General features: G+C 68.7%; 92 protein-coding genes and 3 pseudogenes. 61 read left to right on the top strand and 34 right to left on the bottom strand.

Annotated elements, in window-relative coordinates:
• Positions 1–840 precede the first annotated feature (840 nt).
• On the bottom strand, positions 841–1,275 hold the full coding sequence (locus AB0O15_RS32555) for a DUF6294 family protein (RefSeq protein WP_364326434.1): 435 nt from the start codon (positions 1,273–1,275) through the stop codon (positions 841–843).
• A gap of 76 nt (positions 1,276–1,351) precedes the next feature.
• Complete coding sequence (locus tag AB0O15_RS32550) at positions 1,352–1,837, bottom strand: hypothetical protein (protein ID WP_364326431.1); 486 nt, start codon at positions 1,835–1,837, stop codon at positions 1,352–1,354.
• A gap of 309 nt (positions 1,838–2,146) precedes the next feature.
• On the opposite strand from AB0O15_RS32550, the gene AB0O15_RS32545 reads away from it, so the two are divergent.
• Complete coding sequence (locus AB0O15_RS32545; RefSeq protein ID WP_364326428.1) at positions 2,147–4,768, top strand: tetratricopeptide repeat protein; 2,622 nt, start codon at positions 2,147–2,149, stop codon at positions 4,766–4,768.
• A 447-nt stretch (positions 4,769–5,215) separates the two neighbouring features.
• Here the strand turns inward: AB0O15_RS32545 and AB0O15_RS32540 are convergent, their stop codons facing one another.
• A complete protein-coding gene (locus AB0O15_RS32540) occupies positions 5,216–6,229 on the bottom strand; it encodes a diacylglycerol kinase family protein (protein ID WP_364326425.1) in 1,014 nt (337 codons plus the stop codon).
• A 95-nt stretch (positions 6,230–6,324) separates the two neighbouring features.
• Complete coding sequence (locus tag AB0O15_RS32535) at positions 6,325–6,627, bottom strand: hypothetical protein (RefSeq protein ID WP_364326422.1); 303 nt, start codon at positions 6,625–6,627, stop codon at positions 6,325–6,327.
• A gap of 390 nt (positions 6,628–7,017) precedes the next feature.
• Between AB0O15_RS32535 and AB0O15_RS32530 the strand changes: the two genes are divergently transcribed.
• A complete protein-coding gene (locus tag AB0O15_RS32530) occupies positions 7,018–8,049 on the top strand; it encodes an acyl-CoA desaturase (RefSeq protein ID WP_364326419.1) in 1,032 nt (343 codons plus the stop codon).
• Between the two features lie 89 nt (positions 8,050–8,138).
• Here the strand turns inward: AB0O15_RS32530 and AB0O15_RS32525 are convergent, their stop codons facing one another.
• The 7 genes from AB0O15_RS32525 to AB0O15_RS32495 all read right to left on the bottom strand — a co-directional run bounded on the left by AB0O15_RS32525 (position 8,139) and on the right by AB0O15_RS32495 (position 16,604).
• Positions 8,139–8,363: a hypothetical protein gene (locus tag AB0O15_RS32525; RefSeq protein WP_364326417.1), complete on the bottom strand. Its 225-nt coding sequence runs from the start codon at positions 8,361–8,363 to the stop codon at positions 8,139–8,141.
• 148 nt (positions 8,364–8,511) lie between these two features.
• On the bottom strand, positions 8,512–10,773 hold the full coding sequence (locus AB0O15_RS32520; protein ID WP_364326414.1) for an ATP-binding protein: 2,262 nt from the start codon (positions 10,771–10,773) through the stop codon (positions 8,512–8,514).
• Positions 10,770–12,443, bottom strand: coding sequence for a S8 family peptidase (locus tag AB0O15_RS32515; protein ID WP_364326411.1), 1,674 nt, complete (start codon positions 12,441–12,443; stop codon positions 10,770–10,772). The genes AB0O15_RS32520 and AB0O15_RS32515 overlap by 4 nt, the downstream gene beginning before the upstream one ends.
• A 161-nt stretch (positions 12,444–12,604) precedes the next feature.
• Entirely contained in the window at positions 12,605–12,988 is a 384-nt protein-coding gene (locus tag AB0O15_RS32510; protein WP_285685715.1) for a response regulator transcription factor, read from the bottom strand.
• Between the two features lie 42 nt (positions 12,989–13,030).
• Positions 13,031–14,224, bottom strand: coding sequence for a response regulator (locus AB0O15_RS32505; RefSeq protein WP_364326408.1), 1,194 nt, complete (start codon positions 14,222–14,224; stop codon positions 13,031–13,033).
• Complete coding sequence (locus AB0O15_RS32500) at positions 14,221–15,390, bottom strand: ATP-binding protein (RefSeq protein WP_364326405.1); 1,170 nt, start codon at positions 15,388–15,390, stop codon at positions 14,221–14,223. The genes AB0O15_RS32505 and AB0O15_RS32500 overlap by 4 nt, the downstream gene beginning before the upstream one ends.
• Positions 15,391–15,674: 284 nt before the next feature.
• Positions 15,675–16,604: an NAD-dependent epimerase/dehydratase family protein gene (locus AB0O15_RS32495; protein WP_364326402.1), complete on the bottom strand. Its 930-nt coding sequence runs from the start codon at positions 16,602–16,604 to the stop codon at positions 15,675–15,677.
• 135 nt (positions 16,605–16,739) lie between these two features.
• Here AB0O15_RS32495 and AB0O15_RS32490 point away from each other — a divergent pair, with 135 nt between their 5' ends.
• The 10 genes from AB0O15_RS32490 (at position 16,740) to AB0O15_RS32445 (ending at position 29,593) form a co-directional block, all read left to right on the top strand.
• Positions 16,740–17,660 (top strand): LysR family transcriptional regulator, encoded by a 921-nt coding sequence (locus AB0O15_RS32490; RefSeq protein WP_364326399.1) that lies wholly within the window; start codon positions 16,740–16,742, stop codon positions 17,658–17,660.
• 102 nt (positions 17,661–17,762) lie between these two features.
• A complete protein-coding gene (locus AB0O15_RS32485) occupies positions 17,763–18,962 on the top strand; it encodes an MFS transporter (protein WP_364326396.1) in 1,200 nt (399 codons plus the stop codon).
• 499 nt (positions 18,963–19,461) lie between these two features.
• A complete protein-coding gene (locus tag AB0O15_RS32480; RefSeq protein ID WP_364326393.1) occupies positions 19,462–19,986 on the top strand; it encodes a hypothetical protein in 525 nt (174 codons plus the stop codon).
• Between the two features lie 14 nt (positions 19,987–20,000).
• Positions 20,001–20,327 (top strand): hypothetical protein, encoded by a 327-nt coding sequence (locus tag AB0O15_RS32475; RefSeq protein ID WP_364326391.1) that lies wholly within the window; start codon positions 20,001–20,003, stop codon positions 20,325–20,327.
• 6 nt (positions 20,328–20,333) lie between these two features.
• Positions 20,334–21,128, top strand: a complete 795-nt coding sequence (locus AB0O15_RS32470) for a metallophosphoesterase (RefSeq protein ID WP_364326389.1) — start codon at positions 20,334–20,336, stop codon at positions 21,126–21,128.
• 33 nt (positions 21,129–21,161) lie between these two features.
• Positions 21,162–21,602, top strand: a complete 441-nt coding sequence (locus AB0O15_RS32465) for a YbaB/EbfC family nucleoid-associated protein (protein ID WP_364326386.1) — start codon at positions 21,162–21,164, stop codon at positions 21,600–21,602.
• A 1-nt stretch (position 21,603) separates the two neighbouring features.
• Complete coding sequence (locus AB0O15_RS32460) at positions 21,604–21,918, top strand: type VII secretion target (protein WP_364326383.1); 315 nt, start codon at positions 21,604–21,606, stop codon at positions 21,916–21,918.
• Between the two features lie 2 nt (positions 21,919–21,920).
• On the top strand, positions 21,921–22,625 hold the full coding sequence (locus AB0O15_RS32455; protein WP_364326380.1) for a hypothetical protein: 705 nt from the start codon (positions 21,921–21,923) through the stop codon (positions 22,623–22,625).
• A 544-nt stretch (positions 22,626–23,169) separates the two neighbouring features.
• Positions 23,170–24,828 carry a hypothetical protein gene (locus tag AB0O15_RS32450; RefSeq protein ID WP_364326377.1) on the top strand — a complete coding sequence of 553 codons (1,659 nt, stop codon included), beginning with the start codon at positions 23,170–23,172 and terminating at the stop codon, positions 24,826–24,828.
• A gap of 109 nt (positions 24,829–24,937) precedes the next feature.
• A complete protein-coding gene (locus AB0O15_RS32445; protein ID WP_364326375.1) occupies positions 24,938–29,593 on the top strand; it encodes a family 78 glycoside hydrolase catalytic domain in 4,656 nt (1,551 codons plus the stop codon).
• Positions 29,594–29,602: 9 nt separating this feature from the next.
• On the opposite strand, the gene AB0O15_RS32440 is transcribed toward AB0O15_RS32445, so the two are convergent.
• From AB0O15_RS32440 to AB0O15_RS32430, 3 genes are read right to left on the bottom strand one after another with little or no spacing between them, the layout of a single operon-like run.
• On the bottom strand, positions 29,603–29,809 hold the full coding sequence (locus AB0O15_RS32440; RefSeq protein ID WP_364326372.1) for a hypothetical protein: 207 nt from the start codon (positions 29,807–29,809) through the stop codon (positions 29,603–29,605).
• A 13-nt stretch (positions 29,810–29,822) separates the two neighbouring features.
• Entirely contained in the window at positions 29,823–33,776 is a 3,954-nt protein-coding gene (locus tag AB0O15_RS32435) for an AAA family ATPase (protein WP_364326369.1), read from the bottom strand.
• Positions 33,777–33,806: 30 nt separating this feature from the next.
• Complete coding sequence (locus AB0O15_RS32430) at positions 33,807–40,055, bottom strand: RHS repeat-associated core domain-containing protein (RefSeq protein ID WP_364326367.1); 6,249 nt, start codon at positions 40,053–40,055, stop codon at positions 33,807–33,809.
• Between the two features lie 655 nt (positions 40,056–40,710).
• On the opposite strand from AB0O15_RS32430, the gene urtA reads away from it, so the two are divergent.
• The 10 genes from urtA to AB0O15_RS32380 all read left to right on the top strand — a co-directional run bounded on the left by urtA (position 40,711) and on the right by AB0O15_RS32380 (position 49,902).
• Positions 40,711–42,009, top strand: a complete 1,299-nt coding sequence (urtA, locus tag AB0O15_RS32425; RefSeq protein ID WP_364326364.1) for an urea ABC transporter substrate-binding protein — start codon at positions 40,711–40,713, stop codon at positions 42,007–42,009.
• A 90-nt stretch (positions 42,010–42,099) separates the two neighbouring features.
• Positions 42,100–42,984: an urea ABC transporter permease subunit UrtB gene (gene urtB, locus AB0O15_RS32420; protein WP_364326362.1), complete on the top strand. Its 885-nt coding sequence runs from the start codon at positions 42,100–42,102 to the stop codon at positions 42,982–42,984.
• A complete protein-coding gene (gene urtC, locus AB0O15_RS32415; RefSeq protein ID WP_364326675.1) occupies positions 42,981–44,075 on the top strand; it encodes an urea ABC transporter permease subunit UrtC in 1,095 nt (364 codons plus the stop codon). Before urtB ends, urtC begins: the two co-directional genes overlap by 4 nt.
• Positions 44,072–44,875 (top strand): urea ABC transporter ATP-binding protein UrtD, encoded by an 804-nt coding sequence (gene urtD / locus AB0O15_RS32410; RefSeq protein ID WP_364326359.1) that lies wholly within the window; start codon positions 44,072–44,074, stop codon positions 44,873–44,875. The genes urtC and urtD overlap by 4 nt, the downstream gene beginning before the upstream one ends.
• A gap of 1 nt (position 44,876) precedes the next feature.
• A complete protein-coding gene (locus AB0O15_RS32405) occupies positions 44,877–45,560 on the top strand; it encodes an ATP-binding cassette domain-containing protein (RefSeq protein WP_364326356.1) in 684 nt (227 codons plus the stop codon).
• A 6-nt stretch (positions 45,561–45,566) separates the two neighbouring features.
• Complete coding sequence (locus AB0O15_RS32400) at positions 45,567–47,294, top strand: hypothetical protein (protein WP_364326353.1); 1,728 nt, start codon at positions 45,567–45,569, stop codon at positions 47,292–47,294.
• A gap of 23 nt (positions 47,295–47,317) precedes the next feature.
• A complete protein-coding gene (locus AB0O15_RS32395; RefSeq protein ID WP_364326350.1) occupies positions 47,318–47,887 on the top strand; it encodes a TetR/AcrR family transcriptional regulator in 570 nt (189 codons plus the stop codon).
• 8 nt (positions 47,888–47,895) lie between these two features.
• Positions 47,896–48,459, top strand: a complete 564-nt coding sequence (locus AB0O15_RS32390) for a TetR/AcrR family transcriptional regulator (protein WP_364326347.1) — start codon at positions 47,896–47,898, stop codon at positions 48,457–48,459.
• 44 nt (positions 48,460–48,503) lie between these two features.
• Positions 48,504–48,896 (top strand): HupE/UreJ family protein, encoded by a 393-nt coding sequence (locus tag AB0O15_RS32385; RefSeq protein ID WP_364326345.1) that lies wholly within the window; start codon positions 48,504–48,506, stop codon positions 48,894–48,896.
• A complete protein-coding gene (locus AB0O15_RS32380; RefSeq protein ID WP_364326342.1) occupies positions 48,883–49,902 on the top strand; it encodes a cation diffusion facilitator family transporter in 1,020 nt (339 codons plus the stop codon). Before AB0O15_RS32385 ends, AB0O15_RS32380 begins: the two co-directional genes overlap by 14 nt.
• Before the next feature lie 119 nt (positions 49,903–50,021).
• On the opposite strand, the gene AB0O15_RS32375 is transcribed toward AB0O15_RS32380, so the two are convergent.
• Together AB0O15_RS32375 and AB0O15_RS32370 are read right to left on the bottom strand one after the other, a co-directional pair.
• Positions 50,022–50,753, bottom strand: a complete 732-nt coding sequence (locus AB0O15_RS32375; RefSeq protein WP_364326339.1) for a hypothetical protein — start codon at positions 50,751–50,753, stop codon at positions 50,022–50,024.
• On the bottom strand, positions 50,750–51,454 hold the full coding sequence (locus tag AB0O15_RS32370) for an ATP-binding cassette domain-containing protein (RefSeq protein ID WP_364326336.1): 705 nt from the start codon (positions 51,452–51,454) through the stop codon (positions 50,750–50,752). Before AB0O15_RS32370 ends, AB0O15_RS32375 begins: the two co-directional genes overlap by 4 nt.
• Positions 51,455–51,567: 113 nt before the next feature.
• On the opposite strand from AB0O15_RS32370, the gene AB0O15_RS32365 reads away from it, so the two are divergent.
• From AB0O15_RS32365 to AB0O15_RS32355, 3 genes are all read left to right on the top strand, one after another.
• Positions 51,568–52,722, top strand: a complete 1,155-nt coding sequence (locus AB0O15_RS32365) for a histidine kinase (RefSeq protein ID WP_364326333.1) — start codon at positions 51,568–51,570, stop codon at positions 52,720–52,722.
• Complete coding sequence (locus AB0O15_RS32360) at positions 52,719–53,387, top strand: response regulator transcription factor (RefSeq protein WP_364326330.1); 669 nt, start codon at positions 52,719–52,721, stop codon at positions 53,385–53,387. Before AB0O15_RS32365 ends, AB0O15_RS32360 begins: the two co-directional genes overlap by 4 nt.
• Before the next feature lie 253 nt (positions 53,388–53,640).
• Positions 53,641–58,518: a diguanylate cyclase gene (locus tag AB0O15_RS32355; RefSeq protein ID WP_364326327.1), complete on the top strand. Its 4,878-nt coding sequence runs from the start codon at positions 53,641–53,643 to the stop codon at positions 58,516–58,518.
• A gap of 86 nt (positions 58,519–58,604) precedes the next feature.
• Here AB0O15_RS32355 and AB0O15_RS32350 read toward each other — a convergent pair whose 3' ends face one another.
• Both AB0O15_RS32350 and AB0O15_RS32345 read right to left on the bottom strand, forming a co-directional pair.
• Positions 58,605–59,000, bottom strand: coding sequence for a M23 family metallopeptidase (locus AB0O15_RS32350; protein ID WP_364326324.1), 396 nt, complete (start codon positions 58,998–59,000; stop codon positions 58,605–58,607).
• 212 nt (positions 59,001–59,212) lie between these two features.
• A complete protein-coding gene (locus AB0O15_RS32345) occupies positions 59,213–60,130 on the bottom strand; it encodes a VCBS repeat-containing protein (protein ID WP_364326321.1) in 918 nt (305 codons plus the stop codon).
• A 668-nt stretch (positions 60,131–60,798) separates the two neighbouring features.
• Here AB0O15_RS32345 and AB0O15_RS32340 point away from each other — a divergent pair.
• The 4 genes from AB0O15_RS32340 (at position 60,799) to AB0O15_RS32325 (ending at position 64,984) form a co-directional block, all read left to right on the top strand.
• A complete protein-coding gene (locus AB0O15_RS32340; RefSeq protein WP_364326318.1) occupies positions 60,799–61,158 on the top strand; it encodes a response regulator in 360 nt (119 codons plus the stop codon).
• Entirely contained in the window at positions 61,155–62,594 is a 1,440-nt protein-coding gene (locus AB0O15_RS32335; protein WP_364326315.1) for an ATPase domain-containing protein, read from the top strand. The genes AB0O15_RS32340 and AB0O15_RS32335 overlap by 4 nt, the downstream gene beginning before the upstream one ends.
• A 393-nt stretch (positions 62,595–62,987) precedes the next feature.
• A complete protein-coding gene (locus AB0O15_RS32330; RefSeq protein ID WP_364326312.1) occupies positions 62,988–64,019 on the top strand; it encodes an ATP-binding protein in 1,032 nt (343 codons plus the stop codon).
• Between the two features lie 545 nt (positions 64,020–64,564).
• The gene (locus tag AB0O15_RS32325; RefSeq protein ID WP_364326309.1) at positions 64,565–64,984 is read left to right on the top strand and encodes an STAS domain-containing protein; all 420 of its coding nucleotides are present in this window, start codon (positions 64,565–64,567) and stop codon (positions 64,982–64,984) included.
• Between the two features lie 840 nt (positions 64,985–65,824).
• On the opposite strand, the gene AB0O15_RS32320 is transcribed toward AB0O15_RS32325, so the two are convergent.
• Entirely contained in the window at positions 65,825–66,346 is a 522-nt protein-coding gene (locus AB0O15_RS32320) for a response regulator (RefSeq protein WP_364326306.1), read from the bottom strand.
• Positions 66,347–66,628: 282 nt separating this feature from the next.
• Here AB0O15_RS32320 and AB0O15_RS32315 point away from each other — a divergent pair, with 282 nt between their 5' ends.
• The 5 genes from AB0O15_RS32315 (at position 66,629) to AB0O15_RS32295 (ending at position 72,292) form a co-directional block, all read left to right on the top strand.
• The gene (locus tag AB0O15_RS32315) at positions 66,629–69,883 is read left to right on the top strand and encodes an alpha-L-rhamnosidase C-terminal domain-containing protein (protein ID WP_364326303.1); all 3,255 of its coding nucleotides are present in this window, start codon (positions 66,629–66,631) and stop codon (positions 69,881–69,883) included.
• 87 nt (positions 69,884–69,970) lie between these two features.
• Positions 69,971–70,306 (top strand): hypothetical protein, encoded by a 336-nt coding sequence (locus tag AB0O15_RS32310; RefSeq protein ID WP_364326301.1) that lies wholly within the window; start codon positions 69,971–69,973, stop codon positions 70,304–70,306.
• Positions 70,303–71,229 (top strand): oxygenase MpaB family protein, encoded by a 927-nt coding sequence (locus AB0O15_RS32305; protein ID WP_364326298.1) that lies wholly within the window; start codon positions 70,303–70,305, stop codon positions 71,227–71,229. Before AB0O15_RS32310 ends, AB0O15_RS32305 begins: the two co-directional genes overlap by 4 nt.
• Before the next feature lie 356 nt (positions 71,230–71,585).
• The gene (locus tag AB0O15_RS32300) at positions 71,586–71,987 is read left to right on the top strand and encodes an isopentenyl transferase family protein (protein ID WP_364326295.1); all 402 of its coding nucleotides are present in this window, start codon (positions 71,586–71,588) and stop codon (positions 71,985–71,987) included.
• A gap of 29 nt (positions 71,988–72,016) precedes the next feature.
• Positions 72,017–72,292, top strand: coding sequence for a cytochrome P450 (locus AB0O15_RS32295; RefSeq protein WP_364326672.1), 276 nt, complete (start codon positions 72,017–72,019; stop codon positions 72,290–72,292).
• A gap of 88 nt (positions 72,293–72,380) precedes the next feature.
• Here AB0O15_RS32295 and AB0O15_RS32290 read toward each other — a convergent pair whose 3' ends face one another.
• Positions 72,381–72,476 carry a multicopper oxidase domain-containing protein gene (locus AB0O15_RS32290; RefSeq protein WP_364326669.1) on the bottom strand — a complete coding sequence of 32 codons (96 nt, stop codon included), beginning with the start codon at positions 72,474–72,476 and terminating at the stop codon, positions 72,381–72,383.
• A 173-nt stretch (positions 72,477–72,649) separates the two neighbouring features.
• Positions 72,650–73,846 (bottom strand): histidine kinase, encoded by a 1,197-nt coding sequence (locus tag AB0O15_RS32285; protein WP_364326292.1) that lies wholly within the window; start codon positions 73,844–73,846, stop codon positions 72,650–72,652.
• 146 nt (positions 73,847–73,992) lie between these two features.
• Between AB0O15_RS32285 and AB0O15_RS32280 the strand changes: the two genes are divergently transcribed.
• The 13 genes and pseudogenes from AB0O15_RS32280 to AB0O15_RS32220 all read left to right on the top strand — a co-directional run bounded on the left by AB0O15_RS32280 (position 73,993) and on the right by AB0O15_RS32220 (position 86,108).
• On the top strand, positions 73,993–74,562 hold the full coding sequence (locus tag AB0O15_RS32280; protein WP_364326290.1) for a hypothetical protein: 570 nt from the start codon (positions 73,993–73,995) through the stop codon (positions 74,560–74,562).
• Between the two features lie 123 nt (positions 74,563–74,685).
• A pseudogene (locus AB0O15_RS32275) lies at positions 74,686–75,297 on the top strand (ATP-binding cassette domain-containing protein).
• 55 nt (positions 75,298–75,352) lie between these two features.
• A complete protein-coding gene (locus AB0O15_RS32270) occupies positions 75,353–75,781 on the top strand; it encodes a hypothetical protein (protein WP_364326287.1) in 429 nt (142 codons plus the stop codon).
• 142 nt (positions 75,782–75,923) lie between these two features.
• Entirely contained in the window at positions 75,924–76,448 is a 525-nt protein-coding gene (locus AB0O15_RS32265; protein ID WP_364326285.1) for a hypothetical protein, read from the top strand.
• A gap of 68 nt (positions 76,449–76,516) precedes the next feature.
• Positions 76,517–76,930 (top strand): DoxX family protein, encoded by a 414-nt coding sequence (locus tag AB0O15_RS32260; protein WP_364326282.1) that lies wholly within the window; start codon positions 76,517–76,519, stop codon positions 76,928–76,930.
• Between the two features lie 220 nt (positions 76,931–77,150).
• Complete coding sequence (locus AB0O15_RS32255; protein ID WP_364326666.1) at positions 77,151–77,582, top strand: GMC oxidoreductase; 432 nt, start codon at positions 77,151–77,153, stop codon at positions 77,580–77,582.
• A gap of 63 nt (positions 77,583–77,645) precedes the next feature.
• Entirely contained in the window at positions 77,646–78,125 is a 480-nt protein-coding gene (locus AB0O15_RS32250; RefSeq protein WP_364326279.1) for an HIT family protein, read from the top strand.
• A 651-nt stretch (positions 78,126–78,776) separates the two neighbouring features.
• Positions 78,777–80,963: an MMPL family transporter gene (locus AB0O15_RS32245; protein WP_364326276.1), complete on the top strand. Its 2,187-nt coding sequence runs from the start codon at positions 78,777–78,779 to the stop codon at positions 80,961–80,963.
• A gap of 59 nt (positions 80,964–81,022) precedes the next feature.
• Positions 81,023–81,517, top strand: coding sequence for a hypothetical protein (locus tag AB0O15_RS32240; RefSeq protein ID WP_364326273.1), 495 nt, complete (start codon positions 81,023–81,025; stop codon positions 81,515–81,517).
• Between the two features lie 56 nt (positions 81,518–81,573).
• Entirely contained in the window at positions 81,574–83,559 is a 1,986-nt protein-coding gene (locus AB0O15_RS32235; protein ID WP_364326271.1) for a methyl-accepting chemotaxis protein, read from the top strand.
• A 136-nt stretch (positions 83,560–83,695) separates the two neighbouring features.
• On the top strand, positions 83,696–83,908 hold the full coding sequence (locus tag AB0O15_RS32230; RefSeq protein WP_364326269.1) for a hypothetical protein: 213 nt from the start codon (positions 83,696–83,698) through the stop codon (positions 83,906–83,908).
• Positions 83,909–83,979: 71 nt separating this feature from the next.
• A complete protein-coding gene (locus AB0O15_RS32225) occupies positions 83,980–84,771 on the top strand; it encodes an HAD-IC family P-type ATPase (RefSeq protein WP_364326267.1) in 792 nt (263 codons plus the stop codon).
• A gap of 782 nt (positions 84,772–85,553) precedes the next feature.
• Positions 85,554–86,108: a PASTA domain-containing protein gene (locus AB0O15_RS32220; protein ID WP_364326265.1), complete on the top strand. Its 555-nt coding sequence runs from the start codon at positions 85,554–85,556 to the stop codon at positions 86,106–86,108.
• Between the two features lie 5 nt (positions 86,109–86,113).
• Here AB0O15_RS32220 and AB0O15_RS32215 read toward each other — a convergent pair whose 3' ends face one another.
• The 3 genes from AB0O15_RS32215 to AB0O15_RS32205 all read right to left on the bottom strand — a co-directional run bounded on the left by AB0O15_RS32215 (position 86,114) and on the right by AB0O15_RS32205 (position 89,151).
• The gene (locus tag AB0O15_RS32215; protein ID WP_364326263.1) at positions 86,114–87,094 is read right to left on the bottom strand and encodes a PH domain-containing protein; all 981 of its coding nucleotides are present in this window, start codon (positions 87,092–87,094) and stop codon (positions 86,114–86,116) included.
• Positions 87,084–88,499 (bottom strand): hypothetical protein, encoded by a 1,416-nt coding sequence (locus tag AB0O15_RS32210; protein WP_364326261.1) that lies wholly within the window; start codon positions 88,497–88,499, stop codon positions 87,084–87,086. The genes AB0O15_RS32215 and AB0O15_RS32210 overlap by 11 nt, the downstream gene beginning before the upstream one ends.
• Before the next feature lie 205 nt (positions 88,500–88,704).
• The gene (locus AB0O15_RS32205; protein WP_364326258.1) at positions 88,705–89,151 is read right to left on the bottom strand and encodes a DUF3592 domain-containing protein; all 447 of its coding nucleotides are present in this window, start codon (positions 89,149–89,151) and stop codon (positions 88,705–88,707) included.
• Positions 89,152–89,480: 329 nt separating this feature from the next.
• Between AB0O15_RS32205 and AB0O15_RS32200 the strand changes: the two genes are divergently transcribed.
• Positions 89,481–89,954: a DUF2231 domain-containing protein gene (locus AB0O15_RS32200; RefSeq protein WP_364326255.1), complete on the top strand. Its 474-nt coding sequence runs from the start codon at positions 89,481–89,483 to the stop codon at positions 89,952–89,954.
• Positions 89,955–90,241: 287 nt separating this feature from the next.
• Positions 90,242–90,847: a VTT domain-containing protein gene (locus AB0O15_RS32195; protein ID WP_364326252.1), complete on the top strand. Its 606-nt coding sequence runs from the start codon at positions 90,242–90,244 to the stop codon at positions 90,845–90,847.
• A gap of 347 nt (positions 90,848–91,194) precedes the next feature.
• On the opposite strand, the gene AB0O15_RS32190 is transcribed toward AB0O15_RS32195, so the two are convergent.
• Both AB0O15_RS32190 and AB0O15_RS32185 read right to left on the bottom strand, forming a co-directional pair.
• Positions 91,195–92,634, bottom strand: a complete 1,440-nt coding sequence (locus AB0O15_RS32190) for a serine hydrolase domain-containing protein (protein ID WP_364326249.1) — start codon at positions 92,632–92,634, stop codon at positions 91,195–91,197.
• 109 nt (positions 92,635–92,743) lie between these two features.
• Positions 92,744–93,973 (bottom strand): monooxygenase, encoded by a 1,230-nt coding sequence (locus AB0O15_RS32185; RefSeq protein WP_364326246.1) that lies wholly within the window; start codon positions 93,971–93,973, stop codon positions 92,744–92,746.
• A gap of 115 nt (positions 93,974–94,088) precedes the next feature.
• Here AB0O15_RS32185 and AB0O15_RS32180 point away from each other — a divergent pair.
• Positions 94,089–94,256: pseudogene (locus AB0O15_RS32180) on the top strand (IS5/IS1182 family transposase); the annotation flags it as partial.
• 169 nt (positions 94,257–94,425) lie between these two features.
• On the opposite strand, the gene AB0O15_RS32175 reads toward AB0O15_RS32180, so the two are convergent.
• On the bottom strand, positions 94,426–95,166 hold the full coding sequence (locus tag AB0O15_RS32175; RefSeq protein WP_364326243.1) for a MerR family transcriptional regulator: 741 nt from the start codon (positions 95,164–95,166) through the stop codon (positions 94,426–94,428).
• Between the two features lie 69 nt (positions 95,167–95,235).
• On the opposite strand from AB0O15_RS32175, the gene AB0O15_RS32170 reads away from it, so the two are divergent.
• The 3 genes from AB0O15_RS32170 to AB0O15_RS32160 are packed head-to-tail and all read left to right on the top strand — an operon-like array spanning position 95,236 to position 97,769.
• On the top strand, positions 95,236–96,216 hold the full coding sequence (locus AB0O15_RS32170; protein ID WP_364326240.1) for an ATP-binding cassette domain-containing protein: 981 nt from the start codon (positions 95,236–95,238) through the stop codon (positions 96,214–96,216).
• A complete protein-coding gene (locus AB0O15_RS32165) occupies positions 96,213–96,983 on the top strand; it encodes an ABC-2 family transporter protein (protein ID WP_364326237.1) in 771 nt (256 codons plus the stop codon). Before AB0O15_RS32170 ends, AB0O15_RS32165 begins: the two co-directional genes overlap by 4 nt.
• Positions 96,984–96,986: 3 nt before the next feature.
• On the top strand, positions 96,987–97,769 hold the full coding sequence (locus tag AB0O15_RS32160) for an ABC-2 family transporter protein (RefSeq protein WP_364326235.1): 783 nt from the start codon (positions 96,987–96,989) through the stop codon (positions 97,767–97,769).
• 8 nt (positions 97,770–97,777) lie between these two features.
• Here AB0O15_RS32160 and AB0O15_RS32155 read toward each other — a convergent pair whose 3' ends face one another.
• Both AB0O15_RS32155 and AB0O15_RS32150 read right to left on the bottom strand, forming a co-directional pair.
• Entirely contained in the window at positions 97,778–98,047 is a 270-nt protein-coding gene (locus AB0O15_RS32155; protein ID WP_364326232.1) for a hypothetical protein, read from the bottom strand.
• 223 nt (positions 98,048–98,270) lie between these two features.
• Positions 98,271–98,864: a TetR/AcrR family transcriptional regulator gene (locus tag AB0O15_RS32150; RefSeq protein WP_364326229.1), complete on the bottom strand. Its 594-nt coding sequence runs from the start codon at positions 98,862–98,864 to the stop codon at positions 98,271–98,273.
• A gap of 112 nt (positions 98,865–98,976) precedes the next feature.
• Between AB0O15_RS32150 and AB0O15_RS32145 the strand changes: the two genes are divergently transcribed.
• Positions 98,977–99,849, top strand: a complete 873-nt coding sequence (locus AB0O15_RS32145) for an SDR family oxidoreductase (RefSeq protein WP_364326226.1) — start codon at positions 98,977–98,979, stop codon at positions 99,847–99,849.
• Between the two features lie 82 nt (positions 99,850–99,931).
• Complete coding sequence (locus tag AB0O15_RS32140; RefSeq protein WP_364326223.1) at positions 99,932–101,431, top strand: aldehyde dehydrogenase family protein; 1,500 nt, start codon at positions 99,932–99,934, stop codon at positions 101,429–101,431.
• Positions 101,432–101,748: 317 nt separating this feature from the next.
• Here AB0O15_RS32140 and AB0O15_RS32135 read toward each other — a convergent pair whose 3' ends face one another.
• From AB0O15_RS32135 to AB0O15_RS32125, 3 genes are all read right to left on the bottom strand, one after another.
• Entirely contained in the window at positions 101,749–102,345 is a 597-nt protein-coding gene (locus AB0O15_RS32135) for a DJ-1/PfpI family protein (RefSeq protein WP_364326663.1), read from the bottom strand.
• Positions 102,346–102,471: 126 nt separating this feature from the next.
• Complete coding sequence (locus tag AB0O15_RS32130; RefSeq protein WP_364326221.1) at positions 102,472–102,837, bottom strand: response regulator transcription factor; 366 nt, start codon at positions 102,835–102,837, stop codon at positions 102,472–102,474.
• Positions 102,838–102,904: 67 nt separating this feature from the next.
• Positions 102,905–104,761: a hypothetical protein gene (locus AB0O15_RS32125; RefSeq protein WP_364326219.1), complete on the bottom strand. Its 1,857-nt coding sequence runs from the start codon at positions 104,759–104,761 to the stop codon at positions 102,905–102,907.
• A gap of 845 nt (positions 104,762–105,606) precedes the next feature.
• On the opposite strand from AB0O15_RS32125, the gene ltrA reads away from it, so the two are divergent.
• Positions 105,607–107,154, top strand: coding sequence for a group II intron reverse transcriptase/maturase (ltrA, locus tag AB0O15_RS32120; RefSeq protein ID WP_364326216.1), 1,548 nt, complete (start codon positions 105,607–105,609; stop codon positions 107,152–107,154).
• A 134-nt stretch (positions 107,155–107,288) separates the two neighbouring features.
• Here the strand turns inward: ltrA and AB0O15_RS32115 are convergent, their stop codons facing one another.
• Together AB0O15_RS32115 and AB0O15_RS32110 are read right to left on the bottom strand one after the other, a co-directional pair.
• On the bottom strand, positions 107,289–107,633 hold the full coding sequence (locus AB0O15_RS32115) for a transposase (RefSeq protein WP_364326213.1): 345 nt from the start codon (positions 107,631–107,633) through the stop codon (positions 107,289–107,291).
• A gap of 386 nt (positions 107,634–108,019) precedes the next feature.
• Entirely contained in the window at positions 108,020–108,808 is a 789-nt protein-coding gene (locus AB0O15_RS32110) for a hypothetical protein (protein ID WP_364326211.1), read from the bottom strand.
• A gap of 108 nt (positions 108,809–108,916) precedes the next feature.
• On the opposite strand from AB0O15_RS32110, the pseudogene AB0O15_RS32105 reads away from it, so the two are divergent.
• The 5 genes and pseudogenes from AB0O15_RS32105 to AB0O15_RS32085 form a co-directional block, all read left to right on the top strand.
• A pseudogene (locus AB0O15_RS32105) lies at positions 108,917–109,162 on the top strand (hypothetical protein); the annotation flags it as partial.
• An 80-nt stretch (positions 109,163–109,242) separates the two neighbouring features.
• Positions 109,243–110,934 carry an alpha-amylase family glycosyl hydrolase gene (locus tag AB0O15_RS32100; RefSeq protein WP_364326208.1) on the top strand — a complete coding sequence of 564 codons (1,692 nt, stop codon included), beginning with the start codon at positions 109,243–109,245 and terminating at the stop codon, positions 110,932–110,934.
• A 16-nt stretch (positions 110,935–110,950) separates the two neighbouring features.
• Positions 110,951–113,122 (top strand): AGE family epimerase/isomerase, encoded by a 2,172-nt coding sequence (locus AB0O15_RS32095; RefSeq protein WP_364326205.1) that lies wholly within the window; start codon positions 110,951–110,953, stop codon positions 113,120–113,122.
• Positions 113,119–114,618 (top strand): GMC family oxidoreductase N-terminal domain-containing protein, encoded by a 1,500-nt coding sequence (locus AB0O15_RS32090; RefSeq protein WP_364326202.1) that lies wholly within the window; start codon positions 113,119–113,121, stop codon positions 114,616–114,618. Before AB0O15_RS32095 ends, AB0O15_RS32090 begins: the two co-directional genes overlap by 4 nt.
• Positions 114,615–115,226 carry a DJ-1/PfpI family protein gene (locus tag AB0O15_RS32085; protein WP_364326199.1) on the top strand — a complete coding sequence of 204 codons (612 nt, stop codon included), beginning with the start codon at positions 114,615–114,617 and terminating at the stop codon, positions 115,224–115,226. The genes AB0O15_RS32090 and AB0O15_RS32085 overlap by 4 nt, the downstream gene beginning before the upstream one ends.
• Positions 115,227–115,343 lie beyond the last annotated feature (117 nt).

Raw genomic sequence — 115,343 nt, 5'->3', positions numbered from 1 at the left:
TGAGCAGTGCACATGACGTATCCCGACTCGCTCTTGCCGCAGGCGTAAGTGTGGTCCCAACACTCGACCGACTGGCGCAAGAGGGGATCCGTTGTGGTTTGGTCGCCGCCTGGCCCGACCTTGATCTCGAATTTGATCTCCGTCGGGACCGGCATACCGGCGTTGGCGCGACGCATCAGGAGATCGCGGCCAGCCGCTTGGAGAGCGGCGACATGCGAGGTCACGCTTTCGGCCAGATCGAATAGAACACGCCGAGTCTCGTCGGACGCCGTGCTTGAAAAGTGCACCTGACTCTCGGGCTGCATTTCTGGTACCTCCGGTTCGTTTTAGCCGGTGTCGTTGAAGTTCAGGCGTAATTTTTACGACCACAGCCTCCGAATCGGAGGCTCTCTGGAAACGTTGAGCATTCCGGGCACGGCTCGTCACATGCATCAGTGGTGGTGGATCAGGCGTCGTATGTGGTTTCTGGGGTGCCGTTGACTCGAACAAGTGAGTTCTTAACGCATGCCGTAGAGTCTCCGCGGAGTAGCTGATAGGTGCACGTTGCCGACGTCCAAAAAAACCCCGCTGTCCGGATCGCCTACGTGAACTCCGGGTTCTCTCTAACACGATGCGGCGACTTCGGGCCGGCCGGCATCCGCTGAACTACGCATCCATGCCGCTCCGAGTACGTATCCGCGCCGCTTCGGTACGTACTTTGAGTGACAAACCTCTATGCCAAGACCCCGCCGCCTTCGTCTCCACGACACGCTTGACAACCCAGCCCGAGCCCTTAACTACCCGGCATTTGGGCTAGCCGGCCGCTGTTGTTGCCGCCGGCTCGTCGCTGTTGCGAGACCCTCAACAGTGAAAAGACATCGATACCCGGGCGATGTGCGGGAAGATGTAGGCGCCGAAGAAGATCTGGTTGGCGCTGATCCATTCGATGGGGGTCGGGCTCAGGGTCGGTGACCAGATCCATCCGTGCTGCCACAGCGGAACGTCGTGGTTGTCGAGGAATAGGAACCTTGATCCCCAGGAGTCTTCTCCGACGTTCCTCGACATCACGGTCGCCTGCCATCGGGCGGTTCCGTCATCGAAAATGTCCAACCGGTTTCCGCCCAGCGTGCATCCCCCTGAGAACAGCCTCGGCCAGGAGAACGACAGCGTCGCAAGCGTCGCACTGGCCGGGATGTCTATCACGGTTTCGCTCAGCGCGACGCCGGATGCTGGCGCATGCGTGTGGGGGTGCTCATCATCGTTGATTGCGGCGGTGGCGTCTTTCGAGTCGGTCATGGCGTGGTCCTCCATACGTACCGCTTGGTGGTGGTGCGCCTCGGTCTCGAACGTGCTTGCTGCGGCGGTCGTCCGCTCATCCGATCTGTTCGTAGACCTTGACGGAGTAGAACAGCCAGTGATCGTTGTTGGCGTTGCGCAGGGCCCAGGGGTGCCAGCCTTGTTTGGTGATGGTTTCGGTGAATTCCAGGTCCGCGTCGCCGGCGGCGACCGTGACCGGCGTACGGTCGTTGAGCTTGTAGCGGGTGGTCGCGGTGACGTCGGTGGTCAGATGAAAGACCACCTTGTAGGTGTGTGGCCTGTCGTCCGGGACCGCGTACATGGGCACGGCGCTCTGATTGATGGACGGGTCCAACACCTTCGGGTTGAAGTTGACCAGGATCGGGGTGAACGCGTAGACGCCGTAGAGCGTCAATACGCTGTTGGGGGTCTGCACGTGAGCTGGGTCGAGTGTGGCGGCCAACGACCACGCGGCGTCCGGGGCGGATTCGATCTGCCTTTGCTGCGACGCGGTCCGGCCCTCAGTGGCGGCAGCGGCCGCGGGAAGCACTCCGAGAGTCATGGCGGCCGAGGTAAGCATGAGTGCCAGGCGGCGAAGGGCGGGCTGTCGGTGCCTGAGTTGATGGCGCACTGCGAGTCTCCTCGATCACGATGTCGTCGGCGGGAAGTCCCGGCCGGCTGGGGTTGGCTTACCGACGAGGTTTCCGTGGCGGCTTGCCGCGTGGGGAAATCCCAGACAAATCCAGCAGGGAACATCCACTTGTCCCGATCATGTCCGAGTGGCAGATCGTGGACACGAGCCCGACCTCACCTGCCGCGTCGATACGCTGAACGAGCGTTCTCGACGGTCACCTATGCCTAGGGATGATCTATGGATGCTGTGCGGCCGGATGATGCGTTCGCCGCGATTCCGGACCCGGGCCGGGCCCGCACTCTCGATGAGCTGATCGACGAACTGCGGTCGTTGAAGGTGTGGGCCGGGGACCCGTCCTACGAGTGGATCACCAGCGAGATCAACGACGCGTGGACCGCCGCCGGTCGCCCGGCCGGGGAGTCGGCCAAGAGGCCCACAGTCGGGGATTGTTTCAAACCCGGCCGGCGACGGCTGAACACCGACCTCGTCATCGCGATCGTGCAGGCCCTGCACCCTGACGTGGGATACGTGACCCAGTGGCGCCAAGCGCTACGAGTAATCGGTGGGGAGACCCGGGCAGCGGCGCAGGTGCGGACCCAGGACCGGCTGCCGCCGGACCTGGTCGGCTTCACCGGCCGCAGCACCGAACTCAACCAGCTCCGCCAGGCCCTGCACCACAGCCAGCAAAATGGTGGTGCGGTGGTGATCTCCGCGATCGCGGGGATGGCCGGAATCGGCAAGACCCAACTCGCCATCCACGCCGGGCACCTCCTCACCGGCGAGAGGCCGTTCGACCGGGTGCTGTTCGTCAACCTGCGCGGGTTCCACCCCGACCCGGCCCAGCCACCCGCCGATCCGGCCGCCGTCCTCGACGGCTTCCTGCGCCTGCTCGGCGTGCCCGGCCAGCAGATCCCGCACGACCTGGACGCCCGCACCACGGTCTATCGTGGCCAGCTTGCCGGCGTCCGTGCCTTGGTCGTCCTGGACAATGCCGCCGACGCCGATCAGGTCTGGCCGCTGCTACCGGAGACCCCGGGTTGCCTCACCCTGGTCACCAGTAGGCGAAGCCTCGCCGACCTGGACGCGGCGACACAGCTCACGGTGGACGTGTTCACGGCGGACGAGGCCCGGCAATTTCTGACCCGAGCCGCACCCCACGTTCCGATCGGTGACGATCCCGACGCGGCGGCCCGGATAGCCGCACGTTGCGGCTATCTACCGCTGGCGCTCGGGCTGGTTGCCGGGCACATGCGGGCCCAACCGGGCTGGACGCTGACCGATCACGCCGACCGGCTCGACGAACGCCACCAGCAGCGGCGCCTGGACACCGGCGTCGAACTCGCCCTCGACCTGTCCTACCAACACCTACCAGCCGACCGGCAACGACTACTGCGACTACTGGCGCTGCACCCGGGCCAGGACTTCGACGCCTACGCCGCCGCCGCGCTGGCCGACACCGGCCTTCACACCGCCCAGACCCGCCTGCACCACCTGTGCGGCGACCACCTACTGCAACAGAGCACCCCCGGCCGGTACACCTTCCACGACCTGGTCCGCGGCTACGCCAACACCCGCGCCCACGACGAAGACCGCCCGCCCGAGCGCCGCACCGCCCTGACCCGCCTGTTCGACTACTACCTGGCCACGGCCGCCGCCGCCATGAACACCCTGCACCCCGCCGAAGTCCACCACCGACCCCATACCCCTCCGCCCCGCATTCCCCGACCGGGCATGCCCGTGCCGGATCTGACCGACCGCGGCGCCGCCCTTGCCTGGCTGGATACCGAACGGCCCACTCTGGTCGCGGTTGCCGCACACACCAGTACGTACGGCTGGCCCACCCACACCGTCCGACTGTCCATGACCCTGTTCTGCTACCTCGGCGGTGGACACCTCGTCGACGCCGTGGCCGTGCACGGCCACGCCTACCAAGCCGCCTGCCACGGCCGCGACCCGATCGGACAAGCCCACGCCCTGACCAACTTCGGCGACACCCACCTGCGGCTTGGCCGGTTCGAGGCGGCTGTCGAGTGCCTCCAAAATGCCTTGAATCTGTTCGAGCAGGCCGCCTCCCCGGTTGGTCAGGCTCGCGCATTGCGTACCCTCGGCATCGCCGAGACGTACCTGGGCCACTACCGGCCAGCCGCCCGCCGAATCAAGAAAGCCCTGACGCTGTACCAGCAGGCCGGCGACCGACTCGGCGAAGCAAATACGCTGATCAACCTCGGCACCGTCGAGACGTACCTGGGCCATTACCGGCCAGCCGCCGACCACTACGAGCAGGGCCTCATCCTGTTCGGACCGGACGGTGAACGGGTCGCGCAAGCCTACGCGCTGAACGGCCTTAGCGAGCTTGAGATACGAATAGGTCGGCCGGGGCCGGCCGTCGACCATCTTCAGCAGGCCCTGCGTCTGTGCCGGCAGGCCGGCAATCGCATCGGCGAAGCCTGGACGCTCGACAGCCTTGGCAAGCTATACACCCGCCTCGGCCAGCCTGCCCAGGCCACCGAACACCTCCTGCAGGCCGCCGTCATCCACCGCGAGACCGGCAACCCGTACGGCGAAGCCTGCGCGCTCAACGGCCTCGGCGAAGCCGCACACACCGCCAGCCACCCCTCCGACGCCCTCACCCACCACACCGCCGCCCACACCATCGCCGCCGACACCGGCGACCGCCGCCAGCAGGCCCGCGCCCTCATCGGCCTCGGCCACGCCCACCACACCCTCAACCACCCCGGCCAAGCCAGCCAGCACTACCGGCACGCCCTGACCCTCTACATCGACCTCGGCGTGCCGGAGGTCGACCAGATCCACGCCTACCTCGCCGCCCTCGACGACAACGGCTCAGAACAGCGGTGATGGGAACACCCGCTGGTTGCCTTCAGGGAAGGTCCCGGCCCTGGTCACCTGACCGTGCTCGCGTCCGGCCGGAGTTGGATGCGCACGTCGTCGTCGTACGGAATGATCAGGGTCCTGCTCTGCTTGGTCCATTTTCCCCGGCACCACGACTGGCCAAGTCCGGAAGCCGCACCTCGTACGACGCCTGACGAATTCAGCGACCGCCGCCGGCCCACATTGATTCCGGGCCGGCGGCGATCGCTGTTTCTGTGGCGAAACGTTTGTCGACCTCAAGCGAGGGTGGCCACCGAGCGCTCCGCAAATATCGGTCCGAACGCCGCGACAGTGGAGGCGCTGCTCACCGCGGGTGCCGACCCGAACGGCGGCACCCCATCCGTGGTGGCCACGGCGAATTCTTCAAGCTCTCCGAGATGGCCTTGCTGCTGAGGGAGCAGCGGTCCCCACGCGTCAGCTCGCCGAAGCACTTGCGTCGACGGCTGCACGGATCTCGTCCGCCTGGCGGTCGGTCGCGGCGGCGTCGTGGGCGAGGTCGGGGTCGGTGGCGGGCTGGGGCACGCAGAGCAGAAGCGCTTTCGGCCGTACGGTGATCAGCAGTTGTTTGCCGGCCTCGATGAGGTCGCCGTCGAGCTGGCGTGGCTGGATCCGCTTGCTGTTGATCTCCACCCGGGTGGCTGTGAAGGTCTTCATGTTCGAGACCGTTTCCTTGCGTCGGATGACTCCCCAGCCCAGTGCCAGCCAGTGCCGCAGAGTACGCGGACTGAGGATGGCGACATCGAGCAGCCCGTCGTCGGGCCGGGCGTCGGCGAGCAGCCGCATTCCGCCGCTGAGCCGTCCGACGTTGCCGACGATCACAGTGCGGGGGCGGCAGGCGAACGACGGCCGGTCGTCGAGGGTGACGCGGACCCTCATGGGCCGGTCTCGCAGGTGCCGCGCTGCTCCGGCGGCGTAGGCGAGCCAGCCGATGTGCTTCTTCGCGGTGTCGTTGGTCGCGTCGAGCATGTGGGCGTCGAAGCCCATCCCGGCCATCACGGCGAAACTCTGCTCGCCGACGGCGCCGACGTCGATGCGCCGGCGTCCGCCCTGCAGAACGACCTCGAGCCCGGTAGCGAGGTCGCCGGTGAGTCCGAGGTTGGCGGCCAGCAGGTTGCCCGTGCCCGCGGGCAGCACGGCGAGAGCGACGTCGGTTCCGGCCAGGGCGGTCACACATGCCATGACGGTGCCGTCACCGCCGCAGGCGAAGACGAGTTCGGCGCCGTCACGCACCGCCTGAGAGGCCTGGCCGGATCCCGGGTCGTCGACTGTGGTCTCCAGCCACATGGGCTTCGGCCACCCAGCGGCGGTCAGAGTGGCCGTGATGGTGCGGCGGAGCTGGGGCAGGTCGGGCACCTTCACCGGATTGACGACGACGGCTGATCGCAGAGCGGCGGTCGGTGATGCGACGGGCTTGGTGGGAGCGTCCACGGGGAGTCCTCGAATTTTCTGGCGGCGAAGCAGCACATGAAACCGCCGCCACCCCGGACGTCGATGTCCCGGGCGGCGGCGGTCGTGGGAACTGATCAGACGTCGGAGTCGCGGCTGCCGGCCTTGGCCAGCCCTCGGCTGACCATGTAGCCGATGGTCAGCAGGGTGATGTAGAGCCAGGCCCGGTCGGCGCGGAAGTAGTCGCCAGCGGCGCCGTTGTCACCGTTGCCGTTGCCGTCGACCGCCACGGACGCGATCAGGATCCCCACGGTGATGACGACATACGCGATGAACTCCGTGGTCTTGAAGGCGGCCTTCGTCTCGGCCGAGCGGCTACGCGGAACCCGGTCGGTGGGAGTCACGTCGTGCCGAGAAGTTTCCAGGTTGGAGCGGGTCAAGAAATTCTCCAGGTGCGATCAATGCCCGGCCAGCATGTCGTGCCTCGCATTGCTGCGGCTGGTTAAAGGCGAATGAGCCGAAGAAGCGGCTTCCCGATGACAACTGTTTGTCACCGTCGATTCAGCGGATACCCGGGCCGTCCGGGCACAAACAGGAATGCTCCCGCAGGTTCGTCACCGGTCCCGCCGGCTCACGCGCAACCGATGAACGCCCATACCGCTTGCCTACCGTTTACGGCCTTGCCGAGCGGGTAGTCGTTGAGAACTGCAGTCGTCGCCCTGGGGCGGTGACGCGGCGGCCGCCCAGACTCCGCGGCCCTGTCATCAGCTCACGCCGGCCCGCCCGACAGAGACGTCGTGTCTGGCCGTCAGATTTCTAGGAGTCGCGCGATGAGCGCATCTGTTACGCAGCGGCCGCGGACGGCCGGCAGCGATTTCGCCGTGCTGAATCGTCAGATCGTCAACGCCGGACTGCTCGAACGACGTCCCGCCTACTACGCCGCGCGGTCGAGTGTCGTGGCCGCGATGCTCGCCGGCGGGTGGGTGGCTTTCTTCCTGATCGGCTCTTCCTGGTGGACCGTGGCCGTCGCGGTGTTCCTCGGGATCGCCTTCTCACAGGCGGCGCTATTGGCGCACGACGTGGCCCACCGACAGGTGTTCCGTACGAAGAGGCCCAGCGAGCTGGCCGGTCGGATCGCCGCGAACGTGGCGGTCGGGATGAGCTACGGCTGGTGGATGGACAAGCACACCCGCCACCACAACAACCCCAACCACGACGATCTCGATCCTGACGTACGACCTGAGGTGCTGATCTGGGCCACCGAGTCCGCGTGGGGCCGGCGTGGTTTGAAGGGCTTCATCACCCGTCATCAGGCCGGGTTGTTCTTCCCCCTGCTGACGCTGCTCAGCATCGATCTGCGTATCTCCAGCTTCAAGGCGCTGCGGCGGCCGGGCATGAAGCGCCGCGGCTTGGAAGCCGGCTTGATGGCGTTGCATCTGGTCGCCTATGTGACCGCGTTGCTCGTCGTGCTGTCCCCGCTGCAGGCGCTCGTGTTCTTCCTCGTGCACCACGCGGTGTTCGGCGTCTACCTGGGAATGACGTTCGCGCCGAACCACAAGGGCATGCCGCACCCGACCGGCGACGAGGACTACTTACGCAAGCAGGTGGTGACCTCACGCAACGTCGCCGGGGGCCGGCTGATCGACGCGGCCCTGGGCGGCCTGAACTACCAGATCGAACATCACCTGTTCCCGGCGATGCCCACCCCGAACCTGAAGAAGGCCCAGCCCCTCGTCGAGGCGTACTGCCTGCGTGCCGGTGTGCCCTACGTGGAGACGAGCCTGGTCGAGTCGTACCGGCAGGCGCTGCGTCACCTGCACGAGGTCGGTGCCCCGCTGCGTACGGCGCGATGGAACCGGTGACAGCGGCCAACTTTCTCGGTAGTCGGGTAGTCCTGCGGGCCGTCGTCGGAGGGATGCCGGCCCGCAGGACGCCTCCGTCAGTGTTCGCGTCAGCCTGTCGGCTCGGTCTTCAGCAGTGCCATCGTCAGTGAACCTTTTTCAACGTGGCCAGGGCCGTACGGAGCGGCGCCGGTCAACGGCGCTGAAGCCTCCGGCCGGTCGCCAGGTTGAAAAAGGTTCAGTGTCAGCGCCGCGGTCACGGTGGTGATCGGCGCTACCTGAGTAGGAAACGCCCGCCGCATCGTCGGGTGGAAGACCTCGAATCGATGTGACACCGATCTGATCCTGGCCGCGCTCGAGTACGGCATCTGGTCACGCGACGTCCGTGACGGCGACCTGATCCATCACAGCGACCGCGGGATTGATCTCCAGATCGATGTGACTGCAGGACCCCGCTACTGACGCTCAGAACCAGCCAGGCGATTACTCCAGTCGGTGTTCTCCGTACGTGAGGGACAGGGTAAACGTCGATCCGGTGTTCAGGGTCGAGGTGACGCTGATGTCTCCGTCCATCGCGCGGGCCAGCCTGCGGGCGATGAACAGTCCCAGGCCGGTGCCGCTGGTGCTCATCGTCATCGGATCTTCTACGCGGTGGAACTTCTCGAAGACCTTGTCGAGCTGGTCGGTCGGAATACCGTAGCCCTGGTCCCGGACGTCGACGTGCAGGCGGGTCTCGTCGAACCGCAGGCCGACCCGCACCTCGGTCTCCTCCGCGGAGTACTTGAGACCGTTGCCGATCAGGTTGGCGAGCACCTGCAACGTGCGCTCCGCATCGCAATGGGCAAAAACGGGTACCGACGGCAGGTCCACCCGGACGCGGGCCGAACCCAGATCCCGGGCGGCTTGAGTGACCAGCGCGCACAGGTCGTGAGTCGCTGAGGACACGCGCAGGGAGATGTCGTCCGGGTTGTCACCGATCCGCGAGGCGAGCAGGAGATCCTCCACCAGCCGGGAGAGATGTCCGGCGCGGTCCCCGATCAGGTTCAACGCATCCAGTCGCTTCTGGGGAGTCATCCGCTCCCCCCGTTTACGCAGCAGATCGACATAGCCGATGATCGGCGTCAGCGGCGTCCGCAGCTCGTGCGACACCATGGCGATGAAGTCGGATTTGAGCCGGTCGGTGCGGTATTCGCGGGTCAGGTCGCTGATCACCACCACGTCGCGGACGAGAGCGGTGAGGGTGAAGATCGCCGAATGGGCTAGACGCAGGCGGCGTTGCTCCCCGTCGGGGCGACGGACGGTGAGTTCGGAGACCGCCTTCGGTTGCGCCACCGACACCGGCATGAGCAGCATCTGTTCGTCCTCGACGGGCACGTCGAGGACATCTATGACCGGCCGGCCGGCGGCGTCGGCCGCGTCAATACCGGTGATCTCGGCCAGCGCCCGGCTCCACATCTGGACCAACCCGTCGCCGTCGATCACCATGATGCCTTCGGCGGACTGCTCGACGACGGCCTGCAGCTTGCTGGTCTCGTCCACGAGCCGGTCCAGGTGCTCGGCGCCGCGCATGGCCACGGCGAGAGCGCTGGCCAGTGAGGCCAGCAAGCTGATGTCACCGGTCGTCATCCATCCACGATCGCGGCGATGGACGGCGAACGCCGCCGTACCGAACCGGCGGCCGCCGCCCTGGATCGGGACGACCACCATCCGGCGCAGGCCTGCCGGCAGGTCCTCGGACAGATCCACCGGACCGTCGATCCGCCGCAGAGCAGCGAGGTGGCGCGGAATCGGGCCGTGCCGCAGCGAACCAGGTGCGGCACCCTCCACCGAAAGCGCCACGTCGTCGTTCTCCAGCATCACGACGGCCAGGTCGGCGCCGAAGGCCTCCCGAACCAGGACGACGAAGTGACGCACCACGTCCTCGCGCTCGGCGAGCGCGTGTGAAAGCTGAAGCAGGCAGCCGGACCGCGAACGCTCCTCGGCTTCCCGTGCCGCCGCCCGGTACGCGTAGGTGACCGCGAGCGCGGGCATCGCCATGAACGGCAGCAGCAACGGTGCATGCAGCGCGATTTCCGTGGTGGTCAGCCCGGTCGCGACCGTCCCGACGGCCATGTATCCGGACAGCCGGGCCTCCGAGCGGACGATCAGCCAGGGCGGCTGGGAGTTGATGACGCCCAGGACCTGAGCCAGGCAGCAGAGGTTCACCATCGTGAAGGCGATCGTTGCTAGCACCACGCCGGCGAGCACGTGCAGGGTCATCACGCCGGGCGTGCCGGCCACCAGATGCACGATGATGATCAGTACCGAGGTGGCGGCCGTGTAGGTGCCGACGTTGAAGAGCGCCTTCACGACGGGCCGCCGCTGCAATCCGCTGGCGAACACCAGCCCGCCGACGGTGGCGATCAGGGCGTCCCGGGGCGACAGGAGCAGGACGTCGATGATCAGGGCGACCTCGTAGAGGCTGAGCTCCTCGACGGCTTCCCCGTGCCGTAGTCGCACCACGGCTATCTCGGCGAGGCAGGTCAGCACCGTCAGGCCGGGCAGCAGCAACGCCGTCGGCACACCGATTCCGCGCAAGACGCTGCCGTGCCCCGGAAATCCCAGGATCACCACGGTGGCCAGCCCGGAGCCCAGCAGGACGACCGCCACCACCCGGCGCAGGATCGGATCGCCCAGCTGTGAACGCACGGCGCCGGCCGCCCGGGACAGACCCGGGCGGCCGGCGCGTGACGGAGCCGTGCTCACGACAGGGGCATCCAGGCCCAGGCGCGGGCGGCCCATCGGTCGGCCGCCCAGGCCCGTGCCGTCCAGTCGTCGGCGGCCCAGGCTCGGGCGGTCCAATCGGAGCCGGCCCAGGCGCGGGCCGCCCAGTCGTCCGACGCCCAGGCTCGAGCGGCCCACGCCCGGGCCGCCCAGGCCCGGGCCGCCCACTCACCGGCGGCGCCGGCCCAGGCCCGCGCTGCCCAGGCCCGTGCCGCCCAGGCGCGTGCGGCCGGGTCGAGTTGTGCCCAGGCCCGGGCAGCCCAGTCCCGCGACGCCGGGGTCAGCTTTGTCCACGCCCGTTCGGCAGCGTCCTGGTCGCCGTCCACGACGGCCTTCGAGAATGCCGCCCAGCGGCTCGCGTCGCGCCCGATCGTGGCGGTGTCGTCGTCGTACTGTTTCTGCGCCTTGCTGACGCGCCAGCCGGACGCGGACTTGAGCACCCGGGCCGCGTCCAGGCCGCCCGCGCCGCCGCCGGCCGCCCGGCTCAGTCCGGCACTGGCGTAGGTCGTGGTGGTGAGCAGGTTCTTCATCGCGTCCGGCCGCAGCCGGGGCTGCAGGGCGAGCGCGCCCGCGGCAACGCCGGAGGTCACCGCCGCGGCCATCGACGTCCCGGAACCGCGGAAGTAGCCGTTGCCGACCCGGGCCTGAGGGTTGCCCTTGTCGACCACGCTGCCCGGCGAGCGCAGGCTCACCACATGACCGCCGACGGCGACCAGGTCGGGCTTGGCGTCGCCCTGCCAGGTGGGGCCGCGCCCCGACCAGGTACCGACCACGTCGTCGCCATGGTCGGCCGTTCCCTCGGCATCGAGGCCGCCCGTGGTCAGCAGCAGCGGGTCGTTGCCAGGGGACGTCACCGAGCCGGTGCCCGGGCCGTCGTTCCCCGACGGCACGACCACCATGACGCCCTGGTGCCACAGCGATTCGAGCGCCTGCGTCAACGGGTCGATCTGGTACGGCAGTGGGCTGTTCGAGGACAGCGACAGGTTGACGACCTGCACGTCCTCGCGATGGTCGCTGACCCACTGCAGGCCGCGCAGCACGGTGGTGAGGTCGGTGCGCCCGTCGGCGTCCGCGACCTTGACGTCGATCAGCTTCGCGCCGGGCGCGACTCCGCGGTAGGCGCCTCCCGAGGCCCTGCCCGAGGCGGCGATCAGGCCGGCCATGAACGTTCCGTGGCCGTAGCCGTCACCGGTGCCGGTATCGGTCAGGTCGACCCGGTCGGCCACCTGCCCGGCGAGGTCGGGCACGGCGGCGATGCCGGTGTCCACCACGGCCACCGTCACCCCACGTCCTTCGTCGCCGTCCGCGGGCAGACCGAGCATCTGGCGTACGGCCACCCCGCCGGCGGTACCGTCTGGTGTCGCCGCTTCGGCCACGGCGATCTCACGCTCGGGGGCGATCGACCACGCCGGGTCGAGGGTGCTGTCCTGCGCCAGTTGAGCGGCAACGCCGCGGACGACCGGCAGCTTGGCCACCACTCGGCCGCCGGCCGCCTCGACCGCACGTGCGGCCCCGTCGGCGTCCGAGCCGGTGACCACCACATCCCGCCACGCGGCGGCGACCGGATGCGCGCCGGCGGCGACCGGGAGGCCGGTGACGGCCAGCGCGGCAGTGATGATCGTGGCCATGCGCCGGCGGTTTCCAGCGGTCATTGATAGGCAGCTCAGTCTCATGCTGCAATCTCCCAGTCACGTTCAGTAGTCGAGGGGGGCGTGGAGAAGTAGCGCGAACGGCTGCTGTCTCGGGAGACCTATATCGGTTGCTCCGCGGCCGTCTTGAGCAGGATCGCCTCCCGGTTCCCGGTCGGCCGTCGTCATCGGTCGTTGGCGCCCGCCTGGTCGTTCAGCACGCCGTCGATCAGGTCCAGCACAGCGTCCGGGGTGAACGGCTTGGCGAGGTAGTAGTCCACACCGCTCGCCCAAGCACGCGCGTCGGCATCCGCTTCGGCCGCGGCGGTCAGCATGAGCACGGGCACCGGTTCGCCAGGTTGGGCACGGATCGCGCTCAGCACCCCGAAACCGTCGAGTCCCGGCATCATCACATCCAGCACCACGAAGTCCGGGCTGGACGCCTCCACCGCACGAACAGCAGCCAACCCGTCCACGGCGACGCTGACCTCGTACCCATCCATCTCCAGCACGTCGATCAGAAGTTGCCGGATCGCCGGGTCGTCGTCGACCACCAGGATGCGTGCCATGACTCCTCCTCCCAGATCGAGCCGCCGCAGCGGCGCCGATGATCATCGCCCGCGGTCGTCGTCCCGCTGGCCGGCGTGGCGTGAAGCGTCGTCGGCGGCCGCGCGCCAGTCGATGCCCTGGGCCCGCAGTTGCGGATGGGACAGCAGGTGAGCCAGTTCCTCACCGTGGGCGCCGGCGCCCGGGCACGCCGACTCGGTCTCCTGGAGCAGCAGATGAGCGGTCCGTACCGATGCGGCCACCCCCAGCCCGGAAGCGTCCGGCGATTGCGGTGTGTCGCGATGCGCCACCGCGGCGATGATCGGCGGGTGCAGACCCCACAGATGCAGCAGTTCCACGCCGACGTCGCGGAACGGAACGCCGTCGCGCGTCTGAGCGGCGAGGTCCACCCCCGCGCCCCGGGCGTCGGCCACCGCGGCCAGGCAGATCAGCCGCCCCACGTCCTGCAGAAGAGCCGCGGCCTGCGCATGCGGCCGGTTGGCCGGTGAGGCGACGACCTCGACCAGGCACGCCGTCGCCACCGCATGCCGCCAAGCGGTCTCGAGGTGCCGCTCGATCGTGGGGTCCCAGGCTGTGGTGGGCTGTAACGCGCACACGGCGCCGACCACCGCTTGCACCATCGGGAGGCCCATCGAGTGGGCGATCGACTCGACCGAGGAGTTGCGTGGCCGGGAACCGAAGAACCGAGAATTCGAGAGCTGAAGCAGCTTGGCGGTCAGTCCGACATCGTGCATCGCCGTCCGCGCGGCGAGCTGCAGGTCGACGTCCGGTCCGAGAAGGGCGACGACTCGTTCAGCGTGCGCCGGCAGGGCGGGAATGGCACGGACACCGCCCGCGATACGCCGGGCCGCTCTCTCATGGCCATGGGACGTCCGGACCAGCAGTTGCTCGATAACGGCGACCACGTCCTCGGTCGCGGACGGCTTGGTGAGGAAGCGATGGCCGGCGACCGACACGCGAATCGTCGCGTCCGGTTCGATGTGCCCGGACAACACGACCCGGCCGACCTGCGGGTGACGTTCGCTGACGTGGCTGAGCAACTCGGCGCCGTCCATGCCCGGCATCCGCATGTCGGACACGACCACGTCGCACGGCGACGTCGCGAGCAGTTCGAGGGCCTCCGCGCCACCGGGGGCGAACGACATCTCCCACGCGCCACGTTTACCACGCAGCGAGCGACGAAGTCCGTCCAGGATGGATGGCTCGTCATCGACGAACAGGACTGAGGGCTTGCTCATACCGAAACGTTCTGCTTGCCGTCGATCGGAAGCCGCAGGATGAACTCGGTACCCTCGCCGATCACCGATCGCACCCCGATCGATCCGCCGTGTTTCTCCATCACCGCGCGGGCAAGCGCGAGCCCCTGCCCGGTGCCCTTGCCGATCTCCTTGGTGGTGAAGAAGGGCTCGAAGATCGACTGCTGGATGTCCTCCGGAATGCCCGGCCCGTTGTCGGAGAATCTGATGACCGCGGCGGGGCCGTCCGTCTCCGAACTGATCCGGATCTCGCCCCGTTCATCCTTGTCCGTCAAGGCGTCGGCGGCGTTCACCAGAAGGTTGAGGAAGACCTGGTTCAGATCGCCGAGATGACACCGTACGTCCGGCAGCTCACCCAGGTGCAACGCCACATCGGCGACATACTTGACCTCGTTGCGCGCGACGGTGACGGTGGTCCGAATCGCCTCGTTCAGGTCCGCGTAAGCCGGCTCGGTGGAGTCCTTGTAGCTGAACGACTTCATCGACCGCACCAGCGACGCCACCCGCTCGGTGCCCTCCAGGCTCTGGCTGACCGCATTCGGAATCTCGATGGCGAGGTATTCGATGTCCGCCTTGAGCTCAGCCTCCTGCGCCCGCCGGATCCGCTCGTCCCAGTTCACCTCACCCGTGGTGGGCGCCATGCACGCGCGATACACCAGCAGCAGGTCCAGCATGTCCCGGTAAGCCTCGGCCAGGAACCGGGTGTTGTCCCCGACGAACTGGATGGGTGTGTTGATCTCGTGGGCCAGGCCGGCGGAAAGGCGACCCAACGATTCCAATTTCAGAGCGTGACTGGCCTCGACCTCGGCCCGTCGTACCTCTGCATCCTTCTCGATGTCTGTGGCGATAACGATCCAGTGCTCGAGCCGGCCGTCGTCCGCGCACACCGGCGTGAAGCTCACGCTGTGCCGACGATAGGACCTGTCCGTACGCTCGATCCGGCACTCGGCGAGATACGCCGCCGGCTCGAGACAAGCGGCCGCAGAGTCGCACCGCACTGTCTCGATGTCGTCCGGATGGACCATTGATTCCCAGGGAGAGCCCTGCCGGCCGATGTATTGCAGGGCGGGCGCATTGGTATAGACGATGTCGCCCGTGACAGATGTGACCCAGGTGCCGTGGGGTACCGCGGCTGCAAGCGCCGCCATGGCGCCGCTGGGAGAAGGGAGAGCGCCCCCGGGCGATGCTCCATCACTAGCCGATGTCGGCCGAGGCGTTCGACGTCCAAACACTCGCACTCCTCAGCGACCAGGGCTGTGAGCTTTCCTATGAACCTTCGACCGGTCCCGGCCATGTCTGAGCCCTGGACCGGAACTTGTGCCCACTGCCGCTGCGAGGTGACTTCATCTCGTACGGATGCCGGCCTGTCCCGCCCGATCGGCGCGATCCTCATCTGGTCTCCTGGCCTCCGGTGAAGGCGAGCAGTGCCACCTCACGTGCTGCTGACGGCGAGGGCGGCCCGCACGGTGTCCAGGCCGTCGTCCAGTGAGATGACCGGCAGGTAGCCGAGTTCGACCCGAGCCTTGTCGGTTCGCAGCAGGCAGGGCTGGCCGAGGAACCACCGGGCCGGCACGGGAACCTCACGGGCCGCCGTCTCGGCATCCATTTCCGGGATCGGCGTGTCGACGCCGTACATGTCGAACAGGGTTTGGAGGAAGTCACGCAGGACGACGCGGCGCTCGTCGGTGACGAAATAGGCCTGCCCTGGCCGGCCTCGCCGCCAGCCGAGCATCAGACCCTCCACCGCGTTGGCGACGTGCGTGACGTTCGAGATGTGAGCGCCGTCGATCCAGGCGAACCGGCCGGCCCGGGCCGCCGCCACCAAGCCCTCGACGAGGAAAGCGTTCGGGCCCCAGACAAACCTCGGACGGATGGATACCGTCGCCAGTTCCGGTGAGTTCGCGTCGAGCGCCAACTTCTCGGAGACGGCCTTCACCGCGCAGTAAGCGGCCGACGAGTCCGGTCGCAGTGGTGCGGTTTCATCGACCTCGATGAGTGGCTCCCCGGCCAGAAGCGCGGCTTCGCTGCCGCAGAGGACGAATCGGCTGACCGCGGCGAAGCGTGCCGCCTCAAGAGCGGCTCGGGTGCCGCCGACAGTTGTGCGTTCGTGCTGCTCGCGGGGGGCTTCGATGTCAGTCTCGGCGGCCAGGTGGAACAAGACCTCGCTGCCGGACACCGCTTCCCGCCAGGTGCTCGCGTCGCTCAATTCGCCGTGTACCGGTTCGGCGCCCAGAGCGGCCACCGTGGCCGCCGACTCCTCGCTGCGGACCAGCGCCCGGACGGTATGCCCCTCATCGAGCAGTCGTCGCACCAGAGCCTGGCCGATGAAACCTGACCCGCCCGTGACAAATGCCTGAGTCATTTACTACCTCCGGTAGATGTTCGCCCCGGCTCCCAAGGCGAGAGCCCAGGTCCTCGTCAATGGTGAAGCACCTCCGGGCCGTCAGCCTTCCCTCCAAGACACTCATAGATCAAGGGACTCGTATAAGCTTTCCGAATGGCATCGTTGAGGGCGCTGGAGTGCCTCGTCGCCGTCGCGGCTTCTGGGTCGATCACGCAGGCGGCGGCGCTGCTGCATTCGTCGCAGCCGGCCGTCTCCCACCAACTCGCGGCGTTGGAACGCGAAGCGGGAACGGCCCTGCTCCGTCGCGAAGCCCGGGGAGTCAAACTGACTCCCGCGGGACGGGCCGCCGTCGCCGATGCCCGGCGAGCCGTGGACGCGGCCGCAGCCGCCATCAGGTCGGCGCGTGCCGTCGGTTCGGCGAGCGGGGGAAGGCTCCGGCTGGGCTGTGCGCAGAGCCTGGTGTCCGTGCTCGCCCCCGTCATCCACGAGTGGCACCGCCGTTATCCGGAGGTGGCGATCGACCTGCGCGAATCCACGTCGGCACTCCAGTTGCACGCGCTCATCGATTCCGACGAGGCCGACGTCGTGCTGATGCCCGAGGCCGTCGTTCCCGAGCGCTTCACCAACACGGTCGTCGCCGATGAGGAAGTCGTGGTGGTCACACCGGCCGATCACGCCCTGACTCGTCGGTCATCCGTACGGATACAGGAACTCGACGGCGAACGTCTGGTCCATTACGCCCCGGAGAACGGCCTCAGCACTTGGCTGGACCGATCGTTCAGCGCGGCCGGGATCCGGCCGGAAGCAGTCATGAGGACCGCGGTGACATCCTCGGCGCCCCAACTGGCCGCCGCCGGTCTCGGGATCGCGGTCTGCCCGATCAGCGCGATCAGCGCCGGCTTCGCCGGTGCCGTCCGCTCGTTCTCGCCGCGGTGGGTCCGGCAGCTGAGCGCGGTGACGTCAGCCGAGCCGGACCCGCTCGTCGCCCGGTTCATCACCAGCCTCAACCGGCACGGGGTTCCCGTGCCCGCTGACGTGCGCGCCCAGCTCGCCGGCGACCCATCGAATCCATGAGGGGCGGACCCAGACGAAACGACGGTCACCTCCGGAATCGTCACCCGGACAGCTCAGTTGGACGAGAACTGAATGAGGCGTTCAGTTCCGGAGGGTCCAACCATGTCCACAGCGACGACCGCTGAACCTCAGGCCGGGGTAACGGCCAAGCTCCCCATGTCCGGTCTGCTGGCCCTGTTCACGGCGGGCTTTCTGGGGATCATCAACGAGACGATTCCCGCGGGTCTGCTGCCGGAAATGTCGAAGAGCCTGGGACTCTCGGAATCGGTCGTGGGGCAGACCGTGACGGTGTACGCGTTGGCGACAGCGCTGACAGCGATTCCGCTCAACGCACTCCTCAAGAATTGGCCACGGCGTACCGTCCTCGTATCCGCCCTGGTCATTTTCGCTGTGGCCAACGCCGTGGCCGCACTCGTCAGTAGCTTCGCCGTGCTGCTCATCGCCCGTTTCGTCGGCGGTGTCGGTGCCGGACTGATCTGGTCGAACCTCGGCGGTTACGCCGCCCGGATCGCCCCGGCGAAACTGCAGGGGCGGGCGATCGCCGTCGCCATGGCCGGCACGCCGGTTGCTCTCTCACTCGGCCTTCCGGCCGGCACCTTCTTGGGTGACGCGACCGGGTGGCAGGCGACCTTCGGGGTCGTGGCGATCGCCAGTGGCATCGTGATCGTCTGGGCTTTCGTATCGTTGCCCAACCTTTCCGGTACGCCCGAGGGCGGACACGTGCCGCTCACCGCCATCCTGCGCCGTCCCGGCGTCCCCTCGATCCTCGGGGTCGTCGCGGGATTCATCGTGGCCCACAACATCGTGTACACGTACATCGGACCGCTGGCGGTCGCCTCCGACGTGGGCAACCAGATCGAATGGGTCCTGCTGGTCTTCGGGCTCGCGGCGCTGCTCAGCATCTGGGCCACCGGAACACTGGTTGACCCGCACCACCGCCACCTGATCATCATGAGCACCGTCGCACTCGGCTTCGGAGCAATCGTCCTCGGCTTCGCCAACGTAAGCCCCGTGATCCTCTACCTCGGCGTGGCTGTGTGGGGCTTCGGATTCGGCGGCTCCGCGACACTCTTCGTCACGGCCGGGGTGCGCGCCGCCGGGACGGACGCAATCCAGGCCATCATCGTCACGGTCTTCAACCTCAGCATCGCGGCCGGCGGCGTGTTCGGTGGCCTACTACTGGACGGGATCGGCGTCACCTCCATTCCCTGGGTTGCCCTTGCCATCACGATTCCCACCGTGCTCACGACCATTGCCGGTCGGCGACACGCCTTCCCGCACTGGCCGAAGACGCACGAGTAATAGCGCCCACCTACCTGGGTGACCTGTACCGCATTTCAAGATCTTCGTGACTGATGGCGCGCTTGGTCGTCGACCCAACATGGTTGAGGCAGTGACGGTTGTGGATCTTGCTGGCTGGGACGCGGAGCTTCGGTTTCTGAACGGACAGGTTTCTACGCACCCGTGCGGATTTTGAGTGTCCGAGGCCCAACAGGGTAGATGCACCCACGGTGCTCGCGCGGAAGGAACTGGCATGCGACTGCAGACCCCGCTCGGCCGACGTGTCCTGTTCAGCGATCTGACATGCGTCGGAATCTGTCCTGCGTGACCAGGTCGGCGGCGGACGGATTCACCCGGTTCCACAGCCGATGTGGAGTGTCGACGGCGGCGATAGGGTCGGTCCCGATATCGACGGAGGTGGACGTTGACTCCAAGATCCCGCGGTCGGGGGAGCGGTGACGGCTCCGACCCGCCCGCCCACGGTCGTGGGGGCCGAGGCCGGGGTGGTCGGCCGGGCAGTGTGCAGCAGGGTGAGGGCCGTGCCCGAGAGACGTTCCAGCGTGGGCGCCCCACGGCCGCCGGCGGCGGATCGTCGCCTGCCTCGGGGTCGCACTCGTCCGCGCCCGGCCAGCCCAAGGGTGTCCCCTACGGTTTCCGGGACTTCGGGCAGTTCCGCGAGTTCGCGACCCGGTTCCGGGATCGGATTCGTGAGGTCTACCCCGACCTTGACATGGGATTTCAGGGCAGTTCGGTCACCGGACGCAGTGCTGAAGACGGGTCGCCGTTCGACGACGGCAGGGTCAGCGACTACGACATCGCGATCAGCGGTGAGTCGGTCAACCAGGCCGCTCGTGACAATGGCGTGGAGTTCCGCGGCGACCAAGTGTCAACGGGGCCGCTCAGCGAGCGCGATCTCGAACGGCTCGGGCTTGACGACATGGTCGAAAGCGCGTCGGCCGAGACGCAACGAGTGGTTCACATCATGATTTTCCGTACGATCGAAGAGGCCGCCGACCGCAAGCCGACCATCAAGGTCTGGTTCTGAATGGAAAACACACAATGATCTACGACGTGTACGGATACGGCGAGCCCAGCCTCGGTGACCAGCCAGGCCAGCTTGCTGAGGCCCTCGGGATCGAGTGGGTCCTGCACGACAGCGACTATCGTGGCAGCTACTTCGCCGCACGCCCGCACACCGGCACCGGCAAGCTCCGGCTCCAGTCCAACGACCTGCGCGACGGCGACTACGAATACCATCAGGAACCGGACTTTCCGGAGTACCGCTACCTGTTGTTCGTCGACAAGTTCGACCGCCCCGACGAGGTGAGGACCAAGTTGAGTTCTCTCCCGCAATGGCGGTTCCTCTATCGCAGCGTCGTGGAGTAGTAGCTGATGCGGCTGATCGACACCCGGCCGCAACGGCTGGCAACGGTTTCCTACCGGGCGGCAGGTCCCGGCGGCGTCCCGCAGCATGTGCAGCTCGGCGTCGAGCGGCTGAGGGTCGACAAGCTTCCGGATGGCTGTGATGCGCTGGTCGCCGCCGGGGATCTGCAGGGAGTGGCGCCGTCGCCACTGGGCGGCGACCCGGTGTTGCTCGGCATCTCGCTCGCCGATTACCTGGCCGTGTGGGCAGAAAGCGAGCTGCTGCCACCGGCCGACCGGGTGGGCGTCCTGCTCACCGGCGATCTGTACTCGGCGCCCGGCGCCGACCGGCGCGGCGTCTCCGGCGCGGTCCTCGATGTCTGGCTGGCCTTCGCCGCCGCCGGCTGCCCCGTGGTGCTGGGTGTGGCCGGCAACCACGACGAGGTGACCGCCGCCGAGGTGGCGGATCTCGGCCCGGACGTGGCGTTGCTGGACGGAGAACGTCGTGACGTCGGCGGTGTCACGGTCGCCGGGGTGTCGGGGATCATCGGTGACCCCGAGCGTGCTCTGCGGCGTACGGAAAAAGACTTTCTTGATCTTGTCAGGAAGCTCACCACACCGCTTCCGGACGTGCTGCTCCTGCACGAAGGACCAACGGGGGACCGGGCCGGCCAGCGCGGCCGGGCGGCGGTGCGCAGTGCACTGGAACGGCGAGCGCCGGCGCTGACGCTCTGCGGACATGTGCACTGGACCGATCCGGTGGCCGCCCTCGGCGATGGTCACATCGTCAACCTCGACGCCCGGGCGGTCGTATTCATGACGTGAGCCATTTGTGCTGCTCGTTGTAGGATTCGACACATGTCCGAGGTTTCCGACACCCAGGCGTTCCTGGATCCGGACGTGTCCCGCGAGTATCTGCGGTCGTGGAAGGAGAACGTCGACCGGGCAGCCGCGCGGGCCGCAGCCATGGCCGAGCAGATGGAACGGCTGCGCGTCACCGCGAAGGACGCCAACGGCCTGGCCGAGGTCACCATCAACTCCGCCGGGGTGATGGTCGACCTGAAGCTGACCAGCCGCATCAACCGGCTGGCGCCGGAAGTGGTGGCCCAGGGCGTGATGAGCGCGCTGAGCGGGGCCCGGGCCAGAGCCGCCGACCGGGCACACGACATCGCGGTGGAAACGATGGGACCCGACTCGCTCTCGGCGCGCACCACCGCGGACAGGATGCGCCAAGCCCTGGAGCGGCCCGGTGCCGTCCCGCCGACCGACGAGGACGAGCCGAACCAGAGGGGGCGCTGACATGTCGGATGACTTGCAGGTGGACTCGTCCCAACTGCTCCGGCACGCCAACAACGTGCGATCGGTGAGCGACCAGCTCGCGGCGATCAAGAGCGCGAGCAGCGCCATCTCGCAGGACGACAGCGCCTACGGCCTGCTGTGCGGCTGGATCTCGGCGATTCTCGAGCGCCGGCATGCGGGTCAGGACGATCTTTACTCGTACGTGGGGGAGAACCTGCGACTCCTGGCCGATGCCCTCGACGCGACCGCCCAGGACTATGACGCCGCCGATCACAATGCGAAGAACACCATCAGGGTCGCGGGCGGCCTGAGCTGACCATGGTGTCGAACTCCTCCTTGGTTGCCTCGTCGACGACCACCCGGACCGCGTACACCGGCATCTCGCTCGTCGATGGCTTCCAGGGCCTTCAGCAGGCGGTGCAGGGTGGAAGCTGGGTCGACGGCCTGCTTGCCGGCGGCGCCTTCGTTGGTGACGCCGCGGCGACCGTCATCGACCCCTTCAGCGCGCTGCTGGCCAACGGGCTGGGCTGGGCGATGGAACACTTCGAGCCGCTGCGTGAGATTCTCGACAAGCTCGCCGGCATCCCCGACAAGGTCACGGCTCATGCACAGACGTGGGCCAACATGGCCGGCGCACTCCAGAACATGGCCGAAGACCTGCGGGCGGGTCTCGCCGCCGACCTGCCCGACTGGGGCGGCACCGCGGCCGGCGCGTACCGCTCGATGATGACCAACAATGTGGATGGCCTGGGCGGTCTGGCGGTGCTGGCCGACACCATGTCGGCCGCCACCCAGGCTGCGGGCAACCTGGTCCAATTCACCAGAGACATCGTCCGCGATCTGATCTGCGACCTGGTGGCCCGGGTGATCGTGTGGGCGGCCGAGGCCCTCCTGATCGTCACCATCCCGGTGGTCGCGGCGCAGATCATCGCGGCGGTGGCCAAGTGGTGCGGCCGTATCTTCGGCTACACCGGCGCCCTCATCACCAGCCTTGAAAACCTGACCACTCTGATGGAAGCCTGAATCCAGGAACAGCCAGCAGCGTTGACGCCCTGGTCACCGTCAGGGCATCAGCATGGATTCCGTCGCGGTGCAAAAGACCCGGGTGGCGCGTAGCGGCGGGCCTCGGACGTGTTGCGCGCGAAGGAGCAGACAACTCTGCCCGAAAGCCTGACTCAGAGGCTCCTGCGGAGGGCATCCGAGCCTTCGACTCTGGGTGAACAGCGCGGCAACGTGAGCGCGAGGGTGAATCGAGGCTACGAGATGGGGCAAAGCTCGAAGCATCGACGACCGGCGTTGATCGGGATGGCAGTTCGCATTCTCCGATCGGAGGTGACGGATGGACGCGGCCCGCTCGGCGCCACCGCCCAAGCGCCGGCCTCCTGAACGCGCACCTTCGCAGAGCATCGAGAATCGACTTGAAGTCCAATCCGCTGGAGCGCCGCACACTCCGGGGTTGCTTTTGAATCTTCAGCGGACGGCCGGAAACCTCGCTGTCTCCAGACTTGTCAAACCACCATCATCACAGGGGTCGTCGGATCCACCGGGTATCAGCGACACGGCGATTGTGCAGCGGCAGGACAAACCAGAAGACCCGACGACGACGCTGAAGAGCCAGATCAGCCACGGCGAGTTCCGGCCTGCGCTCGAGTACCTCAACGGGCGATCGATGGCGGACATGCTTGAACGGCTCGGCGCCCTGGGCTTCGCTGACCTCAGCTATCTGCTGGCCAACCTCGGAGCGGCGGCAGGGCTTGGGCCGGCGTCAACGGCTCGGCTGGAGACCGCGATCCGAGCCATCGGACTGCGGTCCACCGGCACCAGCGGGGAGTTGCTCACCCCCATGCTCGACGCCATGGGCAGGTCCGGCGTCCGGAAGATCTCCGATCAGCTCGAGGCGCTGCGTCGCCACGTACCGGTCCCGCCGGGCGGATGGGAGACTGCGGTTCAGGCGCAACTCGGAATGACTCGTTACGGCCCGTTCCTCGACCTGCCGGCCGCGGATGCCGCCTTCCGCATCCTGGACTTCGCACCGGACCAGCAACTCAGTCTGGTTCTGAGACAGTTGGAACAGGCACAGTTGCGCTTCCTGATCACCAATAACCGCGCGGCCGACCGCTACGACGGCGAGCGCATCAAACAGTCCCTCGACTCGACGTGGCGGCAGCGGTTTCCGATGGCGGAAGCGCCATGGCCCAAGGCCACCGCCACGGCGGGACTAGACGTCGCCGGGATGTCCGCGATGGACAAGCTGGCCGAGGCGATCCGGCGTGCGGAGAAGTTTGGCGGAGAAGAACTCCAAGGCAAACTCGCCGAACTCCTCACGCCGTCGTCACTCGCGTTCATGGCGGCTACCATGATCATATTCGCGGTGTTGGAAGGATCCACGGCCGGCGCCGCCGGCGTCGCCCTCGTCGCGCTGTCTGCGCTGCTGATCGGGCCAGCAGTCCTTCAGGTCGCCAACGACATCAACGGATTTCTCAGTACCGCTCTCGGTGCCCGCGACGAGACCGACCTCGACCGGGCCGGCCAGTTCTTCGCCCGAGCCGCGATCTCCATCAGCGTGGACATCCTCATCGCAGTGCTCCTGCACAAACCCACGAAGGCGGCGACCCCGAAGATCCAGGCCGGCGCCAAGAGCGCCGTCGATTTCCTGAAGGGCCCCAAAGACCCACCCGCCGGTGGGCTGACACCTGCCCTAGCTGTGGCCGGGGACGGAACACCCCGCTTCGTGCAGGCCCCAGCCGAACGCTTCAAACCCTCACCGGCTGCGGAAACCACGCACCAGACCACCGGCTCAGGCGTCTACACGGCCACCGCCGAGGCCGCCCGGCCTTCCCTCGCCGCCATGGGCATGGACGCCGCGAGACAAGATGCGCTGCTGGCTGGCGCCTCCGTCATGTACGAGACAGCGAATGGCGTGATCTGTATCGCCCAGATCGTCCAAGGACGGCTTCGAGTCGGCATCTTCAGCATCAACATCAAGAACGACCCGGCGGCCGCCGTTCGCGGCTTCGCCTCTTTCCGCGGACCCGCCCGCGCTGCTGCTCGAGCCCTCCAGGTTCCCGAGTACGAAATGTTCGGGGCGGCCATCGTCAATTCCGAGATCGAAGCCATGCTGCTACGGCAAGGATTTGCGAAATCGACCGAGACCGTTCCCGAGGCCTTCGGTCTCGGACCCTCCACCCAGGTCGAGATCCTCACGAAGCGCTTCCCCGTACGCTGACACCTCAACCTGCCCAACTTCGAAGCGCCTGATCTTCCACAAGGCATGGCGTGCGTACATCGATCGTGGTTGAATTCCTGAAACGTTCCAAGCGTGGAAGGATCCCCCCATGCCTGCACCCGCTCGGGCCATCCGATCGCTCCTCGTCGTCGCTGTCAGCCTGCTGATCTCCGTCGCCGGCGTTCCGGTCGCCGCTGTGGCGGCGGCCGCCGGAGGGCCGGCGGTCCACCTTGCGTTGTTGCAGGTGGAGCGCAAGACGCAGCCGGTGGGTATCGACGTCGCGCAGCCGCGGTTCTCGTGGATCGTGAAGTCCGATCGCCGCGGTGTCGAGCAGGTGTCTTGGCGGGTGCGTGTGGCGACCAGCAGGTCCCGCCTCGACGCCGGCCGGCTGGTGTGGGACAGCGGCCGGACGGTCTCAGCCCGGTCCTTCGACGTGGCGTACGCCGGGCCCGCCCTCGCCGCCGCCACCGACTACGTCTGGCGCGTGGACGTCACCACCACCAAGGGCGCCGCGAGCGCCGTCAGCCGGTTCCGCACCGGACTGTACGACCTGGGGGACTGGGCCGGCAGCTCCTGGATCGGCAACGCCCGCGCCGGCGACACCGACCAACTGGACCTCGGCGGGGCTTCCTGGATCTGGACACCGGAGGCGACGACGCCGGTCGCGCCCGCGGAACCGCGCGCGTTCCGCACCGTACGCGTCTCACCGGCGGGCCGGGCCGCCCGGACGGCCGAAATTCTGATCACCGCAGACGACCTGTATCGGCTGTGGGTCAACGGCTCGCTGGTCGGCGAGACCCAGGGCGCCGTGAACGAGTGGCAGCAGTCGCGGCTGTTCCGGGTCGGCCTCGACGCGTCCCGCAACGTGTTCGCGATCCGCACCGACAACGGCGCCGGATCGCCGGCCGGCCTGGTGGCCAAGGTCCGGATCACCTACACCGACGGCAGCACGTCGGTGTTCACCACCGGCACGGACTGGGTGGCGAGCAGGACCGCTCCGGCCGGGTTCGAGGCGCCGTCGTTCGACGACAGCGCCTGGGGCGCCGCGGTAGTCCAGGCGCCGTACGGCCAGGGCCCGTGGGGCGGCAATGTGCGCGCGCCGCAGGCGGAGGTGCGCCCGGCGCCGTTGCTGCGCAAAGAGTTCGCGGTCGACGGCAAACTCGCCGACGCGACCCTCTACTACGCCGCCGGCGGCTACGCCGAGGTGGCCCTCAACGGCGCCGCGATCGACGACGGGGTGCTCTCGCCGGGCTTCACCGACTACGACGACACCGTCCAGTACGCCGCCGTCGACGTCACCAAACAGGTCGTGCGGGGCGCCAACGCGATCGGCATGGAGCTCGGCCGCGGGTTCTACGGCATGACCGGCGGCAACGTGTGGCGATGGCAGTCGCCGCCGTGGCACGACGAGCCGGTGGTCCGCGCCGTCCTTCACCTGGAGTACGCCGACGGCCGCACCGAGAACATCGTCACGGACGACTCGTGGTCCATCGCCGACGGGCCCACGGTCTTCGACGATCTCTATGCCGGCGAGACGTACGACGCCCGCAAGGCCCAGAACGGCTACGACACGGCCGGCTTCGACGACCGGTCCTGGGCGGCGGCGAGCGAGGTCGGCGGGCCGAAGGGCGTGCTCGTCCATCAGCGTCAGCAGCCGATCCGGGTGACCGAGTCGCTGCCCGCCGTCGAGGTCACGCAGCCGGCGTCCGGTGTCTGGGTGGTGAAGTTCCCGCGGGTGCTCGCCGGCTGGGTGAGGTTCACCGCCCAGGGCCCGGCCGGCGTGACCATCCGCGCGCAGTACGGCGAGAAGCTGCTCGCCAACGGCCGGGTGAACTTCTCCAACAACGGCAACTTCGGGTCCGGCTTCCAGACCGACCGGTTCGTCCTGGCCGGTGCCGGCGTCCCGGAGTCGTGGCAGTCCCGCTTCTCCTACAAGGGTTTCCAGTACATCGAGGTGACCGGCTGGCCCGGCGGCGGCCCGCCGCCGCTGCACGCGTTCACCGCCCAGGCGGTGCACACCGACGCGGCCGAGACCGGCTCGTTCGCCAGCTCGGACGCGACCATGAACCAGACCCACCGCGCGGTCGTGGACACGCTGAAGAACAACATCCACGGCATCCCGACCGACACCCCGATGTTCGAGAAGAACGGCTGGACCGGCGACGCGGCGGTCGGCGCCGAGATGTTCATGATGAACCTCGACGTGCATGAGCTGTTCGCGAAGTGGATGCGCGACGTCCACGAGACCCGTGACTCCAACGGCGCGCCGCTGGTGATCGCGCCCAGCTCGGGTGACTGGGGTCAGTGGGGCGTGAACCCGCCCTGGCATTCGGCGTACGTGATGATCCCCTGGTTGCTCTATCAGTACGGCGGCGACGAGCGCGTGCTGACCGAGCTCTACGACGGCATGAAGGGGTACGTCGACCTCGAGTTCGGCCGGTCGTCGGACGGCATCGTGGCCAATCCGCGGCTGGGTGACTGGGTCAGCCCGGAGGCCAGCCCGGACGGCGGCAACGCCCCGGAGGACGTCCGCGTCTCCGGCACGGCGTACCTGTACGCGATGTTGTCCACGATGGAGCGTTCCGCCCGCCATCTCGGCCGGTCGGCCGATGCCGCCGCGTTCGCCGGCCACGCCGCCGTCGTGAAGACCGCGTTCAACAACACCTTCCTGAACCGCGCCGAGGGCTATTACCGCGGCAACGGCGATCGCGGTTACCGGCAGACGCACAACGTGCTGGCGCTCGCCTTCGGGCTGACACCCGACGACGCCACGGCGAGGCGGGTGGCCGACAGCATCGTCGCGGACATCAGGGCCAAGGGTACGCACCTGAACACCGGCGTCCTGGGCACGAAGTACCTCCTGCCGGTGCTGACCGACGCGGGCTACGCCGACGTCGCGTTGCAGCTGGCCCGGCAGACGACCTACCCGTCCTGGGGCTACATGATCGAGAACGGCGCCACCACGATGTGGGAGCACTGGGCGCTCGAGGCACGGTCACGTGGCCACTACTTCCTCGGCACCGTCGACGACTGGTTCTTCCACTCGGTGGCCGGCATCCGGGCATCGAAGGAGACCGGATATCGCGACCTCACCATCGCGCCCCAGGTGACCGGGCAACTCGACTGGGCGAAGGCGACCACGCAGACCCCGTACGGTCCGGTGACCAGCGATTGGAAACGCACCGGCCGTACGCTGCGGCTCGCCGTGACAGTGCCGGTCGGCGCCCGGGCCACCGTCGAGCTGCCCGCGCGGAACGTGTGGGCGGTCACCGAGAGCGGGGGACCGGTCGGGAAGGCGGAGGGCGTCCGGACCGTACGGCAGGGTGACGGCACGGTTTCCGTCGAGGTCGGTTCCGGCCGCTACACGTTCATCGTCGACGAGCGGCACGAGCCGGCGGGCGCCGTGATCGACCGCACCGACGAGCTGACCGCGGTCGTCGACGAGCTCCGCGCCGCCGGGACGTTGAGTGACGAGCAGGCGCGGAAGCTGCGCCGCCACGCCACGGCGGCGCGCGGGCAGGCCGTCGGGTCGCTCGAGCGCACCGGTCTCGCCGCCGCCCGGGACCTGGCCGCGGCGCAGCGGCAGATCGAGGCGTTCGACGCGGCCGCGCCCGCACAGGAACGGCTGGACGCCGCGGTGACCGCCGTCCGTGAAGCGCTCGGCGCAGCCGTCGCCGGCCTTCTCGCGCTCGACCTCACCGTCACCTCCTCCGGCGCCGTCCTGCCCGACGACACCGCCACGGTGACGGTCACGGTCGCGAACCGGGGCCGCGGCCGCCTCGACGACGTGCGCGCCGCCGTCAGCGGGCTGCCCGACGGCTGGACGGTCGACCCGGCCGGCGCGCGGCTCACCGACCGCCTGCGTCCCGGCGGATCGGCCGCGGGGAACTTCGCCGTCGGTGTCCCGATAGGGCAGCGGCCCGGTCCGGCCGGCGGCGCCGCCGTGGCCACGTACGTCTTCGAGGACGCGACGTTCTCGCTGGCGAAACCCGTCACGCTGACCGTCGGTTCGCCGATGGTCATCGACTCCGTGACGCCCACGCCGGCTCAGACCCGCCCCGGACAGCCGGTCACCGTGAGCGCCGTCCTCCGCAACGTCGGACGCGCCGCCGTCGAGGGCCGGGCCGAGCTCGACGCGCCGCCCGGCTGGAGCGTGTCGGCACCGTCGACGACGACCGTGCCGGCCGGGCAGTCCCGGACCGTGACCTGGACGGTTGGAGTGCCACGCGACGCCCGGCAGGCGGTCGAGGACGTGACGCTGACGGCGCGCGTACTCGTCGGCGGCGCGACTCTCGCCACCGGCGCCGGCACCCTCCAGGTTGCCATCGTGCCGAGCGTGGCCGACGCGATCGACCACATCGACCTGGGCGAGTCCGCGTCGGAGCAGGCGCACCGCCTGACCGCGTCGCCCTCCTCGGGCACCAGCGTGGAGTCCGGCCTGACCCGCCGATACGCCGGCCATCTGACCCCGTTCTCGCAGTTCGAGTTCGACATGGCGGTGACGCCCGGCCGGCCGTTCGTGGTCCGGGCGGTCGAGACCTACGACAGGGCACAGATCAAGCGCTACAAGGTGTACGTCGACGGCGCCGAGGTGCTGCTCCGCACCTTCGACCACGGCGGCGGGGCCGGGACGGAGACCCACGAGTTCGTGGCGCCCGCCGCGCTCGCCGCCGCCGACGGCACCGTCCGGGTCCGCTTCGAGAACCAGGGCGACCCGGCCTTCTACGATCCGTCGATCGCCGACGTCTGGACCCTCCTCGATTGAGTACGCCCGTCATGGCTGCTGATCGAGGAACGTCCGGACCTGCGGCACCAGCACGGCCACCGGCTCCTGGGCGTCCAGCAGCAGCCTGCGCAGCCGTGCCGCGAGATCGAGGTGCCCGGACCAGAACTCGGCCGGCGCCCGCAGGACCGCCGCCAGCAGGTCGCCGGGTTGTACGCCAGCACAACGGGGATGACTCAGCTCATCGCCAACCTGCACGGTGACTTCGTGGTCAGCGGCAGGGTGGGTCGTAGGGAAGTTGTGGGATGTACCGGTGCCACACCTCCGGCGTCACAACGTTGCGCGTCCTCGCGCAGATCCGGGTGATGGCGGCCTCGGCGTCCAGGTTCCACAGGCGGACGGTGTTGTCGGTGCTTGCCGTGGCCAGGGTGTAGCCGCCGCCGGCGAACACCAGGGAGAGGATGCCTGCGCGGTGTCCGGTCGCGATCTCTCCCGCGGCGCGGGGGTCAGCCGGGTCGCGGACGTTCCACAGGCGGACGGTCTTGTCGCTGCTCGCGGTGACCAGCAGCCGCCCGTCCGGGCTGAACGCGATCGCGTTGATGGGCTCCGTGTGGCCGGTGAGGGGGCGGCCGAGCGCGGTCGGCCGGTTCGGGTCGCTCAGGTCCCACAGGCGGACGGTTCGGTCGTCGCTCGCGGTCGCGAGTCTCCGGGTGCCGGGCGCGAACACGGCCTGGGTGACCGGGCCGTGGTGACTGGACAGCGTGTTCGCGAACGGCACGGGGTCGGCCGGGTCGCGGACGTCCCACAGGCGGACGGTCTTGTCGCTGCTCGCGGTGACCAGCAACCGTCCGTCCGGGCTGAACGCGACGGAGTTGACGTAGCCGGCGTGGCGGGGGAGGAGGGTGCCGAGGGCGGTCGGGCGGTCGGGGTTGTCGATGTTCCACAGCTGGACTGTCTGGTCGTCACCGGTCGTGGCGAGGGTGTGCCCGTCGGGGCTGAAAGCCACCGGCGCGGTGTACCGGTTCCGGGTGGTGATCGGCTGCCGGAACGGAACGGGGTCGGCCCGGTCGGTGACGTTCCACAGGCGGACGGTCCCGTCGTTGCTTGTCGTGGCGAGGGTGTGTCCGTCCGGGCTGAACGCCGCGGCGAACACCATGCCGCGGTGTTCGGTGAGGGGCCGGCCCAGGGTCACCGGGCGGCCCGGGTCGGCAATGCCCCACAGGCGGACGGTCTGGTCGTCGCTCGCGGAGGCGAGGGTGTCTCCGGTCGGGTCGGTGGCCACCCGGACGACGCTGGCCCGGTGACCGGCGAGGATGCCGGGGGGAAGCGACCAGATGCGGGTGACACCGTCGGCGCTGCCGGTGGCGACTGTGCGCCCGTCGGGGCTGAACGCCACGGCGAACACGATGCCGGTGTTCGCCGTCAGGGGTGGGCCGAGCTGGGTGACGGCGGATGGGTCGGCCAGGTTCCAGAGCTGGGTCGTGCTGTCGACGCTTCCCGAGGCGAGCACGCGCCCGTCCGGGCTGAAGGCGACCGACCATACCGGTCCGGTATGCCCGATGAGCGGTGCGCCCAGCGGCACCGGACGGGCCGGTGCGGTGACGTCCCACAGACGGATGGTCTTGTCCTTGCTGCCGGTGGCGAGGATGCGGCCGTCGGGGCTGAACGCCGTCGTGTGGATGAGCTCGCCGTGGCCGGTGAGCGGTCGGCCCACGGCTGTGGGACGGCGTAGGTCGGTGACGTTCCACAGCCGGACGGTGCGGTCGTCTCCCGCGGTGGCCAGCAGCCGTCCGCCGGGGCTGAACGCCACCGACCGTACGGCCGCGGTGTGTCCGGCCAGCGGAGTGGCCCGTGGCACCGGGCGGGCCGGGTCGCGCAGGTCCCACCATCCGACGGTGTGGTTCTCGTTGGCGGTGGCCAGGGTCTGCCCGTCGGGGCTGAACGCCACCGAGTAGACGGTGCCGCCGGCTCCGCCGAACGGCGCGCCGACGGGTGACGGGTTCGCCGGGTCGTCGACGTTCCACAGACGGATGGTCCGGTCGTTCCCGGCCGTGGCCAGAACGCGCCCGTCCGGGCTGAAGACGGCCGACGTGACCCAGCTGGTGTGGCCGGTCAAGGGTTTGCCGAGCGGCGCCGGGCGGGTCGGGTCGCGCAGATCCCAGAGGCGGACGGTGTTGTCGTAGCTCGCGGTGGCCAGAACCCGCCCGTCGGGGCTGAACGAGGTCAGGTACACGGCTCCGGAGTGCCCGGGCAGCGGCGTGGCGAGGGGCGTGTTCGTCGAGGAGATCAGCCGCGCGTATACGTCCCGGTCGTCTCGGCGCAGCCGGTGCGCGACCAGGTTCAGCTGGGCCGACAGGGACTGGTCGGTCGCCTGCAGCCGGTCCGCCTCGGAAAGGACCTGCCGGAACACCGCCTCGTCGCGTTGCCGGACCGCGAGCACCGCGGCGGCCACGGCGGCGATCGTGGCGACCGCCAGCGCGGTCGCGGCGCAGCGCCGGGCCCACGTCGCCCGGCGCCTCTGGCGGGTGGACGCGGCGAGGAAGTCGCGGGCCGCGATGGTCAGCTCGTCTTGTGTCGCCGGGGTGACCTGGTACCGCGCGGCCTCGAGGCGTGCGCCGCGGTAGAGCTGTGAGGGGTCCCGGCCCGTCCGCCGCCAGGCCGCGGCGTCTTCCTCCAGGCGTTGGCGGGCCAGGCTTCCGGCGCGGTCCTGGTCGATCCACCGCCGCAGCCGTGGCCAGGCGCGCAGCAGCGCCTCGTGGCTGATCTCGACACACCCGTCGTCGAGGGTGATCAGGCGTTCCCGGGCCAGTACCTCCAGTGCTTCCGCAACGGCCCCGTCGGCGGGTTTGGCCAGGTCCGCCGACGAGGTCCGCCGGCGCGTGTCGCGCGTGTCCTCGCCGACCCGGACGAGACGCAGGAGCAGCCGGCGCGCGGCCGCCTGCGCGTCCGGGCCGAGCTGTTCCCAGGCCCGCTCGCCGGTCGCCGCCACGGCGCCCTGGATGCCTCCGGTCGCCCGGTATCCGGCTACGGTGAGCCGGCCCGCCTGCCGGCGTTGCCACAGGGCGAGCAGCGTGTGTGACAGCAGCGGCAGGGCGCCCGGCTCGTAGGCGTCCCCGCCGCCGAGATCTCGTAGCAGCACCTCCACGAGTCCGGCCTCCGGGCGCACGCCCACCGCCTTCGCCGGGCAGGTGATCGCGTCCCGCAGCTCGGCCGAGGTCATCGGACCGAGCACCATCTGGCGGTCCTGCAGCGCGCCGGCCAGCTCGGCGTACTCCAGGCAGCGGGCGTAGAAGTCGGCTCGCAGGCCCAGGACCACCACGGCGGGCGCCGATACGCCCGGACCCGGGGGAGTGCACGCCGCGTGCAGAGCGCGGATGAACGTCGACCGGCGGGCGTCGTCGCGGCAGAGGGTGAACGCCTCCTCGAACTGGTCGGCGACGAGCACCAGGCGCGCTCCTGGCCCGGCGAGCCGCTCGGCGTACGCCGCACACGCCGCGCGTACGCCGGCGGCGAACTTCTCTCCCGGCGTGTCGATCGTCTCGTCGAGGGCTCGCGACAGGTCCGGGATCTGACCGGCGAGAGCCTTCACCGGATCCGTACCCGGGACCAGCAGCACGGCCGGCCAGTTCGCCGATCCGTCGGCCGGCAGCGTCCCACGGGCCAGCGCGGGGACGAGTCCGGCGCGCAGCAGGGAGGACTTTCCCGAGCCGGACGCTCCGACCAGCGCCACGATCCCGCCGGTCGTCAGGGCGTCGCCCAGCCGGGCCACGAGATCCCGCGTGGCCCGCTCCCGGCCGAAGAAGCGTCCGGCGTCGTCGGTGCCGTACGCGGCAAGCCCCTGGTACGGGCACAGGCCCGCGTCGTCGTCACCGGACGGCTCGCCGGGCGAGGTGTCGCCGGCCGGGCTCGCCAGGGCCTCCGTCCACAGTGTGCGCCACGCATCGAGGTCGTAAAGGCCGGTGACGACCGGGCGGGCCCGCCGCTCGCGGGCCTGCCCGATCAGGAAGTGCAGCACCGTGGCCAGAACGGTGAACCGGGCGGGAACGTTCCGGCCGCTTCTCCAGTCGCTGACCCGCTGCGCCGACACCCGCACGCCCTGGCCCCGCTCGTCGGTCCGCCCGGCGCCGGCGACCGACGCCGTCACCCGCTTGAGCGGTGGGTTGCCCGCCTCGGCGTAGAGCAGCGCGAATCGATCGGCGAACGTCTCCCGCTGCTTCATACTCATGACCTGCCGATCCGGTCGCGGCCTACACCGTCACTCTCTCAGCAAGAACTGGCACGTGAGTGAGCTAATCCACGAGGTGGGCGAGACCTGGTTGAGCCTGCCGAGGGTGGATGCGACCGGATCGTGGTCGTAGGGGATGCTGCCGCCGGCCATGGCGCAGAAGTAGGTCTTGCCGTTCTTCAGGTACCCGTATTCTATTTCCCATTCGAGTTCGTCGATCCGGCTGGCCTGGCCGATCGCCAGTTCCATGGCCGCTTCGTTGCCGGCCTTCAGGTTGGAGACCTGGCCGCTCAGCTTCAGCTTGTCCTTGATCAGGCCGTCGATCACGCCGTTCTGACCGTCGACGTAGCCCAGCAGCTCGACCACGTTCGACCCGGCCCAGGAGCGCACGCCCTTCCCCGCGTCGATGCCACCGAGAACCTTGTCGGCGTACCCGGGCTGGAAGGCGTGCCGCACCAGCTTGTCGATGACCCCGCGGTAGTACACGGCCTTGCCGCGCCAGTACGTGGCCTGGCCCTTCCAGTACATCGCCTGGCCGCGCCAGTACATGGCCTGCCCACGCCAGTAGTTGGCCTGATTGCGCCAGTAGTTGACCTGGCGGGTCAGGGACGCGACCCGGACCTCGAGCTGGTCGATGATGCTCTGCTGCTGGCGGATGAAGCTTTCCAATGAGCCGATGTACGTCAGCAGTTGCTTGATCGCGTTCTGGTTCTCCAGGATGACGTTCTGAAGGTCACCGATGATGCCGCCGAGACGCTTGACCTCGTTGACGAGCCGGGTGTTGGCGCTGACCAGAGAGTTGACCTGACCCTCGAGAACGGAGGTGTCGAGGGGGGAGAGGCCGGACGGGTCGCTGAGCGTGGTCGGGTTGCCCAGGCCGTACGCATAGGGATTGAGCGTCTTGGGTTCGCTGGTGTCGTAGAGCGGGTCGGGTGAGATGAAGATTCCGGCGGCGGCGTCGTAGTAGCGGGCGTTGAGATAGGAGAGGTCCGTCGAGGCGTCCTCGACCTGGCCGAGGAAGCCGCGATCGGTCTGGAACGTGCCGGTCTCGTGCCGGACCGCGCCGTAGGGCCCGTACTCGCGCTGCGCCGTGGCCGGCTGTCCGGGAGCGGTGACGGCGGCCTCGACCGATCCGGCTTCGTTGGCGGCGAGGTATTGCACCCCCGCCGGCGAGCGGGTCGCGATCGTCTCTCCGTTGAGCCCGTACGGGCGCACCGCCGTCACCCGCGTGCCGTCGGCGTTGGCGGTGATCTCGTGGCCGGCCCAGTACAGCGTCGCTTCCCCGGCCGTGCGCCGCAGGAGGCGCTGTCCGGCGGGATCGTAGACGAAGCTCGTGGTCTGCCCGGCGTGTTCGACCGACGTCAGGCGCTGCTCGGCGTCCCACGTGAATGTCTCGGCGGTGGCGCCGGTGCCGCGGGAGACCAGGTTGCCCGTGTCGTTCCACCCGTAGGTGTCGCCGCCGACGGACGTCGGCGCGTGCGCCCGTGGCCGGCCGGCCACGGGATACTCGTACCGGGTCTGCGTGCCGTCCTCGGTACGTGTGTCGAACCGCCCGTCGACGGTGTACGCGTACTGGTGGACGTAGGGCCGCGAGCCGCCGCCGGGCGTGGCCGTGGCACAGTCGGCCGATCCCGACACGGCGGCGCCGGCAATGGTGTGGGCGGCGACGAGCCGCTGGCGTGCGTCGTACCGGTAGCACTCGCTCCAGGACGCCGCGGCGACGTCGCCCTGCCAGACCTCGCGCTCGGCCAGCCGTCCGGCCTTGTCGTAGCTGAGCCGGTCGGCGCTGACGAGGCTGTGGTTCCAGCCCGCCTGGGCGGTGCGGACGTAGGTCGCGATGCCGTCGCGTTGCTGGTCGGCGTTGTAGCTGTAGGCGCGCAACACCAGGTGGGTGGTGCCGGGCTGGTCGGGGCCGCGGGTGGACTGCGTCAGGCGTCCGCGGTCGTCGTAGACCTCGCCCCGGACATAGGCCTCCAGGCCGCTGGTCATCGTGCTGGGCAGGCCCAGGCTGTCGTACGTCGCGGTCACGGTCTCGGCCGGAAGGCCGCCGACGGCCGGAAGGGTCGTGGTCACGACCTGGTCGGCGCGGTTGTAGGTCTGGGCCAGCGGGTAGGTGCCGGACAGCCCCGGAATGCCCGCCGGAACGGTCAACGTCCTCGACGTGACGCGGTTCTTCACGTCGTAGCCGGTCACGTCGGAGACCCAGTCGCCGGTCGCGGTGTGGCGGACCTCCTTGTCGAACAGCCCGAGTTGCCCCGGAGCGTCGAAGAACCACGACGCCGTCCTGGTGCCGGTCGACGGCGCGCCGATCCAGCGCTCGCGGGCCCGGTTGAGCGGGTCGTAGACAGTCGAGACGGTGGTGCCGTTCCCGTCGGTGCCGGCCGTCTGGTTGCCGGCGTCGTCATAGGTGAACGTAGCGGCGCCTCGGTCGGGATCGGCCTGGCCGACACGCCGGCCGGCGAGGTCGTAGGTGTAGGTGACGACGTTTCCGGCCGGGTCCGTCACCCGGGTCGGCCGGTCGGCGAGGTCGTAGGCGTAGCTCGTGGAGACCCACCCGGTGCCGTCGTGTTCGGCGACCCCGACTGTGCGTCCGAGCCCGTCGACGGTCTGCCGCACGCGGTTGCCCTCCGGACCGGTGACGGTGACCGTGTCGACCGCGTATCCGGTGGTCGTGGTGTGGACGAGGTCGGTGGACCGGTACCGGTCCTCGGTGGTCTTGCGGCCCAGGACGTCGTAGCCGTATTGGGTGCGGTTGGCCCAGGCGGCCACCGTCAGCAGGGTGCCGGGAGTCCCGGTCACGGCCTGGGGCGCCGTCTCCGCGAGCGTCAGGCCGCGTCCGTCGTAGGTGGTCTCACCGACCAGCACCTTCCCGGCGGCGGGCGACTGGGACTGGGCCTGCCGTTCGCGGCCGAGGCCGTCGTAGACCGTCCACGTGTCGATGAACCGCACGTCGGCGCCGGTCCGGGCCGCGGAGACCAGCTGACGTGTGCGCACCGAACGGTTCGGCATGTCATAGCTGTAGCGGAACGACGGCTCGGCGAACGCCAACGGCGCGTCCGGCAGCGACACGGTCTCCATACGGCCGAGCCCGTCGTAGCCGTACCGCGTCACGGTGCCGTTCGGGTCGGTGATCTTGGTCGGGACGCCGTACTGCTGGAGGTAGTCGGTGACGGTCGTGTGGCCCAGCGCGTTGGTCACCTCGATCCGGTTGGGGATCAGGCCCAACTCCTGCACGGTGCAGTCGGTGTTGCGGCACGCCTTGTAGACGGTCCGCGTGATGCCGCCGTTCGGATCGGTGACCTGGGTGGGGCGGCCCCAGTCGTCGAACCCGGTCCGGGTCTCGGCGAACCTGGTCCCGCTGATGCGGGTGCGCTGGAGGGTGGGGTTGCCTCTCGTCGGTGCGGCACCCACCGCCAGGCCGTCGTACGCCGTCTCCGAGTACGACACGACCTTCGCCGGGTCCGTGCCGGCGCAGTCGGTGCCCGCGACGACCTTGTTCGTCGCGGGATAGTTGAACATCCCGGCCGCCGGATTCTCGGCGTAGGAGGTCGCCGTGCAGCGTTCGTCGCCGCCGACGTCGGCCCAGCCGTGCTCGGTGCTCGTCGCCGGCTGGAGGCGCGCGGTGTACGTCGTCTCGCCGCGGCGCTCCCGGAACTGACCGGGTGCGCTGTACACCTTCTCGACTGTGCTGACCACACCCGCCCACCGGGGCCACCGATGCTCGGCGACACCGCCGGGAAGGTCCGGCTGGGTGACCCGCACCTCGTACCCGTACGAGGTCGACTGCGACCGTTCCTCGGCTGCACCGGGCAGCGGACTCAACCTCTCCTGCTGCAGGACCCGGCCGGCCAGCGTGCGCTCGTCCCAGAAGCTGTTGCCGTCCAGGTCGTTGATCGGAACGTCGCGTTCGTCGAGTTCATAGCCGCCCCCGCCGACCGGACGCAGGACCTTGTCCTTGTGCATCCCGCGGAACACCCGCGTCCTCGTCCTCGAGGTGCCCTTGACCGTCAGCACGGTCGCGTAGCCCCGCCAGTTGGCCCACGCCCACGTCGCGTCGTACCCGGTCCAGGCGTCGAGCACGTAGGACCACGCCGGGGCGTCCTCGTAGGTGTAGTCGGTGCGTATGTTCGCACCACCATCCATGGGCATGTCCGTGACCGAGCCCACCAGGTACTTGTGGAACACCCCCCGCCGCGTGGTCGGCGGGTTGCCCTCCTTGACCGACTGCGGGAAGCAGTCCATGGCGTGCAGGTCCCACCGGTCCGCCGGAGCGGTGTAGTTGGCCGGGCAGGGCCGGCTGTGGCCGTAGCTGACCCGCGTCTCACCCCGCAACTCGTTGACGATGCGGGTCAGCCGCCAGTTCTCCATCGGGTCCCGCCCGGCGGCCCGGTCGGCGTCGACCCGGTTGGCGTACCGGCCGTAGACGAGGTCAACCGCCGGTCTGGGCAGCAGGCTGAGATCGCCGTCCCCGTCGGCGTCGGCCAGCCCCACCGCCTGGATGTTCGTCACCAGCAGCTTGGGATAGGCGTTGGTGCTGTCCTTACCCCATCCGTGCGTCAGGTTCCATCGCATGACGGGCTTGTACGTCTGGCCGAGCCGGACCTCGGAGTACGCGTAGAGGTAGCGCCAGGGGTTGAAGAACGTCGGCGAGTACGTCGTGCAGGCGCTGGAGCAGATCAGGTCGTTGGGCGTGTCCGGAAACGATTCGCCGTTGTTCTTGTTCGGCGCGCTGGTGCACGAGTCGCCCAGCGCCGCACACCGGTACGCGTGTTCGAACACGATGCGCGCGGGCGCCGCGATGCCGCCCCGGCTGCCGTACTCGATGCTCGTGAGGATGGCGCTCGGGTTGTAGGACTCGTCGACACCCAGCCCCTCGACCGACCGGTACCGGTTGCCGTACTTTTCGTACCGGTACGTTGCGGTGTTTCCGTTCGGATCGACCACCCGGTCCAGCATCCAGCGCCAGGTCTGCTTGCACGACGACGTGGCGTAGCAGGGCTCGCCCGGCGAGTCGGCGACCACCGGCACGAGCAACGACGCGTCGATGCGCTGCCCGAAGAAGTACTGCGTGCCGTCGACGGCGGTCACCTTCCAGTACTCCCCGTCGTTGTCGCCGTTGCCCGAGGCGCCGGTCAACCGCTCGACCCGCCAGCCCTCGTCGTACTGGACCGCCCACCGCGACGCCGCACCGTCCAACGGGAACATCGCACCGCTCACGCCGGCGAGGGAGATCGTTCCGTTCTGGCCCTTCCAACACAGGTCCCGCGTCGGTACGTGCTGGGCGTTGATGCACGGCTCGTACCGGCGCTCGATGAACCCGCCGGCAATGTCGCCCCATCCCAGACCGACCGGGCTGCCCTGCGGGTTGGTCGCGTTGGTCAGGCCGTCGATCGAACCCGAGGAGTAGCTCAACCCCAACTGCGGCGCACTGCCGCTGGGTGGCGCGGGCAGCGACAAGGGATAGCTCCAATTGAACTCCCCGGACCCGGGCGCCACCTGCCACTCACCTACGACCGACAACGGCGTCGCACCGTACGTGCCGGTCTCGCCCGCGACATCGGCCGTCACCGCGAAGACCGCCGACCGGTCGTCGGATCCCGCCTGCCGGCCGGCGCCGCCGGGCGGCACCGATGCATTTCCGCCGGGCGGCACCGGGGTGGTCGTCGCCGGCGCCGCCAGGTTGTCGAGCCGGGCGGTCAGCGTGTCCGTGTCACGGTTGTTGCGCGTCGTCAACGGGACGCCCCGGACGTCGCAGCCCCGCGGCACCGGGTCGAGCACCGCGCAGTCCGGTAACGCCACCACCCGCAGGCGGTCGGCGTAGCCTCCGCCGTACGCGTTCTCGAACCCCGAGTAGTCGATCGCGAGATCGACCGGCCCGGCCCCCTTGGCCATCACGCCGTTGCCACCCGTCGAGGGATCCGACACGGTGAAGACGAAGCCCGACATCCCGAGCCGATCGGCCGTGGCCTCGGCGTGGATCTCGATCCGCAACAGCCCACCCGCGGCCTTCGCGCCCGCGTCGCGGGCGTCGGTGACCCCGACCGGGCCCGCCCGGCCCCCGGTCACGGCGGCGGACCGGCCTGCCGCCCGCAGGTCCACCTCCCAGCGACCGGGCTCGGGGAAATCGACCGTCGCCGGCCTTTCACCGACCGGCCGGGCCACCGGCGCCACCGACGACGCCGTCCACGGCAGTTGGTCCGGACCGCGCCTCGGCTCCAGCCGCGCCGGTTCGCGCCGCTCGGGCGAGCCGTCCGGGCGCCCAGGGGCACTGGGATCCACCGGAGACATCACGGAGGAAAGGAGCGTGGAAACTACCAAAGCGGTGACCGTACGCAACACGACGTCGCCTCCCGGACCAAGGTGAGCCAGCCAGATTTCCGATGCGCGCGACATCGACAGATTCCGATCACATCCACCTCGGAACCTGAACACGAATCACGATACGGACGGCCACGGACCGCAAACAGGGACGAACGGCGATGCCCGTGGTCGGCCGGCGAAGTGCCTGGTCGGGACGTCCCACGGGTTTTCCGGTCCGGACACCACGGAGAGGCCCAGCTCCAAGAGTGACCAGCCGGCTGCGAACCATCCGGTTTGGAGCGTTGGCCGGCCGCACGGCCGGGGTCACTCGCCGGGCATCTGCTCGATGTCAGAAGTATGCCACCTTCATCGAGCCACTACGAAGGTTGGCAGAACTCTGACGTCGCCATGCCGATGTATTGCCGCCAGCTTTCAGGGAAAATGCTCCTCGCCTGGTCCGGCGGCTACAGAGTTGGAACATCTGAGAAATGTCAGAGCAATGACTTTGAGTCAATCTGCTCTCACCTCGTCAGTTGGTTGCACCCCCTGCCGGCAGCAGGGGGCGGGAGCTCGGGACACCTGCATCCGCACTACCCCGGCGTCACACCCCTTCCCCGGAACGGAGTTCTCACATATGTCCATCACCAGCAAGCGGCTACGCGCGCTCGTGGTCACGGGCACCATCGGGATGACCATGGCCCTCGTGCTCACCGGCTGTGGCGCCCGAGCCGGCGACGACACGCCCGGCGGCGGGTCGGCTGCGGCGGCCAGCTGCGTCGACTCCTCCGGCAGCACCATTAAGCTCGGCTTCCTCAACTCCCTCACCGGCGGCATGGCGATCTCTGAGAAGACCGTCTCCAATGTGCTGCACATGGCCGTCGACGAGATCAACACCGGCGGCGGCATCCTCGGCAAGAAGATCGAGTACGTCCAGGAAGACGGCGCCACCGACTGGCCCACCTTCGCGGAGAAGACTGAGAAGCTGCTCACCCAGGACTGCGTGGCCGCGATCTTCGGCGGCTGGACGTCGTCCTCTCGCAAGGCCGTGAAGCCGGTCGTCGAGAAGCTCAACGGGCTCTTCTTCTACCCGGTGCAGTACGAGGGTCTCGAGTCGTCGCCGAACATCTACTACACCGGTGCGACCACCAACCAGCAGATCATCCCGGCGATGGACTTCCTCGCCTCCAAGGGGGTGAAGAAGCTGTTCCTCGCCGGCAGCGATTACGTCTTCCCCCGCACCGCGAACGCGATCATCAAGCTCTACGCGGCCAAGCTCGGCATCCAGATCGTCGGTGAGGAGTACGTGCCCCTCGACAAGGACGACTGGACCAGCCAGGTGGCGAAGATCGTGGCGGCCAAACCCGATTTCGTCTTCAACACCATCAACGGCTCGTCGAACGTCGGCTTCGTCAAGGCGTACTACGACGCCGGCCTCACCCCCGCGACGACGCCGATCATCTCGGTGTCGATCGCCGAGGAGGAGGCGCCGGCCATGGGCCACGAGGTCACCGGCAACTACGCGTCCTGGAACTACTTCCAGTCGCTCAAGACCGACACCAACCCCAAGTTCATCAAGAGCTGGAAGGCCTACCCCAAGAGCAGCGGCGTCACCTCGGACCCGATGGAGGCCGCATACATCTCGCTCTACCTGTACAAGGCACTCGTCGAGGCGGCCGGCTCGTTCGACGTCAACGCGGTGAACGCCGCCGCGAAGAAGAACACCATCACGTTCGACGCACCGGAGGGCAAGGTCACGCTCGACGGCGAGAATCACCACATCTCCAAGCCGGGCCACATCGGCCGGATCAACGCCGACAACCAGTTCGACATCGTCTGGGCCTCCGACACATTCATCGAGCCCGACCCGTACCTCGAGGGCTACGACTGGTTCCCGGCGGACATCCGCAAGCAGCTCGTGGGCGCGGCCGGCTGATCGCCCGACCCCCACACGGACGCGGGGTCGCGTGTCGCCCGTGGCATGCGACCCCGCACTGCCCGCCCCTTTTACAGAGAGCGAACGCACGTGGACGTACTGATCCCACAGCTGCTGAACGGCAGCGCGCAAGGTGCGCTGCTCCTGCTCGCCGCGCTGGGCCTGTCACTCACCTTCGGCCAGATGGGCGTGATCAACATGGCCCACGGCGAGTTCCTCATGATCGGCGCCTTCACCGCCTACCTCGTCCAGCAGGTCATTGCCTCCAGCGACCTGTCGATCCCGGTCGCGCTGCCGGTCGCGTTCGTCGTCGCCGGCCTGTTCGGCCTCCTGCTCGAGGTCACCATCATCCGGTGGATGTACCGCAGGCCCCTCGACACCCTGCTCGTCACCGTCGGTGTCGGCCTGATCCTGCAGCAGGCGGCGCTGCAGATCTTCCCGTCCCAGGGCGTCCCGGTGGAGAAGCCCGGCTGGCTCGACGGGCAGCTGAACAGCTTCGGCTACAACTGGCCGCTGCGGCAGCTGTTCACCATCCTGCTCGCGGCCGTCTGCGTTGCCGCGCTGGCGGCCTGGCTCAAGTACACCTCGTTCGGCCGCCGCATCCGGGCGACCGTGCACAACCGGGACCTTGCCGAGACGACGGGGATCTCCACACGCACCGTTGACCGCCTGACCTTCTTCGTCGGGTCGGGTCTGGCCGGGGTCGCCGGCGTGGCCGCGTCGCTGATCGGCGGCACGAACTCCCAGATGGGCGCGCAGTACATCATCCCGGCCTTTCTCGTCGTCGCCGCCGGCGGCATCGGCCAGCTCAAGGGCACCATCATCGCCGCGTGGGCGGTGGGCGTCGTCCTCTCGTGCTTCGCCTACTGGACGACCGGCAGCTTGGCGCAGGTGCTCGCCTTCATCCTCGTGATCGTCTTCCTGCAGCTGCGCCCGCAGGGCCTGTTCACGGTGCGAACCAGGAGTCTGGTATGACCAAGCTGAAACCATGGCTTTCCCTCGGCGGCATCGGGGTGTTCGCCGTGCTGCTCCTCGCGGTCGCTCCCCTCGTGCTCACCGATCACTGGCTCAGCAACCTCGGCAAGTACTGCTGCTGGGCCATCGCCGCCGTCGGCATCGGCCTGGCGTGGGGCCGAGGCGGAATGCTCGTGATGGGGCAGGGGGTGTTCTTCGCCGTCGGCGCCTACGCGATGGCCATGCACCTCACGCTGGAGACCGCCGGCGACCGGGTCCCGGGTTTCATGGTGCTCTACGACCCGCTCGCGCCGCTCCCGGTGTTCTGGGAGCCGTTTCGCAGCGACGTGTTCACCCTGCTGGCGATCGTGCTGCTCCCGGTGATCCTGGCCGGCATCCTCGGCTACGCGCTGTTCAAGCGCGGCGTGAAGGGCGCGTACTTCGCGATCCTGTCGCAGGCGCTCGCCGTCGCGCTGGCCACCCTGATCAGCTCCACGATCCGTGAGACCGGCGGCGACACCGGGCTCAGCGACTTCAAGTACTTCTTCGGCTTCGTGCTGAACGACCCGGCAAACAAGATCATGGTGTACGTCATCGCCGCCGCGTTGCTCATCGTCTGCCTGCTCGCGGTGTGGCAGTTCTACCGCAGCCGCTTCGGTGAGCTTCTCGTCGCGACCCGGGACGCCGAGGAGCGCGTGCGTTTCCTCGGCTATGACCCGGCCAACGTGAAGCTCGTCGCCTTCGTCGTCTCCGCGCTGATGGCAAGCATCGGGGGAGCGATGTTCGTGCCCATCGTCGGCATCATCACTCCGGCCGAGATCGGCGCCGCCGCCTCGATCCTCATGATCGCGGGTGTTGCCTTCGGCGGCCGTGCCTCGCTCTTCGGCCCCGCGCTCGGCGCGATGGCGGTCGGATGGGGGCAGTCGAGCCTCGGTTCGACCTGGCCCGAAGGATGGGTCTACATCCTCGGTCTGCTGTTCATCGTCGTCATTCTCCTCCTGCCCAACGGGCTGTCGTCGCTGCCGGCCAGGTTCGCCGCAATGCGCCGGAGCCCTGAGCGGCAGCCCGCCCCGGCGATCGCCGCCGCAGAGCTCGAAGAGGTGAGGTCATGACCGACGCCTCGCTTGTTGTCACGGACCTCCATGTCGAGTTCTCGGGCTTCGTCGCGGTCGGCGGCGTCTCCTTCGACGCGCACCGCGGCGAGGTCCGGTTCCTCATCGGCCCGAACGGCGCCGGCAAGACGACCTGCATCGACGCCATCACCGGGCTGGTCCCGGCCACCGGGTCGGCCAGGCTCGGCGAGAGTGAGCTGCTCGGAAAGCAGGTGCACAAGGTCGTCCGCCTCGGCGTCGGCCGCACCTTCCAGACGGCGAGCGTCTTCGAGGAGCTCACCGTGCTCCAGAACCTCGACATCGCCGCCGGACTTCATCGCTCCTCGGCCTCGCTGCTGAGGGCCCGTCGTGGCACCGACGTGTCGATCGAGCATGCGCTGGAGGAGACCGGACTCGGCGGCGAGCTCGCCACGCCGGCCGGCATCCTGTCGCACGGCCAGAAGCAGTGGCTGGAGATCGCGATGTTGCTCGTGCAGGACGCGAAGGTGCTGCTGCTCGACGAGCCCGTCGCCGGCATGACCCAGGACGAGCGCACCGCGACCGGCGAGCTTCTGCAGCGCATCGCGGCGAAGCGGATCGTGCTCGTGGTCGAGCACGACATGGACTTCATGCGCCGCTTTGCCACGCGCGTGACAGTGCTGCACCAGGGCAAGGTGCTCTCGCAGGGCACGGTGGCCGAGGTTCAGGCCGATCCCCACGTGCAGGAGGTCTACCTCGGCACCGCGGGCGCCGCCACCACAGCCGCCATGTCGGTCGTACCCGAACCGCTTGGCGTGACGCAGAAGCCGAGGGAGGACTGACATGCTGGAGCTCACCGACATCGAGGCCGGCTACGGGCGCACGCGGGTGCTGCACGGCGTGACGGTGCCGTCCGGCAACGTTGTGGCCGTGCTCGGCCACAACGGGGCCGGCAAGACGACCCTGCTGCGTCTCGCGATCGGCCTCATCAAGCCGTCGAAGGGCCGCGTGGTGTTCGACGGCGAGGACGTCACGTCGCTCGCCCCCAACCAGCGCGTCGCCCGCGGCATGGCGTACGTACCGCAGGGTCAGCAGTCGTTCGGCCAGCTCACCACGCTGGAGAATCTGCAACTCGCCGCCGACGGACGCCGGGGCGGCAAGGCCCTCATCGACGCGCAGATGGCTCGCTTCCCCGCGCTGGAGCAGTTCGCCGCCCGGAAGGCGGGCCTGCTCTCGGGCGGGCAGCGGCAGCAACTCGCGATCGCCCGCGCCCTCATCACCGTCCCGAAGTTGCTGATACTTGACGAGCCGACCGAGGGCATCCAGCCCACGATCGTCGCCGAGATCGAGCACACCATCATGCAGCTGGCCGAAGAGGGCATCAACGTGTTGCTCGTCGAGCAGCACATCGGCTTCGCCCTGGAGGCCGCCGACCACTACGTCGTGCTCGCCTCGGGCCTCGTCACACAGACCGGAGAGGGCGGCAAGGCCGCCACCTCCACCGTGCGAGCCGCCATGGTGATCTGAGCCGGCATGACCCATGCCCGCAATGCCCTCGTAACACCGGACAGCGACGATTCCCCAACGCAAGGTGCCTTAGGGGATGCCACTGTGTCGACGGACAACGCTCGCGCGGCCGCAGAGGACAGCCTGGAGGACTACGCCTTCCGCTATGTGCCGCGAACGTTCCGGCGCTGGAGCGCGGCCTCCGTCGGTGCGACCGCCCTCGGGTCCATCGCGTTCCTCGCCGACTTCTCGATCGGCGCGAGCATCGGCATCGATCACGGCACCTCAAACGCCGTGCTCGGTATCGTGTTCGCGTCGGTCATCATCTTCATCGTCGGCGTGCCCGTCGCCTACTACGCCGCCCGCTACAACCTCGACCTCGACCTCATCGCCCGCGGCTCGGGATTCGGCTACTACGGCTCGATCATCACGACCGTTGTCTTCGCCGGCTTCACCTGCATCTTCTTCGCCCTGGAGGGCGCCATCATGGCGCAGGGCCTGCGGGTGGCGACGGGGACGCCGCTGTGGCTCGGCTATCTCATCTCGACCGTCGTCGTGATCCCGATCGTCATCTACGGCATGCGTGCGCTGGAGCGCCTGCAGTTCTGGACCACGCCGCTGTGGCTCGCCCTCGCCCTGCTGCCACTGCTGTGGATCGTCGTCTCCGACCCGGAGGCGGTGCGCGCCTTCACATCGTTCACCGGCAACTCCGACGGCTCGATCAGCCTCAGCGCAACAGTTTCGAGTGCGGCCGTGTGCTTTGCACTTACCCCGCAGCTGGCGGAGCAGATCGACTACATCCGTGCCATGCCGCCGCGCACGCCGTCGAACGCTCGGTCGTGGTGGACGTCGTTCGTGTTCGCCGGCCCGGGCTGGGTCGTCTTCAGCGGCATCAAGCAGGTGATCGGCGTGTTTCTCGCCGTCTATCTCCTGGTGAAGATCGATCCCGCTCTCGGACACCAGACGGCCGAACCGGTCAGGCAGTTCGTCGAGATGTACCGGACCCTCGTCCCCGACTGGCTCGCGATCGTTCTCGCCCTGGTGCTCATCCTGGTCGCGCAGGTGAAGATCAACGTGACGAACGCGTACTCGGGCTCGCTCGCGTGGTCGAACGTCTTCACCCGGATGGCGAAGCACTACCCGGGTCGTACGATCTTCGTCCTGTTCAACCTCGTGATCGCGTACGCGCTCATGATGCTGGACGTCTTCACCCTCATCTCCTTCGTGCTGAGTCTCTACGCGAACGTCGTCATGGCGTGGCTCGTGACGATCGCCACCGACATCGCGATCAACAAGTGGGTGCTGCGCATCTCGCCGCGTTTCCCCGAGTTCCGCCGCGGCATGCTGCACGACTGGAATCCGGTCGGGCTCGTGTCGGTCGGGCTCGCCTCGGTGCTGTCGCTGCTCGCGTTCGCCGGGCTGCTCGGCGCCGCCGTCAAGCCGTTCTCGGTGCTCATCGCGATCGGCGTCGCGATCGTGGCCACGCCGGTCACGGCCCTCGCCACACGGGGGCGCTACTACCTGCGCCGCCGCTCCGACGGCATCGAGTCCCCCCGGTTCGACGAACACGGCAACCCCTCGGGCGAGCGACTCCGCTGCCACGTCACCGGGTACACCTTCGAACGGCCGGATATGCTGGCCTCGGCCGAGAGAGGACCGCACGGCGAGGTCCAGTACGTCTCGTCGCTGGCGCTCGCGCTCGACGACTCCGATCGCTACGTGCTCCCGCCGGAAGTCACCGGGCCCCCGCACTGAGCGGCCGCCCGAAAGAGGGAGAAATGATGGAGGAGCCGGTCGACACCGCGACCGCGATTCTCGCGAGCGCCGCGGTGCTGCTGCGCGAGCGTACGTTCGACGACATCTCCTATCGGGCCCTCGCCGATGAGGTCGGCATCTCGGAGCGCACGATCTACCGCCAGTACCCCACGCGCGCTCACCTGCTCGCCGCCCTCTCGAACTGGATCGAGCAGACCTGCTTCCCGCTGCCGCCGTTCGTGACCGTGGCCGACTTCTGCGCCGCCGTGCACGAGCGTTTCCGGGCCTTCGACGCGTCGCCCGCGTACGCGTACGTCGGCGCACGGGCGTCCGCGATCTCGCCGACGCTCGACGCCGAGCCGGCCTACATCACGCGTGCGATCGAGGCGATGCTCGACGTGGCGGCGCCGACGCTCAACCGACGGGACCGGCGGCGGGTCGCGGCAGCCCTGCGCTACTTCTCCTCGGCGATGTTCTGGGCGCGGCTGCGCACGGGCTTCGACCTGGACGCCGGCGAGATATGCGACGCGTTCGACCGCGCCGTGAGCACCGTGCTCGCGAGGCTGCCCGACGCGACCTGGGCGAAGCCGTGACCGGGTCGATGGCCGTCCCGGCGCTGAGCGGCACGCAAGCGGCGATCCTCGGCGCCTACGCCGAACTGATCGAGGAGGTCGGCAGCGACGACGTGTCGTACCGGGTCATCGCGCGCCGGGCCGGCATCGCCGAACGCACGGTGTTCCGCAACTATCCCACGCGCGTCGACCTGCTGCTGGCGACCGCGGCGTGGATCGAGGCGACGCTGTTCGCCCGCGAGGAGTCGCATTCGATCTTCGACATTCCCCTCGCGATCCGTGACGCGATGCAGCGTTACGACGCGCGGCCGGAGCTCGCGCACGTCGTCGCCGAGACGGCGATGCGCGGCGTGAGCGGCGCGTCGCCGTCGCCCGGCCGGGCGCAGCTCGAGCGGCTGCTGGATGCCGAGGTGCCATCCCTCGACGCGGCGCAGCGCAGGGCGGTCATCGCGGCGCTGTCACACCTCGACTCCGTCGGGACCTGGGTGACGCTCCGCCGCGAGTTCGGTATGGACCAGCGAGACATCGCCGACGCCGCCGCGTGGGCGGCGGAGGCGGTGCTCGACGGCATCCGCGACCGTGTCACCCCTTAGTGGGGGCATAAGCACACCTCGCGGGGCGTTCGCGACCGCCGGTCGTGAGGCAGAGGGCAGTGCGGGCGGCGCATCCGGGCGAGCAGCAGCTGCGCTGCGGGGAAGGCGTCGTGTCGGTCGCATGCCGCTTTCAGGATGTGGAGGTTCCGCCGGGCGACATGATCGGACGGCTGGTGGCCTTCAACGTCGGGGTGGAGCTCGGCCAGTTCCTCTGCCTTTATCTGTTGTACCTGCTGGGTGACGTGAGGCGAACCCCGGCGGTGGCGGCGGGCCGAGCCGGTGCTGTTCGGCGGGCTGGTCACCGCGGGGCTGGCGCTGTCGCTGCTTCCGCACTGACCACTGCAGATGGAAGACTTGCGTTACTGCACGTCAGAGGCATTTACAGCGTTGTCGCGCGGGTGGTCGCGCCGCTACCGTCAAGGTATGACCGACCATGACCACGAGCACGGATGGCGGCACCGGCTCCGGCACGCCGTGACGCCACACTCGCACGACTCCGCCGACAAGGTGGACTCCGCGCTCGAATCCTCCCGTGAGGGCCTGCGGGCGTTGTGGATCTCCCTGGTGGTGCTGGGAATCACCGCGGTGACGCAGGCGGCGATCGTGGTGTTCTCGGGGTCTGTCGCGCTGCTGGGGGACACGCTGCACAACGTGGCGGACGCGTTGACGGCGGTGCCGTTGGGAATCGCGTTCCTGCTGGGGCGGCGGGCGGCGACCCGGGCGTACACCTATGGTTTCGGTCGTGCCGAAGACCTGGCCGGCGTCGTCATCGTCCTGGTGATCGTCGGCTCGGCCGTGCTGGCCGGGTGGACCGCGGTGGCGAGGCTGCTCGACCCGGAGCCGATGACCCACATCCCGTGGGTGCTGGCGGCCGGGGTGATCGGCTTCGTCGGCAACGAAGTGGTGGCCCGCTACCGGATCACCGTCGGACGGCGGATCGGATCGGCGGCGCTGGTGGCCGACGGGCTGCACGCGCGGACCGACGGGTTCACGTCGCTGGCCGTGGTGCTGGCCGCCGGTGGCGCGTGGCTGGGCTGGTCGTGGGCGGACCCGGTGGTCGGCCTGGCCATCACGGTCGCGATCCTGGTCGTCCTCAAGGATGCCGCGCGCGAGGTCTATCACCGGCTGATGGACCGGGTCGACCCGGAGATCGTCGACCGGACCGAGCGGGAACTGCGTGGGCTCGAGGAGGTCCGCGACGTCTCGGGGCTGAAGCTGCGCTGGATCGGCCACCGCATGCACGCTGAGGCGTCCATCGTGGTCGATGCCGGCCTGAGTCTGCTGTCGGCGCACCGGATCGCCGCCGACGCCGAACATCAGCTGACCCACCGGATCCCGCGGCTGGCCGGGGTGACCGTGCATGTCGATCCGGACACCTACGCCGGCGACGGGCACCACGTGGCGCTGTCGCACGAGCATCGGCAGCACGTCGCCGATCGCTAGCGCCGGTCGGCGCCGAAGCGGGCCTGTTCGCCGGCCTCGGCGTCCATGGCGGCGGCGTGGCGGTGGCCTTGGGAGTGCTCGCCCGCGCTGATCGCGGCTTCCGATGGCCGATCCGCTGATCATGTGACGTCGCGGCGGGTCGTGGTCAGTACGGCCGCGGCGGTGAACGCGGCCGCGTACCCCAGGAGAACGAGCCCGGCCACCCACTGAGCCGGACCGTCGGTGGCGGTGGGCAGCCGGTCGAGGGCGGAGCCGAGAGCGAACGGCAGCCATTTCCGGGCGTCGCCGATGAGCTGTCCGACGAGTCCTTCGATGAGGGCGAGCCAGGCCAGGGCGGTGGCGATGGCACCGATCTGGTTGGTGATCAGGGCGCCGACGCCGAGCCCGAGAGCGGCGAAGACAGCGTTCCAGGCGATGCCGCCGGCCACCGTACGCCAGAGATCGGTGTTGTCGAACTGGATGGTCTCACCGCGCACCGTCAGCCACACCGCGGTCGAGCTGAGCGCGCTGATCGCGGCGGCGAGGCCGAACCCCAGGCCGGCCGCGGTGTAGACGGCGAGTTTGGCCAGCACGACGCGGGCACGGCGGGGGACTGCGAGGTAGGTGTCGGAGACGGTGCGGTGCCGGTGCTCGCCGGCCACCGCGGTGATGCCGAGGACCAGCGTGAACAGCGACACCAGGCCGAGATGGGCGACGGCCTGCTGCTGGACGACCGGGTCGGCGAGATTGTCGCCACGCAGCATCAGCCCGCTGACGCCGAGCACGATGATCAGCTGTGCGGCGGCGAGCAGCAGCCAGGCACCGCGGGTGGTGCGCAGCCGGAGCCATTCGGCGGCCAGGATCGCGGTCATCGGGTGCTCCCGGTGGTGAGGCGCAGGAATTCGCTCTCGAGGCCGGCGGGTCCGGACAGGTCGGTGAGCGGGCCGGCGTAGCGGACGGTGCCGTCGTGGACGATGACGACCCGGTCGGCGGTCTGGGCGACCTCGGCCAGGACGTGGCTGGAGACGACGATGGTGCGGCCCTGGGCGGCCAGGTCGCGCAGCAGACCGCGCAGCCAGGCCATGCCGGCGGGATCGAGGCCGTTGGCGGGTTCGTCGAGGACGAGTACGGGTGGGTCGCCCAGCAGCGCGGCGGCCAGGCCGAGGCGCTGCCGCATGCCCAGCGAATAGCCGCCGACGCGCCGGTCGGCGGCGGCGCTGAGGCCGACCTGGTCGAGGACGACGCCGACCCGGGCGTCAGGGAGGTCGGCGAGGCGGGCGGCGACGCGCAGGTGCTGGCGACCGGTGCGGCCGGGGTGCGCGCCGGACGCTTCGAGCATGGCGCCGACCGTACGGCGGGGATGGTCGAGGTCGGCGTAGTGGCGCCCGCCGATCAGCGCGGTGCCGCCGGACGGCCGGATCAGGCCGAGGATCATGCGCAGGGTGGTGGACTTCCCGGCGCCGTTGGGACCGAGGAAGCCGGTGACGCCCGGTGTCAGGTCGACGGTGAGCCGGTCGACGGCGGTCACCGGCCCGAATCGTTTGGTGAGGTCGCGTATCGCGATGTCGGTCATGACGCTCACCCTCGCGGGCCGGGCCGCCCGGTGTCGTCACCTGCCTGGGGCATCGTGAAGATACCGCGGTCGCGGTACGCCGCGGCCCGCGCTCCGGCCATACGGTGTTCGGTGTGAACGTCATCGGCCGACTCCGCCACCGCGCTCGCTACCGGCCGCACCTGGCCGACCTGGTCGTGGCCATGACCGTGCTGCTGGTGACGTTGCTGACCACGACCGCGCCGGGCCATCTGCGCGACGGGCCGGCCCTGGCCGCCGCCGCGATCGCCTGCGGTGCCCTGCTGGTGCGGCAGCGGCTGCCGTACGCCACGCTGGTGGTCAGCACGGTGGCCGCCGAGGTGTATCTGGCGTGGTACCAGAATCTGAACGGCATGCTGATCCTGGCCGCGCCGCTGTTCGCGCTCTACACCGTGGCGGAGCTGTCCGAGCGCCGGTGGGCGCTGCTGGCCGGGATCCTGCTGGTGCTGGGCGTCGGGATGTTCCACACGGTCGGCGTGCCCTCGCGGGTCCTCGGCCCGGAGAATCTGGCCCTGGCCGCGCTCGGCGCGCTGGCGGTCGCGGCCGGCACGGCGGCCCGACACCGGCGGCTCTACCTGGCCGAGGTGGAGCGGCGGGCCCGCGACGCCGAACGAGACCGGGGCACCGAGACGCGCCGCCGGCTCACCGAGGAACGGCTGCGGATCGCCCGGGACCTGCACGACAGCGTCGGTCACCACCTCGCGCTGATCACCGTGCAGGCCGGGGTCGCCCAGCACACCGCGACCGGCGCCGATCCGGCCATGCGCCAGACCCTGACCGGCATCCGGCAGAGCAGCAAGGCCGCCCTCGAGGAACTCCGCGAGTCGGTCGGGCTGCTGCGCGGGCCGGGTGACGACCCGGTGCCGCGGCAGCCCGCCGCCGGGCTGGACGAGCTCGACGATCTGCTCGACCGCTTCCGTGGCGCGGGGCTGGACATCGCCTGCCACCTCGGCGGTGACGGCGGGCGTCTGCCCTGGGCGAGCGATCACACCGCGTACCGGATCGTGCAGGAAGCTCTGACCAACGCCCGTAAACACGTAGGCCCGGTGGCGGTCACCGTGTCGCTGCGCCACGACCCGGAGGCGGTGACCGTCATCATCGACAACGACGGCCCGGTCCGGCCCGGCCGGGACGGGCACGGCATCACCGGCATGCGGGAACGGGTCACCGCGCTCGGCGGCACGTTGCTGGCCGGCCCACGGCCGGACGGCGGGTTCCGGGTCGCCGCCGTGATTCCGGTGCTCAGATGATCCGCGTCGTCGTGGCTGACGACCAGCCGTTGCTACGCGCGGGTTTCGCCACCCTGATCGGTTCCGCGCCCGACCTGTGCGTCGTCGGCGAGGCCGGCCACGGCGACGACGTGCTCGCCCTCGTCCGCGCGACGCCGGTGGACGTCGTGCTGATGGACATCCGGATGCCCGGGATGGACGGGCTGGAGACCACCCGCCGGATCACCGCGGACCCCCGCCTCGCCGCGGTGCGCGTGCTGGTGCTGACCACCTTCGAGATCGACGAGTACGTCTTCGCCGCGCTTCGTGGCGGCGCCAGCGGCTTCCTCGGCAAGAGCGCCGACCCCGCCGACCTGCTCGACGCCGTCCGGATCGTGCACCGGGGCGAAGCCCTGCTCACCCCGGCCGCGACACGCAGCCTGATCGCCCGCTACCTCGCCCGGCCCGAGCGGGCCGACCCGCCGGACACCGCCCGGCTGGCCGCGCTGACCGACCGGGAACGCGAGATCCTCGCCGTGGTCGCCACCGGCCTGACCAACGACGAGATCGCCGACCGGCTCACGCTCAGCCCGCACACCGTGAAGACCCACGTCAACCGCACAATGGCCAAGCTCGGCGCGCACGACCGCGCCCAGCTCGTCGTCATCGCGTACGAGACCGGGCTGGTCCGCCCCGGCCGGGCCTAACCGGACGGCTTGGACCGCAGTGTCGTACCCGTTGACCAGCTTGATGGCGTCGGTCTGTCCGGCGACGGCGCTGCCGACGACCCGCCCGGATGCCGGGTCCTGCACGAAGGTGCGCAGCTGGGCGAGCTGGTCGGCGGGAAGCTCCGGCGGGTAGTGCACTAGGTCACGGTGCGCGGCCGCAGCTGGCACGACCCCATCGCGGACCTCTCGGGGGCGGCTCAGCCGAACCGCCCACCCGGCCGAACAGTGCCTTGTGAGGGCCATCGAGGAAGTGCTGCACGACAGCAAGCGCACTAGGGTCGTCCGGATCCATCCCGCCGACGGCTCCGCCCCGATCATCCGTAAGGAGCCCCTCGGGCCCGGCGCGGCCGGACGGCTCCGCAACGAGCTGGCGATGCTGCGCCGTCTCGACGGGGTCGACGGCATTCCGCGGTTGGTTCCGCAGACGCCGGACGGCACGCTCGCCTACGCCGACACGCCGGTCGGGCCGCTGGCCGCGTTGCCCTCGCCGTGGGACGTGGGACCTTTGCTCCTCCTCGCTCACCGGCTGGCGACCACGCTCGCGGCGGTCCACCGGCAGGGCGTGGTGCACCGCGACGTGAGCCCCGCGAACATCCTGGTCCCGCTGGTGGACGGGCGGCCGGCGCCCGAGGGGCAGCCCATGCTGATCGACTTCGAGCTGTCTACCACGATGGCCGAGGATCGGTTCGCGGCGGTTCTCGAGGAGGGACTGGCCGGGACGCTGCCCTATCTGGCACCCGAACAGACCGGGCGCACCGGCCGGCCGGTCGACCACCGGGCCGATCTCTACGCGCTCGGCGCGACCCTGTACGAGCTCGAGACCGGCCGGCCGCCGTTCGGCCGGGACGGCGATCCGCTACGCCTTGTGCATGATCATCTTGCCCGCATGCCGGTGCCGCCCGCCGAGCTGAATCCCGACGTCCCGGCTCTGCTGTCCGAGATCACGATGCGACTGCTCGCGAAGGAACCGGATCGGCGGTACCAAAGCGGTGAAGGGCTCGCCTACGACCTGGGCCGGCTGCGCGACGGCGCCGGCGGGTTCCCGCTCGGCGAGCGGGACTTCCCGATGCGGCTGGCACCGCCGAGCCGGCTCATCGGCCGCGACGAGCCGCTCGCGACCCTGCGCGCCCTGTTCGCCGAGGCGGTCACCGGCCACCGAGGCGTAGCCCTCGTCACCGGTCCGCCCGGGGTCGGCAAGACCGCACTCATCGCCCGGCTCCGCCCTGCCGCGGCGGCGGCCGGCGGCCGGTTCGTCAGCGGCAAGTTCGACCAGTACCGTCGCGACCTGGGTGCGGACGCCGTCGGGCAGGCGTTCACGGCGCTCGGCGTCCAGCTGCTCGCCGAGCCCGAGGAAGAGGTGGCCCGGCTGCGCGCGCGCCTGCTCGTGGATCTCGGTGCCACCGCCGGGCTGGCCGCCGCTCTGTTCCCGCCGTTCGCGGCGCTGCTGGGCGTGCCGGCCGAGGAGGAGGCCGACGACACTCGGACGGTCGGGGCCCGGATTCGCCAGATGGGCCTGGGCCTGCTGCGGGCCATCGCCAGCAGCGCGCATCCGGTCGTGTTCTTCCTCGACGACCTGCAGTGGGCCGCGCCGACCGCGTTCGCCTTCCTCGACGCCGTGCTCGACGAGCCCGACCTGCCCGGCGTGCTGGTGCTCGGTGCGTTCCGCGAGGCGGAGGTGGACGAGGCGCACCCGCTCACGCCCATCCACAACAGGCTCCGGCAGGCCGGCCGGGAGGTTCGGCTGGACAACCTGCCGCCGGGCGACCTCGGCAAGCTGCTCGCCGAGATGCTGCGGCTGCCAGGCCCCGAGGCGGCGCCGCTGGCGGAGCTGTTGGCGGCCCGCACCGCGGGGAACCCGTTCGACACGGTCGAGCTGGTCAACGCCCTGCGTCGGGAGGGCGCCCTGGTGCCCGAGGGGGAGGGCTGGCGGTGGGATCCGGGTACGCTGCGCCGGTTCGTGGGGCGCGGTGACGTGGTCGACCTGCTCAGCAGCCGGATCGAGCAGCTGCCGCCGGCGAGCCGCGAGCTGCTCGAGGTGATGGCCTGCCTCGGCGGCGAGGTCGAGGTCGAGCTGCTGCGGATGGCGTCCGGTCTGCCGGCCGGCGCCGTCGGCCTCGGCCTGCTGCCAGCGGCCGAGGACGGCCTGGTGGTGGTGAGCCGGGAGGGGATCCCGGTGGTGAGCTTCCGGCACGATCGGGTGCAGCAGGCCGCGTACGGGCGGCTGAGCGCGCCCGCCCGGGCACGGCTCGGCCTCGATGTCGCTCGCCGACTCGCGGCCGATCCGCGATACGCGGCGGCCGCCGCCCAGCAGTACCTGCCGGCCCTCGACGTGCTCACCGACCCGGCCGAGCGGCACACCGTTGCCGGCCTGCTGCGCAGCGCCGCCGCCACCGCCCGGATGGTCAGCAACCACGTCGCCGCCGAGACGTTCCTCGCCGCGGCTCTCGACCTCCTCGACCCGTCCGACGACAACTACCGTGCCGTCCAGGCGGAGTGGCACGTCGCGCTGTGCGGACTCGGCCGGTTCGCCGAGGCCGACGTCGTGTTCGAGACGCTGGAGGCGGCCGGACAGGATCCGGTGCGGCACGCCGGAACGGTCTGCGCGCAGATCGTCGGCTACACCAACCGCGGGATGGTCGTGGAGGCGGTCCGCCTCGGGCTCGGCCTGCTCCCTCGGCTCGGCGTGCCGGTGCCGCCGCCCGCCGAGATGGGCGCGGAGATCGGCGCGGGCGTGGAGACGCTGTACGCGTGGCTGGCCGACGGCGACGCCGAGGACGACCTGCGCCGGCCCGACTTCACCGACCCCCGCCTGCTCGCCGTCGCCCGGGTGATCAACCGGCTGATGCCGCCCGCGTTCTTCTCGGACAAGGTGACCTTCGCCTGGCTGGTGATGAGGGCGGGCGAGGTGTGGATCCGGCACGGCGCCGCGGCCGAGCTCGTCGGGCCGTTCGCCCACGTCGGCTTCGTCACGATCCCGGTGCGCGGCGACTACGCGGCGGGATACCAGGCCACGCGCCGGGTGATCGCGGTCAGCGCGGCCCGCGGGTACGAGCCGGACACGTCGCAGGCGAAGTTCCTGCACGCCCTCAGCACGATCGCGTGGTTCGAGCCTGTCGAGCACGGCGTGCGCCTGGGGCACGAGGCTCACGACGGGCTGCTGCGCGGCGGCGACCTCCAGAACGCGGCTTCCACCTACTACGTGACGCTGCCCCAGCTGGTCGACTGCGGTCCCGACCTGGACGTGCTCGGCACCGAGGCGGACGCGGCCCTGGCACTGTGCGATCGGATCGGCTACGACCACGCCGGCGCGGCCTTCGTCTCGTACCGTCAGCTGTGTCGGGCCCTGCGCGGCGAGACCGCCGGCCCGGGCCGGTTCACCGACGACGCCTTCGACGAGGGGTCCCACCTCGAGTCGGCGGCCACGAACCCGACCGCGCTGGTGAACTTCCACATCGTGCGGGCCTTGGCCGCGGCGGTCTTCGGCGACGACGCGGCACTGGCCCGCCACGCGGCGGCGGCGGTGCCGCTGCTGCCGGTCATCACCGCGACCTACGGCAACGCGACGGCGCACATCCTGGCTGTGCTCGGGGCCGCGCACCGGGCCCGCACGGCGAGCGGCGCCGAGCGGGAGGCGGCGCTCGCCGACCTTCGTGTGAGCCGGGACTTCCTGGCCGCCAGGGCGGCCGACCAGCCCGGGAACTTCCGGCATCTGCTGCGTCTCGCCTCGGCCGAGGAAGCGGTGCTGGCCGGGGACTTCGCCGCCGCGGCGGCCGCCTACGACGCCGCCGTGGCGGACGCCTCGGTGGCCCGCCGTGCCTGGCACGCCGGCCTGATCTGTGAGCGGGCCGCGAGCTTCTTCCATGCCAACGCCATGGAGCACACGGGCGATCGGCTGCTGTCGGATGCGTGGGGTGCGTACGCCCGATGGGGCGCGATCGGTAAGACCCGCCAGCTGGAGCGCGACAACGGATTCCTGGCAGCGGCGCCCGCCCGGACCGGCAACCCCGGCGCGCTGACCACGTCGAGCAGTCTCAACGTCTCCACGGGGGTGATCGACCTGCTCGCCGTGCTGGAGGCCGCCCGGGCGCTGAGCTCGGAGACCGACCTCGACCGGCTGCGCCTGCGGGTCGAGCAGGTGCTCAGTGCGATGACCGGCGCCACCGCGGTACGGGTGCTGCTGCGGGACGAGGCGGGCGGCGGGTGGATCCTGCCCGCCGACGCGATCGTCGGCCGTCCCGCGCTCCCCGCGGCCGAGGCTGCCGGCTTGCTGCCGCTCACCGCCGTGCGTTACGCGGAGCGCACCGGTGAGCCGATGCTGGTCGAGGATGCCTCGCGCGACGACCGGGTCGCCCGCGACCCGTACTTCGCCGGCCTCGACCACTGCTCACTCCTCGTCGTCCCGGTGCTGAGCCAGGGCGTACCCAAGGCGATGTTGGTCCTGGAGAACAGGCTGACCCGGCAGGCCTTCACCACCGCCCGGTTGGACGCGGTGCTGCTCGTCGCCGGTCAGCTCACCGTCTCGCTCGACAACGCGCTGGTCTACGCCTCGCTGGAGCGCAAGGTCGCCGAGCGCACCGAGGAGCTGGCGGAGGCGAACTGCCGGCTCGAGCAGCTGACTCTGACGGACCCGCTGACCGGCTTGGCCAACCGCCGGCGGCTCACCGAGGCGCTCGAGGCCGAGTGGGTGCGAGCCCTGCGATCCGGCGAGCCGATCGGCCTGGCGATGATCGACATCGACAATTTCAAGAAGTACAACGACCGCTACGGCCACCAGGGCGGCGATGAGTGCCTGCGGCGTGTAGCGAGGGCCTTGGCCGCCAGCGTACGCGGCACCGACGTGGTGGCCCGATACGGCGGCGAGGAGTTCTCGATCATCATGCCCGGGACCACCCTCGCACGCGCCGGTCAGGTCGCCGAACGGGCCTGCCAAGCGGTGGCCGAGCTCCGCGAACCGCACGCGCTGGCCGACCGAGGCATCGTCACGATCAGCGCGGGCGTCACCGCGGCCGCTCCGGCGACCGGCGCCCAGCCGGACAGCCTGATCAAGCTGGCCGACGAGGCCTTGTACGACGCCAAGCGAGCCGGTCGCAACCGCGTCGTCACCACCTGACCCCGCAGCTGTCGATGCCTAATGACGAGATACCGGCCGTACAGTCGGATCATCGAACGCCGTCCTGGAGAGGTTGGGCTCTGGTGTCAGGAGGAAGTTCCGCTGCGAGCTGGGCTCGGTGCCGGGCAGTTCTCGCTGACGTGCCGGACCTCATACTCGCGGTCGTCGGTGGTGATGCCCGATGGCCGGCCGGCGAAGTACGCCTCCACCTTCTGCCGGCCGATCCTCTGCTCGTAGTGCAGGTGCGCGGCGCCGGACCGGCCGGTGCTGCCGACCTTGCCGATCTGCTGACCGATCTGCACGCGCTGCCCCTGCTCGACCATCGGTGGCTCCAGCAGGTGCAGGTATTGCGTCTGCCACCGGCCGCCGTGGTCGAGCCGTACCCAGTAACCGCCGCCGCTGCCTCGAGGACCTTTCGGGTTCTGTTGGGTGACGAACCATCGGAAACTCTCAACCGTTCTCAGAGCGGTCGAGGCCCACACCGATTCAGTGCGGGCATTCGTCGTCTCGGGGCGAGGTCTCGGCCGGCGGGGCGCCGCGGGAGGCCGCCTACCGGATGCTGAGTCTGCTCGGCCCGGGCCTCGCCGCCGACGACGCCTTCACGGCCGAATTGGCCGTGCGCCTGGCCGGGGGTATGAGCGACCGGCGCCGCCCCGTCGAGGGGCGGCGCCGGAGGAGATCGCGGTTCTGTGGGCTACCAGAGGATGCCGGGCTGCGGAATCTCCGAGCCGGCGGCGAAGTAGTTGTGCCACTTCCAGCCGGTGCCGGAGAAGGAGGTGCCGGTGGAGCGGGCCACGTAGACGTCGGCGGCCGCGCCGCGGGTGAACGTCACGATGTCGTCGCGCCCGTCGCCGTTGAAATCACCCGTGCCAGGGATCTCGGATCCGGCGGCGAAGTAGTTGTGCCACTTCCAGCCGGTGCCGGAGAAGGAGGTGCCGGTGGAGAGGGCGACGTAGACGTCGGCGGCCGCGCCGCGGGTGAACGTCACGATGTCGTCGCGGCCGTCGCGGTTGAAGTCACCCACCGACGGCAGTTCGGTGCCGACGGCGAAGTAGTTGTGCCACTTCCAGCCGGTGCCGGAGAAGGAGGTGCCGGTGGAGAGGGCGACGTAGACGTCGGCAGCCGGGCCGCGGGTGAATGTGGCGATGTCGTCGCGGCCGTCACCGTTGAAGTCGCCGACGGCCGGGATCTCGTTACCGGCGGCGAAGTAGTTGTGCCACTTCCAGCCGGTGCCGGAGAAGGAGGTGCCGGTGGAGAGCGCGACGTAGACGTCGGCAGCCGGGCCGCGGGTGAATGTGGCGATGTCATCGCGCCCGTCACCGTTGAAGTCACCGACCATTGGTGTCTCCGTGCCGGTGGCGAAATGGTCATGCCATTTCACGCCGGTGCCGGAGAAGGAGGTGCCGGTGGAGAGCGCGACGTAGACGTCGGCAGCCGGGCCGCGGGTGAAGGTCACGATGTCATCGCGCCCATCACCGTTGAAATCCCCGGCGACACCGCTGAACCCGCCCCCGGGCGGCGGCGCGGCCGACGCCGAGGTGGCCGGAATCTGCACGATCATCGTGACGGCGGCGGTCGCCGCCAGGCTGACGAGACGCGTTAGCGAAAACATGATGATGGTCCCCGTTTCTGTCTGATGAATTGCCGGGCAGTCGACTGTGAATCCGGATCAAACTAGCGCTGATCCGCGCATTAGCCGCTCTTCAGTCTGATTGCTGTCCAGAACCAGTAAAAGCCACATCTCGGTCGGGCCTCAGGTAGCCTCCCGGCTCCCGCGAAGCGGGGGCGATGTGGCGTACGCGTGGACGACAGCGGCGCCGGCAGATTTCAACGCTGGCGTGGCGCCAACGGATCTGGCGTCCGAAGCCGCTCAGCGTCGCGTCATGGATCTGCGTGCTCAGGCGGCGGCGGGTCGGGTGCCGGCCTTCGAGTCGCATGCGTATGGCGTCAGGACTAGCACCGGCGCCTGGTATCTGGTTGACCAGCGCTGACGCCGGCGTGAGCTCCGCGGCGGTGGCTCCGTGGTTTGGGGTGGGTAAAGGCCGCGTGATCTTCGTTCGCGATCTGGCGAAACGGCTTGACTACGGTCTGGCAACTACCAGTAAGTCGCCCTAAGTCGGGGCCAAAGGTATAAAGTTATCTTGTTCTGTCGTGGTTCAGGGGCATCAGGGCTTCCTGGCCGCTCGCTCCCCACCCCCAGACCCCGGGTGGGCTGACGTGTCCGGTCGACCAATCGGCTGACGTCGTGGCCCAGTCACGTTCAAGGCGGGTGGGGTCTCGTTGTTCAAGATCTTGGTGGTCGATGACGAGCCGGACCTGCGCTACCTCCTGCGGCGGGTCTTCGAGCGGGCCGGTTATGAGGTGGCGGACTGCGGTAACGGCGCGACGGCGCTGGAGACCGCGCGTCGATCGCCACCGGATCTGGTAGTGACCGACATGATGATGCCAGTGATGGGCGGGGCTGAACTCATCCGCAAGCTACGCGCCGACGCGGTCACCGCGCAGATACCGATCCTCGCCGTTACCGGCGACGCGCACCTGGCAGTTGGCGCCGACGCGGTGCTGGCCAAACCCTGGACATCGCAACTGCTGTTGGCTGCGGTGACCGCGCTCATGGCAGAGAAGGCGGATCGAACGTGAAACGACTGGCAACAGGTGTTCCCGGACTTGATGCCGTGCTCGGCGGTGGGCTCGAGCCCGGTTCGGTCACCGTGCTTGCCGGCGCCCCCGGGGCCGGCAAGACGATCCTGGCCCAACAGATGTGCTTCGCCAACGCCACACCGGAACACAAGGCCGTCTACTACACGACCCTATCGGAGCCACATTCCAAACTGGTCCGCCACCTGGACCCGTTCGACTTCTTCGTCCTCCAAGCGTTGGGCCCGCGGGTGGAGTACCTACACCTGGGTGATCTCATCCGCGGTGACCGGCCCGGCCGGATGGAACCACTGGTCGACGAGGTAGCACGTAAGACGATGGACGAACATCCCGTCCTGGTGGTGATCGACAGCGCGAAGGCGTTGCGGGACTTCACCGGCGAACGCGAACTACGGATGGCCTTCTACGACCTGACCAGCCGAATGGCCCACGCCGATGCCGCGCTCCTTCTGCTCGGCGAGTACACCCCAGCCGAGATGGCCGCAGGGGTTGAATTCTCCCTGGCCGACACGATCATCCACCTCGCATACGAACCCCGCGAACCGATCGACCGGCGCTGGCTGCGGGTCGTGAAAATGCGCGGCACCCACCACCTCGAAGGCAAACACACCTTCCGCATCAGTGCACGCGGGTTCGAGGTGTTCCCCCGCATCGAAACCCTCGACACCGGGCCGGCGCAAGAGGTCACCGGCCGGATCCACAGCGGGATTCCCGGCCTCGACGTCCTCATGGGCGGCGGGATCGGCGCCGGCGAGGCCACCGTCATCCTCGGGCCGTCCGGAATCGGCAAGACCATCGCCGGGCTCGGGTTCGTCACCGAAGGCATCAGCAAGAACGAACGCTGCCTCTACGTCACCTTCCAGGACACCGCCGACCAACTCGTCAAGATGGCCGCCACCTTCGGCTGGGAACTCGGCACCGCCCGCGACCAGGGACACCTCATCGTGCACCACGTGCCGCTCGGCGAACTCGACCTGGACCTGCTCGCCGAGCGCATCCGTCAAGAACTCCTCGGCGGCCCGATCCACCGCGTCGTGATCGACAGCCTCGCCGAGATGGTCTTGGCCGCCCGCGAAACCGACCGGTTCCCCGCCTACGCCCGCAGCCTGACCGGGATCATCCGCGCCGCCGGCGCCACCCTGGTCATCACCAGCGAAACCGCCGCCCTGGGACCCAGCCAAGAACCTATCGGCGGAGTCACGTTCTTGTTCCACAACGTGATCCTGTTGCGCTACATCGAGATGAAGTCTTCCACCGGCCGAGCGCTGAACATCGTGAAGATGCGCAACAGCGACCACAGCAAAGACGTTTACTGCTTCACCGTCGCCGCGGACGGTCTGACCGTCAGCGGTCCCCTGGAATCAGTCACCGGGGTGCTCGGCTGGAGCGCGCTACGAACCCCTACCCCCGCCTCCTGAAACCGGAGGCTGGCATCTATCGGATGCCGGACGGGGACAACGCGGTGGGCAGACCAGTGGGAGATCCATGAAGGACTCGGCCCGGGCAGGGGGAAACCTGCGCGCGATCCGCTGCCAGTCGTAGGCCCGTCACAGACAGACCTCGCCCCGGCTTACCCCGCTCGACCAGCGCCACGTCGGTCTTGACCGTCGCCCTCGACACTCGTGCCCAGACCGGATAATCGTACGAACAGTGCCTTGTCACGCTTTAGAGGCTTTCGCCGGAGCGCCGGCCCGCGGTAGCTTGGTCGCGAATCCGCCAACGGCGGAGCAGCCCGTCTTCCTGAACTCAGGCGATCACGGAGCCCGATCTGTCGTCGCGGCTTCGCGATGCGGAACACGAGGTCCTGGCCGATGGCCGACGAACACTCTGCTGCACGGCAATCAGGTCCTTCCCCGAGCCACCCCGGACCTCCGGATCGGGTATGGGACCTGGTCAGCGCGTACGGTCCCGAGCCGGTCGGCTTGTGTCAGGTCGTTGGCAGGCTAGTGCCCGGCATCGACGGGATCGGCTTGTCAGCCGGCAGCCGGGCGTCTGGCCCGCTGCTCCGGTTCGCCAGCGACGACGCCAGCTTCCTGATCGAAGACCTCCAGCAGACCCTGAGCGAAGGCCCCTGCCAGGACGCCGCCGCCACGCGGCGGCCCGTGATGGCCGCTGACCTGGGGACCGGATCCTGGCGGCAGCGGTGGCCGCGGTTCACCAAAGCCGCCCTGAAAGCCGGGATACGGGCGGTGGCCGCACTGCCGTTGCACGCCGGCGGAGTCCGCCACGACGGGGCACTGGACCTGTATCGCCGTTACCCGGGCGCGCTGGACGGCACCCAACGGACAGCGGCGTCAATCTTCGCCGCGGCGGCCGCGGAACTGCTCACCCTGGACGAGCTGGGTCTGAAACTAACCGAAGCCTTCACTAACGGCCGGGGCAGGTGCACGCCGGCCGTCGCCGGGTCCAGCGCCGCAGCAGGCCCGCCGGCGGTGCCGTTGGTCTGCTGGTTCGACGCCACGACGCTGTCCGAGGTACGCGCGCAGGTACGAGCTTATTGTGCCAGCCACGGCCTGACAGGCGACGACCTGTACCTGTTCGTTCTGGCCGTACACGAGGCGATGACCAACGTCGCACGCCACGGCGGCGGTCGCGGCCAACTGGTGCTCTGGTGGCACGCTGACCACCTGTGGTGTGAAATCGCCGACCACGGTCCCGGTATCCCCAGTACCTACCTGCCGGCCCGACAGCCCGACACCAGCCGGCTCGACCAGCGTGGGTTGTGGCTCATCAGGCGGATATGCACCAGTTGTAAGGTGACCACCGACGCCACCGGCACCCGCCTGCTGCTCGGCTACCGCCTCGACCATCGCACCGTCACCAGCACAATGCCGGACCTCTGAGGCGCTGGCCAAGAGGGGTTTCAGGGGTTGGTGGCGGGCCGACCGTCGGGGTATCACGATGATCATGTCCATTGGACCATCGCGGCGTGATGGTGTGGCAGGTATTCGTAGTCGTGGACGGTGCGCCGGCACCGGTCGATCCAGCACAGGGTGCTCGAGGGTCCACCGGCAGTACGACGAAGGTGCTCTGCCCGGCCAGTTTCGCCACGATCGGTGCGGGAAGTCGGCGGCCAGCGCGACACCACCAGCACTCTCAAGGGTGAACCACACTTATCCCGCTGACCACGACCCGCAAGTACGACAGCACACAACAAAAGCAGTGTGAAGGGAAATGATCTGGGTATCGCCTGGCCACGCCGCTCGGCCCCGTTACGGGCGACCGCCGCAGACCGGGCCGCACGAACAGAATCTCCAGGAATCAACCCGCCGGGCGCCCAAACAACAAGCCGGTCCGAGCCGCGACCCCCGTAGAATGCAAGGTGCGGTTCTCTTGACGAACCGTTGCCTAGGACCCCGGCATGCTACAAGCCCGCCAAGGCGTAACCATGCCCCCGAATTCCGATGGCGCCAACCAAATCCGCGAAGCGATCCTTGGTATCGCCAAGCCCGTCATCCCCGTGAACACAGCCCCGCCCATCACCATATCCGCCACCCAGCGGCCCTGCGGCACTCTCACCGTCACGGTGGCCGGAGAACTCGATTTCGGCACTGCGTCCACCTTGTACCGGCAGATCTGCGGGCTCCTCCACGGCCAATACGGCGGCGAACTGGAACTGGACTTCTCCCGTCTCGACTTCTGTGACCTGGCCGGACGGCGCGCCGTCCACGCGGTGGCGGAAACCGCCACGAAAAGGTGGTACCGCACTCGCATCACCGCAGCGGCACCATGCCTCGACAAGGTGCTGGAGCTATGCCGCATTCCTGTGTTCCTGGGCTACACGCCGCCGCAGAAGCCGTTGCAGTGATTCCAGCACGGTGTAGCAGTCCACTGCCAGCCGCACACGGCACCAGGGGGTCTGGAAGAACGACCCTGCGTAGTCGATCTTTTCGATTTTGCGCTCCGAAATGATGCTCCCAACAAAATAGATTTCGTTCAACCTAATAGTATGACTTTGAACAGGGCAACCTTCATCGCCACGGAGATGTACCAATTCCGCATGATCGAGTGCGCGCTTCTCGGCAAATCAGCTTACGCCGGGCCGAGGTCTAACCAGTCTTGCCATCACATACGGTCATTTGATTCTCTACAAGATGGGGCCGCGGCGGGTTGTCCTCCTCCTGGCGAAACTCATCTTGTCCGTCGCGGCCTTGGCCCAGCGGAGCAGATTCGATGAGACGAACTAGGCCCGACTTCTCTCATTCGACCTGATCCGCTACAGCTCAGGCTATGTCGGTCGGATCAGGTTCGTTGAGAACTCACATTGATAGCGGGCGTCCGGACCTGGGCGCGGCAATGAAGGTCATCCGCACCCATCTGCGCCGGCGCCCGTCTCTCGTCTCGGCCGCGCACGGCTCGGCCTGCATCCTGACCGGGGTGCTTCAGGCGTTCCACAACGGTCGGCGAGCCCGTTTTCGTAGCCCCACCCGGCGTTGCGTCTTACGTTGGCCGGCGTGGGGGTGTCTGAGGCGTTGCCCGGTTTGGTGGTGCCACGACCCGACCGAGGTCGCCAACGCGCGCGTCAAGCCCATATCTGCGGCTGCGGGGCGGTGGCGTGTTGGACGCAAGGCGCGAGCTGGTGGGCACCGGATCAGGCGGCTGGGTCTACTTCGTCGAGCCTACGAAGGTCCACGCCGCCCGGTGCGGGTTAGGTGCAACCTTCGACGGAATCCGGCCGAATCATTCCTGAGGTACGTGGGGCGGAGGTCGTCGGGGTGTCTGCGTCGGTGGACCATCGGTCGAGGGCGGCTTGGAGTTGGTCTGGGTCGATGGGTTTGGCGAGGTAGTCGTCCATTCCGGCGGCGTAGCAGCGTTGCCGGTCTTCGGCGAGGGCGGCGGCGGTCATGGCGATGATGGGGGTGTGTTGGTTCGTGCCTTCGTGGTGGCGAAGTTCGGTGGTGGCGGTGTAGCCGTCCATTCTGGGCATTTGGCAGTCCATGAGGATGGCTTGGTAGGGCTTCGCGGCGGCGAGGTCGAGAGCCTCCAGGCCGTTGCCGGCGATGTCGACTTCGTAGCCGAGGGAGGCCAGGGTGTCGACGGCGACCATCTGGTTGATGAGGTTGTCTTCGACGAGCAGGATCGTGCCGTGGCTGCCGATGTCGGCGGGGGGAACTGGTGCGATGGTGCCGTGTTCGGCTGCCTGGGCTACGTCCGGGATGAGGACTTCCAACAGGCAGTTGTAGAGCTGGGAGGGGCCGATCGGTTTGGGGAGCATGCCGTCGGCGCCGGCGCCGACGCCGGCGCCGACGCTGGTGGCGATCTGAGTTACGTCGGGGAACTCACGACGTAGCGGTGAGAGGTTCCGCGCGCCGTACCGCTGAAGATTTCGTAAGAACCGCCGGCTAGGCCTTTGCGCGGCGCCGCGGCGGTTCCCGGGCGGCGGTCACTCGACACTGTCCGATAGCCACATCGACGAACGCGTGTACTTCGGGGCAGAGTTGGTTCAGCCGTCTTGACGGTCGACCAGCAGCTGGCCTATTTTGTATTGAAAGGTTTCAATCAGCGGTTGTGCACCCGGGAGACTGTCATGAGACGCGCCGGCCCCGTCCGTATCAAGCAAGGGCTGGCCCTGGTCATGGCGGCCGTGATGTCTTCCGTGGTGCCGGTCGGCACTCCGGCTGCCTCCGCAGATCTGCGAACCGAATCACCCGGCTGGCCGGCAAACCCAAATTGGCGCCGCTACGTGCAGACCCCATCGACACCGGACGTGCATCCGGTCGGCGTGGTGGGAACGTCCGGGGACGTGGCCAACCCGCAGGGGCTTACCAACCCCCGCGCCGGCGAGGTCACGACCCTCACCGCGACGACGCCCCAGAGATTGTCGTCCAGCCCGGTGACGCTGACGTTCGCGGACGCGCGTACCCGCTATGTCCAACTGCACGTCACGAGACTGGGCCTGACCCCCGCCGGAGACCCCGCGGGAACCTACGTCCAGCTGGCCGAGCTTCAGGTCTTCGGTGACGACCCGAGCTCGAATCTCGCGGCAGGAAAACCCGTCGCTGCCTCCGACACCATCGAGGCGGCCGGCTGGGGCCGGAGCTTCCTCACCGACGGTGTCACCGACACGCAGAACGGCTCCGCCCACGGATGGACATCGACGGCCCGTGGCTCGACCGACACGAGCGCCTCCCCGGTATGGGTGACGATCGACCTCGGTTCGATCAGCACAGTGAGCCGCGTCGTGCTCTGGCCGCGCACGGACACCCTGTCGCCGGACGGGCGGACTGCTTCCTTCCCGGTCGACTACTCGATCCGGACCAGCGCGACAGACGGCCAACCGCCCGACTCCGAGACGCGGGCGACTGTTACCGGGCAGTCCAATCCGCCAGTGCCGACGACCATTGGCGGTGCCTCGATCATCCTGGACTACGGACACGAGGTCGGCGGGTTCCCGACCTTCGACGTCAGTGCGGTATCCGGCTCACCAACGCTGCAGGCCGGCTACAGCGAGACCCGCACGCAGATCGGTCCACGGGGCGACGGCGTGCCGCCCTGGGCCAGTGGCGATCCGAACCGATACAACATCTACCAAGTCAGCCGGCCCGGACGGATAACCAATCCAGAGATCCAGGGAGGGCAACGCTACCAACAGATATCGCTGACGACTCCCGGAAGCATCTCGTTCCGCTCGGTCGCCATCCGATACACCGCCTTCCGGCCACGGCTGGATCGCAACAGCGGCTACTTCATCTCCAGCTCTGACGAGCTGAACCGCTACTGGCACAACGGTGTCTACACCACGGAAGTCAACCAGCTGCCAGTCGGCACCACCGGACCTCGGTGGAACACCGACGACCGGTCTCTTGACGTTCCCGGCTCGGCCGAAGGCGCTGGACTGCTGACCGCTGGAACCGCCTGGACCGATTACACGGTCACCTTCCAGACGAAGACCACGGCGAATCAGGCCGGGTGGATGCTGCGCGGGCAGGACGCTCAGCACGGATACCTGCTCATCCTCGACGCCGCCGACGACACGGTCCCTGGCGGAGGCCCGAACGTCCTGCAGCAGATATCGCAGTCCGGCGGCACCTACAAGACAATCGCGAACGTGCCGCTCCCGGCTCCGGTGCTGCCGGGAACGTGGCACACGGTCAAGGAGGTCGTCAGCGGAACGACGGTGACGACGTACCTCGACGGCCGCCGGATCGCAAGCTTCGACTCGGCCGCTTTCGCCCCCGGCACCGCGGCTTACGCGACCGGCTCCTTCGGATTCCGTCAATTCACCGGCGAACAAGCCAGCTTCCGCAGGCTGTCGATCACCTCACCGGATGGCTTGCTCTACCAGAACTCGCTGTCGAACTCCGCCGCGATCGCGGACTTCACCATCCCCGGCAGAAACACCGTCCCGCTGATCCTCGACGGTGCCAAGCGTGACCGCGCCGTGTGGTCCGGCGACCTCGCCGTCGAAGGACCAACCGTGTTCTACTCCTCCAACGCGACTGAGTACGTGCGTGGTTCGCTCGAGCTGCTGGGAAGCTGGGCAGGAAGCGACGGGTACGTTTCGGGCTCCATGCCACCGCAGACACCGATCAACACCGGCCCGCCCGGAAGCACCAGGAACGGCTACTCGGCTTCGTACTCGATGTATTTCGTCCGCGTCCTGGCCGAGTATTACCAGCACACCGCTGATCGTGAATTCGTGCTGAGGCAGTGGCCCCTGGTGGCCAAGGAGCTGGCATGGAGCGCCGCTCAGGTCGGCGCGAACGGGCTGTTCGTCACGACCAGCGGCAACGGCGCGGACTGGGACTACTACGATGGCCCGAAGACTGGCGAAGTGACCGCTTACAACGCCCTCTACTACCGGACCCTGCTCGACGGTGTCCACCTGGCGAATGCCGCCGGCCACCCCGATGTCGCAAACCAGTACGCGGCCCGGGCCGCGGCGCTGAGAACGGCGATCAACGCACGATTGTTCAACGCCGAAACAGGCATCTACGAGCTGAGCGACACGGTCAGGGGAGTGGTCGCCCAAGATGCCAACGTGCTCGCGATCGAGTTCGGGGTCGCGCCGGCTGACAAGGTGCCGGGCATCCTCGCGAAGATCAAGAATGAGCTGTGGACACCCGCCGGCCCGCTGCCCTTCTCCAGCGGGTACCAGGACACGATCAGCCCGTTCATCTCCGGATTCGAGCTCAACGCACGCTTCCGCGCCGGCGACACAACCAACGCCCTGCGCCTGCTCACCAACACGTGGAGCCAGATGATCGCCCCAGGTGATCTCTACACCGGGACGTTCTGGGAGAACGAAAGCATCAACGGGACTCAGGCATCAAACCAGACCAGCATGGCGCACGGCTGGTCGGCGATGCCGACTTCCGCCTTGTCGAAGTACGTCCTCGGAATCCAGCCGGTCGAGCCCGGCTACCGGACGTGGCTGGTGCGGCCGCAGCCGGGCGACCTTGCCTGGACCAAGGGTCAGGCGCCCACGCCGCACGGGCCGCTCGCCGTGGCGTGGAGCCACAACAGCGCCTCCGGGCAGTTCACCATGCGTGTTCAGGCACCGAGTGGAACCTCAGGCACCGTTGCGGTTCCAACGTTCGGACGTTCCATCGACATCAAGGTCAACGGGCGTTCGGTCTGGCGCCGAGGGCGAGCGACAGGCGCAAACCCCGGGGTGTATTCAGCCAGCCTGCACGGCGACTACGTCGAGCTTGCTGTGGGGGCCGGCCAGCAGAACGTGTCCTCAGCTCCGACTCCTGCCCGATGACATGTCACCGAGCGACCTGACGACCCCGCCGTGACGTCTTTGACAGTCGGCCGCGTCTTGGGAGGGGTACCGGGACCTGACGCTCATGTGTACGCGGGTCTCTCCTCGGACCTGCCCCGGGCGCAGCCCGGCGCCTCCAACCGGTTCACCGCGATCTATCACCAGGTCCTTCGCCGGCAGGGCGCCCCAGAGGCGATGGCACTTCGCTACCTCGCCTCGTACGGCCTGCCGACCTTCGACAGCGCCCGGCGGACCGAGCACGGCGTCGCCCCGCAAGTCTTCACCCGGGGCGACGCGCGCCGGCCGGCGCTCGCGTTCTTCCCCGGCTATCCAGCCCTCACCAATCCGGTCCCGGCCAACCTCGGCCGGGCGCTCAGCGGCGAATTCGACCTGCACGGCCTCACCCACCCGATGCCGGTGTGACCGCCGAGCCGCCGGGCTCGGAGCCGCTGGGCCCGGATTCGCTGGGCCCGGATTCGCTGGGGTGGCTGTACCTCAGCGACTGGCGGGGGATGCTGGTCGGTCTGTGGGCCGGTTCGCTGCAGAACATGCATCCTGCCTTGGGCGCCGCGGTTCGCGACCACTCGCAGTTCTTCGACGAGCGCTGGGAGCGGCTGTTCCGCTCGCTCTACCCGCTCGCCGGCATGGTCTACGACGGCCCTCAAGCGGCGCGCACCGCCCGGCAGGTCCGCGATTACCACCTCGCCATCAAAGGCGTGGACGAGCGGGGCCGTCGCTACCACGCGCTCGACCCGGACACCTTCTTCTGGGCGCACGCCACCTTCGCGATGGTTCCGGTGGTGATGTGCCGGCACTTCGGCCGGCCGCTCACCGAGCCGCAAAAGGAGCAGCTGTACGCCGAGACCCTGCGGTGGTACCGGATGTACGGGGTGAGTGACCGCCCGGCACCGGCCGACTGGCGCGGCTTCGAGGCGTACTTCGACCGGATGTGCGCAGAGGTTCTGGAGGACAACTGGGCGACCCGGGCGGTGCTGGATCTGCGGCGGATCGGCAGGCCGCCGCTGTTGCGGTGGCTGCCGGACGCGGCGTGGAGCGTGCTCCGAGCGCCGATGGCGCGGTTCGTCGTGTGGTTGACCATCGGTATGTACCCGCCGGCGGTGCGGGCCAGGCTGGGTTATCGGTGGTCGCGCCGCAGCGCCCTCGCGCTGCGGATGGTCGGTGGCGCGGTCGCGTTCGGCTGGCGGTTCGTGCCGTTCGAGTGGCGCTACCACCCGCGCGCACGAGCGGCCTGGCGTCGCGCCCGTGGATCGTCCGCGCCACCGATGGAAACCCCGCGGCGGAACCTCCCGCCCGCCGGCCGAGTGCGCAACGCGCCGGAGGCCTAGTTCGCAAAGCGTTTCAGCCGACGGTCCGTCCGCCATCTGGCAGCGGTGGTATCGGTGCTGGTACCGCTGTTGCGGTACCACTGAAGTCGAGTCCCACGCGTGCCCGGCGTCGGCGCCGGCTGGGAGTCAACGGCCGGGGCGCTCGGAAACGTTCTCCGGCACGCCCTCGCCGAACCGCAGCGTTGGCCACGAATCGCCCATGACGAGCACAGCGTCGCCGGCGCAGCAGCGACCGGCGGGCAGATGTCCGGTCGCCCACAGCGGCTGACGCGCAACCGTGCTACCGCGGCCGTGGTAGGCGGCAATGTCTATGTCCGGAGGACGCAGGATTCCGGCGATCAGGCAATCGTTGTCTCATGATCGTGGTGAACGAAGTCCCACGCCGGCAGAGCGTCGAAAGCGCCGTCGACATTCTTCCGGCCAAGGCGGAACTCGGCTTGGTGAGGGAAATCGGTGGTGTCGGCATCCACCCCCGCGCGCTTGATCAGGACTCGGGCGCGCCAGAAGCCATCGTCCATCACGACCGGCGGCTCAACCTGATCCTCATCGTCGGTCCGACCGGGGTGGGCAAGACCGACCGAGCCATCGAGCTGGCGCGGAAGGTCGACGCGCCGATCGTCGTCCTGGATCGCGTGCAGTGCTATGCCGAGCTCGCGGTCGGGTCGGCGCGGGATGACGGGGGCGGCAGGACAGCCGGATCTGGTCCGCGGCGAGCAGGTCGAGGACAGCCTGCTGGGCGCCCTTGCCGCCGCGGATGACCTGAGCGAGCGCGAGGTGGTCGAGACCGCTGGGGCTGGGGAACGCGAACCGCGACCCGCGCCGGTACCCCGGCCCTGACCGGTTGGACCTCGCGCGTGAACCGGCAGGCCACTTCTCGTTCGGCCGCGGCCCGCACTATTGCCTCGGCGCCTCCCTCGCCCAGCTGGAGGCGGAGGTGGTCATCACGACGCTGTGCCGCAGGCTGCGGGGATTGCGGCTGGCGGGAGAGCCGGTTCGGCACACGACGATCTTCTCCGGCGTCGCGCATCTGCCGGTCGCATTCGCGGCCGGCCCTGGAACCTAGGAGAACTGGAGTTCGGCCCGGCGTTGCGACCACAGGCGCATCTTCCAGCGGCACCGATCCGGGCGGGCGCGGGCAGGCATCCGGTTTCTCAAACCACATCGAAGTTGGCCATCATCCCCATGTCCTCGTGTTCGAGGCTGTGGCAGTGCATCATGTAACGGCCGCGATATCCCGCGAACCTCACCAGAACTTCCACCGGTTCGTACGGTCGCACGTCCACCGTGTCCTTCCATCCCGACTCCCACGGCGCCGGGCAGCGTCCCCCCGCGAGTCAACACCTGGAACTGCGCGAGATGTACGTGCACCGGATGGTGGAAGTCACTGGTGAACCGCCCGGTCGAATTCGTTTGGTCACGTCTACACCTTCCTGATGAGCGCGGCGGGCAGGAAAGCTCGTACGGCGAAGTGGCCGTTGGTGTCGGGGCCGGCGTCCAGTGTGCCGCCTACGGAGGTGGCTCGTTCTCGCATTCCGGTGAGGCCGTGTCCGGGGTTGGGGTGTGGGCTGGTTGTGGGGCGGGTGCGGTTGTTGACGGCGATGGTGAGTCCGGTGGGGGTGTAGCTGAGTCGTAGGTGGGCGGTGGGTTCGCCGCCGTGTTTGCGGACGTTGGTCAGTGATTCCTGGACGATGCGGTAGGCGGCGAGGTCGACGGCGGAGGGTAGGGGTCGGGGTTCGCCGTCTTGCTGGTGTGCGACTTGCAGGCCGGTGGCGGCGACGGAGTCGAGCAGGCCGCCGAGCCGATTGAGGCCGGGTGTGGGTTCAGTGGTTGTTTCGGGGTCGTCGGCGTGGCGGAGCACGGTCAGTACGGTGGAGAGTTCTTCGAGTACGGTGCTGACGGCTTGCCGGATGTGGGTGAGGGCTTCTTCGGCTTGGTCCGGTTGTAGCCGTAGTAGGTGTGATGCCACTTCGGTCTGTACGTTGATCAGGGCGATGTGGTGTGCCACGACGTCGTGCAGTTCGCGGGCGATGTGTAGTCGTTCTTCGGCCACCCGGCGGCGGGCTTCCTGGTCGCGGCTCTGCTCGGCCCGCTCGGCCCGCTCTTCGACCGCCGCGACGTACGCCCGCCGGGTTCGTAATGCGTCACCGAGCGCAATTGCCATCCCCATCCAGGCCAAATCCTCCAGCGTTTCGGCGGAGTCCCACACCTGTCCATCGAACCCCACTGCGGCGAGGAAGACGACCAACGCGGCGCCCGCACCGGCAATCCACGCGGTCGTCCGCCTGCGGTGGGAGGCAAGGGTGTACGCACAGATCACCGACACCGTGGTCAGTGTGTAACTCTCGCCTCGTGCGGCCACCGCCCAGGCCGCCGCGATGGTTACGACCGCCAGGACCGCCACCGGCCACCGGCGGCGCAGCGTGATCAGCAGGGCAGCCGCCGCGGCGATGACGAAATCCAGCGTTGTCAGGTCACGGCCCGGAATGCCGCGGGGACCCTCCAGCACCGACAGCAGGGACAACACGCCGATGAGCACTCCCAGCAGCGCGTCCACCACCTGGGGACGGCGCACCGCGGCAGCCCGGATGCGCGGGAATCGGGTGTTCAACAGGACCATGCCAGTGACCGTACGCAACCGAGGCCTCGCTGACGTCGTGCACGTGTCGTACGGCCGCGCACGCCACCGCTACTACGGCGGCGGTAGTCCGCGATGACCACCGTAGGAGGACGCGGGACCGCACCCCGGCGGACCATCGTGAAGACATGTTCGATGAACGCAAAGCCCCGATGCCGCGACCTCATGCGCTGCTGGCTGGTTCGCTGGTTCGCGTCGTCGCAGGCCTCCGGCGGCGGACGGCCGCATCTCCGCGCCCACATCTGCCCCGAGGTGAGTGGGTCCTGATCAGTGAGCACGACACGCCGAGAAACCGTCAGGTCCTGGCGACCCGGCACGCGGTCTATTACCAGAGTTCCCCGTGGGAGCTGGAGCCTTGGTGCCGGCTGGGCTGGGACCAGATCCAGCGGATCGACTGGGACGCTGAGCACGCCCAGATCACTTTCGTCCATGGCGTGATGTACCAACGACCTAACCTGGTGCTGCAGCTGGGGACCGATCTCAGGTTCCTCGATCTGGCCCGTGAGCGGATCACGGCCACCACTGTGCTTCGCGTGCCGTTGTATCGCTGCGGGCAACCGGTCGGCTGGTTGACGGCACGGCGGCGAGCTGACGGCCGCGGCGACGTGCGGTGGATGCTGGGCCCCGACGACGTTTCATGTCCCCCAGAAGAGGTGGCGCAAGCCATCAGGCAGATCAGCGGCCTGGCCGGCCTGTAGTGCTGCCCCACGAGCCTTGGCCACGACTGACGGCCGATCCGACCGCACTACTACAGCGGTGGTAGTCGGAGATGTCCACATGCAGAAGACGCGGTCAGCGCTCGCCGCATTCATTGTGGTCAGATGATTGAGGTACACGATCTCACCAAGCGCTACGGCGACAAAACCGCCGTCGACGGGCTCTCTTTCACCGTCCGGCCGGGCATTGTCACCGGTTTCCTCGGACCCAACGGCGCCGGGAAATCCACCACGATGCGGATGATCCTGGGCTTGGACCGTCCCACCTCAGGCACGGCGACGGTCAACGGCCGGTCGTACGCCCCACATTCCGCCCCGCTGAAAGAGGTGGGCGCCCTTCTCGAGTGACCGCGGAACACCTGGTCATCATCGGGGCGTGGCGCGCTGATCGCTGATGTATCCGTCAACGATTTCATCGAACGAGCCTCGCTGAAGACGGTCCGGGTGCGCTCTCCGCAGGCAGCCGCCCTGCACGACCTTCTGGTCGGACCAAACATCTCGATCACCACCGTCTGCCGCGGCGTCCTGGAGGTCTCAGGTCTCAGCGCCGACCAGATCGGGAACCTCGCGGCCGACGCCCGGCTCGTTCTGCACGAGCTGACCCCTCAGCAGCCATCGCTCGAGGAAGCCTTCATGGCCCTCACCCGCGACGCCGTGGAATACACCGCCACCGCCGCGCGGGCCCCGCTCGCCGGCGCGGAAGGAAAGGCCGCCTGATGAGCACTCTCGGCCTGCGCGTCACTCAACGGGCAAAGTTGTGGTGTTCTCCGGCGTGACCTTCGGCCTGATGGCCGTCTCAGCATTCATCGCTTTCCTCGGCGGCCAAGCGATCCTCGGCGACAGCGGCGTCTCCCTGGCGGACCCGGGCGTCGTCCGGGTCATCCTCGGCTCGGCCGGCTATCTCACTGGCGCGGGACTGCTCGGTCTGGCACTGGGAACGTTGCTGCGCTCCACCCCGGCCGCCCTGAGCACCTACTTCGGCGCCATGTTCCTGCTCTCCGGAATCGCGGGCCTGCTGCTACCAGCGAGCTGGCGCGACGACGTCGGCCCGTACCTGCCGGAGTCGGCCGGAGCGGCCATGGGTTCGCTCACCCGGGGCGACAACGGCCTTGCCCCCTGGGCCGGGATGCTGGTTTTCCTCGCCTATCTCGTTGTGGTCGGCGGCGCTGCGGCGTGGCGGCTCATGCGCAAAGACGCCTGAACTCGGAAGCAACGTACTGCAACCGTGGTACCTCGCAATGTCCATGGCTGTAGGACGCGAAGCACGGCCTCACCCGACGATTGTTAGACCGTGACCGCGGTCACGAGGACCGAGCTTTGTCACATGACTCCGGAGGACTCTCATGGGCACCGTCAACGGGCTGCCCGCCCACATCCTGCTGGTGCACGCCATCGTGGTGCTGCTTCCCTTGGCGGCGGTGCTCCTCGTTCTCACCGCTTGGTGGCCGGCGGCGCGTCGCCGCCTGGCCGGGCCCAACGTCCTCCTGTCGGCAGCAACGCTTGTGCTGGTGCCGATCACCATGGATGCCGGCCAATGGCTGCAAGATCGGGTTCCGGACACTCCTCTCCTGCAGGACCACACCCAACTCGGTGACACGGCGTTGTACGCAGCCTTCGCCGTGACCGTCATGGCGCTGGTCACCTGGTGGCGCCATCGCGAGGCACTGCGGGTCAGTGGTGTGCCTTCCGGAGCCAAGCGAACCTTCCTGGCCCCGCGTAACACCGGCGTGACCGTGGTCGTCGGTGTCGTCGCCTCCCTCATCGCAGGCGCCGCGCTCTACGACGTCTACCTCATCGGCGACTCCGGCGCGCGGGCGTCCTGGACCGGGGATTACAGCGCCACGGTCATCGAGGACAACGCCGACTGACCGCCTGCCGACCGCTGCGGTGAGCCGGCAGTCGGCAAGGTCTCACCCTTCCACCCTAGGAGTAGCGCATGTCTTCTCTTGCCATGTCCCCGTCGCGCGCCCAATCCATCGTTGCCTGGTCCCTGCAAGGGCTCCTGGCCGTGGGATTTCTCTACTTCGGCATCACGAAATACACCGGCGGCGCAGAGATTGTCGCGTCCTACGAAGAGATCGGCGCCGGCCAGTGGCTGCGCTACTTCACCGGAGCAACGGAGATCCTCGGCGGCCTCGCCTTGCTCTACCTGCCGCTGGCGGGTCTGGCCGCTGCTGCCCTGGCGGCGCAGATGGTCGGCGCGACCATCACCCAGTTCGTCTTCGTCGACGATGGCAATGCGGTCATCCCGATCATCTTCGGGCTGCTCGCCCTGGCGATCGCCTGGCTCCGCCGCGACCAGTCCGTCAAGACGCTGCGCAAGCTGCATCTCCTTCCCGTCAGTCGCTGAGCAGTGCTCGTCCGGCCTGGCAGGACCTTGGCTGTGTTTGGGAGGCCGGCGCAGAAAAGATGCCTCCGCCGCCACGCGCTCAAGCGGTGTCTTTCTGGGGCAGCGACGGCGGTGCTGATTCGCCGAAATTCCTCATGTACTCCGGGGCCGACGCCTTCATGAGCCCTGAGGCGCAAGCACGCTACGGCCGACCAGAGTCAGCTTCACTTTGCTGCTCGGCATGCGGCTGCGATCACGTGGATCCGTGCGACTCGCCGACACCGACCCGTCGAGCGCGCCTCTGATCGAGACCGGATTCTTCGACGAACCCGATGACCTCCGAGATGCCGTCGAGGCATACCGCTTCGCCGAATCGATCGCACACTCCAAGGCCATGGATCCTTACCGGGGCATCCGCTCCATCCCCGGCGACGTTTCCGACGACGACGTCGCGGCGTACATCAGGTCCGCCGCCGGCACCTTCTGGCATCAGTGCGGAACAGCCCGGATAGGTCTCGACGAGAACGCCGTCGTCGATGCGGAGCTGCGCGTCAGGGGATTCGAGAACCTGCGGGTCGCGGACGCGTCGGTCCTGCCTCGCGTGACGTCCGGCAATATGATGGCGCCGTGCGTAGTCGTCGGATATCAGGCAGCCGGCCTGATCCGCGGGTGAACCCGGCCGATGCAACGGTCCGGCACAGAATTCGCCGTCGTTCGCTTTGACCCGAGGGGTGTGATGTTCAACCACGCGCCGACTGACTATGTGTGTCCCTTCTGCCGGCTGGTGGGGGGCGGCGAAGACGAACACCGCAAGCAGCATGACGTCGTGAGGCGTGACGAGTTGGCTACCGCGTTCGTCTCGCCTCGATGGTGGCCGAGGAATCACGGCCACGTGATGGTCGTGCCGAACGCTCACTACGAGAACCTGTATGACCTGCCGTCTCGCTACGGACACGCGATCCACGACCTGGCGCGCGAGGTCGCGATCGCCATCCGGCGGACCTACGGCTGCGACGGGACTTCGTTGCGCCAGCACAACGAACCCGCCGGCAACCAAGACCGATGGCACTACCACATGCACGTCTTCCCGCGTTACGTCGGCGACGATCTCTATTTCACCCGGCCGGAGCGGGACTTCGCTCCGGCCGAGCAGCGGCTGCCGTATTCCGACAAGCTGCGGGAGTATTTCACGTCGACTGCTCCGAAATCGCCGTAAAGGTAAGCGGCGGTTCCCTGACACTGCTCGCCGACGACCGCGACAGCCGTTAGGCGAGTGCGCTCACTCGTGGCCATTCCGCGCAGCAACTGTGCGCTGAACCTTCTCGACTGCGGGCCGTGCCCCCGGAAGACATCGCCGTGTCGAGGACGAACCTGCCGACACGTGTTCCCGTTCGTCTCTACAACGGTGGTAGGTGGCATAGCGCCTCAGCCCGCCGCGCTACTACAGCGGTGGTAGCCCGCATTGTCCCCAGCTGGAGGACGCGCCGTACGGCTCGCACGACGACTGTTTGTCTGGCAGCGATCGAGGCCCAGCAAACTCGATGAACGGCGCGGCGCCCGACGCCGACTCGTCCCTCGAGTCTCCGGCCGCATCCCCGCCGTTGCGACCACCGGCCGCCACCTCACAGAACGGGAGTAATCCGTGAACCGAACACCGGCTGTGCCCTCCACGGGAACGACCGTCAGAGTCGCTCGTCCTGACAGTCCTCGTCGCCGTCATCGCATGGATCCGCCGTGACGGCCTGCTCGAGTTCATCGGACGACTACTCGGCGGCACGGTCACATCGGGTGGGCGCTGACCCACTCGCCGATTGTTCTCAACGATTCTTTTGATCGGTAACACCACATTCTAGGAGATTGATATCTGATGGCTGGCTTCCTGTATCGCGTGGGCCGGTTCTCGTTTCGCCGGCGTGGATTCGTTCTGGTGGGCTGGTTGCTGGCCGTAGGTCTGTCGGTCGGCGGGTTCATCATGTGGTCGGGCACGCCGACCAATGGCCTGGAGGTGCCGGGCACCGAGGCGCAGGTCGCGATCGACACCCTGCAACGGGAGTTCCCGCAGGCGGGAGGCGATGGCGCGTCGGCGCAGGTGGTGATCGCTGCGCCTGAGGGACAGAAGCTTGCCGATCCGGCGAACGCAGCGGCGGTGTCCGAGCTGGTGTCTCGTCTCGGTGGGTCGCCGCAGGTGGTGGACGTCGCACCGTTGGACGAACGATCGACCAGTCCGGACGGCCGATTCGGGATCATCGACGTTTCCTACGGTGTGGACGGTGATGAGCTCACCACCGCAGCGCAGGACGGTCTGACGGCGGCGCTGGAGGGCGCCCGCACGGCCGGGCTGGCCGCCGAAGCGGGCGGCAACGCCGTCGACGGCGGGCAACCCGAACTGGGTAACGCGGAGATCATCGGCGTGATCGTCGCGGCCCTGGTTCTCCTGCTGACGTTCGGTTCGATGGTGGCTGCCGGTCTGCCGCTGCTGACCGCCATCCTGGGTGTCGTGATCGGCTTCACGGGGATCGGCCTGGTGTCGGCAGTGGTCGACATGCCGTCGGCGGTGAGCACGCTCGCCTTGATGCTCGGCCTGGCGGTCGGGATCGACTATGCCTTGTTCATCACCTCGCGCTACCGGTCGGAGCTGGCGAAGGGTTATGACCCCGAAGAGGCCGCCGGCCGGGCGGTGGGGACGGCGGGTTCGGCGGTGGTCTTCGCCGGCCTGACGGTGATCATCGCACTGGTCGGACTGATGGTGGTCAACGTTCCGTTCCTGACCGTGATGGGCCTGGGCTCCGCGGGTGTGGTGGCCGTGGCCGTGTTGATCGCGCTGACGCTGCTGCCGGCGCTCCTCGGTTTCGCGGGTCGCCGGATTGTGGGCCGCCGCGCCCGCCGCGCCCCTGCTGTCGCGGCGGGTGAGCAGAAGATGACGCTGGGGCGTCGCTGGGTGATGCTGGTGCTGCGCCGTCCGGTGATCGCGATGGTGGCGGGCGTTGCTGTGCTGGGTATCGCGGCAATCCCGGCGATGGATCTGCGGCTGGGCCTGCCCGATGACGGCACGGCGGCGGTGGATTCGTCACCGCGCAAGGCGTACGACCTGACCGCGCAGGGGTTCGGGCCGGGCTACAACGGCCAGCTGACCATCGTGGTGGACGGCGCGGGCGCGGACGCGGATGCGGTCAGCGCGACGGTTGCCGCCCTGCCGGGGGTGGCCGGGGTGAGCCCGGCCCGAGCCTCCGAATCGGGCACGGTGTCGATCTTCCAGGTGATTCCCTCGACCGGCCCGAACGATCCGGCGACCACGGATCTGGTGAACGCGATCCGGTCGGCGACCTCAGATGTGCCCGGCGCAGAAGTTTCGGTCACCGGTATCACGGCGGTGAACATCGACGCGTCGGCGACGATCAGCGATTCGCTGTTGCCATATCTGGCTCTGATCGTCGGGCTGGCGTTCCTGTTGCTGTTGGTAGTCTTCCGGTCGATCCTGGTGCCGATCAAGGCGACGCTGGGCTTCCTGCTGACGATCGGGGCGACGTTCGGCACGATGGTCGCGGTGTTCCAGTGGGGCTGGCTCAACGGATTGCTCGGGGTGCCCGCAACCGGACCGATCGTGAGCATGATGCCGATCTTCATCATCGGGATCGCGTTCGGCCTCGCCATGGACTACGAGGTGTTCCTGGTGACCCGCATGCGGGAGGAACACGTCGCCGGCGCCGAACCGCGGGCCGCGATCATCGACGGGTTCTCCGCCAGCGCCAGGGTGGTGACCGCCGCCGCGGTCATCATGATCAGCATCTTCTCCGGGTTCATGCTCTCTCCGGACCTGCAGATCAAGATGCCCGGTCTCGGGCTGGCCACCGCGGTACTGGTCGACGCCTTCCTGGTCCGGATGACGATCGTGCCGGCTGTGCTCGCCCTGCTGGGACGATCGGCGTGGGCCCTGCCGGCCTGGCTCGACAAGATCCTGCCGAACCTCGACGTCGAGGGCAGCACCCTGCACACCTCCACTCCGCCCACCGTCGAGGAGGAGGACAACGCCCCGGCCGTCGAGCTCGCGCGATAGGCCTTCACGACAACCGGCTTGCCGCCCACGTTGCCGCCGAGCAGACGCTCGTCGGGGACGTGGGCAACCTTGCCCGCTTCGTCGGACCGGCGTCTCTGGTCACAGCGGCCTTCGTGGCCGCCATCTACGTCGTGGTGTACCAACTGGTAGACGTGGGCATCGGCCGCGGCGAAGTGCCTTCCAACGTCCTGCAGAGGTTCAGCGAATACACTGGCGTCGATGGCTCTGAGGCCGGATTCGCCGACGCGGCAGCCACCGTCACCGCGCAGACCGCGTTGTCGACCTTCACCGCCGTCACGGCGTTCATCCTGATCCTTTTCCTGGCGCCTCCGCGGCGTTTCTTCGCCGGCTGGACTCAGCCGGTCAAGGACACCCGCCCGGCCCGCCTTGTACTGTGCCTGTTCGCAGCATTCGCGCTCGTCCTGGCGTTCCCACCTGCCGCGCACTACTTCGCTCTCCTGCCGGCTGGTCACGATGGCGCACCTTCGTCGATCTCGGTGACTCGGAGCGGGTCTCGCCAATACCCGTACGGAGTCGCTGTCGCCGAAGGATGATCAGGTGGATCCGGGGCCGACTTTCCCTGCCCGGAGTCCTCCATGTGGGAGTCTGGATGCGATTGTGGCGTAACGCGAAGATTCGCATCAAGGTCATCGCGGGCCTGCTGGTGGCCACCGCGGGGCTCGCTTGCTTTGCCACCACACTGATCGTTGACAATCAGCGGCGGGCGGCCGAGTCGGCCGGCGCCGGACGACTGGCCGGCCTGTCGGTACGGATGGGCAACCTCCTGCACGAGACCCAGCGCGAGCGCGGCCGGACCGCCCAGTTCACCAGCTCCAAGGGCGCCGCGTCCGGCCCGGAGCTGAAGGCCCAGCAAGCAGCCACCGACGCACGGCTGGCCGACCTCACCACCTTCATCGGCGCCCAGGCCGGGGACGTATCGGCTGCGGTCCGGGCTTCCCTAGCCGACCTGCGCCGAACGCTGGCCGGCCTGGCCGGTCTGCGGTCGCGGGCCGCCGCGCTGCAGGCGCCCGGGCCGATCATCGCCGGGTACACCGCAATCAACCGCACCCTGCTCGACTCGATCGCGATCGCCGTCAGACAGAGCCGCGATCCCTCGATCAGCATTCGGCTCCAGGCATACCTGGCGCTGCTGAGCGCCAAGGAAGACACCGGGCTGGAGCGGGCCCAGCTCGCGACGGTGTTCACCACGGACGGGTTCGCACCCGGCCAGCAGGCGACCGTCGTCTCGCTCATCGCGTCGCAGCGCGCGTACCTCACCGTGTTCGAGCGGGCGGCCGGCCCCGAAGTCCTCCAGCGGTGGTCGGACATCCAGGTGTCCGACATCTTCGCCAAGGTCGCGGAGATGGAGAAGACCGCCCTCGACAAGGCGGCCACGGGCGGGTTCGGGGTGATCGCCGGCGACTGGTTCGACGTCGTCACCAAGAAGATCGACCTCTACAAAGGTTTGGAGAACTACCAGGCCGGCGCGATCCAGACGCTGGCCCACGCGGCCACGCGCGAGGCGAGCCGGACCGCGACCATGGTGATCGCCCTGACCGGCGTCCTGCTGACGCTGACCTTCGGAATGGCCGTCCTGGTGGTCATCTCGATCGCCCGGCCACTTCGCCAGGTGGCCGCCGTCGCCGAGAAGATGGCCACCGGCGACGTCTCTCAGGTGGTGGACTACGAATCCCGCGACGAACTGGGCCAGCTCGCGGAATCGTTCCGGCGTCTCGGCGCGTACATGCGCGAATCGGCGGAGTCGACGGCCGCCCTCGCCCACGGCGACCTCACCCGTACCGTCCAGCCGCACGGCGACCGCGACCTGCTCGGCAACGCGATGCGCGACACCGTCGCCCGCCTCAACTCGACCGTGGGTCAGATCCACGCCTGCGGCGCGGAGCTGTCCCACTCCTCCAAACAACTGCTCGGCGGCAACGCGGTGCTCGTCGAGAACTCCCACGGCACCGCGGCCAAGGCCGACTCCGTATCGGTGGCCAGCGAGGAGCTGATCGCCAGCATCGCCGAGATCTCGCGCAGCACCAGTCACGCGGCCGGCGTGGCCGTCGACGCCGTGACCACCGCCGCACGCGCCGGTGAGGTGATCGCCACGTTGTCGGATGCGAGCGACAAGATTAACGGCGTGGTGGGGCTGATCCAGGCGATCGCCTCCCAGACGAACCTCTTGGCTCTGAACGCGACAATCGAAGCCGCCCGTGCCGGCGACGCGGGTAAGGGCTTCGGCGTGGTCGCCGGGGAGGTAAAGGAGCTGGCGCAGCAGACCGCGCAGGCGACGACGGCCATCACCAGCCACGTCGAGAGCATCCAGGCCGGCTCCTCGGCCGCCGCGGCGGCGGTGTCCCAGATCGTGGAGATCGTCCAGCAGGTCAACGACATCACGACAACGATCGCCAGCGCGGTCGACGAGCAGACCGCCACGACCGCCGAGATCTCCCGGAGTGTGGCCGCCGTGGCCGACGCCGCCGGCACGATGACAAAGGTCACCACCGACTCGGCCGAGTCGGCCCGCACGCTCGCGGCGACGGCGGACACCCTGCACGGGCTGGTCGCGGAGTTCACGATCCAGCCGGCCTGACCGCCGGGCCCGCGGCGGCGCGAGAATACCGATCCATCCCGCCATGCGCGGGCGAAGGCCGGCGGCCGGACCGCCGCGCCGGAACTGCCGGTTCGCCGAGGCGTTGCCGAACAGGAAGTCACCGCCCTGACCGCCGGTGAGGTTCTCCACGTCGCCGCCGACGTTGTCGCGCTCCAGAAACGCGCCGTCGTCCACGCGGTCGTCCGGGGTCACGGCGACCGCGACCGTCCGCAGGCTGTACGACACGCCGTCCGTCCCGTCGCCGCCGAACATCACGTCGGCGCCGTCGGCGGCCGGCTCGGCGATGAACTGGTCGTTCGCGACCACCGCGCCGCTTCTTCGACGCTAGGAAGGTCCGTGCCGACTCGCATGACGCGTTCCGGATGAATCGCCGGTGCGATCCTCGACGCGGTCGCGAGCGTGGACACCGACCTGGGTGACCGCGCCGACATGGCATACATGAACACGAACGTCACCCGCGGGTCGGGTGAGCTGGTCGTCACGGCGACGGGTATGACCACCGAGGTGGGCCGCATCTCGGGCATGCTGCACGGGGAGAAGGACGCCGAGACGCCGTTGACCCGGCAGTTGAGCAGGCTGACCAACCAGATCCTGGTCGTCGCGGGCATCGCCCTGCTGGCCTCCGTGCTGATCAACCTCGCCCGGGGCAACTCGTTCAACGTGGTCTTCGCCGCGGCCGTCGCATTCGCGATCTCGGCGATCCCGACCGGTCTGCCGGCGGTGGTAACGACGATCCTGTCGCTCGGCACCCAGCTGCTCGCCCAGTCGAACGCCATCGTGAAGCGGCTGCGGTCGACCGAGACGCTCGGCTCGACCTCGGCCATCAACTCCGACAAGACTGGGACGCTGACCCTCAACCAGATGACGGCGACCGAGATGACCGTCCCTGGGCGGCGGTACGTGGTCTCCGGCGGCGGATACGCCACGGAAGGCGTCATCAAACGGGTCGCCGGGGAACCGGACGTGCCGCTCGAGCAGTTCCTGCTGCCCATGGTGCTCGCCTCGGACGCCGTTGTCGGCGACGGACGACTCATCGGCGACCCCACCGAGGGCGCGCTCGTGGTTCTGGCCGAGAAGGGCGGACTGGACTCCGGCGCGACCCGTGAGCGGTATCCGCGGATCGCCGAGCTGCCGGTTCCCGCAGGGCCGGGCGGCCGGGATCGTCCGGCGAGCTGGCGGCGAGCGTGGTGACGAGCTGTTCCGGAGTAAGAGCAGCGATCATGTCTCGACGGTCCCGGTTCCGGGCCGCAGCGGCGTTATCCGCCGCGAATGAGCGACCGGCGAGGCACAAAAGGCGGCGGTCGCCCGCATCGTCTTCGCACTACGCCGATCCAGCCTCAACCCCCGGAACCAGCCGGACAGCGGCTCCAGCGGCGTCATCGACTCCGACAACACGATCGGTGTACCCGCCGCCGGCCACCAACGCGCCAACGACCCGGCCAACTCCGACCCACCCAAACCCGCAACAGCGCCGACCCGATGGACCTTCGGCGCGTCAGCGAAGAACAATTACATCGGAACCCCGCGAGCGATCGACGAGCATGCCAATCACTCAACGGTCGAGGGCCGAGACCGACCGATACGCGTCGATCAGCTGAGACACGTAAGTGTCTCCGGAGAACCGTCCCATTTCGGCTCGAACACCAGCCGACGGTGCTGCTGCTTGGCGGGAGTTCCCGCGCGGAAACCGCCCGCATCGGCTCGACAGGCCACCGCAACACCACAACCCTCCGTTCCTGCTCGGCAGGTCGACGGTAGGCAGACAGGAGTGGCTTATGGCTGTGCAGACGCCGGATTTGTCCAGCGCGCCAAGACGGCCAAACAGCGAACCAGGAACAGACTGCGCGGCCGGTCGGAAACCACGCGGACTCCGGATCAACGGGCGGAGTAAATGACACCGCTGTAATTGGTTGTGCGAGACCCTCTAGTCCGTTCACGGTTTCTAGCCGGTACAGGCGGAGTACCGTCCAATCATGGATTCGGAGCGTGGCGGGACGAACCGCTCCCTGCCGGCGCTGGTTCTGCTGGCGGTAACGGTTGCGGCCGGGTTCTGGGCGCACGACCGGTTCACCAGCCCGGCTGCGATACGGTTCGTGGATCGCGCGGCGCCGGCGCCGCTGGTGCCTGCTGGGTCCGCGGTCCCGAGCGCATCACCGACACCACCCAACAGCAGCACCCCTCGCACCGCAGCACCCACCTTGACGCGTGAGCCGGAGCGTCGCGACACCCCTCGGGAGCCACGACGCAGCCGCTCCCATCCGGCCACCAGCTCGCCGCCCCCGGTCGAACAGGTCACCATTCCCGTGGCCGTGGGCCTCGCCGAGGAAGAGTTGCGAAACGCGTTGACCCGGCGAGGCTTGGGGTGGGAGATTGTCTATGTTGCGGCTACCGAGCCGCCTGGAACGGTCGTAACCGTGGATCCCGCCGAGGGCGAGCGGATCGAGACGGGCGGCGTCGTGAAGGTGTCGGTCTCGACTGGGGAGCCGGTGACTGCGAGCCCGGACCCCACTGGCGGCGACACGGACTGACCGCGTCAGACGAAGCGGTCTTTCAATGCGCGACGTTCGCGCAGGATCTGCCGCGTCAGGTAGGCGACGGCCTCGTCCGCTTGGCCGCGGACGCCGAACCCGGCGAGCTTGAGCTGTCCCCACGTGCCTGCTTTCTGGTACTGGAAGAAGAATCCGAGCGAGCGGGCGGGTAGCCGTTCGGACTCGATGACCACGGTCGCGGTGCCGGTCAGGGTTTGCCACGGATCACTGGTCAGATAGACCGGACGCTCTACGTCGTAGAGCCAGATGCCGCGCTGCACTCGGAACAGGACGCCGGCCTGCACCTCGACGCGCCGCTCGTACACGGTGTAGCGGGTGGTCCACCAGCGTAGCCACGCGTACGTCATACCGAGCAGCAGCGCTGACGGCCACGCCGCCCACGCCAGACGCTGCAATTGGCCCAGCCACATCCCATGCTGGGCGTCGCTGCCCTCGGTCCACACGACTACCACAGTGAAAATGCCAGCGATGATCAGCGTGCGGAGCCCGCCGCCGCCGATCGGAGGCAGGCTCCACCAGACCGGCCGGCGGGCCCACTTCACCTCGCCGGGTGACTGCCGCAGCTCTTCATCGGTGAGGTCCTTCTTCGCCAGCACGTCCGCGACCGACGAGGGTAACGGCCGCTCACCCGGATCCTGGGCCGCCGGCTCCAGGCCGGTCGCGGCGGCGGCCGGGGCGGCGGCGACTGGTTCGGCGGTTCGGCGGCGTTCGACGTCCGCCAGCGCGGCGAACGCGTCGGCCTTGACCGTGGGATCAGTCAGGGCGGCCTGCAGATAGAACTGCGCGCCGTCGAGCAGGCCACGGCGCAGGAACATCGCGCCCAGAGCCAGGTTGGCCGGGCCAGCCAACGGACCGCCGCGCAGTTGCCGGTACAACGCGGCCGCGCCGTCCGGATCGGTGTTCTGGATCTGCCGCGCCCGGGCGAGGACCTGTTCGTCGCTGAGCGCTTCCTGTTCAGTAGCCACAGTCATCGACCTCGTGTTTCGCCGCTTGCTCCTGTTTGCCGGAAATCTGATCCGTGTGTCCGTAGGGGTTACCGTCCACCAGATCGGTGTAGTGGCCGTGCGCCTCGGCTCCGACGGCCTGCTTCTGGTGGAAGTGCTCGCCAACCGGATCCGGATGGGTCTCGGAGTGAGTGGACAGGACGATGTCGGCGTGTGGGTCATGCTCACCCAGCAGCACCTTGTGGTGAGGGTCGGAGTAGTCCTTCGCCGGCGCTGGATCTTCCTGGACCGGCGGCAATGCCGTGTCCGGGACGCCCGCCACGGGCGGATACACGCCCGAATCGGCATACCCGCCCGTGTGCATGATGTCAGGTGCCCCCGCCGGAACCGTGGCATCCAAGTCGGCCGGCGGAGGGACCTCGATCCGCAGGTCCGGGCGAGCATAGCCGGCCGCGTCGCTGTCGGCGGGACGCTGCGTGAGCAGGGCAAGGACGTCGGCGTCGGGAGCGGGCCCGATCACCACGTTCGGGTCAGGGACGGTGATTCCGGCAGGAGCACCGTCGCTGGACACCGCGACCCACCGGCCGTCGACCTGCTGCTGAAAGGTGACGGAGAACGGACCGTGGTTGTCAACGCCCTGCGGATGCTGGTACTCACTGCCGGGGCCGGGTGGATGCTGGGCTTCGTACCACAGGACGACCTCGCCGCTGGCCTGCCCCGCCTGGAACTCTCGCCGAATCGTGTCCCGCCATACCGGGATGTTCATGTCATCGGCGGTGCGCTGCTTGTTTTCGAGGTCGATGCGGGCTGTTCCAGTCAGCACCCGGGCGGCCCGTTCCAGCCCGTGCGACGGCTCATCACGCGACACGAACCCGTTTTCGCGCATCTCCCGCTCTTGACGGAACAACTCGAGCGCCACCCCGACCCCAAAACCGGCGACGCTGCCCAGACCGGCCCGGCGCGAGATCGTTGCGCTCAGCTCGCTCACTTCCGCCGCCAGATTGACGCCACGTGGTCTGCCCTCGGCCAGCTCGACGAGCTGTATGGCCCGGCGCCGGCCCGCCAGCTCAAGGCGGCAGTCCACGCAAATTACTCGGGACACCGCACCGGCCAACACCCGTCGCGCCTGCAGGATGAGCTGCTCGGCGTGCCAGGCAGCGCCTTGCGTGCCTATCCGCTGCCGGCTGGTGACGTCCGGTGTCGGATCCCACCGGCTCAACCCCATACGGTCGGCCTCCCGGATCAGCCACGGATGCGACCAGTTGTCGTTCACCGAGTACAGGAGCGAGTCGTAGCCGCGGGAAACCCGGACATGAAAGACGCCCATCGTCTTCCAGCCGGTCAAACTCTGCCGCACATCGGTAGGCGCCCGATGCAACAGCTCCTGCAAGATTTCGGCGAGGTGATAAGGATCCGGCGGTGCCATGGTCTTCGCCCGTCGACGTCAGTCCCTGCGAGGATCTTGAGAGTACGAGCTAGCGGTCGCCATCGGCGCCCAATTCACAAAAATCAAACCTCGGAGCATTGCTGTGCGGCGCCGGTCGCCGCTACGGGGTAGCAGGACGCGATCTGCGCCGGACTGGCGGCGGCCGGCACCCGCGCGGCCGCCTTCTAACTCGGCCGGCTACCGATCACGTCGTCGCGGGCCGGCTCCGGCGGATGACCACCTTGTAGAACCCGAAGCCGGCCGCTCCGATGACGAGGGCCGCCAGGAACGTCCAGAAGACGGAGGCGTCGGTCCAGCCGTGCCAGCCGCGCACCACCCTGGCACCCTGCGGATTGCTCTCCTGGTAGGAGATGGTGACGGTGCTGCCGATCTCCGGAGGTTGGTTGGCGGACACCATGTCGGTGAAGGTAACGGTCCGGCCGGACGTGGTGGTGAACTCGTACGTGGGCCGGTACGAGGTCGACGCGGGTTGCCGGGCCCGGCTGGTGAGCTCTTCGGCGACGCTGACGACCCGTGCGGTGCCGGTGGTGCCGCCGGGATAGGCGGTCTGCTCGACACGGGCTTGCAGACCGACCCACAGGGCGCCGCCACCGCAGCAGAGGATCACAACGGCCAGAACGATACCGATCACTGTTCGCACCCCGTCACCGTAGGCACGGCGCCGCGAGGGGTACTCGGACGCCGAGAAACGGCACCAGCGCGCACTCGAGTTGTTCCGCGCGGTCGGTGATCGACGGCACCTGGTTCGGCCAACCGGCTGAGCGCCGTATTAACGGTCGTCTCAGGTTCACCCGGTACGAAGTAGACGTCAGACAAGCGACGTAACCGTATGTAGAGGCTATTGATGGCAGTCAACGCAGAGCCGTCCGGGAAAGCGCCGGCCGGTCGGTTGGCAGGCCTGTTCGCGGCGCCCGGCCGGCTCTCGGCCGGTCGCCCGGCCCATGATCAAGGAGGCGCTCCGTGTTCGACCAGGTGAACGGCCTGCCGGTGCACGCTCTCGTGCTGCACGCCGCCGTCGTGTTCGTGCCGCTGCTGGCGCTCGGGGCCATCGTGTACGCCCTGGTCGGACTGTGGCGCGCCAAGATCGGCTGGGCGGTTCTGCTGCTCGCCGTGATAGCGCCGATCACCGCGTTGGTCGCCATGCTGTCCGGCAACAAACTGCATGAGCGGCTGCTCGAGCAGGGCCTCAAGGGGCGCGGTGCGGAGATCATCAACGATCACATGGGCTTCGGTACGAGGACGTTCTCGTTCTCGCTGGCCCTGGGTGTGGTCACGCTGGTCCTGGTCCTGGCCACCCAGCGCCGGCCCGGTTCGCTGTCGCGGGTGGTCGACCTGGTGCTGGCCGTGGTGACGGTGGCGCTGGCCGCGATCACCGGCTATTACGTTTACCGGACTGGTGACTCGGGCGCCACGGCGGTCTGGGGCCAGTACTAGCTCGATCTTTAACCTATGCGGCGGGGCCTCAGGGGCGTTGATTTCTTTCGGTGGCTGCTCAGCCGCGGTTCTGCTGCCGTCGGCCCCTGACCTTCCGCTATCCCACATGAGCTGACCGCGGTGCCTGGCATCCGTCCCGACGTCCGCTTCCCAGCAGGCCGGTTCGCGCCCACGACATCGCCTACCCGCCGTAGTGGCTCCTCATCCGCCATCGGCGGTTCCGGACATCGTCGGCACCTGCATGAGCCGGACGACCGACGTCAGCAGCACGTAGGAGAAGAACGACGATGCTCGACCACCTGACACCGCTGCTCTCCTCGCCCTGGCTCTACGTCATCGTCTTCGCGGCCATGGCCATCGACGGGTTCATCCCGGTCGTGCCGACCGACGTCGCCGTCATCGGCCTGGGCGCGCTGTCGGCGACCGGCTCGCCGAACCTTGTCGCCCTGGCCGCCGCCGTGGTGGCCGGCGGGATCGCCGGCGACCAGGTCTCGTACCTGCTCGGTCGGAAGGCCGGCGGCCGGGTCACCGACGGCAAGCTCGCGGTGGTCAAGAAGAAGGCGGAGCGTGCGCTGATGCGGTACGGCGGAGTAGTGATCCTGGTCGGCCGGTTCCTGCCGTACGGGCGTACCGCCACCGCCCTGACGGCGGGCTCGACGTCCGTTCCGCTGAGCCGGTTCCGGCTCTTCACCGCGCTGGCGAGCGTGGCCTGGGCGGCGTATGCGATCGGCGTGGGCCGACTGGGCGGGGCGACCTTCGCCGGCTCGCCGTTGCTGGGCGCCGGCTGCGCGATGGTGCTCGGTGCGATCCTGGCCGCCATGTTCGCCTTGGGAGAGAAATGGAGCGGCGGCGCGAAGGTCACCGCGGGAAGCTGTCTCCCTCGTCAAGACTGAGGCAGCACGTGAAGCAGGGCCGCGTCGCCCTGCGCGAGACCACCTCACCCGCGCCGGACTGACCCACCCGGAACCGACGCGGCGGAGAAGCGTGCTGCCCTCCACGTCGGCGATGGTCGCGATGTCGCCGTCGGCACAAGCTCACCCCGTACATCGGGGGCCGAGGGTCATGGCCTGAACACCGAGATCATGCGTCACCACGCCGCCGCTGCCCGGCTGTGGGGTCCACAGCCGGGCAGAGAGGCGCCGAAAGGGTTCTAGGTTCCACGTGCTGTTCAAGCGGACAGGGGGTGGAGAGGGCGGGAGATGCCACGGCCTCGGCCGCCTTCCGGTCGACCGATCCAGGTTCAGCTGGTGAGCGATCGAGTCACGGTGGGGGGAACCGGGCGATTGAGCATCCGGCAGGTGAGGGCGGTGTCGGCGGCGGATACGACCTGGGCGTAGCGGGTTTGGCCTCCGGGTGTCGCGGTGATGCCGGGGGTGGCGGTTATATCGGCGACGGCGGTGCGTTTGCCGTCCTCGGTGGCGGTGGCTCTGGTCTGATGGCCTCTGGTGGTGCCGGCGTGGGCCCAGACGGTGCCGCACACCGTGTCGAGACGGAACAGGCCGAGGCCGTAGCCGCCCTGAACCCCGACCTCGTCCGGGAGTGGGACTGTGGTCTTCATCTGGGTCAGCGCCGCCGATGAGAACAGCCGGCCACGCAGCACCGCGGACAGGAAGCGGGACACCTCGTCGGGGGTGGAGATGATTGCGCCGCCGGCTCCGGCCCAACCGCCGAGCGGCCGGTCGGACACGTCTACATAGGTGGGAGCGGGATCGCCGAACGAGACGGAATAGCCGTGGGCGTACCCGGGGCCGGTAATTCTGGCGTACGGGTCGGGGTAGTAGGTACGCGTGAGGCCGAGAGGGACGGCGATGTGCCGGCGAACGAGGTCAGGCATGGTCCTGCCGGTCACCTTCCGCAGCAGCATACCGAGCAGGATGTAATTGGTGTTGGAGTAGCTCCAACCTTGCCCGGGTGGGAACTCGGGCCCATGGGCGAAGGCGATGTCGAGCAGTTCCCGCTCGGTGGCAACGTGATAGGGGTCTTGTTCCATCCGGGTGAAGTAGCCGGGGTCAGCGACGTACTGGAACAGGCCGCTGGTGTGGTTGAGCAGCATCCGCACCGTGATCTCGCTGCCGCCGGGCACGACGCCTGGCAGGTAACGATCGATGGGAGCGTCGAGGTCGACTCGCCCGCGGTCGACCTGTTGCAGCACGAGCGTTGCGGTGAAAGCCTTGGTGACGCTGCCGATCTCGAATTGATCGCGGCCGGTCATCGGTCGTCCGGTGGCCCGGTCCGCCACCCCCGCGGCGGTGACGGTTGTGCGTCGGCCGTCGTCGACTCGTGCGGCATATCCGGGCACCCCGCTGTCCAGCACCTGGCTGGCGACGTCGCGCATGGTGGGATCAGGGGACGGCCCGGCGGCGGGTGCGGGAGTCGTGCCGGCGCCGACAAGTGTGGCAGCGACGGTCAGCGCGAGGGCAGCGCGCCCGAAGCGGGGGAGAGTCGCCGCCTTCGTGGCGCGGGGCGTGAGAACAGCGGGCATGGCATCCGTTCCTTCGCGGCAAGGGTGGGTGGCGGTGGGCACCGAGATCGCCACTTCCGGCGGCATCCGGCCTCCCTCGTGGACACCCACGCGATCTGGACTGAGTTCTACGGACTCTTGGTTGTTGCTTCCGGCGGAATAGTTCCGACCGATCTGCGCCGACCTGAGTCGTTGTCGCGCCGGCGTCTCCCACGTCACCGACCGACCGCCACGACGCCGCACGGGGTGTGAGTTCAGTGCGGACGTGTGTGAGCTCAGAGCTGTCTTTCAGTCAGCCTCAGTGAGCTCACACACGTTCGACGCTTCGTCAGGACGCGCGAGGGGAGACCGCCATGATGCCGATGCACATCTCGTCGCTGGTGCCGTCGCCCCACACTACGTAGCGCGGCGGCAGCTTCTTCAGCTGCGGCACTTGCTTGCGCAGCCCCGCGTCGTGCGTACACGTCGTCCGCAGCGTGTCCCCCGGACCAACCTCCACCGGCGCCGGCAGCTTCACCAGCCGCTGGTTGTCGAAGTCGAACTGCGGCACGTCCAGCACCACCTTGGCCTTCGGCGTGCCCGGGTTGAGTTCGACCTTCAAGGCCCGCCCGAGCATGTGCATGTGGCCGAAACCGGCGAACAGCGTCGCCGGCGCCTCCACCTCGTGGTCGCAGGTCTGGGTGTTACCGGGCTTCGGCTTACCCCCGCTGCACTCCTCCACCTGCTCGTCCGCCATTCCGCCGACGTCCGCCCCGAACCGCTTCGTCACGTCCGCGATCGAGGCCGCCCGGTCGCAGAGCGGACCCGACTCGTCGGTGGCGCAGGGCAGCTCCGTCGGCGCGTCGAGCGACCACGTCTCGAGTTCCCGGGTCTTCGGCGTGCCGTCGGTCAACCGCAGCCGCACCGCCGTGCGGTCCGACCCGCCCGGCTTGCCGTCGGTCGCGAGCAGGTTGTAGTGCATCTGGAGAACGACCAGGCCGCCCGGCTCCAGCTTGAAGCCGACGTCCTGGTCGAGCAGCGTCTCCGTGGCGCCCGGCGCCCAGGTGTCCACCCACGCCGCGCCCGGTTCGTCGTCCTCCACGTCGGCGCCCTTCACGCCGGTCCCGCCGAAACACTGCCAGCCGATACCGGGGGTCTTCGCGTCGTGCTCGCGCACCAGGGCAGCTTTGTCCGGCCGCACCGCGTACACGATGGCGTGGTGCGCGAGGGCGATGTTCTCCGGCATGACCTGGGTCCCGGTCAGGAACTGTGCCTTGGTCAGGCCCGGATCGATCACCTGGCACCGGTACTCGTCCGTGCCGCCACCCTCCGGCGGTGCGGGCGTGTACGCCTCGGGCATCTTCAGATCGACGAACCGCTCGCCGGCGCGCAGCGGCTGCGGTGGGCCCACCGACGCGCCCGCGTGCGCGCCGTGCGAGCCGGCCGCGGGAGGCGCGGCGGGCGCCGCACTGTTGTCGGCGTCCGACCCGCAGGCGGCGACAGCGAACGCCGTCGCCAGCGCCATGGCGGCCGCCCCGAACCTCCACGCTTGCCCGGACGGCTCTGCATGTATTGCCATCAATAAACTCCTACATATGGGTTACATCGCTTATCTGACGCAGTTCATACCGAGCGAACCTTAGATAACCGTTAATGCGGCGCTGCCGCTTGGAACTCCTAACTCAATCGGGTGCATCGCCCGTCGCGGCGCCGAGCACGGGTCCGGGCTGGGCAGGCTGCGCTGGGTCGTCGAGCAGAGCTTCGCTCTGCTGCACTGGCTCCGCCGCCCACGCATCCGCCGGGAGATCCGCGCCGACATCCACGAAACCCTGCTCAAACTCGGCTGCGCTCTTATCTGCTGGCGCCGCCGACCCGCTCGACCGGCCTGCGGGCGACTCCCGGATCGGCGCCTGGTCGGCGGCGGGCGAGGACGGGCGGAGCCCGCGAGTCCGGGCCGGGCGACGGGACAACTCGGCAGCCCGGTGACGGAGGTGACCGGGCAGTGAGCCGGCCGTGCGCCACGGGACTGCTCTACGCCGTACTCGCAAGAGGGTTTGACTCGAGGTAGTTGTGGAGTGCGGCGGTCGCGCGAAGGCGGTGGAGGCTTGCCTGGTCGAGTTCGCGCTGGCGGGCGGTGAGCGCCGTGCGGGTGCGGGCCGGATCGCCGGCGATCATGGCGGCCATGACCTCGTGGACGGCCGCGACGGAGTACCGGGAGCGGCGCAGCATGGTGATGATCCGGGCCCGGATCAACTGGGCGTGGTCGTAGACGCGGTAGCCGGTGCCGCGTTCGCGGCCCGGCGAGAGCAGGCCTCGCCGCTCCCACAGCCGCAGCGTGGACGGCCGTACCCCGGCAGTCGCGGCGGCGTCGCCGATGTGCAGCGGGCGTTGCACGCGTAGCCGTGGGGGTAGCTCGCCGTCGAACGCCTCCAGCGTCTCCGCCACCTGCGTGCGTTCCTCGGCGAGTGCGGCGTGGCTGCGGTCGACAGTGGCCAGGGCCATGTGCAGATCGCCTGCGTGGACGGCGCGCAGCACGGTCAGCGCGGTCTGCCAGCCGTAGCCGGCCATGAGGGTGCGTGCGGTGCGGAGCGCCTCGGCGTGCGCGGCGGTGAAGATGCGGTAGCCGTTGGCGGCGCGCTTGGTGGGCGGCAGCAGCCCCAACTCGACGTAATTGCGGATCTGTTGGACCGACAGGCCGCTCGCCCGGGCCAGCTCGGTGATCCGTAGCCTTCCACCAGCATTGGAGTCTTTTCCGGTCACTGCTGAGGTCACCCGGCACCCTTCGCGACAGAACCATCAAGCGGAGGTTCAATGATAGCTTTCAATGCCTGGAGGTGGGGTGTGGCTGTCGTCGTCGCAGAAGACCTGACCATGCGGTACCGGGTGCCGGTCCGGGCCGGCGGCCTGGCCGCCGCGCTCGCGTCCGTGGTGCGCCGCCGGTACCGCGACGTCGACGCCGTCCGGCAGGTGTCCTTCGAGATCGCGCCCGGCGAGGTCGTCGGGTTCATCGGGCCCAACGGCGCCGGCAAGACCACCACCTTGAAGATGCTCTCCGGCCTGCTCCATCCCACCTCGGGCGAGCTGCGCGTGCTCGGCTTCACCCCCGGGCAGCGCAAGGCGCCGTTCCTGAAGCAGATCGCCCTGATCCGCGGCAGCCAGCCGGTCGGCGGGTCGCAGGAGCTGACCGTGCTCGACGCGCTCGACTACCAGCGGCTGCTCTACGACGTCGCGCCCGGCGACTACCGGCAGACCTTGGCCGAGCTGACCGGCCTGCTCGACCTCGGGCCGCTGCTGGAGCGCCAGCTGCGGGCGCTCAGCCTCGGCGAGCGGATGCGCACCGGCCTCGCGCTGGCCCTGCTCTACCGGCCGCGGGTGCTGTTCCTCGACGAGCCGACCCTGGGCCTCGACGTGACCGCCACCGCCGTGATCCGCCGCTTCCTCGCCGGGCACGCCGCCCAGACCGGCGCCACGATCCTGCTCACCAGCCACTACATGGCCGACGTCGAGTCACTGTGCCGCCGGCTGATCCTCATCGACCACGGCCGGGTGCGCTACGACGGGCCGCTGCGCGAGCTGGCCGCCCGCCTGACGCCGTACAAGCTGGTCCGGGTCAGCGTGGCCGGCGCGACGAGACCCGATTTCGCCGCGGCCGGCGAGATCGTGGAGCACGCCGACGGCAGGTGGGTGCTACGGGTGCCGCGGGAGCGGGTCGCCCGGGTCACCGCCGCCCTGCTGACCAGCCTGGACGTGGCGGACCTGGCGGTCGAGGAGCCCCCGCTGGAGAACGTCATCGACCGCGCCTACCGCGACGGCCTGGCGTGAGGCGGATCCTCCGGCTGACCGCACTGCGCGTGCGCCGCCAGTTCCTGGACTGGTCGGGCACCTGGTGGTTCACGATCACGCTGGTCGCCAACGAGTCCCTCGTCCCGCTGGCCGGCCTGTTCGTGTGGTCGGCCGTGTTCCCGGGCGACCCGCGCGTCGTCTCCTACTTCGCCGCGCTGATCGCCGTGCAGATCATGACCGCGTCGTACGAGAACCACACCTTCTCCGAGACCGTCTACCAGGGCACCGTCAGCCACGAACTGCTCCGGCCGCAGCCCGTCGTCATCGGCCCGATCGGCGAGAACCTGGCCATCCGGCTCTGGATGACGCTGTTCGGGCTGCCTCCGGCCGTGCTGGCCGGGTTCCTGCTCGGCGCCACCTACCGCCCGGCGGACCTGCTGCTCGCACTGCCCGCGCTGGCGGGCGCGGCCGTCCTGCGGTTCCTGTACACCTGGATCCTCGCGCTCACCGCCTTCTGGACCGAACGGGTGCACGCCGTCGTCACCTTCGGCGGGATGCTGATGGCCCTGCTCGGCGGGGCCGTCGCTCCCGTCTCCCTGCTGCCCGGTCCGTGGCGCACGGTCGCGCAGGCGCTGCCCTTCCACGCCATGCTGGGCCTGCCCGCCGACATCGCAACCGGCGCGGTCACCGGGCCGGCCGCCGTCGCCGCCCTCGGCCGCGGCCTGGCCTGGATCGCGGCGTTCACCGTGCTCGCCGCCGTGGTGTGGCGCTCCGGCGCCCGTCGCTACACCGTCGTCGGCGCGTGACCCGTGCGGAAACTCGCCCGCCTGTTCGCCGCCGGCTTCTCGATGTCGCTGCGGCGTACCCTGACCTTTCGCACGAACCTGCTCTTCGACGTCGCGCTCGCCGTCGCCGGCCTGCTGTCCTCGCTCGCGACCGTGCTGCTCGTCTTCACCCACACCGACCACCTGGCCGGCTGGACCCGTCCCGAGACGTTCATGCTCGTCGGCACCTACGAGTTGCTCACCGGCGTCAAGGCCGCGTTCCTCGATCCCAATCTGGCCTGGTTCCCCAGCCGCGGCATCCGCGAGGGCACCCTCGACACCTACCTGCTGCAGCCCGCACCCAGCCTCTTCCTCGCCAGCCTCGCCACCGCGGCCCCCCTCGCCCTCGTCCAGGCGGTGCTCGGCCTCGGCGTCCTCGGTCTCGGCGCGTACGGCCACCCGCCCAGCCCCCTCGGCGTCGCGGCGTGGCTGCTGCTGGTGCTGGCCGGCGCCGCCGTCACCTGGGCCCTCGGCGTGCTGCTCGCCTGCCTGGCCTTCTGGGCGCCGCGGCTCGAGCTCGACGTCTTCTACAACGCCATCTGGCAGCTGGCCCGCTACCCGGTCGGCATCTACCGCCGCCCGCTCCGGCTGCTGCTCACCTACGTCATCCCGCTCGCCCTGATCGCGACGACACCGGTCGCCGCGTTGCTGCGAGGACCCCAGCCGGCCGCCCTGCTCACCGCCGCTGTGGCCGCGGCCACCGCGACGGCCCTGGCCATCACGGCCTGGCGCCTGGGCCTGCGCCGCTACACGGGCGCGACAAGCTGAACACGCTGTCAGATCTCGAACACCGGCCCCGGCAGGTCGAGCTTTCCTGAGGTCCGGTTGGCCGGCGATGAGGGACCCGTGCTGCGGCGCCGCCGGCTCGGGACGGAGCTGAGGCGCTGCCGCGAGGCGGCGAGGCTGAAGCAGGAACAGGTCACCACGTCATGGCTGATCGCGGGGGACGCCGTTTGCGGCGCCGGGCCCTGGGCGGCCTTCACGATCGCCGTGAGCTGACGAAGCCGACCGCGGAAGTCGCAGGTCAGTAAGCAGGTGTTGATCACGGTTTTGGCGTAGAACGCCGAGTCCGCACAGACTACGGTCTCGCCGGAGGTTGCTGAGCTGCCCCGGGTCAACGAGATGCGGCGTGCGGCATCAACCTATTTGGTGTCGGAGCTCGGCCCGGCCTGGCGACGGTCACGAGGTTCATCGACGTGGCTGCGCTTTGCCGGGTGCGCTGTCATGACCTTGACCCGAACTGTCATGAACGAAGCCAATGTCAGTCCTTCAACCTTTGTCTGCGCGCTGATTCACGTTGGCGATCATGTCGATGAGGGTGTTGACGAGTTCTTCTGCCTTGACGCCCCACTTCGGGTCAGCGAGCTGGTTGCTGACCTCCATGCCGGTGATCCCGTTCACGGTGCCGATGAGGAGGGCTCCGTATCGGCGAGCGTTCTGCTCGCCGACCAGGTCGGCGACGATCGCCAGGAACTCGTCTTGGCTGCGCTGGGCAGCACGGGCCATGGCGGTCGGGTCGCCGGCCGGGTTGCTGTACATCAGCCGGTAGAGGTGGGGCTGTCTGCGGCCGAGGTCGAGGAACGCGGTGACGAGACTGCCGAGTTTGTCGGCGGATGACATGCCGGTGTTCGCGCGTAGAGCCGCCGACTGATCCGCGAGCCGCTCCCATGCTCGCGTCCCGATCTCGATCAGCAGGCTCTCCTTGTCGGCGAAATGGGTGTAAGGCGCTCCGCGGGTCACCCCGGCACGTGCCCCGACCGCCCGAAGCGTCACGGCATCGAGGCCCCCGAGATCGAGAAGCTCGGCCGCCGCTTCGATCAAGGCTCGGCGCGTGGCGGCAGCGGACTCGGCGCGACTGGTCACACCGGGCATGCTACCGCAGCTCAGATGACGGAGTCACCCCACTGACTTGACAATGTCATCCGAACCTGTGACCGTAGTTCTCATGACAACGTCAACCGAAAATTTGGAACTCGTGATCGTGACCGGCGCATCAACCGGGATGGGCGCAGCCACCGCACGCGAACTGGCTCGCCGCGGCTTCCACGTCCTCGCCGGGGTCCGGCGTGACAGCGACGGCGCGGCTCTCCGCGCCGCGGGCATCGAGCCGGTGATCCTCGACATCACCAACCAGCAACACCTCGCGGCGCTGGTGGCCCGCGTCGACGGCGACCCGCAACGGCGGCCGTTGCGGGCGCTGGTCAACAACGCCGGCATCCCCGCCGCCGGCCCGATCGAAGTCACGCCGCTCGACGAGTGGCGGCGCATCTTCGAGGTGAACCTCTTCGGCCATATCGCCGTCACCCAAGCCCTGCTACCTGCGCTGCTGCGCAGCAAGGGCCGCATCGTCAACATCAGTTCGGTGAACGGCAAACTCTCCATGGCCGGCTACGGCCCGTACGCCGCCAGCAAGCACGCGATGGAAGCCGTGAGCGACGCACTGCGCAACGAGTTGGCCCCTGACGGCGTGCAGGTGGTCGTCGTCGAACCGGGCGGCGTCAAAACCGAGATGGCCGGTACCGGCCTCGCCAGACTGAGCCAGCTCAGCGCCGGCATGACACCGGAGCAGAACGCCCGCTACGGCGCCCTGGTGCAGGGGTTGCCCTCCCACGTCGCCGCATTCACCAAAGCCGGCGTGACCTCCGACGTCGCGGCCAAGACGATCGCCAGGGCGGTGATCGACCGCAGGCCCCGCACCCGATACATCATCGGCGCCATGGCCGGTTTCCTCATCCGCGCCTCCCGCTTCCTCCCTGACCGGCTGCTCGACCGGATGACGAACTCCGACCTGCGCAAGCACTACCCGGCCGAGAGCGGCGACCGGAGCACCGCAGCGCACCACGCCTGACCGCGACCCGCGCCCCAGTCAGGCATTCCGAAACCTCCGTCCCGCCACCGAAGGGACGCCCATGGTCAAAGGAGCTTCACGCATGTCCACACCACAGATCGAACGAAACCACGACGAGCGAAAAGCGGCTGAGCGGCAGCAGCCAGCGCTGCACTGGATCGGCGGCCGATGGTCGGGGTCGGGGTCCGTCGACGAGTCGCGCAACCCCTCAAACGGTGAGGTGCTTGGGCGCTACGACGTCGGCGGAGTCGAGCAGGCCCAAGCCGGGATCGAGGCAGCTCGATCGGTCTTCGACGACACGGATTGGTCGGTGACGCCGGAGGTGCGATCCCGGGCGCTGATCGAGATTGCTGAGCGGCTGGAGGCACGGCAGCACGAGGTCGCGTTGATGCTCGCGTGGGAAAACGGCAAACGGCTCCTCGAGACGACCTGGGAAGTCGGAGCGGCGGCGACGATGCTGCGGCATTCCGCCGCCTCCGCGCTCGTCGATTCCGGCGGTCGGGCGTCCACCAATACCTCAGGCATGCTGATCGACTCCGAGCCCGAGGCCCGCGGGGTAGCTGCAGTGATCAGTCCCTGGAACAGCCCGATCTACCTCACGATCCGGGCAATCGGTCCGGCGCTCGCCGCCGGTTGCACCGTTGTTGCGAAGCTGCCGGCGCAGACCGCTCTGACTAACAATTTGCTCGCTCAGGTCATCGCCGAAGCCCGGTCTCTCCCAGCCGGGGCAGTGAACCTGTTCACTGAGTCGCACCGCGATGGTGCGGTGCACCTGGTCGATTCGCGCGACACGGACGTCGTCGCCTTCACCGGCAGTACCGGCGTCGGTCGTTCGATCGCCGCTGCCTGCGCCGCCGCTTTGAAGCCGGCGGTGTTGGAATTGGGCGGCAAGACTCCGCTGGTCGTATTCGAGGACGCCGACCTCGACGTCGCTGTGCCGACGATTGTGATGGCTCTGACGCTGATGAACGGTCAGTTCTGCTGCACCGGTTCCCGGGTGCTCGTGCATCGCGATGTCGCCCAGGAGGTCCGTGACCGCCTGACCCGCGCGTTCGAGGCGGTGCGCGTTGGCCCGGCCGACGACCCCGCGAGCGAACTCGGCCCGGTCGTCGATCGCGGCAGTGTCGACCGAATCGAGCAGATAGTCGCCGACGCGACCAGCTACGCCAAGGTCCTCGTCCGTGGCGGTCCCATCACCGACGGACCGCTTTCCAACGGCGCATTCTTCCGCCCAGCACTGCTCGAGGTCGACCAGCCGGACGTGCCGATCGTGCAGCAGGAGGTGTTCGGGCCCGTTCAGGTCCTGGAGGTATTCGACGACGAGCACGATGCGGTCCGGCGCGCCAACGCCACGGAGTACGGACTCGCCGCCGCCGTCTTCACCCAAGACCGCGCCCGTGCCCGACGTGTCGGCCGCGCCATCCAGGTTGGCGGCATGTGGCTGAACACCTGGGGCCGACTCACTGACGAGTTCGAGACAGCCGGCTGGAAGCAGAGCGGACTCGGCCTGGTCGGCCCGCACGGCCTCGAAGCCTTTCAGAAGATAAAGGTCTACGCGGAAGGCCTTACCGCCCGCCACTGACGACCCGGGTCGTATCAAAGTTATTGAGTTGAGCCTGAACTGGGCGGATCGGACAAGGGTTGGGCCGGTCCGCCGTCGTCCAGGTGGTCGGTCAGGTGTGGGGCCATGCGGCCCGATCTCCTGGCGACGACGTCTATCCCGAGATCAGGTCGGTCGACGGGCCGCGCTCTTGTGAGCTACGCAGGCCGTGAGCCCGAGATTGGGAGGCACGGTCAGCGTCTCGAGATCGGCAGTGAAACCGAGCCGGTTCTGATGGAGCGTGTCAAGATTTTGGCCTTGTCTGACGAACGGCGCAGGTGGCGTCCGCGACTGTACGGTCACCGTACCCAGACAGTGCCCCGGGCCTGGTATTCCAGAACGTTCTCAATGGCTACGGCGAGGTCGGCGCTGAGTTCCCGGCGCACCAGGTGCAAAGCGAGGTCCAGGCCGGAAACGATCCCCGCAGCGGTGACGAGGTCACCGTCGTCGACCACTCGGGCGTCCTTGACGACACCGCCCCGCTTGGCCAGCTCGGCCTTGGCGCCGTGGTGGGTCGTGCATGGACGGCCGGCGGTCAGCCCGGCCGCTGCGAGCAGGATCGTGCCGGTGCACAGTGAGGTGACGAGCACACCGGCCCGCGCTGCGGCCGCCAGTTTGTCCGGCAGGAGCCCGGCGTTGATCTCGGCCCAGATCCCAGGCCCGTCCGGGCGGCCGAAGCCGCCTCCGGGCACGACAATCACATCGGCCTCGGCCGGCGACCAACCCTGCGCGACAGCGACGCGGGTACCGAACGCTGCCGTGACGACTCGTGGCTCGGCAGCGCTGACGAAGGCGACCTGGGCGGCGCCGCCGCTGAGCCGGCCGGCGTAGGAGAACACCTCGTACGGGCCTGCGAAGTCCTGCTCCTCGACCCCATCGAACAGCACGATCTGCACCCGCAACGGGCGCTCGCTGCTAGGTTGCGCTGCCGCTGCGGCGGCCGGGTTTGTGAACCCGCCCACGGCCGTGGCTCCGGTCGTGGCACCAACTGCGGCGGTCAGTACTGTTCTGCGATTCACGACTCACTCCCGACATTGACGACTGTGTCTTGTCAGTCGTTGCCACAGGGGGCACGGTTCCCGGGAGACGGCCCTCATCGTGGGGCACCGGTGCGCACTCAGAGTGCGCATACGGCGGACGGCCTCGTCCTCGTCCTCGTCCTCGTCCTCGTCGACCATGGTGAGCACGACGGCGACCTCGGGAGTGCTCTCGTGGATCCGCTGTGTCGCCTCCACGCCGCCACACCCGGGCATTAGCAGGGCCATCAGGACGACGTTCGGCCGAACCTCGAGGGCTCGCTCAATCGCGTCCTCGCCGGTCGCGACCAGGTCGGCGACCTCCATCTCGGGATAGGTGCTGAGGAGCGCGTTCAGTCCCTCGCGGACCACCGCATGGTCGTCCTCGATCTCCGTCTTGAAGCAGCACGGTGACCTGAAACGGACAACCGGGGCCGCTTCAGAAGGCCCTGCTGGCGTAGTAGCAGTTGTCGTAGCGTGCTCCACCCGCCAACTTCCACGATCCGGAGTACGGTCTCGGGCCATCGCTGGCGGAGGCCCGGACGACGACCTGGTAGTTGCCGGGCTTGAGCCGTACGGTCCTGGCGGGCACGCCGGTACCGCCGCACGTCGGGGCGAAGTATCGACTCAGCAGGGGCGATGAGCGCACCTGGCAGGATGCACAGGCCGGGACGGTAAGTCGATCGGCGACCGGTCCGCTGTACAGGATCTCCAGCGCGTACGGCGAGTCGTTGACCACCTGCACGATGGCGGTGCCGGAAGGGCCGTTACCGGTACGTTCCAGCGGGGCGATGTCGCCGGTCGCGCCGGCCTTGACCTTGGCGACCTCGGCGGCGATCCGCTTCTGCCGGGCCTGCGCAGCCCGGGCGTCGCGCGGGTAGTCGGCGATGAACTCATCCAGATGCTCGATGGCCGAGTCGTACTCGCCGCTGCCGATTTCCTTCAACGCGCAGTTGTACAGCGTGCCGGGACGAGCGGCGCGGGCCCGGGCCGCCCCAGCCTTCGCCTCCGGCAGGGACACCGTGCTGAGGTATGTCAGCTCCGTAAGGGCGTCACAAGGCCGGCCGAGAGCTTTGGCGATCACCGAGGCGTAGGCGTTGTCCAGGTCGGACCGGACTGCGGCAGCCTGGGGGGTGCCTGGATGGTCGGTGACGACCACCTGGTAGTCGGTGACGGCTTGGCGTCGCGTGTTCGCCGCCTCAATCCCGTCGGTCAGGTCGGCCGCCCGCTTGCTGTAGGACTTGCCGCGTTGCCAGTACGCCTCCGCGCGACCGGCTCGAGCCCGCGCGACCAGCAACCCATTCGGATACTGGTCCAGCTGCGCGTCGAACGCCTCGGGAGCCAAGGAAGCCTCGGCGTCCAGCAGGTCCTGGCACTCGCGCTGGTCCGCGCGAGCGACGGCGGTGACGGAGGTGAGGGTGAGTTCGTAGCGGGACTGGACGCTCGCGTACCTGTCCAACGCCACCGGGCAGTCGCCCGCCGCATGCGCGGCGCGCGCATCGGCCAGAGCTGACCGGCCGGCCGCCTGGTAGCCGACGAACCCCGCGACCATCAGCAGCACCATCGCCACTGCGGTCACCAACGGCCGCCGTGGCATCGAGCCGCGGACGGCCACGCCGTGCTGCCGCCGGGCCAACCGCCACGCGTCGAAGGTCGCGGCGCCGATGCCGAGCGCGGCGACCGTGAGCCAGAGACCGGGACTCTGTGAAGCGCTGTGGGCAGCCGCGAACCAGAGCACGAGGGAAGTTCCCAGGAGTACTACCGCTGCCCTTTTCCATCGGCCCAGGTAGAGGTAGCCGGCGGCAAGGCCGCTCACGTTCAGCAACGCCGCGATCCGGGGATCGCGGCGCCGAACGGGCAGGTCGATGATCGGGTGTTGCTGAGCGGAAACCGCCGTGGCCAGCGGGTGGCCGTTCTCGTGCGCCAGCCTTTGCCACGCGAGCGCAGTTTCATTGTCGCCCCGGCGTAGCGCGGTGACTGCCTGTCGGTACGCAGCCTCACCGAGCGCCTCACGGCGTGCCGCGTCTGCCTCGGCTGCCGGGTCAGGGGCCGCCAGCAGGGCACCAAGCCGAGGCGGAACGGGGTGGCCGGCGAGCAGCACCGGGTAGAGCAGGTCGATCCAGTCCAGGGTGGATCGAGCGCGGTCGGCCGGACCGCGATCGGGCCGGCTGAGCCGGTCCCGGGTCTCAATCAAGACCTCATCGAGTACGCCGAGATCCGCGCTGTGCCGGGCAAACGCAATGACCTGCACGATCAACGCGCCGTCGGTGCCTGCCTCACCGCGCTCCATCGCCATGACCGCCTGATGGGCGATCGTGGCAGCAAGCGAGAGCAGACGTGGTCCTTCGCTCGGCGATGACACAGGCGTACTCCTACCGTCTCGGCTCCCTACCGACAGCCTGGACGGTCCATGTAGTGGCGTCTATGCCGCACCGGTGCGGCATGGACGCGGACTGCGGCTGCGTGGCATCATGCGGGGCCGAACGGGAAGAGTCCGGCCACTCGACTCAGGCCGCGCAGCCGGACTCTTTGTAGCTGGGTCTTACTCAGAGGATCGCGCGGTTGGATATCTCCTGCGGGCGGTAGGTGGTGTCCAAGACAGCCGGGGCAGTCTTCATCCAGGCGACGTCGGTGCCGGGGTGCAGCGTGTGGACCAGGACCAGGTTCCACTCGGTTGCATCACCGGGGCGGACTGAGTGCCTGCGGCCGCCCTTGACTCGGATGTCGTCAGGATCTCCAGGACGCGCTCGACCAACTTGCCGGGTAGGAACTAGCCTCCGTCCTTCGTGCGTCCAGCAGACCTGGAGGTGGACTGGTGTAGTCGATCTTGGGTCGTAAGCTCGTCGTCGCTTGCCGGTGGGAGTCCGGTCCGGGTAGCTGCCAGGAGGCCCGGTAGCAGGCTGGCGGCTCGGTCTGGAAACGGGTCGGGTCGAAGCCCAGTGTCGAAAGCCCTGATGGGGGAGCGACTGAGCGGTCCGTAGCATCACGCGAAGCCTGCGGCGTCGTTAGAGGTCTCACCTGTTGGGGTGGGGCAGAGGGAGTGCCGAGCCCCCGAATTCAGGGTGAAGGCCATGGAAGCGGTGTAGTGAGGGAGGGGCCGCTACTTCGTCGACGCGTATCTGCTGATGAAGGTGGTGCCCGGTGAGTGCCGTTTCGGCTAGTCCCGCCGTGTTGGGGTCCTCGTTGGACCCGGTTCGTGCCTTGCAGCATGCGCTTTACCGGGCGGCCAAGGCCGATCCCGGACGTCGGTTCCATGCGTTGCGAGACAAAGTCTTCCGCAGGGACGTCTTGTGGCGGGCGTGGGTCGCGGTGCGTCGCAACGATGGCGCTCCGGGCATCGACAAGACCACCCTGGGTCAGGTCGAGGAGTACGGCGTTGACCGGTTGCTCACCGAGTTGACCGTCGAGTTGCGGGATGGCCGCTATCGGCCGGTGCCGACGCGTCGGGTGTTGATCCCGAAGCCGGGCACAGCCGAGCGCAGGCCGTTGTCGATTCCTGCGGTTCGGGACCGTGTCGTGCAGGCCGCGGTGAAGATCGTGCTCGAGCCGGTCTTCGAGGCCGACATGTTGCCGTGCAGCTTCGGGTTCCGCCCGAAGCGTTCGGCGCACGATGCCTTGCAGGTCCTCGTCGATGAGTCCTGGCGGGGCAGGCGGTGGGTGGTCGAGACGGACATCGCCAATTGTTTCTCGGCGATTCCGCATGACAAGTTGATGCAAGCAGTCGAGGAACGCGTCTGTGACCAGGCCGTGCTGAAGCTTCTGCGGGCGATGTTGTCCGCCGGGGTGATGGACAACGGCGTGGTCCGGCGAGAGGTGACCGGTACTCCACAGGGCGGTGTGGTTTCGCCGTTGCTTGCGAATGTCTATCTGCACCGGATCGATCGGGCATGGTCGACTCGTGAGCACGGGGTTCTGGTGCGTTACGCCGACGACGCGATCGTGATGTGCAGGTCCCGGCAGCAGGCCGAGGCCGCCCTCGGGCGGCTGAAAGAGCTGCTGTCCGAGCTGGGGCTGGAACCCAAACAGGCCAAGACACGCATCGTGCATCTGCAGGTCGGCGGTGAAGGCGTGGACTTCCTCGGCTTTCACCACCGGCTGGTGCGTGCCTGGGCGCGGACTGGGACCAAGCAGGTCACCTTCCTGGCGCGCTGGCCCGCGAACAAGGCCATGCAGCACGCCCGTGATCGGATCCGGCGGTTCACGGACCGGTCCCGGTTGCTGCTGCCGGTGGAGTGGATCGTGCAGGACCTCAACCAGTTCCTGCGCGGCTGGGCCGGGTACTTCAAGTACGGAAACTCGGCCCGCCACTTCAGCAAGATCAGGGCATATGCGTTGATGCGGCTGGCGATCGTGATCGCCAAACGGCATAAGCGCAGCCGAGCATTCGGGTTGCAGGTACTGGTCTTCCAGTCCGACAACCAGCTCGGACTGGTCGAGCTCATGGGAACCGTCGTCTCGCCAAGGCCCTTCAAGCCCTGGCGGAGGACAAGCCGAATGCCGGCGGTGAACGACGTCGGTGAGCCGTGTGCGGGAAAGCCGCATGCACGGTTCGATGGGCGGGTGCTGGAAACGGAACACCCTGGACAAGGTCACCGCAGCGGGACAACCGAACGGGAAACCGTCGGCATGAAGGCTGCCGGACCTAACCCCAGAACTGTGTCACCGCGCCAGCGCCCGACCCTACATTGAGCATCGGTGCTTGGCCAGGGTCCGGGTCGTGACCGGTTCGTTGTTGATGATGCTGGTGGTGGGCAGGCTTTATTGCCCGGCCGGAGGCCGGGTTTCTCCGTGGGTCCTGGTTGTTGTTGCGGCGGATTTCGTTGTCAGGTAACGGGTTCGGGTAGCGCGGCGAGGCGTTCGAAGGCTTGGACGAGGTGGTTGGTCCAGGGCCAGCCGGCGGCGAGGCGCAGTGTGGTGGTCCGGGCGGTGCGGGTCAGTTTCGCCGTGATGTGCAGCAGCCGGTAGCGCAGTTTCTTCGGCTCGGCGGCCGCGAGTGGCCCGTCCAGGAGCAGGTGCTGGGTCCAGCTGAGCAGGTCGATGCCGGTCAGGGCGAGTTGCAGCCAGACGGTGTTGCTCGCGCAGCAGGCGGCGTTCCCGAAATGGACCCGGCCGGGCGAGACGCGAACCCTGCGCGACCTCCTGTCGGAGGCGGTGCGGTCGCTGCGCACGACCGTCGGTCAAGAACCGGCTGACGCCCTCGCCCGGACGTCCGGGAGATATTCCGGTCGCTGGACACCGGCGCTGACCGATATGTGCTGCTTGATTGGGGAGGCCGATGGTTCTCGCGCAGCGCTGACGCGTCTGCGGCGCCGCCGTTCCCGGCGGGTGCACGAACGCGAACAAGCGCTGACCCCTCGCGGCAAGGGACAACCTGTCCAGCGATCGGCGTGGCCGCGGTGTCGTTCTGGCGGTGGCCGCGGTCCTGGCGCTCCGCGTCTTGCGGCCGGAGCACTGCACGGCGACCTTGCGGGGATCTCTACCACCAGGCCGACGGTTGGGCCTGGGAGAACAGCCGGGCGGCCGGTTTCGCCAGCTCCGAACGCCGTGACCCGCGTCAGCGGTCCTGTCGGAGGTCGTCGACGACGCTCTGGTAAGCGTCGGGCGTCACGGCGAAGGAGCCGTAGTAGGGGTAGTTCATCTCGACGACGAGGAACAGGTTCGTCGCGATGACCGTGCTGGCCATGGTGAGCAGGGCGCGGCGCACGAGGCCGTCGTCGAGGCCGAAGAACAGGCACATCGTGAGGACCGCGCCGGTCGAGACCAGCACCCCGAACCACATCACCGGTGACATCCGGCTGTCGTCGGCCTCGGCGTCCGAGGCGTGGTGGTACTGCTCGGCGCGGCCGATCTCGTCGATGGCGTGGTTGATGAAGAACCGTTGCGCGTCTGTCGTCGGCCGTAACGACCCGACGAGGGTGGCGAGCTCGCTCAGGTCGGCGGAGCGCTCCCGCTCGGTGCCCTGCTCGTGCCGGGCCTCCCAGTCGGTGACCAGAGCGGACTCGTAGCGGATGACGCCGTCGGTGAGCATCAGCCGGGTTTGGTCGTCGAAGACCACGCTGCCGGGGATGAGGGTGGTCATGCTCGCCGCCTCCTCGCGCACGGCTTCCTTCGCGTCGGTGTAGCCCTCCCACAGGGAGACCACGCACAGTCCGATCACGATCGCGTACGCCACGCCCACCAGCGAGACGATGACACCGGTGACGTCGTTGTGCTGATTGAGCCGCCGGTGCGGCAGGGTGCGGTGGATGAGGATGTCCAGCCCAAGGGTGACGGCCGGGACTCCGATGATCAGCACGGCCCCCACCAGCCACACCGACACGTCCCGTACGAGCCAGAGTTCCACGCCGTCCACCCTAGGCAGCGCGGGGAGTGCGATGGCCGAATACCGGAAACGACGATCGGAACGTGAACTCGTTGTTACGTTCTGTCGGGGTCGCCGGAAGGGGCAACGATGAGCGTGCAGATGACAGGCTTGGACCTGAGCGAGACCGAACGCCACCGCACCAGCAGGGGACGATCCCATCCGCTGGGCGCCCGCCCGGACGACGGCGGGGTCAACTTCGCCGTCTTCTCCGAGCACGCCACCGCGATGCAGCTGCTTCTCTTCGAGCACCACGATTCCCCTGCCCCGTACCAGATCATCACCCTCGACCCGGAGACCAACCGCACCTTCGCGGTCTGGCACGTGCGGGTCGAAGGGCTGAGGCCCCGGCCTTCTACGGTCTGCGGGCCTTCGGCCCGGAGGACGTCCCGGGTCTGCGGTTCGATCCGGACAAGGTGCTTCTCGATCCGTACGCCCGCGGGGTGGACCGCGCGCTGTGGGACCGGGGCGCCGCCTGCCGGCCCGGCGACAACACGGCCGTCTCGCTGCGGTCCGTGGTGGTGGACACCGACGGGTACGACTGGGAGGGCGACGAGCCGCTGCGCCGGACGATGGATGACCTCATCATCTACGAGGCGCACGTCGGCGGGTTCACCCGGTCGCCGAGTTCGGGGGTGGGCCGGCCGGGCACGTTCGCCGGGCTGGTGGAGAAGATCCCGCACCTGACGAAGCTCGGCGTCAACGCGGTCGAGCTGTTGCCGGTCTTCGACTTCGACGACGGCGAGGCCAACTTCTGGGGCTACAGCACCGCCGCCTACTTCGCCCCGCACGCCGGTTACTGCGTGGCCCCGGACGAGGGCGGGCACCTGCGGGAGTTCCGCGACATGGTGAAGGCCCTGCACGCCGCGGGCATCGAGGTGATCCTGGACGTCGTCTTCAACCACACCGACGAGGGCAACCACCTCGGGCCGCTGTTCGCCTTCGCCGGCCTGGACAACCCGAACTACTACTACCTGGACCCGAACGACCGGCGGCACTACTACGACTACTCGGGCTGCGGGAACACGCTGATGGCGAACCACCCGATCGTCACCAAGATGATCGTGGAGTGCCTGGAGTTCTGGGTGCGGGAGATGCACGTCGACGGGTTCCGGTTCGACGAGGCCGCCGTGCTGACCCGCGGCGCCCGTGGTGAGGTCCTCGACGAGCCGCCGGTGGTGTGGCAGATCGAGCTGTCCGACACCCTCGCCGACACGAAGATCATCGCGGAGGCGTGGGACGCCGCCGGCGCGTACGAGGTGGGCCGCTATCCGGGGTATCGCTGGGCCGAATGGAACGGCCGATACCGGGACACCATGCGCCGCTTCGTCCGCGGCGAGCCGGGCATCGTCGGCGACGTGGCCGAGCGGCTGACCGGCAGCGCCGACCTCTACCAGGCGCGCGGGCACCGCCCGATCAACAGCGTCAACTTCATCACTTGCCACGACGGCTTCACGCTCGCGGATCTCGTCTCCTACGACGAGAAGCACAACGAGGCCAACGGCGAGGGCAACCGCGACGGCAACGACGACAACATGAGCTGGAACTGCGGCGCCGAGGGGCCGACCACCGATCCTGAGGTCAAAGCGCTGCGCGTACGCCAGATCAAGAATTTCGCCGCGTTGCTGCTGCTGTCGCGGGGCGTCCCGATGATGCTCGGTGGCGACGAGATCGGCCGCACCCAGCAGGGCAACAACAACGCCTACCGCCAGGACAACGAGATCAGCTGGCTGGACTGGTCACTGGTCGACGACCACGCCGAGGTCCTGTCGTTCTGGCAACGCATGATCGCGTTCCGGAAGGCTCATCCGAGCCTGCGGCAGCCGACCTACGAAGGGCCCGGGATCGCCTGGCACGGCACCCGGCTGGGCCGGCCCGGATGGACCGACCCGGACGCCCGGACCCTGGCCTGCACCATCGACGACCTGCACATCATCGCGAACATGTACTGGGCGCCGCTGGACTTCGAGCTTCCGGCGGTGCCGGGGCGGGTCTGGGCGCGAGCCGTCGACACCTCGTCACCGGATGACGCCGAAACGTTTGTGGACACCGCGACCATCTCCGCTCCCGGACGCAGCGTCATCGTCCTGATCTCCCGCCCGTCCTGAAGAGAAAGAGGCCATCGTGCCGAACCAACTCGACTTCACCTTCTCGGATCTCGTCGCCGGCTACGTCATCAGCGCCGACCCGCAGGCCGGGCGCTTCGAGATGAACACCTCCGACGGCCGGCCCTTTGTCGTGCAGCTCACCCCGACGACCACGGCGGAGATGCTGCGCAACCTGGGCGACGCGTACGTCGACGCCACCGCGCAGCTGTCCGCGATGCTGGAGCACGGCCGCCTGCTGCACGTCTACGGCGTGTTCTACCCGTCGGACTCAGGAGCGGGCACCGCCTTCGAGGCCAAGCACGTGCTGCTGTTCGGCAAGGCGGCCGACGAGCACAAGTTCGAGTCGCCGAGCTGGTGGGGCCAGCAGGTCCGGAAGATCGCCGACTTCTACCTGGACAGCGAGTTCGGCGTCGGGTCGACGACCTTCGACTACCGGCTGTACCGCACCGATCTGACGATGGAGGGCGCGAAGACCACGACCGTCCGGCAGGAGACCGACACCATCTCCCGTCTGGTGTACGGGCTGGCCACCGCGTACCTGATGCACGGCAACCAGCGGTACCGCGACGCGGCGGTGGCCGGCGCCGACTACCTGATCGACCATCTGTGCTCGGTTGACCGCGCCGAGCAGATCGCCTACTGGTACCACGCGCTCGTGCTGCGCCCGGACGGCAGCGAACTCAAGATCTTCGCCTCCGAGTTCGGCGACGACTACGACGCGATCCCGTGCTACGAACAGATTTACGCGCTGGCCGGCCTGACCCAGGTCTACCGGATCACCGGCGATCCGAGGCTGCGGGAGATCATCGACCTGACCATCAACATGTTCCATCGCTACTTCGAGGACAAGACCAATTATCCCGACGGTACGCCCCGGCGAGGCTACTACTCGCACGTCGACCCGGTGACCTTCGACCCGCTGAGCCCGGCCCTGGACGACGGGATCCGCACCAACCGAGACCGCAAGAACTGGAACTCGGTCGGCGACCACATCCCGGCGTACCTCATCAATCTGTTCCTGGCCACCGGCGAGCAGAAGTACGCCGACGAGCTGGAGTCGCTCTGCGACCAGATCACCGAGCACTTCCCGGACTACGACAGCAGCCCGTTCGTACAGGAGAAGTTCTTCGGCGACTGGAGCGCGGACCGCGCCTACGGGCAGCAGCAGGACCGGGCGATCATCGGGCACAACCTGAAGATCGCGTGGAACCTGACCCGGGTGAACAACGTGCGGCCGAAGGCGGAGTACGTGTCGCTCGCCAAGAAGATCGCCGGGCTGATGCCGACGGTCGGCATGGACCCGCAGCGCGGCGGCTGGTACGACATGATGGAACGCCACACCGGCCCCGGCGAGCGCTTCCACCGCCTCGTCTGGCACGACCGCAAGGCGTGGTGGCAACAGGAACAGGGCATCCTGGCCTACCAGATCCTCGACGCGGTCTACGGCGACCCGCAGTACGCCAAGTACGCCCGGGAGAGCGCCGCGTTCTACAACGCCTGGATGCTCGACACGCAGGCCGGCGGCGTCTACTTCAACGTGCTGGCCAACGGCAACCCGTTCATGCTCGGCGGCGAACGCAGCAAGGGCTCGCACTCGATGGCCATGTACCACAGCGCCGAGCTGTGTTACCTGGCCGCGGTCTACTCCAACCTGGAAGGCCGCCAGCAACCGATGGACCTGTTCTTCTCGCCCGGCGCGGGCGCGTTCGGCGGCGTCCTGCGGGTCGCGCCGGACCTGCTGCCGCCGAAGACCAACAAGATCATGCAGGTCTGGATCAACGGGCACGAGCACGCCGACTTCGACGCCGACGCGCTGACCGTGACGCTGCCGCACAGCACCGAGCCGCAGGAGGTACGCGTCCGGCTGGTCGGCGCCGCCTGCGCGTTCAGCGCCGACGTGCTCGAGGTGTCCGGCGTCGTCGCCCGGATCAGCCTGGCCGGCTCGCTCGGCGCCACCCAGGTCGACGTGCTGCGCCGGGAGCTTGACGGGGTGCTCGACGGCGGCGTCCGCTCGGTGGTCCTGGAAACCGCCGGCCTCATCTACCTCGACCCGGAGGCGGTCCGCTACCTCGCCACCGCCAAGCAGCATCGCGACTTCCAGCTCACCGTCACCGGGGCGCAGGGCCAGGTCGCCGCCGAGCTGGCGTCCAGCGAGCTCGACCAGGAACTCGTCAGGAACGCGTCGTGAACTACGACCACATCGTCGTCGGATCAGGGTCCGCCGGCACCATTCTCGCCACCCGGCTGTCCGAGGACCCGGGCCGCTCGGTGCTGCTGCTCGAGGCCGGCCCGGACTTCCCCGAGCTCGACCAGCTGCCGGCGGACCTCGCCACCGCGGCCACGGTCTCGGTGGTGGACCACGACTGGGGCTACCGGGCCGACGCGGTGCCGGGCCGTTCCATCGAGTACGCCAGAGGCAAGGTCACCGGTGGCTGCTCGGCGGTGAACGGGGCGATCGCGCTGCGTGGCTTGCCCGCCGACTTCGAGGAGTGGGCCCGGCTCGGCAACGACGCGTGGACCTGGGACCAGGTTCTGCCGTACTACATCCGGATCGAGAACGACCAGGACGTGGAAGGCCCGCTGCACGGCAAAGAAGGACCCACTCCGGTCGTACGCACGAAGCACGACGACCTGGTGCCGTTGCAGAAAGCCTTCCTGGACGCGAACCTGGACCACGGATTCGACTACGTGGCCGACCACAACGATCCGCACAGCACCGGCGTCGGCCCGATCCCGATGAACCGGCGCGGCCCGTTGCGCGTCTCGACCGCCATCTCGTACCTGAGCCAGGCCCGCCACCGCCTCAACCTGACGATCCGACCGGGGACGCTGGTGCAACGGGTCCTTTTCGAAGGCACCAAGGCCGTCGGCGTGGAGGCGGAGATCGACGGGCAGGTGCAGAAGGTCTACGCCCGCAACGTCACCCTGTCGGCCGGTGCGATCAACACGCCGGCGATCCTGCTGCGCTCCGGCGTCGGCCCGGCCACGCAGCTCGAGGAGCTCGGCATCCCGGTGGTGCTGGACCGGCCCGGCGTCGGCGCGAACCTCATCGAGCACCAGCAGATCACCGTCGGGATCATCCCGAAGGACGGCGTCACGCAACTGTCCGACCCTGACGTCCAGGTGATCACCCGGTACACCGCTCCAGGCACCGAGCAGTTCAACAACATGCAGCTCTACTTCGTCAGCCGGTACGTGCCGATCACCCACCGGCCGATCAGCGTGATGAGCGTGCTGCAGAAGCCGGCCGGCCGCGGCCAGGTCTCGCTGACCACGAGCGACCCGCACATCCAGCCGGAGATCTTCCTCAACTCGTACGGCGAGGAGGCCGACCGTCGCATCGCCATCGACGGTGTCCGGCTGTGCTGGGAGATCGCCACCTCGAAGCCGATCGCCGAGCTGTCCGCCGGCCTGGCCGACAGCCTCACCGAGAAACAGCTCGACGACGACGAGACGCTGTTGCGCTACATCAAGCAGCACTCCGCGACCCTGTGGCATCCGGTCGGCACCTGCCGGATGGGCACCGACTCCGACTCGGTTGTGGACCAGCGTTTCGCGGTGCACGGCCTGGACAACCTGAGCGTGGCGGACGCCTCCGTCATGCCGGACCACGTCAGCGCCAATCCGAACCTGACCTGCTTCGTCATCGGCGAGCGGGCCGCCGAGTGGCTGGGGGAATCATGAAGATCGGTGTCCTGATCGAGGACCACTTCGACCAGACCGAGTACCGCGCGTTCAACCGCTGGTTCCCGTCGCAGGGCGTCGAGGTCGAGTACCTGTCGCACCTGTGGGACCAGCCGTCCCTCACCTTCGGCAGCAACCCCGACGACGGCACGGTCGAGGAGCACGTCACCGTCACCGCCGAGGTGGCCACCGCGGACCCCGCCGACTACGCCGGCATCATCCTGATCGGCGCGTACGCGATGGACCGGCTGCGCTACCAGACGGAGATCGTCGGCCCGGGCGCGCGCAACACCGCGCCCGCGGTCGAGTTCCTCCGCCGCGCGGTGGCGGCGCCGGGCGTGCCGATCGGCACGATCTGCCACTCGCTGTGGCTGTTCTGCGCCGACCCGGACCTGCTGCGCGGGCGCCGGGTCACGTGCGCCCACAACATCGTCTGCGACGTCGAGAACGCCGGCGGCATCGTCGAGTACGACGGCCGCTCGACCGCCGACCTGGTGATCGACGGTAACCTCATCTCGGCCCGCCACCCCGAGGTCACCGAGCGCTTCATGACAGAGTTCCTGGCCCAGATCACCAGCCAAGCCGAACAAGCGACCGCGACGGTCTGATCAGACCGCATCTCGTCATGTCCGGCCGGGTAGCGACGGCGCATTGCTGCGCCGCCGCCCCCTCAGAACCGGACGTGCACGTTTCCATGCATCCGGCTCAAGCAAGCCCGCGAAGAT

The sequence above is a fragment of the Actinoplanes sp. NPDC089786 genome (assembly GCF_040684855.1).
In the GTDB taxonomy this organism is placed as follows: Bacteria; Actinomycetota; Actinomycetes; order Mycobacteriales; family Micromonosporaceae; genus Actinoplanes.
This window is presented reverse-complemented; position numbering and strand designations above follow the sequence as displayed.

Excerpts from the sequence above, each read along its gene's own strand:
- AB0O15_RS32555 (WP_364326434.1), bottom strand. The coding sequence starts at position 1,275 with ATGACCGACTCGAAAGACGCCACCGCCGCAATCAACGATGATGAGCAC.
- AB0O15_RS32550 (WP_364326431.1), bottom strand. The coding sequence starts at position 1,837 with ATGACTCTCGGAGTGCTTCCCGCGGCCGCTGCCGCCACTGAGGGCCGG.
- AB0O15_RS32545 (WP_364326428.1), top strand. The coding sequence starts at position 2,147 with ATGGATGCTGTGCGGCCGGATGATGCGTTCGCCGCGATTCCGGACCCG.
- AB0O15_RS32530 (WP_364326419.1), top strand. The coding sequence starts at position 7,018 with ATGAGCGCATCTGTTACGCAGCGGCCGCGGACGGCCGGCAGCGATTTC.
- AB0O15_RS32515 (WP_364326411.1), bottom strand. The coding sequence starts at position 12,443 with ATGACCGCTGGAAACCGCCGGCGCATGGCCACGATCATCACTGCCGCG.
- AB0O15_RS32510 (WP_285685715.1), bottom strand. The coding sequence starts at position 12,988 with ATGGCACGCATCCTGGTGGTCGACGACGACCCGGCGATCCGGCAACTT.
- AB0O15_RS32505 (WP_364326408.1), bottom strand. The coding sequence starts at position 14,224 with ATGAGCAAGCCCTCAGTCCTGTTCGTCGATGACGAGCCATCCATCCTG.
- AB0O15_RS32500 (WP_364326405.1), bottom strand. The coding sequence starts at position 15,390 with ATGGCGGCGCTTGCAGCCGCGGTACCCCACGGCACCTGGGTCACATCT.
- AB0O15_RS32495 (WP_364326402.1), bottom strand. The coding sequence starts at position 16,604 with ATGACTCAGGCATTTGTCACGGGCGGGTCAGGTTTCATCGGCCAGGCT.
- AB0O15_RS32490 (WP_364326399.1), top strand. The coding sequence starts at position 16,740 with ATGGCATCGTTGAGGGCGCTGGAGTGCCTCGTCGCCGTCGCGGCTTCT.
- AB0O15_RS32485 (WP_364326396.1), top strand. The coding sequence starts at position 17,763 with ATGTCCACAGCGACGACCGCTGAACCTCAGGCCGGGGTAACGGCCAAG.
- AB0O15_RS32475 (WP_364326391.1), top strand. The coding sequence starts at position 20,001 with ATGATCTACGACGTGTACGGATACGGCGAGCCCAGCCTCGGTGACCAG.
- AB0O15_RS32470 (WP_364326389.1), top strand. The coding sequence starts at position 20,334 with ATGCGGCTGATCGACACCCGGCCGCAACGGCTGGCAACGGTTTCCTAC.
- AB0O15_RS32465 (WP_364326386.1), top strand. The coding sequence starts at position 21,162 with ATGTCCGAGGTTTCCGACACCCAGGCGTTCCTGGATCCGGACGTGTCC.
- AB0O15_RS32460 (WP_364326383.1), top strand. The coding sequence starts at position 21,604 with ATGTCGGATGACTTGCAGGTGGACTCGTCCCAACTGCTCCGGCACGCC.
- AB0O15_RS32455 (WP_364326380.1), top strand. The coding sequence starts at position 21,921 with ATGGTGTCGAACTCCTCCTTGGTTGCCTCGTCGACGACCACCCGGACC.
- AB0O15_RS32445 (WP_364326375.1), top strand. The coding sequence starts at position 24,938 with ATGCCTGCACCCGCTCGGGCCATCCGATCGCTCCTCGTCGTCGCTGTC.
- AB0O15_RS32435 (WP_364326369.1), bottom strand. The coding sequence starts at position 33,776 with ATGAGTATGAAGCAGCGGGAGACGTTCGCCGATCGATTCGCGCTGCTC.
- urtA (WP_364326364.1), top strand. The coding sequence starts at position 40,711 with ATGTCCATCACCAGCAAGCGGCTACGCGCGCTCGTGGTCACGGGCACC.
- urtC (WP_364326675.1), top strand. The coding sequence starts at position 42,981 with ATGACCAAGCTGAAACCATGGCTTTCCCTCGGCGGCATCGGGGTGTTC.
- urtD (WP_364326359.1), top strand. The coding sequence starts at position 44,072 with ATGACCGACGCCTCGCTTGTTGTCACGGACCTCCATGTCGAGTTCTCG.
- AB0O15_RS32405 (WP_364326356.1), top strand. The coding sequence starts at position 44,877 with ATGCTGGAGCTCACCGACATCGAGGCCGGCTACGGGCGCACGCGGGTG.
- AB0O15_RS32400 (WP_364326353.1), top strand. The coding sequence starts at position 45,567 with ATGACCCATGCCCGCAATGCCCTCGTAACACCGGACAGCGACGATTCC.
- AB0O15_RS32395 (WP_364326350.1), top strand. The coding sequence starts at position 47,318 with ATGATGGAGGAGCCGGTCGACACCGCGACCGCGATTCTCGCGAGCGCC.
- AB0O15_RS32390 (WP_364326347.1), top strand. The coding sequence starts at position 47,896 with ATGGCCGTCCCGGCGCTGAGCGGCACGCAAGCGGCGATCCTCGGCGCC.
- AB0O15_RS32380 (WP_364326342.1), top strand. The coding sequence starts at position 48,883 with ATGACCGACCATGACCACGAGCACGGATGGCGGCACCGGCTCCGGCAC.
- AB0O15_RS32375 (WP_364326339.1), bottom strand. The coding sequence starts at position 50,753 with ATGACCGCGATCCTGGCCGCCGAATGGCTCCGGCTGCGCACCACCCGC.
- AB0O15_RS32370 (WP_364326336.1), bottom strand. The coding sequence starts at position 51,454 with ATGACCGACATCGCGATACGCGACCTCACCAAACGATTCGGGCCGGTG.
- AB0O15_RS32360 (WP_364326330.1), top strand. The coding sequence starts at position 52,719 with ATGATCCGCGTCGTCGTGGCTGACGACCAGCCGTTGCTACGCGCGGGT.
- AB0O15_RS32345 (WP_364326321.1), bottom strand. The coding sequence starts at position 60,130 with ATGTTTTCGCTAACGCGTCTCGTCAGCCTGGCGGCGACCGCCGCCGTC.
- AB0O15_RS32330 (WP_364326312.1), top strand. The coding sequence starts at position 62,988 with ATGGCCGACGAACACTCTGCTGCACGGCAATCAGGTCCTTCCCCGAGC.
- AB0O15_RS32325 (WP_364326309.1), top strand. The coding sequence starts at position 64,565 with ATGCCCCCGAATTCCGATGGCGCCAACCAAATCCGCGAAGCGATCCTT.
- AB0O15_RS32300 (WP_364326295.1), top strand. The coding sequence starts at position 71,586 with ATGATCGTGGTGAACGAAGTCCCACGCCGGCAGAGCGTCGAAAGCGCC.
- AB0O15_RS32285 (WP_364326292.1), bottom strand. The coding sequence starts at position 73,846 with ATGGTCCTGTTGAACACCCGATTCCCGCGCATCCGGGCTGCCGCGGTG.
- AB0O15_RS32280 (WP_364326290.1), top strand. The coding sequence starts at position 73,993 with ATGTTCGATGAACGCAAAGCCCCGATGCCGCGACCTCATGCGCTGCTG.
- AB0O15_RS32265 (WP_364326285.1), top strand. The coding sequence starts at position 75,924 with ATGGGCACCGTCAACGGGCTGCCCGCCCACATCCTGCTGGTGCACGCC.
- AB0O15_RS32260 (WP_364326282.1), top strand. The coding sequence starts at position 76,517 with ATGTCTTCTCTTGCCATGTCCCCGTCGCGCGCCCAATCCATCGTTGCC.
- AB0O15_RS32255 (WP_364326666.1), top strand. The coding sequence starts at position 77,151 with ATGCGGCTGCGATCACGTGGATCCGTGCGACTCGCCGACACCGACCCG.
- AB0O15_RS32250 (WP_364326279.1), top strand. The coding sequence starts at position 77,646 with ATGTTCAACCACGCGCCGACTGACTATGTGTGTCCCTTCTGCCGGCTG.
- AB0O15_RS32245 (WP_364326276.1), top strand. The coding sequence starts at position 78,777 with ATGGCTGGCTTCCTGTATCGCGTGGGCCGGTTCTCGTTTCGCCGGCGT.
- AB0O15_RS32235 (WP_364326271.1), top strand. The coding sequence starts at position 81,574 with ATGCGATTGTGGCGTAACGCGAAGATTCGCATCAAGGTCATCGCGGGC.
- AB0O15_RS32220 (WP_364326265.1), top strand. The coding sequence starts at position 85,554 with ATGGATTCGGAGCGTGGCGGGACGAACCGCTCCCTGCCGGCGCTGGTT.
- AB0O15_RS32210 (WP_364326261.1), bottom strand. The coding sequence starts at position 88,499 with ATGGCACCGCCGGATCCTTATCACCTCGCCGAAATCTTGCAGGAGCTG.
- AB0O15_RS32195 (WP_364326252.1), top strand. The coding sequence starts at position 90,242 with ATGCTCGACCACCTGACACCGCTGCTCTCCTCGCCCTGGCTCTACGTC.
- AB0O15_RS32185 (WP_364326246.1), bottom strand. The coding sequence starts at position 93,973 with ATGGCAATACATGCAGAGCCGTCCGGGCAAGCGTGGAGGTTCGGGGCG.
- AB0O15_RS32140 (WP_364326223.1), top strand. The coding sequence starts at position 99,932 with ATGTCCACACCACAGATCGAACGAAACCACGACGAGCGAAAAGCGGCT.
- AB0O15_RS32125 (WP_364326219.1), bottom strand. The coding sequence starts at position 104,761 with ATGGCGATGGAGCGCGGTGAGGCAGGCACCGACGGCGCGTTGATCGTG.
- AB0O15_RS32085 (WP_364326199.1), top strand. The coding sequence starts at position 114,615 with ATGAAGATCGGTGTCCTGATCGAGGACCACTTCGACCAGACCGAGTAC.